General features: G+C 73.5%; 104 protein-coding genes, 2 tRNA genes and 3 rRNA genes (2 of these 109 only partly in view). 81 read left to right on the forward strand and 28 right to left on the reverse strand.

Going from position 1 to position 115,343, the window contains the following annotated elements; genetic code table 11:
• Positions 1–463, forward strand: the final stretch of a protein-coding gene (gene pheS / locus BLU42_RS04685) for a phenylalanine--tRNA ligase subunit alpha (RefSeq protein WP_091073469.1). 647 nt of this gene lie to the left of the window's left edge; 463 of the gene's 1,110 nt are visible here — the last part of the coding sequence; the start codon falls outside the window, past its left edge; its stop codon occupies positions 461–463.
• Positions 460–2,967 (forward strand): phenylalanine--tRNA ligase subunit beta, encoded by a 2,508-nt coding sequence (gene pheT, locus BLU42_RS04690; protein ID WP_091073470.1) that lies wholly within the window; start codon positions 460–462, stop codon positions 2,965–2,967. Before pheS ends, pheT begins: the two co-directional genes overlap by 4 nt.
• Before the next feature lie 12 nt (positions 2,968–2,979).
• Here the strand turns inward: pheT and BLU42_RS21010 are convergent, their stop codons facing one another.
• Both BLU42_RS21010 and BLU42_RS04695 read right to left on the reverse strand, forming a co-directional pair.
• Positions 2,980–3,273, reverse strand: a complete 294-nt coding sequence (locus BLU42_RS21010; protein ID WP_231918442.1) for a cytochrome P450 — start codon at positions 3,271–3,273, stop codon at positions 2,980–2,982.
• Positions 3,201–4,223, reverse strand: coding sequence for a cytochrome P450 (locus BLU42_RS04695; RefSeq protein WP_197680616.1), 1,023 nt, complete (start codon positions 4,221–4,223; stop codon positions 3,201–3,203). The genes BLU42_RS21010 and BLU42_RS04695 overlap by 73 nt, the downstream gene beginning before the upstream one ends.
• A gap of 121 nt (positions 4,224–4,344) precedes the next feature.
• Between BLU42_RS04695 and argC the strand changes: the two genes are divergently transcribed.
• The 11 genes from argC to rrf all read left to right on the forward strand — a co-directional run bounded on the left by argC (position 4,345) and on the right by rrf (position 18,981).
• Positions 4,345–5,385 (forward strand): N-acetyl-gamma-glutamyl-phosphate reductase, encoded by a 1,041-nt coding sequence (argC, locus tag BLU42_RS04700; RefSeq protein WP_091079385.1) that lies wholly within the window; start codon positions 4,345–4,347, stop codon positions 5,383–5,385.
• Positions 5,382–6,551 (forward strand): bifunctional glutamate N-acetyltransferase/amino-acid acetyltransferase ArgJ, encoded by a 1,170-nt coding sequence (argJ, locus tag BLU42_RS04705; protein WP_091073471.1) that lies wholly within the window; start codon positions 5,382–5,384, stop codon positions 6,549–6,551. Before argC ends, argJ begins: the two co-directional genes overlap by 4 nt.
• Positions 6,548–7,657, forward strand: a complete 1,110-nt coding sequence (gene argB, locus BLU42_RS04710; protein ID WP_091073472.1) for an acetylglutamate kinase — start codon at positions 6,548–6,550, stop codon at positions 7,655–7,657. The genes argJ and argB overlap by 4 nt, the downstream gene beginning before the upstream one ends.
• Before the next feature lie 11 nt (positions 7,658–7,668).
• A complete protein-coding gene (locus tag BLU42_RS04715; protein WP_091079390.1) occupies positions 7,669–8,889 on the forward strand; it encodes an acetylornithine transaminase in 1,221 nt (406 codons plus the stop codon).
• Positions 8,890–8,912: 23 nt separating this feature from the next.
• Positions 8,913–9,899, forward strand: coding sequence for an ornithine carbamoyltransferase (gene argF / locus BLU42_RS04720; RefSeq protein WP_091079394.1), 987 nt, complete (start codon positions 8,913–8,915; stop codon positions 9,897–9,899).
• Positions 9,896–10,423, forward strand: coding sequence for an arginine repressor (locus tag BLU42_RS04725; protein WP_091073473.1), 528 nt, complete (start codon positions 9,896–9,898; stop codon positions 10,421–10,423). The genes argF and BLU42_RS04725 overlap by 4 nt, the downstream gene beginning before the upstream one ends.
• A complete protein-coding gene (gene argH, locus BLU42_RS04730; protein ID WP_091073474.1) occupies positions 10,420–11,907 on the forward strand; it encodes an argininosuccinate lyase in 1,488 nt (495 codons plus the stop codon). Before BLU42_RS04725 ends, argH begins: the two co-directional genes overlap by 4 nt.
• 11 nt (positions 11,908–11,918) lie before the next feature.
• On the forward strand, positions 11,919–13,187 hold the full coding sequence (gene tyrS / locus BLU42_RS04735; protein WP_091079397.1) for a tyrosine--tRNA ligase: 1,269 nt from the start codon (positions 11,919–11,921) through the stop codon (positions 13,185–13,187).
• 566 nt (positions 13,188–13,753) lie between these two features.
• Positions 13,754–15,271: ribosomal RNA gene (locus BLU42_RS04740) — 16S ribosomal RNA — on the forward strand.
• Between the two features lie 353 nt (positions 15,272–15,624).
• Positions 15,625–18,748: ribosomal RNA gene (locus BLU42_RS04745) — 23S ribosomal RNA — on the forward strand.
• Between the two features lie 116 nt (positions 18,749–18,864).
• Positions 18,865–18,981, forward strand: a 5S ribosomal RNA gene (rrf, locus tag BLU42_RS04750).
• Together the 16S, 23S and 5S rRNA genes form the textbook arrangement of a ribosomal RNA operon.
• 342 nt (positions 18,982–19,323) lie before the next feature.
• Here rrf and xylB read toward each other — a convergent pair.
• Together xylB and BLU42_RS04760 are read right to left on the reverse strand one after the other, a co-directional pair.
• Positions 19,324–20,736 carry a xylulokinase gene (gene xylB / locus BLU42_RS04755; RefSeq protein WP_091073475.1) on the reverse strand — a complete coding sequence of 471 codons (1,413 nt, stop codon included), beginning with the start codon at positions 20,734–20,736 and terminating at the stop codon, positions 19,324–19,326.
• Complete coding sequence (locus tag BLU42_RS04760) at positions 20,733–21,587, reverse strand: DeoR/GlpR family DNA-binding transcription regulator (RefSeq protein ID WP_091073476.1); 855 nt, start codon at positions 21,585–21,587, stop codon at positions 20,733–20,735. The genes xylB and BLU42_RS04760 overlap by 4 nt, the downstream gene beginning before the upstream one ends.
• A 168-nt stretch (positions 21,588–21,755) precedes the next feature.
• Here BLU42_RS04760 and BLU42_RS04765 point away from each other — a divergent pair, with 168 nt between their 5' ends.
• Complete coding sequence (locus BLU42_RS04765) at positions 21,756–22,541, forward strand: DeoR/GlpR family DNA-binding transcription regulator (RefSeq protein ID WP_091073477.1); 786 nt, start codon at positions 21,756–21,758, stop codon at positions 22,539–22,541.
• 76 nt (positions 22,542–22,617) lie between these two features.
• Here the strand turns inward: BLU42_RS04765 and BLU42_RS04770 are convergent, their stop codons facing one another.
• Positions 22,618–23,970 (reverse strand): hypothetical protein, encoded by a 1,353-nt coding sequence (locus BLU42_RS04770; protein ID WP_091073478.1) that lies wholly within the window; start codon positions 23,968–23,970, stop codon positions 22,618–22,620.
• Here BLU42_RS04770 and BLU42_RS21285 point away from each other — a divergent pair.
• From BLU42_RS21285 to BLU42_RS04895, 25 genes are all read left to right on the forward strand, one after another.
• Positions 23,959–24,810 carry a hypothetical protein gene (locus tag BLU42_RS21285; protein ID WP_157719767.1) on the forward strand — a complete coding sequence of 284 codons (852 nt, stop codon included), beginning with the start codon at positions 23,959–23,961 and terminating at the stop codon, positions 24,808–24,810. The two genes, BLU42_RS04770 and BLU42_RS21285, sit on opposite strands and share 12 nt — an antisense overlap.
• Positions 24,803–25,849: an HAD-IIA family hydrolase gene (locus BLU42_RS04780; protein WP_231918443.1), complete on the forward strand. Its 1,047-nt coding sequence runs from the start codon at positions 24,803–24,805 to the stop codon at positions 25,847–25,849. Before BLU42_RS21285 ends, BLU42_RS04780 begins: the two co-directional genes overlap by 8 nt.
• A gap of 9 nt (positions 25,850–25,858) precedes the next feature.
• Positions 25,859–26,146 carry a hypothetical protein gene (locus BLU42_RS04785; RefSeq protein ID WP_091073480.1) on the forward strand — a complete coding sequence of 96 codons (288 nt, stop codon included), beginning with the start codon at positions 25,859–25,861 and terminating at the stop codon, positions 26,144–26,146.
• Positions 26,143–26,337 carry a hypothetical protein gene (locus BLU42_RS04790; RefSeq protein WP_091073481.1) on the forward strand — a complete coding sequence of 65 codons (195 nt, stop codon included), beginning with the start codon at positions 26,143–26,145 and terminating at the stop codon, positions 26,335–26,337. The genes BLU42_RS04785 and BLU42_RS04790 overlap by 4 nt, the downstream gene beginning before the upstream one ends.
• 5 nt (positions 26,338–26,342) lie before the next feature.
• On the forward strand, positions 26,343–27,116 hold the full coding sequence (locus BLU42_RS04795) for a TlyA family RNA methyltransferase (protein WP_091079403.1): 774 nt from the start codon (positions 26,343–26,345) through the stop codon (positions 27,114–27,116).
• A gap of 4 nt (positions 27,117–27,120) precedes the next feature.
• Positions 27,121–28,203 carry an NAD kinase gene (locus BLU42_RS04800; RefSeq protein WP_197680618.1) on the forward strand — a complete coding sequence of 361 codons (1,083 nt, stop codon included), beginning with the start codon at positions 27,121–27,123 and terminating at the stop codon, positions 28,201–28,203.
• A complete protein-coding gene (gene recN / locus BLU42_RS04805; RefSeq protein ID WP_172825752.1) occupies positions 28,200–29,927 on the forward strand; it encodes a DNA repair protein RecN in 1,728 nt (575 codons plus the stop codon). Before BLU42_RS04800 ends, recN begins: the two co-directional genes overlap by 4 nt.
• A 90-nt stretch (positions 29,928–30,017) precedes the next feature.
• Complete coding sequence (gene steA / locus BLU42_RS04810; RefSeq protein ID WP_091073482.1) at positions 30,018–31,199, forward strand: putative cytokinetic ring protein SteA; 1,182 nt, start codon at positions 30,018–30,020, stop codon at positions 31,197–31,199.
• Positions 31,196–32,134 carry a copper transporter gene (locus BLU42_RS04815; RefSeq protein ID WP_091073483.1) on the forward strand — a complete coding sequence of 313 codons (939 nt, stop codon included), beginning with the start codon at positions 31,196–31,198 and terminating at the stop codon, positions 32,132–32,134. Before steA ends, BLU42_RS04815 begins: the two co-directional genes overlap by 4 nt.
• A complete protein-coding gene (locus tag BLU42_RS04820) occupies positions 32,131–33,063 on the forward strand; it encodes a hypothetical protein (RefSeq protein ID WP_197680619.1) in 933 nt (310 codons plus the stop codon). The genes BLU42_RS04815 and BLU42_RS04820 overlap by 4 nt, the downstream gene beginning before the upstream one ends.
• On the forward strand, positions 33,060–34,667 hold the full coding sequence (locus tag BLU42_RS04825) for a lipid II flippase MurJ (RefSeq protein WP_157719769.1): 1,608 nt from the start codon (positions 33,060–33,062) through the stop codon (positions 34,665–34,667). The genes BLU42_RS04820 and BLU42_RS04825 overlap by 4 nt, the downstream gene beginning before the upstream one ends.
• Complete coding sequence (locus BLU42_RS04830; RefSeq protein WP_231918444.1) at positions 34,660–35,742, forward strand: glycosyltransferase family 4 protein; 1,083 nt, start codon at positions 34,660–34,662, stop codon at positions 35,740–35,742. Before BLU42_RS04825 ends, BLU42_RS04830 begins: the two co-directional genes overlap by 8 nt.
• A 57-nt stretch (positions 35,743–35,799) precedes the next feature.
• A complete protein-coding gene (locus BLU42_RS04835) occupies positions 35,800–37,527 on the forward strand; it encodes a CDP-glycerol glycerophosphotransferase family protein (protein ID WP_091073485.1) in 1,728 nt (575 codons plus the stop codon).
• Positions 37,528–37,584: 57 nt separating this feature from the next.
• A complete protein-coding gene (locus BLU42_RS04840) occupies positions 37,585–38,508 on the forward strand; it encodes a phosphotransferase (RefSeq protein ID WP_091079420.1) in 924 nt (307 codons plus the stop codon).
• A 240-nt stretch (positions 38,509–38,748) separates the two neighbouring features.
• Positions 38,749–40,431, forward strand: coding sequence for a CTP synthase (locus BLU42_RS04845; RefSeq protein ID WP_091073486.1), 1,683 nt, complete (start codon positions 38,749–38,751; stop codon positions 40,429–40,431).
• Positions 40,432–40,502: 71 nt separating this feature from the next.
• Positions 40,503–41,144 (forward strand): NUDIX domain-containing protein, encoded by a 642-nt coding sequence (locus BLU42_RS04850; RefSeq protein WP_231918562.1) that lies wholly within the window; start codon positions 40,503–40,505, stop codon positions 41,142–41,144.
• A 120-nt stretch (positions 41,145–41,264) separates the two neighbouring features.
• On the forward strand, positions 41,265–42,479 hold the full coding sequence (locus BLU42_RS04855) for a DegT/DnrJ/EryC1/StrS family aminotransferase (protein ID WP_091073487.1): 1,215 nt from the start codon (positions 41,265–41,267) through the stop codon (positions 42,477–42,479).
• Between the two features lie 154 nt (positions 42,480–42,633).
• On the forward strand, positions 42,634–43,749 hold the full coding sequence (gene ald / locus BLU42_RS04860) for an alanine dehydrogenase (RefSeq protein WP_091073488.1): 1,116 nt from the start codon (positions 42,634–42,636) through the stop codon (positions 43,747–43,749).
• Between the two features lie 14 nt (positions 43,750–43,763).
• Positions 43,764–44,711 (forward strand): site-specific tyrosine recombinase XerD, encoded by a 948-nt coding sequence (locus tag BLU42_RS04865; RefSeq protein WP_157719771.1) that lies wholly within the window; start codon positions 43,764–43,766, stop codon positions 44,709–44,711.
• A gap of 451 nt (positions 44,712–45,162) precedes the next feature.
• Entirely contained in the window at positions 45,163–46,155 is a 993-nt protein-coding gene (locus BLU42_RS04870; RefSeq protein WP_091073489.1) for a ParA family protein, read from the forward strand.
• A complete protein-coding gene (locus tag BLU42_RS04875) occupies positions 46,146–47,030 on the forward strand; it encodes a segregation and condensation protein A (protein ID WP_091073490.1) in 885 nt (294 codons plus the stop codon). The genes BLU42_RS04870 and BLU42_RS04875 overlap by 10 nt, the downstream gene beginning before the upstream one ends.
• Positions 47,027–47,761 (forward strand): SMC-Scp complex subunit ScpB, encoded by a 735-nt coding sequence (gene scpB, locus BLU42_RS04880; protein WP_091073491.1) that lies wholly within the window; start codon positions 47,027–47,029, stop codon positions 47,759–47,761. The genes BLU42_RS04875 and scpB overlap by 4 nt, the downstream gene beginning before the upstream one ends.
• Positions 47,758–48,549 carry a pseudouridine synthase gene (locus tag BLU42_RS04885; protein ID WP_091073492.1) on the forward strand — a complete coding sequence of 264 codons (792 nt, stop codon included), beginning with the start codon at positions 47,758–47,760 and terminating at the stop codon, positions 48,547–48,549. The genes scpB and BLU42_RS04885 overlap by 4 nt, the downstream gene beginning before the upstream one ends.
• 29 nt (positions 48,550–48,578) lie before the next feature.
• On the forward strand, positions 48,579–49,952 hold the full coding sequence (gene pafA, locus BLU42_RS04890; RefSeq protein WP_091073493.1) for a Pup--protein ligase: 1,374 nt from the start codon (positions 48,579–48,581) through the stop codon (positions 49,950–49,952).
• Between the two features lie 238 nt (positions 49,953–50,190).
• Positions 50,191–51,225 (forward strand): FKBP-type peptidyl-prolyl cis-trans isomerase, encoded by a 1,035-nt coding sequence (locus BLU42_RS04895; RefSeq protein WP_231918445.1) that lies wholly within the window; start codon positions 50,191–50,193, stop codon positions 51,223–51,225.
• Positions 51,226–51,241: 16 nt separating this feature from the next.
• Here BLU42_RS04895 and BLU42_RS04900 read toward each other — a convergent pair whose 3' ends face one another.
• Positions 51,242–51,727 carry a GNAT family N-acetyltransferase gene (locus BLU42_RS04900; RefSeq protein WP_157719773.1) on the reverse strand — a complete coding sequence of 162 codons (486 nt, stop codon included), beginning with the start codon at positions 51,725–51,727 and terminating at the stop codon, positions 51,242–51,244.
• Between the two features lie 10 nt (positions 51,728–51,737).
• Positions 51,738–52,892 carry a DUF3866 family protein gene (locus BLU42_RS04905; protein WP_091073495.1) on the reverse strand — a complete coding sequence of 385 codons (1,155 nt, stop codon included), beginning with the start codon at positions 52,890–52,892 and terminating at the stop codon, positions 51,738–51,740.
• Positions 52,893–52,957: 65 nt separating this feature from the next.
• Between BLU42_RS04905 and BLU42_RS04910 the strand changes: the two genes are divergently transcribed.
• From BLU42_RS04910 to BLU42_RS04950, 9 genes are all read left to right on the forward strand, one after another.
• Entirely contained in the window at positions 52,958–53,398 is a 441-nt protein-coding gene (locus BLU42_RS04910) for a VOC family protein (RefSeq protein ID WP_091073496.1), read from the forward strand.
• A 235-nt stretch (positions 53,399–53,633) separates the two neighbouring features.
• Positions 53,634–54,608 (forward strand): helix-turn-helix transcriptional regulator, encoded by a 975-nt coding sequence (locus BLU42_RS04915; RefSeq protein WP_091073497.1) that lies wholly within the window; start codon positions 53,634–53,636, stop codon positions 54,606–54,608.
• Positions 54,605–55,567: a helix-turn-helix transcriptional regulator gene (locus BLU42_RS04920; protein WP_091073498.1), complete on the forward strand. Its 963-nt coding sequence runs from the start codon at positions 54,605–54,607 to the stop codon at positions 55,565–55,567. The genes BLU42_RS04915 and BLU42_RS04920 overlap by 4 nt, the downstream gene beginning before the upstream one ends.
• Positions 55,568–55,861: 294 nt before the next feature.
• On the forward strand, positions 55,862–56,155 hold the full coding sequence (locus BLU42_RS04925; RefSeq protein WP_091073499.1) for a hypothetical protein: 294 nt from the start codon (positions 55,862–55,864) through the stop codon (positions 56,153–56,155).
• Positions 56,152–56,454, forward strand: a complete 303-nt coding sequence (gene tatA / locus BLU42_RS21680) for a twin-arginine translocase TatA/TatE family subunit (protein ID WP_091073500.1) — start codon at positions 56,152–56,154, stop codon at positions 56,452–56,454. The genes BLU42_RS04925 and tatA overlap by 4 nt, the downstream gene beginning before the upstream one ends.
• A 27-nt stretch (positions 56,455–56,481) precedes the next feature.
• On the forward strand, positions 56,482–57,363 hold the full coding sequence (gene tatC / locus BLU42_RS04935) for a twin-arginine translocase subunit TatC (protein WP_091073501.1): 882 nt from the start codon (positions 56,482–56,484) through the stop codon (positions 57,361–57,363).
• Positions 57,356–58,294, forward strand: coding sequence for a diacylglycerol/lipid kinase family protein (locus tag BLU42_RS04940; RefSeq protein ID WP_197680620.1), 939 nt, complete (start codon positions 57,356–57,358; stop codon positions 58,292–58,294). The genes tatC and BLU42_RS04940 overlap by 8 nt, the downstream gene beginning before the upstream one ends.
• Before the next feature lie 43 nt (positions 58,295–58,337).
• Positions 58,338–61,217: a DEAD/DEAH box helicase gene (locus BLU42_RS04945; RefSeq protein WP_091073502.1), complete on the forward strand. Its 2,880-nt coding sequence runs from the start codon at positions 58,338–58,340 to the stop codon at positions 61,215–61,217.
• Positions 61,218–61,228: 11 nt separating this feature from the next.
• Complete coding sequence (locus tag BLU42_RS04950; protein WP_091073503.1) at positions 61,229–62,740, forward strand: glycosyltransferase family 39 protein; 1,512 nt, start codon at positions 61,229–61,231, stop codon at positions 62,738–62,740.
• A gap of 42 nt (positions 62,741–62,782) precedes the next feature.
• Here the strand turns inward: BLU42_RS04950 and BLU42_RS04955 are convergent, their stop codons facing one another.
• Positions 62,783–64,231, reverse strand: a complete 1,449-nt coding sequence (locus BLU42_RS04955; protein WP_091073504.1) for a metallopeptidase TldD-related protein — start codon at positions 64,229–64,231, stop codon at positions 62,783–62,785.
• A complete protein-coding gene (locus tag BLU42_RS04960; RefSeq protein WP_231918446.1) occupies positions 64,228–65,751 on the reverse strand; it encodes a TldD/PmbA family protein in 1,524 nt (507 codons plus the stop codon). Before BLU42_RS04960 ends, BLU42_RS04955 begins: the two co-directional genes overlap by 4 nt.
• 55 nt (positions 65,752–65,806) lie before the next feature.
• On the opposite strand from BLU42_RS04960, the gene hisF reads away from it, so the two are divergent.
• From hisF to BLU42_RS04985, 5 genes are all read left to right on the forward strand, one after another.
• Positions 65,807–66,616: an imidazole glycerol phosphate synthase subunit HisF gene (hisF, locus tag BLU42_RS04965; RefSeq protein WP_091073505.1), complete on the forward strand. Its 810-nt coding sequence runs from the start codon at positions 65,807–65,809 to the stop codon at positions 66,614–66,616.
• Positions 66,613–67,098, forward strand: coding sequence for an HIT family protein (locus tag BLU42_RS04970; protein WP_091073506.1), 486 nt, complete (start codon positions 66,613–66,615; stop codon positions 67,096–67,098). Before hisF ends, BLU42_RS04970 begins: the two co-directional genes overlap by 4 nt.
• The gene (locus BLU42_RS04975) at positions 67,095–68,402 is read left to right on the forward strand and encodes a glycosyltransferase 87 family protein (RefSeq protein ID WP_091073507.1); all 1,308 of its coding nucleotides are present in this window, start codon (positions 67,095–67,097) and stop codon (positions 68,400–68,402) included. Before BLU42_RS04970 ends, BLU42_RS04975 begins: the two co-directional genes overlap by 4 nt.
• Before the next feature lie 70 nt (positions 68,403–68,472).
• Positions 68,473–70,191 carry a dihydroxy-acid dehydratase gene (ilvD, locus tag BLU42_RS04980; protein ID WP_091079442.1) on the forward strand — a complete coding sequence of 573 codons (1,719 nt, stop codon included), beginning with the start codon at positions 68,473–68,475 and terminating at the stop codon, positions 70,189–70,191.
• Positions 70,192–70,205: 14 nt separating this feature from the next.
• Positions 70,206–70,610: a VOC family protein gene (locus BLU42_RS04985; RefSeq protein ID WP_091073508.1), complete on the forward strand. Its 405-nt coding sequence runs from the start codon at positions 70,206–70,208 to the stop codon at positions 70,608–70,610.
• A gap of 52 nt (positions 70,611–70,662) precedes the next feature.
• Here BLU42_RS04985 and BLU42_RS04990 read toward each other — a convergent pair whose 3' ends face one another.
• From BLU42_RS04990 to BLU42_RS21020, 4 genes are all read right to left on the reverse strand, one after another.
• Positions 70,663–70,941 carry a hypothetical protein gene (locus BLU42_RS04990; protein WP_157719775.1) on the reverse strand — a complete coding sequence of 93 codons (279 nt, stop codon included), beginning with the start codon at positions 70,939–70,941 and terminating at the stop codon, positions 70,663–70,665.
• Between the two features lie 52 nt (positions 70,942–70,993).
• Positions 70,994–71,884 (reverse strand): S24/S26 family peptidase, encoded by an 891-nt coding sequence (locus BLU42_RS04995; protein ID WP_091073510.1) that lies wholly within the window; start codon positions 71,882–71,884, stop codon positions 70,994–70,996.
• A gap of 139 nt (positions 71,885–72,023) precedes the next feature.
• Positions 72,024–72,266 carry a hypothetical protein gene (locus tag BLU42_RS21015; RefSeq protein ID WP_197680621.1) on the reverse strand — a complete coding sequence of 81 codons (243 nt, stop codon included), beginning with the start codon at positions 72,264–72,266 and terminating at the stop codon, positions 72,024–72,026.
• Between the two features lie 18 nt (positions 72,267–72,284).
• A complete protein-coding gene (locus tag BLU42_RS21020; protein WP_197680622.1) occupies positions 72,285–72,581 on the reverse strand; it encodes a hypothetical protein in 297 nt (98 codons plus the stop codon).
• Between the two features lie 156 nt (positions 72,582–72,737).
• On the opposite strand from BLU42_RS21020, the gene BLU42_RS05005 reads away from it, so the two are divergent.
• From BLU42_RS05005 to BLU42_RS05025, 5 genes are all read left to right on the forward strand, one after another.
• Entirely contained in the window at positions 72,738–73,670 is a 933-nt protein-coding gene (locus BLU42_RS05005) for an aminoglycoside phosphotransferase family protein (protein WP_091073511.1), read from the forward strand.
• Positions 73,671–74,030: 360 nt separating this feature from the next.
• Positions 74,031–75,785 (forward strand): acetolactate synthase large subunit, encoded by a 1,755-nt coding sequence (locus tag BLU42_RS05010; protein ID WP_172825753.1) that lies wholly within the window; start codon positions 74,031–74,033, stop codon positions 75,783–75,785.
• 43 nt (positions 75,786–75,828) lie between these two features.
• Positions 75,829–76,368 (forward strand): acetolactate synthase small subunit, encoded by a 540-nt coding sequence (ilvN, locus tag BLU42_RS05015; protein WP_091073513.1) that lies wholly within the window; start codon positions 75,829–75,831, stop codon positions 76,366–76,368.
• Positions 76,369–76,444: 76 nt separating this feature from the next.
• Positions 76,445–77,464: a ketol-acid reductoisomerase gene (gene ilvC / locus BLU42_RS05020; protein WP_091073514.1), complete on the forward strand. Its 1,020-nt coding sequence runs from the start codon at positions 76,445–76,447 to the stop codon at positions 77,462–77,464.
• Between the two features lie 202 nt (positions 77,465–77,666).
• Positions 77,667–78,569 (forward strand): hypothetical protein, encoded by a 903-nt coding sequence (locus tag BLU42_RS05025; protein WP_091073515.1) that lies wholly within the window; start codon positions 77,667–77,669, stop codon positions 78,567–78,569.
• 104 nt (positions 78,570–78,673) lie between these two features.
• On the opposite strand, the gene BLU42_RS05030 is transcribed toward BLU42_RS05025, so the two are convergent.
• Positions 78,674–79,234, reverse strand: a complete 561-nt coding sequence (locus BLU42_RS05030; RefSeq protein ID WP_157719777.1) for a hypothetical protein — start codon at positions 79,232–79,234, stop codon at positions 78,674–78,676.
• Positions 79,235–79,301: 67 nt separating this feature from the next.
• The gene (locus BLU42_RS05035; protein WP_091073517.1) at positions 79,302–79,865 is read right to left on the reverse strand and encodes an O-methyltransferase; all 564 of its coding nucleotides are present in this window, start codon (positions 79,863–79,865) and stop codon (positions 79,302–79,304) included.
• Positions 79,866–80,008: 143 nt separating this feature from the next.
• Here BLU42_RS05035 and BLU42_RS20460 point away from each other — a divergent pair, with 143 nt between their 5' ends.
• Positions 80,009–80,164, forward strand: a complete 156-nt coding sequence (locus BLU42_RS20460) for a hypothetical protein (protein WP_157719779.1) — start codon at positions 80,009–80,011, stop codon at positions 80,162–80,164.
• 62 nt (positions 80,165–80,226) lie between these two features.
• Here the strand turns inward: BLU42_RS20460 and BLU42_RS05040 are convergent, their stop codons facing one another.
• Positions 80,227–81,291 (reverse strand): 3-isopropylmalate dehydrogenase, encoded by a 1,065-nt coding sequence (locus BLU42_RS05040; RefSeq protein ID WP_091079445.1) that lies wholly within the window; start codon positions 81,289–81,291, stop codon positions 80,227–80,229.
• Positions 81,292–81,389: 98 nt separating this feature from the next.
• On the opposite strand from BLU42_RS05040, the gene BLU42_RS05045 reads away from it, so the two are divergent.
• Both BLU42_RS05045 and cimA read left to right on the forward strand, forming a co-directional pair.
• Entirely contained in the window at positions 81,390–82,496 is a 1,107-nt protein-coding gene (locus BLU42_RS05045) for a branched-chain amino acid aminotransferase (protein ID WP_091073518.1), read from the forward strand.
• Positions 82,497–82,735: 239 nt separating this feature from the next.
• Positions 82,736–84,394, forward strand: coding sequence for a citramalate synthase (gene cimA, locus BLU42_RS05050; RefSeq protein WP_091073519.1), 1,659 nt, complete (start codon positions 82,736–82,738; stop codon positions 84,392–84,394).
• Between the two features lie 28 nt (positions 84,395–84,422).
• Here the strand turns inward: cimA and BLU42_RS05055 are convergent, their stop codons facing one another.
• The gene (locus BLU42_RS05055) at positions 84,423–85,088 is read right to left on the reverse strand and encodes a GNAT family N-acetyltransferase (RefSeq protein ID WP_231918447.1); all 666 of its coding nucleotides are present in this window, start codon (positions 85,086–85,088) and stop codon (positions 84,423–84,425) included.
• An 87-nt stretch (positions 85,089–85,175) separates the two neighbouring features.
• Positions 85,176–86,459, reverse strand: coding sequence for a thymidine phosphorylase (locus BLU42_RS05060; protein ID WP_091073521.1), 1,284 nt, complete (start codon positions 86,457–86,459; stop codon positions 85,176–85,178).
• A gap of 77 nt (positions 86,460–86,536) precedes the next feature.
• Between BLU42_RS05060 and BLU42_RS05065 the strand changes: the two genes are divergently transcribed.
• The 5 genes from BLU42_RS05065 (at position 86,537) to BLU42_RS05085 (ending at position 90,317) form a co-directional block, all read left to right on the forward strand.
• Entirely contained in the window at positions 86,537–87,400 is an 864-nt protein-coding gene (locus tag BLU42_RS05065) for a fumarylacetoacetate hydrolase family protein (RefSeq protein WP_091073522.1), read from the forward strand.
• Entirely contained in the window at positions 87,397–88,962 is a 1,566-nt protein-coding gene (gltX, locus tag BLU42_RS05070; protein ID WP_091073523.1) for a glutamate--tRNA ligase, read from the forward strand. Before BLU42_RS05065 ends, gltX begins: the two co-directional genes overlap by 4 nt.
• A 1-nt stretch (position 88,963) precedes the next feature.
• Positions 88,964–90,022: a CPBP family intramembrane glutamic endopeptidase gene (locus BLU42_RS05075; protein ID WP_091073524.1), complete on the forward strand. Its 1,059-nt coding sequence runs from the start codon at positions 88,964–88,966 to the stop codon at positions 90,020–90,022.
• 136 nt (positions 90,023–90,158) lie between these two features.
• Positions 90,159–90,230 (forward strand) — tRNA-Gln (locus tag BLU42_RS05080).
• Positions 90,231–90,244: 14 nt separating this feature from the next.
• Positions 90,245–90,317 (forward strand) — tRNA-Glu (locus tag BLU42_RS05085).
• Between the two features lie 111 nt (positions 90,318–90,428).
• Here BLU42_RS05085 and BLU42_RS05090 read toward each other — a convergent pair.
• The 4 genes from BLU42_RS05090 to BLU42_RS05105 form a co-directional block, all read right to left on the reverse strand.
• Positions 90,429–92,312 carry a S8 family serine peptidase gene (locus BLU42_RS05090; RefSeq protein ID WP_091073525.1) on the reverse strand — a complete coding sequence of 628 codons (1,884 nt, stop codon included), beginning with the start codon at positions 92,310–92,312 and terminating at the stop codon, positions 90,429–90,431.
• A gap of 137 nt (positions 92,313–92,449) precedes the next feature.
• On the reverse strand, positions 92,450–93,886 hold the full coding sequence (locus BLU42_RS05095; protein ID WP_091073526.1) for a hypothetical protein: 1,437 nt from the start codon (positions 93,884–93,886) through the stop codon (positions 92,450–92,452).
• Entirely contained in the window at positions 93,876–94,718 is an 843-nt protein-coding gene (locus BLU42_RS05100; RefSeq protein WP_091073527.1) for a TIGR03943 family putative permease subunit, read from the reverse strand. Before BLU42_RS05100 ends, BLU42_RS05095 begins: the two co-directional genes overlap by 11 nt.
• The gene (locus BLU42_RS05105; protein WP_197680623.1) at positions 94,711–95,682 is read right to left on the reverse strand and encodes a permease; all 972 of its coding nucleotides are present in this window, start codon (positions 95,680–95,682) and stop codon (positions 94,711–94,713) included. The genes BLU42_RS05100 and BLU42_RS05105 overlap by 8 nt, the downstream gene beginning before the upstream one ends.
• Before the next feature lie 166 nt (positions 95,683–95,848).
• Between BLU42_RS05105 and BLU42_RS05110 the strand changes: the two genes are divergently transcribed.
• The 6 genes from BLU42_RS05110 (at position 95,849) to BLU42_RS05135 (ending at position 101,784) form a co-directional block, all read left to right on the forward strand.
• Positions 95,849–96,799 carry an ROK family protein gene (locus BLU42_RS05110; RefSeq protein ID WP_197680624.1) on the forward strand — a complete coding sequence of 317 codons (951 nt, stop codon included), beginning with the start codon at positions 95,849–95,851 and terminating at the stop codon, positions 96,797–96,799.
• A gap of 10 nt (positions 96,800–96,809) precedes the next feature.
• Positions 96,810–97,616, forward strand: coding sequence for an inositol monophosphatase family protein (locus BLU42_RS05115; RefSeq protein WP_091073529.1), 807 nt, complete (start codon positions 96,810–96,812; stop codon positions 97,614–97,616).
• Between the two features lie 120 nt (positions 97,617–97,736).
• A complete protein-coding gene (locus BLU42_RS05120; RefSeq protein ID WP_157719781.1) occupies positions 97,737–98,639 on the forward strand; it encodes a C39 family peptidase in 903 nt (300 codons plus the stop codon).
• The gene (locus tag BLU42_RS05125; RefSeq protein ID WP_157719783.1) at positions 98,623–99,825 is read left to right on the forward strand and encodes a hypothetical protein; all 1,203 of its coding nucleotides are present in this window, start codon (positions 98,623–98,625) and stop codon (positions 99,823–99,825) included. The genes BLU42_RS05120 and BLU42_RS05125 overlap by 17 nt, the downstream gene beginning before the upstream one ends.
• Before the next feature lie 58 nt (positions 99,826–99,883).
• A complete protein-coding gene (locus BLU42_RS05130) occupies positions 99,884–100,663 on the forward strand; it encodes a ThuA domain-containing protein (protein ID WP_407940253.1) in 780 nt (259 codons plus the stop codon).
• Positions 100,660–101,784, forward strand: coding sequence for a Gfo/Idh/MocA family protein (locus BLU42_RS05135; RefSeq protein WP_231918448.1), 1,125 nt, complete (start codon positions 100,660–100,662; stop codon positions 101,782–101,784). The genes BLU42_RS05130 and BLU42_RS05135 overlap by 4 nt, the downstream gene beginning before the upstream one ends.
• A gap of 25 nt (positions 101,785–101,809) precedes the next feature.
• On the opposite strand, the gene BLU42_RS05140 is transcribed toward BLU42_RS05135, so the two are convergent.
• Positions 101,810–102,916: an App1 family protein gene (locus BLU42_RS05140; protein WP_197680625.1), complete on the reverse strand. Its 1,107-nt coding sequence runs from the start codon at positions 102,914–102,916 to the stop codon at positions 101,810–101,812.
• A gap of 99 nt (positions 102,917–103,015) precedes the next feature.
• On the opposite strand from BLU42_RS05140, the gene BLU42_RS05145 reads away from it, so the two are divergent.
• Positions 103,016–104,194, forward strand: coding sequence for a S1C family serine protease (locus BLU42_RS05145; protein WP_091073533.1), 1,179 nt, complete (start codon positions 103,016–103,018; stop codon positions 104,192–104,194).
• A gap of 115 nt (positions 104,195–104,309) precedes the next feature.
• Here BLU42_RS05145 and BLU42_RS05150 read toward each other — a convergent pair whose 3' ends face one another.
• Positions 104,310–105,035 carry an IclR family transcriptional regulator gene (locus BLU42_RS05150; RefSeq protein WP_091073534.1) on the reverse strand — a complete coding sequence of 242 codons (726 nt, stop codon included), beginning with the start codon at positions 105,033–105,035 and terminating at the stop codon, positions 104,310–104,312.
• A 127-nt stretch (positions 105,036–105,162) separates the two neighbouring features.
• On the opposite strand from BLU42_RS05150, the gene leuC reads away from it, so the two are divergent.
• The 3 genes from leuC to BLU42_RS05165 all read left to right on the forward strand — a co-directional run bounded on the left by leuC (position 105,163) and on the right by BLU42_RS05165 (position 107,694).
• Complete coding sequence (leuC, locus tag BLU42_RS05155) at positions 105,163–106,602, forward strand: 3-isopropylmalate dehydratase large subunit (RefSeq protein ID WP_091073535.1); 1,440 nt, start codon at positions 105,163–105,165, stop codon at positions 106,600–106,602.
• Between the two features lie 31 nt (positions 106,603–106,633).
• Positions 106,634–107,245 (forward strand): 3-isopropylmalate dehydratase small subunit, encoded by a 612-nt coding sequence (gene leuD / locus BLU42_RS05160; RefSeq protein ID WP_091073536.1) that lies wholly within the window; start codon positions 106,634–106,636, stop codon positions 107,243–107,245.
• 65 nt (positions 107,246–107,310) lie between these two features.
• Entirely contained in the window at positions 107,311–107,694 is a 384-nt protein-coding gene (locus BLU42_RS05165; RefSeq protein WP_269458016.1) for an HU family DNA-binding protein, read from the forward strand.
• A 28-nt stretch (positions 107,695–107,722) separates the two neighbouring features.
• On the opposite strand, the gene cofC is transcribed toward BLU42_RS05165, so the two are convergent.
• A complete protein-coding gene (cofC, locus tag BLU42_RS05170; protein ID WP_091073538.1) occupies positions 107,723–108,631 on the reverse strand; it encodes a 2-phospho-L-lactate guanylyltransferase in 909 nt (302 codons plus the stop codon).
• A 110-nt stretch (positions 108,632–108,741) separates the two neighbouring features.
• On the opposite strand from cofC, the gene BLU42_RS05175 reads away from it, so the two are divergent.
• A complete protein-coding gene (locus BLU42_RS05175) occupies positions 108,742–109,524 on the forward strand; it encodes a lysophospholipid acyltransferase family protein (protein ID WP_231918450.1) in 783 nt (260 codons plus the stop codon).
• On the forward strand, positions 109,521–110,513 hold the full coding sequence (locus BLU42_RS05180; RefSeq protein WP_331715257.1) for an NAD(P)H-dependent glycerol-3-phosphate dehydrogenase: 993 nt from the start codon (positions 109,521–109,523) through the stop codon (positions 110,511–110,513). The genes BLU42_RS05175 and BLU42_RS05180 overlap by 4 nt, the downstream gene beginning before the upstream one ends.
• Before the next feature lie 10 nt (positions 110,514–110,523).
• Here the strand turns inward: BLU42_RS05180 and BLU42_RS05185 are convergent, their stop codons facing one another.
• The gene (locus tag BLU42_RS05185; RefSeq protein ID WP_231918451.1) at positions 110,524–111,660 is read right to left on the reverse strand and encodes a trans-sulfuration enzyme family protein; all 1,137 of its coding nucleotides are present in this window, start codon (positions 111,658–111,660) and stop codon (positions 110,524–110,526) included.
• A gap of 122 nt (positions 111,661–111,782) precedes the next feature.
• Here BLU42_RS05185 and BLU42_RS05190 point away from each other — a divergent pair, with 122 nt between their 5' ends.
• Positions 111,783–112,976, forward strand: coding sequence for a D-alanine--D-alanine ligase family protein (locus tag BLU42_RS05190; RefSeq protein WP_231918452.1), 1,194 nt, complete (start codon positions 111,783–111,785; stop codon positions 112,974–112,976).
• A gap of 109 nt (positions 112,977–113,085) precedes the next feature.
• On the opposite strand, the gene BLU42_RS05195 is transcribed toward BLU42_RS05190, so the two are convergent.
• Together BLU42_RS05195 and BLU42_RS05200 are read right to left on the reverse strand one after the other, a co-directional pair.
• The gene (locus BLU42_RS05195) at positions 113,086–113,508 is read right to left on the reverse strand and encodes a DUF3515 domain-containing protein (RefSeq protein ID WP_231918453.1); all 423 of its coding nucleotides are present in this window, start codon (positions 113,506–113,508) and stop codon (positions 113,086–113,088) included.
• A 217-nt stretch (positions 113,509–113,725) separates the two neighbouring features.
• Positions 113,726–113,962, reverse strand: coding sequence for an Lrp/AsnC family transcriptional regulator (locus tag BLU42_RS05200; RefSeq protein ID WP_091079475.1), 237 nt, complete (start codon positions 113,960–113,962; stop codon positions 113,726–113,728).
• 140 nt (positions 113,963–114,102) lie between these two features.
• Here BLU42_RS05200 and BLU42_RS05205 point away from each other — a divergent pair, with 140 nt between their 5' ends.
• The gene (locus BLU42_RS05205) at positions 114,103–115,086 is read left to right on the forward strand and encodes a thiamine-phosphate kinase (RefSeq protein WP_091073540.1); all 984 of its coding nucleotides are present in this window, start codon (positions 114,103–114,105) and stop codon (positions 115,084–115,086) included.
• A 13-nt stretch (positions 115,087–115,099) separates the two neighbouring features.
• On the forward strand, positions 115,100–115,343 hold the start of the coding sequence (gene thiD, locus BLU42_RS05210) for a bifunctional hydroxymethylpyrimidine kinase/phosphomethylpyrimidine kinase (RefSeq protein WP_091073541.1). 581 nt of this gene lie beyond the right edge of the window; only the first 244 of its 825 coding nucleotides appear in the window; it begins with the start codon at positions 115,100–115,102; its stop codon lies off the right edge, out of view.

A 115,343-nucleotide genomic window follows, 5' to 3' on the forward strand; every position in this document is an offset into this window, starting at 1 on the left:
CGACGAGTACGACGCGACGCACACGCCCGTCTTCCACCAGATCGAGGGGCTGGTGGTGGACCGCGGCATCACGCTCGCGCACCTGCGCGGGACGCTCGACCACTTCGCGCGGTCGATGTTCGGGGAGACGCGGACGCGCATGCGCCCCAACTACTTCCCCTTCACCGAGCCGTCGGCCGAGGTCGACCTGCTCTGCTTCGTCTGCCACGGCGACTCCGTCGGCAACCCCGACCGTCCCTGCAAGACCTGCCGCAGCGAGGGCTGGATCGAGTGGGGCGGCTGCGGGGTGGTCAACCCGCGGGTGCTGGCGGCCTGCGGCATCGACCCCGAGGAGTACTCCGGCTTCGCCTTCGGCATGGGCGTCGAGCGGACCCTGATGTTCCGGAACAACGCGGAGGACATGCGCGACATGGTCGAGGGCGACGTGCGGTTCAGCCGCTCCCTCGTGGGGACCGCGCGATGAGGGCGCCGGTCAGCTGGCTGCGCGACGTCGCGGCCCTGCCCGCCGACCTCACCGGCCGGCAGCTGTCGGACGCCCTCGTGCGGGCCGGCCTCGAGGTCGAGACCGTCGAGGAGGCCGGGGCCGACGTGCAGGGCCCGGTCGTGATCGGCCGCGTCCTCGCCTTCACCCCCGAGGAGCACAAGAACGGCAAGACGATCCGCTGGTGCTCGGTCGACGTCGGTGAGGCCGACCCGCGCGGCATCGTCTGCGGCGCCCCGAACTTCGCCGTCGACGACCTCGTCGTCGTCGCCCTGCCCGGCGCCCGCCTGCCCGGCGACTTCGAGATCGCCGCGCGCAAGACGTACGGCCACGTGTCCGACGGCATGATCTGCTCGGCGAAGGAGCTGGGTCTCGGCGACGACCACTCCGGGATCATGGTCCTCACCGCCGCGCCCGGCGAGGCCGAGCCCGTGCCCGGCCAGGACGCCCGTCCCGTGCTCCGGCTCGACGACGAGGTCCTCGACATCGCCGTCACCCCCGACCGCGGTTACTGCCTGTCGATCCGCGGCCTCGGCCGTGAGGCGGCCCAGGCCACCGGCACGGCCTTCACCGACCCGGTCGACCGGCCGGTGCCGGCCCCGCGCTCCGAGGGCCACCCCGTCGCGATCGAGTCCGACGCCTGCCTCGTGTTCACGGCGCTCACCGTGACCGGTCTCGACCCGTCCCGGCCGAGCCCGCGGTGGCTGACCCGTCGCCTGCAGCTGGCGGGGATGCGCCCCATCTCCCTCGTCGTCGACGTCGCCAACCACGTGATGCTCGAGACCGGCCAGCCGCTGCACACCTACGACGCGGCCGCGCTCGCGGGCGCGGTCGTCGCCCGGCAGGCCCGGCGCGGGGAGAAGCTGCGCACGCTCGACGACACCGTGCGGGCGCTCGACGAGTCCGACCTGGTCATCGCCGACGACTCGGGACCGATCGGGCTCGCCGGCGTCATGGGCGGCGCGGCCAGCGAGGTCACCGCCTCGACCACCGCGGTCGTCATCGAGGCTGCGGCCTTCGACGCGCTCACCCTCGCCCGCACCTCGCGGCGCCACAGGCTCTCCTCGGAGGCCTCGCGGCGCTACGAGCGCGGCGTCGACCCCGCGGCGGGCTACGCGGCCGCGCACCGGGCGGCTGCCCTGCTCGTCGAGCTCGGCGGCGGGACGCTGGAGCCGGGGGAGACCGTCGTCGGGACGGTGCCCACCCCGCCCGCGACGCGCCTGCCCGCCGACCTGCCGCAGCGCGTCCTCGGCACGCCGGTCGGGCATGCGCGCGTGGAGGAGCTGCTCGCCGCCGTGGGTGAGCAGGTGCGCCTGCTGCCGTCCGACGGCGACGGGCGTGAGGTCCTCGAGGTCACGCCGCCCACCTGGCGTCCCGACCTGCGCGACCCGTACGACCACGTGGAGGAGGTCGGCCGCCTGGTCGGATTCGACACGATCACCCCGGTCGTCCCGCTCGCCCCGCCCGGGCGCGGGCTGACCCGCTCGCAGCGCGACCGGCGCGCCGTCACGACGCGGCTCGCGGCCGTGGGTGCCGTCGAAGTGCTCAGCTTCCCCTTCACGTCGGCGGCCGACCTCGACCGGCTCGGCCTGCCGGCCGACGACCGTCGCCGCGCGCTGAACGTGCTGCTCAACCCGCTGTCGGACACCCAGCCGGCGCTGCGCACCACGCTGCTGCCCGGCCTGTTCACCGCGGTCACCCGCAACACCAGCCGCGGGCTGGACGACCTCGCCCTGTTCGAGACCGGGTCGGCCTTCTTCGCGCCCGGCGAGCCGCTCGTCGCCCCCCGTCCGCCGGTGGACCGCCGGCCCGACGAGGCCGACCTCGCGCGGATGGACGACGCGCTGGGCGACCAGCCGCGGATGCTCGCCGCGGTGCTGACCGGGGACTGGGTCCGCGCGGGCTGGCAGGGCCCGGCTCGGCCGGCCTCGTGGACGCAGGCCGTCGCGCTCGCCGAGGAGGCGGCCGCCGCGGTCGGCACGACGCTCGACCGCCGTCCGGTCGAGCTCGCCCCGTGGCACCCGGGCCGCTGCGCCGAGCTGCGTCTGGCGCAGACCGACGTGGTCGTCGGCCACGCGGGCGAGCTGCACCCCCAGGTCTGCGCCGCGTACGGGCTCCCGCCCCGGACTAGCGCGCTCGAGCTGGAGCTCGACGTCCTGCTCGCCGGCGCGCCCGACCGCGGTGACATCGCCGCGCTGTCGTCCTACCCGGTGGCCAAGGAGGACGTGGCCCTGGTCGTCGACGAGGGCGTGGCCGCCGAGGACGTGGCCGACGCGCTGCGCCGCGGCGCCGGTCCGCTGCTCGAGGCGCTCGAGCTCTTCGACGTCTTCCGAGGGACGCAGATCGGCGAGGGCCGCAAGTCGCTGGCGTACGCGCTGAGGTTCCGGGCCGACGGCCGCACGCTCACCGCGGCCGAGGTCGCCGCCGCGCGCGACGCCGCCGTGGTGGCGACGGCCGAGCTGGGGGCGGTGCAGCGGACCGAGTGACGGCGTCCGCGCTCAGGCGGCGAGCGCACGGGCCGGCTGCCCGACCACGAGCTCCACGGGACCGCGGATGACGGTCCCGCGGCGTCGACGCAGGCGACCGGCCCGCTCCAGGCGCGGGAAGCGCTCCGCCAGCCGGCGCACGGCCGTCACGGCCTCGGTGCGCGCCAGCGGAGCGCCGAGGCAGTAGTGGACGCCCGCGGAGAAGGCGAGGTGCTCTGCGCCGCCCGTGCGGCTCACGTCGAAGCGGTCCGGGTCGTCGAAGGCGGCGGGGTCGCGACCGGCCCCGGCCAGGTAGAGCAGCAGCATCGAGCCCGCCGGCACCGTGGTGCCCGCCAGCTCGACGTCGACCGAGGGATGCGCAGGGTCCGCTGGACCGGCGGGTCCCAGCGCAGCGTCTCCTCGACGGCGGCCGCAGCCAGAGTCGGGTCGTCGGCGACGGCCCGCCACTGGTCGGGGTGGTCGAGGAGGGCGAGCACCGTGTTGCCGACGAGGTTCACCGTCGTCTCGAAGCCCGCGAGCAGCAGCAGCATGCACAGCGGCCGCAGCTCCTCGGGGCGCAGCCCGTCGCCCTCCGCGGCGAGCAGCCGGCTCACCACGTCGTCGCCGGGCTCGCGGCGCCGGAGCGCGAAGACCTCGGTCAGCACGCGCTGGAGCTGCCGGTCCGCCGCGATCAGGCGGGCGACGTGGGCCAGCGACTGCGGCCCGGCCAGGGCGCTCCCGATGGTCGCCCCGTGCTTGCCGAAGTCGGCGGTGTACGCCTCGGGGACCCCGAGCAGGTCCGTGATCACCGCGATCGGCAGGGGCGCCGCGAGCCCCGCGACGAGGTCGAAGGGGCCGGTCGCGGGCAGCGCGTCGAGCAGGCCGTCCACGACGCGCGTGATCCGGTCGTCGTAGCCGGCCAGCGCCCGAGGGGAGAAGGCCGGCGCGGCGAGCCGCCGCAGCCGCGTGTGGTCGGGCGGGTCGAGCTCGAGCAGCGACAGCTGGCCGTTGCCGCGCGGGCCGTCGTCGGCCTGGACCCCGAAGCGGCGGTCGCGCAGGACCTCGCGGCAGACGTGGTGGCTCGCGGTCTGGAAGCCCATCGTCGGGCTCGGCACGACCTCGCCGGCGGCACGCACCTCGGCGTAGAGGGCGTACGGGTCGCGCCGGCCCTCGGCCAGGTTCAGCCGCGCGAAGGGGTCGTGCTCGCGCCAGGCGTGCCACGTGACCGCCGACCGCGTGACCACCAGCTGGTGGAGCAGACCGACCACCGGGTTCATGCCGACCTCCTGCGCCGCCGGGCCCCTGCCCGGACAGGATCCATGGTGCGCGCCCGCAGCGCACCGACCGCGACGCGGACCCGCTTCGCATGAACTTGTCGCTCATGGCATAGTCATGCGCATGGTCGTGAAGGTGGCGGTCGCGGGGGCGACCGGGTACGCGGGGGGCGAGCTGCTGCGGCTGCTGCTGTCCCACCCGCACGTGGAGGTCGGCGCGCTCACCGGGTCGAGCAGCGTCGGGTCCCGCCTGGGCGACGTCTCGCCCCACCTGACGCCGCTGGCCGACCGCGTGGTCGAGGCGACGACGCCCGAGGTCCTCGCCGGGCACGACGTGGTCTTCCTGGCCCTGCCGCACGGCGCGTCGGCGGCGGTCGCCGAGCCGCTCGGTCCCGACGTCGTGGTCATCGACTGCGGGGCCGACTTCCGGCTGACCGACGCGGGGGCCTGGGAGCAGTTCTACGGCAGCCCGCACTCGGGGTCGTGGCCGTACGGGCTGCCCGAGCTGCCCGGCCAGCGCGACGTCCTCGCGGGGTCGCGGCGGGTCGCGGTGCCGGGCTGCTACCCGACGACGGCCACGCTGGCGCTCTTCCCGGCCGTCGCCGCCGGCCTCGTCGACGGCCACGACGTCGTCGTGGTCGCGGCCAGCGGGCCGTCCGGGGCGGGCAAGTCGCTCAAGCCGCACCTGCTGGGCGCGGAGCTGATGGGCTCGGCCAGCGCGTACGGGGTCGGGGGCGTCCACCGGCACACCCCGGAGATCCTCCAGAACCTCCGCGTCGCCGGCGCCACGGCCGCCGCGCCCACGCTCTCCTTCACCCCGGTCCTGGTGCCGATGTCGCGCGGCATCCTCGCGACCTGCACCGCCCCGCTCGCCGATCCCGACCTGACGCCCGAGGCGGCGTACGCGGCGTACGCCGAGCGGCTCGCCGACGAGCCCTTCGTCCAGCTGCTGCCGCCCGGCCAGTGGCCCCAGACCCAGTCCGTGCTCGGCTCCAACGTCGTGCAGGTCCAGGTCACCGTCGACCGCGCGGCCGGGCGGCTCGTCGCCGTCGCGGCCCTGGACAACCTCACCAAGGGCACCGCAGGAGGCGCCGTGCAGTGCATGAACCTGAGCCTCGGGCTCGCCGAGACCACCGGTCTGCCGCGGGTGGGGGTGGCTCCGTGAGCGTCACCACCGCCGCCGGCTTCCTCGCCTCGGGCGTGACCGCCGGCCTCAAGCCCAGCGGTCGTCCCGACCTCGCGCTCGTGGTCAACACCGGTCCCGACCAGGTCGCCGCGGCCGTCTTCACGACCAACCGCGTCAAGGCCGCGCCCGTGCTCTGGTCGCAGCAGGCCGTGGCCGACGGCCGGCTGCACGCCGTGGTCCTCAACTCCGGCGGCGCCAACGCCTGCACCGGACCCGACGGATTCGCCGACGCGCACCGCACGGCCGAGCACGTGGCCGCCGAGCTGGGCCGGCGCGACGGCGTCGAGGTCGGTGCCGGCGACGTCGCCGTCTGCTCCACCGGGCTGATCGGCGTCCGGCTGCCGATGGACCTGCTCACCGCCGGCGTCACGGCCGCGGCGGGTGCGCTCGCCGAGGACGGCGGCGCGGTGGCGGCCGGCGCGATCATGACCACCGACACCGTCGCCAAGACGGCGGGCTACGCCGACGAGGGCTGGTCGGTCGGTGGCATGGCCAAGGGCGCGGGCATGCTCGCCCCGGGCCTGGCCACGATGCTCGTCGTGATCACCACCGACGCGGTGATCGACGCCGAGGCGGCCGGCGAGCACCTGCGGCGCGCGTGCTCCACGTCCTTCGAGCGCGTCGACAGCGACGGCTGCATGTCCACCAACGACACCGTCGTGCTGATGAGCAGCGGCGCATCCGGCGTCCGGCCGGCGCCGCACGACTTCCAGGCCGCGCTGAGCGAGACCTGCCAGGACCTGGCGATGCAGCTGCTGCGCGACGCCGAGGGCTCGAGCCACGACATCGCGATCGAGGTCCAGCACGCGGCCAGCGAGGCCGACGCGCTCGAGGTCGCCCGCGCCGTGGCCCGCAGCAACCTCTTCAAGTGCGCGATCTTCGGCGGCGACCCGAACTGGGGCCGCGTGCTCGCAGCCATCGGCACGACGGGCGCCGACTTCGAGCCCGACCGCATCGACGTCGCCTTCAACGGCGTCGAGCTCTGCCGCGACGGCTCGATCGGCGACGACCGCTCGCTCGTGGACCTCTCCGGCCGCGACGTGCGCGTGACGATCAACCTGCGCAACGGCCGCGGGGCGGCGACGATCTGGACCAACGACCTGACGTACGACTACGTCAAGGAGAACGCGGAGTACTCCACATGAGCCACGCATCACCGCGCTCCGAGGAGGCGCTCTCCCTGGTCGAGAAGGCTTCGATCCTCACCGAGGCGCTCCCGTGGCTGGAGACCTACGTCGGCAAGACCGTCGTGATCAAGTACGGCGGCAACGCGATGGTCGACGACGACCTCAAGCGCGCCTTCGCCTCCGACATCGTCTTCATGAAGCGCTGCGGCGTGCACCCCGTGGTCGTGCACGGCGGCGGTCCGCAGATCAGCTCGATGCTGGGTCGGCTCGGCATCGCCTCGGAGTTCCGCGGCGGTCTGCGGGTCACCACGCCGGAGGCCATGGAGGTCGTCCGGATGGTGCTGGTCGGCCAGGTCGGCCGCGACCTGGTCGGGCTGATCAACGCGCACAGCACCCTGGCGGTCGGGCTGTCCGGCGAGGACGGCGGGCTCTTCACCGCCGCCCGCCGCGGCACCGTCGTCGACGGCGAGGAGGTCGACCTCGGCCTCGTCGGCGACGTCGCGCACGTGCGCACCGAGGCCATCCGCGGGCTGATCGACTCCGGCAGCGTCCCGGTCGTGGCCAGCATCGCCCCCGACGCGCACGGCGTGGTCCACAACGTCAACGCCGACACCGCGGCCGCCGCGCTCGCCGTCGCCCTGGGGGCCGAGCGCCTCGTCGTGCTGACCGACGTCGAAGGCCTCTACCGCGACTGGCCGTCCTCCACCGAGGTGATCGAGGAGCTCAGCGCGTCCGAGCTGCGCGAGCTCATGCCCTCGCTCCAGTCGGGCATGGTGCCCAAGATGGAGGCCTGCCTGCGCGCCGTCGAGGGCGGCCTCACCCGGGCCACGGTCACCGACGGCCGCGTCCCGCACGCGCTGCTGCTGGAGATCTTCACCAACTCCGGGATCGGCACGATGGTCACCCAGGACGGCCTGGTCCGCCTGGGCAGCCGCGTGTTCTCGGCCGCCGAGGGCATCCCGCCGCACGAGTACGCGAACGGCGACGTCAGCCGGGCCGCGTCCGCGTCCGCGTCCGAGACCGGGACCGGGACCGCGGAGCCGGCCGGGCCACAGCCGGTGCACGGGTCTGGACCTTCGGCACCCGAACCTTCCGCCCTCGATGACGTAGGAGGACTGTCGTGAGCAGCGACGTCATGGTCAGCGCCGAGCTGGCCGGTCCCGCCCCGCGGGGCTCGGCCGGCGTGCTCGAGGCGTACGCGCACTCGGTCATGAACACCTTCGGCCCGCCCAAGCGCGTCTTCGTGCGCGGTGAGGGCTGCTACGTCTGGGATGCTGACGGCCGGCGCCACCTCGACCTCCTGGCCGGCATCGCCGTGAACGCCCTCGGCCACGCCCACCCGACCGTGCTGGCCGCGGTGACCGGGCAGATCTCGACGCTGGGCCACGTCAGCAACTTCTTCGCCACCCCGGCCCAGGTCGCGCTGGCGACCCGGCTCGCCGGGCTGACCGGCGACGACGACGCCAAGGTCTTCTTCACCAACTCCGGCACCGAGGCCAACGAGGCGGCCTTCAAGCTCACCCGGATGACCGGGCGCACGAAGATCATCTCCACCGAGGGCGCCTTCCACGGCCGCTCCATGGGCGCGCTCGCCGTCACGCACAACCCGAAGTACCGTGCGCCGTTCGAGCCGCTGCCGGGTGAGGTGACCTTCGTGCCGTACGGCGACGCCGAGGCCCTCGCCGCCGTCGTCGACGAGACGGTGGCGGCCGTGGTGCTCGAGCCGATCCAGGGCGAGAACGGGGTCGTCGTGCCCTCGGCGGGCTACCTGGCCCGGGCCCGCGAGCTGTGCGACGCCGCGGGCGCGCTGCTCTGGATCGACGAGGTGCAGACCGGCATGGGGCGCACGGGCTCGTGGCTCGTGCACACCGCCCAGGGCGTGCGGGCCGACGTGGTCACGCTGGCCAAGGGGCTCGGCAACGGCTTCCCGATCGGTGCGTGCATCGCCACGGGCCGGGCGGCGACGATGCTGCAGCCGGGGAGCCACGGGTCGACGTTCGGCGGCAACCCCGTCGCGGCGATCGCGGGCCTGGCCGTCATGAACGTCATCGAGCGCGACGGGCTGCTCGACCAGGTCACCGCGACCGGCGAGCACCTGGTGTCGGTGGTCATGGGCCTCGGCCACCCGCTGGTCTCCGAGGTCCGCGGCCGGGGTCTGCTGCGCGGGATCGTGCTCAACGCCGACGTCGGACCGGCCGTGGCCGACCTCGCCCTCGAGGCCGGGTTCGTGATCAACGCGCCGCGCCCGCACGTGCTGCGGATCGCGCCGCCGCTGGTCGTCACGCCCGCCCAGCTGGACACGTTCGTCGAGGCCCTGCCCGGCCTGCTCGACGCCGCGTCCGGGGCCGCCTCGTGAGCACCCCGACCTCGCTGCCCGGGATGCGGCACCTCCTCGCCGACGACGACCTCACCCAGGCCGAGCAGACCGAGGTCCTCGACCTCGCCGAGCGGCTGCGCACCGACCCGTACGCGACCCGTCCGCTGGCCGGCCCACGCAGCGTCGCGGTGATCTTCGACAAGCCGACGCTGCGCACGCAGGCGTCGTTCAGCGCCGGCATCGCCGAGCTGGGCGGCTTCCCGATGATGGTCGACGGGCGTCTCGCCGCGATCGGCAAGCGGGAGACCATCCCCGACGTCGCCCGCGTGCTGGGCCGTCAGACGGCCGCGATCGTCTGGCGTACCTTCGCGCAGGACGACCTCGCGACCATGGCCGCGTACGCCGGCGTCCCGGTGGTCAACGCGCTCACCGACGACTACCACCCCTGCCAGATCCTGGCCGACCTGCAGACGCTGCGGCAGCACGGCCGGCCGCTGCCCGGGCTGACCTTCGCCTACGTCGGCGACGGGGCCAACAACATGGCGGCCTCCTACCTCCTCGGCGGGGTGACCGCCGGGATGCACGTCCGGGTCGGCGCGCCCGAGGGCTTCCACCCCTCGCCGGCGCTGGTCGAGCGGGCGCAGGCCCTCGCGGCCACCACCGGCGGCAGCGTCACCGTGACCGACTCCCCGGCCGAGGCCGTGGCCGGGGCCGACGCGGTCGCGACCGACACCTGGGTGTCGATGGGCCAGGAGGACGACGGCCTCGACCGGGAGTCGGCCTTCGCGGCCTACCAGGTCGACGACGCGCTCCTGGGCCACGCGGACGGCGACGCGCTGTTCCTGCACTGCCTGCCCGCCTACCGCGGCAAGGAGGTCAGCGCCGAGGTCCTCGAGGGCCCGCGCTCGGTCGTGTGGGACGAGGCCGAGAACCGGCGCCACGCCCAGAAGGCCGTGCTCGCCTTCCTCCTCGAGCGCTCCGGGCTCGTCGGGCCGAGCGGCCTGCTCGCCGTCGGCGACGAGGCCGCGCCCGTCGCGGGGACGGCGTGACCGTGACGCGGGGGGCGGCACCGACGAAGGCCGCCCGGCACGCGCGTGTCGTCGACCTCCTGGGCAGCCAGCAGGTCCGCTCCCAGACCGAGCTCGGCGAGCTGCTCGCCGCCGAGGGCCTGCACGTCACCCAGGGCACGCTCTCGCGCGACCTCGTGGAGCTCGGCGCCTTCCGGGTGCGCGGGGCCGGCGGCCACCTCGTGTACGCGGTCCCCGCCGACGGGGGCGACCGCACCCCGCTCGTGGGCGAGTTCGCGACGTTCGAGGTCCGGCTCGCCCGGCTCTGCCAGGAGGTGCTGGTCTCGGTCGAGGCCTCGGCCAACCTCGTGGTCCTGCGGACCCCGCCCGGCGCGGCCCAGTACTTCGCCTCCGCCCTCGACCGCGTCGGCTGGACGTCGGTGCTCGGCACCATCGCCGGCGACGACACCATCCTGCTCATCACCCGCAGCCCGGAGGGCGGCGAGTCGCTGGCCGCCGACCTCGTGCGGATGAGCGAGACCGGCAAGCCCAGGGAGACCCCGTGACCGACACCCCGACCCCGACCGCGACGGCGGGGACCGCCGAGCACGCCGGACGCCTGTGGGGCGGCCGCTTCGCGGGTGGGACCGCCCCGGCGATGGCCGCGCTGAGCCGCTCGACCCAGTTCGACTGGCGCCTCGCTCCGTACGACTTGGACGGCTCCGTCGCCCACGCCCGAGCCCTGCACCGGGCGGGGCTGCTCACCGACGACGAGCTCGCCGGCATGCTCGACGGCCTCTCCGTGCTGCGCGAGGAGGTCGCCAGCGGCGCCTTCGCGCCCGGCGAGGACGACGAGGACGTGCACGGCGCCCTCGAACGCCGCCTGACCGCGGTCGTCGGGGCCGAGCTCGGCGGTCGCCTCCGGGCCGGGCGCTCGCGCAACGACCAGGTCGCCACCCTGCTGCGGCTGTGGCTGCGTGACCACCTGCGGCTCGTGGCCGGTGCGGCGGCCGAGGTGGTCACCGCGCTGCACGACCAGGCCACGACGCACCTCGGCGCCCCCATGCCGGGACGCACGCACCTCCAGCACGCGCAGCCGGTGCTGCTCTCGCACCACCTGCTGGCGCATGCCTGGCCGCTGCTGCGCGACGTCGACCGGATGCGTGACCTCGACCGCCGGCTCGCCGAGAGCCCGTACGGCTCGGGGGCGCTGGCCGGCACCTCCCTCGGGCTCGACCCGACCTTCGTGGCCGAGCAGCTGGGCTTCGCCTCCTCGGTGCCGAACTCGATTGACGGCACGTCGGCGCGCGACCTCGCGGCCGAGGCGGCGTACGTGCTCGCCCAGGTCGGGGTGGACCTGTCCCGGCTGGCCGAGGACGTGATCCTCTGGTGCACCTACGAGTTCGGCTTCGCCCGGCTGGACGACGCCTGGTCGACGGGGTCGAGCATCATGCCCCAGAAGAAGAACCCCGACATCGCCGAGCTCGCGCGCGGCAAGGCGGGCCGGCTGGTGGGGCACCTCGCCGGGCTGCTCACCACGCTCAAGGGGCTCCCGCTGGCGTACGACCGGGACCTCCAGGAGGACAAGGAGCCGCTGTTCGACGCGGTCGACCAGCTCCTGGTGCTGCTGCCCGCCGTGGCCGGGATGGTCGGCACGCTCACCTTCGACACCGAGCGGCTGGCAAGCCTGGCCCCGCGTGGCTTCTCCCTGGCCACCGACCTGGCCGACTGGCTGGTGCGCGAGCGGGTCCCGTTCGCCGTCGCGCACGACGTGGCCGGGGAGACGGTGCGCTACTGCGAGGCCCGGGGCCTGGAGCTGTCCGACCTCACGCCGAAGCAGCTGGGCGAGGTGTCGCCGCTGCTGCGCCCGGAGGTGCTGGACGTCCTCACGGTCACGGGCTCGATCGACAGCCGTGACGGCCGCGGCGGCACCGCGACCGTCCGGGTGCGCGAGCAGCTGGACGAGGTGGAGACGGCACTCGGGCAGGCGAAGGCGTGGGCCGACGGCACGGCGGGAAACGTGGGAGCCCGGCCCGGGACCGACGCTTAGGGTTGGCGACCGTGAGCGACGTGCTGGACGAGCTGAAGTGGCGGGGCCTGCTGGCCAACTCGACGGACGAGGAGGCGCTCGGCGCGCACCTCGACGCGGGGCCGGTGACCTTCTACGTCGGCTTCGACCCGACCGCGCCGAGCCTGCACTTCGGCAACCTGGTGCAGCTCGTCGTGGCCCGCATCTTCCAGCGCGCGGGACACCGGCCGCTGCTGCTGGTGGGTGGTTCCACGGGGATGATCGGCGACCCCAAGGAGTCGGGGGAGCGCGTCCTCAGCAGTCCGGAGGTGGTCGCCGCCCGGGTGGAGCGGATCCGGACGCAGGTGGCGCGGTTCATCGACCTCGAGGGCCCGGAGGCGGCCCGGCTGGTGAACAACCTCGACTGGACGGGCCCGATGTCGGTCCTGACCTTCCTGCGCGACATCGGCAAGCACTTCCCGGTCAACCGCATGCTGGCCCGCGACGTGGTGCGCAACCGGCTGGAGGAGGGGATCTCCTACACCGAGTTCTCCTACGTGCTGCTGCAGTCGATGGACTACCTCGAGCTGTTCCGCAGCCACGGCTGCACGCTCCAGTTCGGGGGGAGCGACCAGTGGGGGAACATCACCGCCGGCGTCGAGCTCGTACGCCGCGCCGAGGGGGAGCGGGTGCACGCGCTCGCGACACCGCTGCTGACCAAGGCCGACGGGACCAAGTTCGGGAAGACGGAGAGCGGCACCGTGTGGCTCGACGCGGAGATGACGTCGCCGTACGCCTTCCACCAGTTCTTCCTCCAGGCCGAGGACGAGAAGGTCGTCGACTACCTCAAGGTCTTCTCCCCGCGGGGGAGGGACGAGATCGCCGAGCTCGAGCGGCAGGTCCGGGAGGAGCCCCACCGCCGGGCGGCCCAGCGGGCGCTGGCCGACGACGTGACGGCGCTCGTGCACGGGGAGGCCGAGCGGGACGCGGCCGTGGCTGCCGGGCAGGCGCTGTTCGGGCAGCACGACCTGGCCGAGCTGCCCGAGTCGGTGCTGAGCGGCGTGGTGTCCGAGCTGGGTGGGGTCGAGATCGACGTCGACGCCGGGTGGCCCAGCGTGGCCGAGGTCCTGCAGGCCGGGGGAGTGGTCGCGAGCCGGTCCGCGGGACGCCGCGCGGCGAGCGAGGGTGGTGCCTACCTCAACAACCGCCGGGCGTCGGACGGCGACGCCCCCCTCACGCCGGAGGACCTCCTGCACGGGCGGTGGGTCATCGTCCGACGGGGCAAGCGGACGGTGGGCGCGGTTACCATCGCCGGCGCCTGAACCGAAGCCGGGAGGGCTCTGGAGCGGTGTGAGAACGCCCACCGCTCAGGAGTTGCGAGGGCTGTCATCTGGGCGTAATGTTCTTTCTCGCCCCCCGGGGCAGCGAACGAGCAAGGCAGGGACTTTCGGGTCTTGGCTGGGATTCGGTCGGAACCGGGTGGGACCCACTGGGCAGGTCTGGTCCGGATTGGTGTGCGCTCTTGTCGAGCCCATCGTGTCCGGTGCTGGGGTGTGTCTGGTGGGGGTCGGTGGGGGCGGATTTGATTCGCTGAGGCTGATCGGGTAATGTTTTCCGAGTTGCCTCAAGCAGATCTGGAAGGGTCTGTGCGGTGTGCGAGCGAAGTTTGAGAACTCAACAGCGTGCTTAAAAGTCAATGCCAAATAGCACTATCGAACCCGTGCCCTGGCTTGCTTCTCCACTGATGTGGGGTGGTTTGGTTGGGGGCGGTTCCTTTGAGATTGATTGTTGATTGACCCAGCAATGGGTCCATGTCATGGTCGATTCTCGTTGTTTGTGACGATTCACTGCAGGCGCTCTTCGGGGTGGTTGTGGTTGTCGATATTTTTCAACGGAGAGTTTGATCCTGGCTCAGGACGAACGCTGGCGGCGTGCTTAACACATGCAAGTCGAACGGTAAGGCTCCTTCGGGAGTACACGAGTGGCGAACGGGTGAGTAACACGTGAGCAACCTGCCCTTGACTTTGGGATACCAGCTGGAAACAGCTGCTAATACCGGATACGACCCCTTGACGCATGTCCGGGGGTGGAAAGCTCCGGCGGTCAGGGATGGGCTCGCGGCCTATCAGCTTGTTGGTGAGGTAATGGCTCACCAAGGCTTCGACGGGTAGCCGGCCTGAGAGGGCGACCGGCCACACTGGGACTGAGATACGGCCCAGACTCCTACGGGAGGCAGCAGTGGGGAATATTGCACAATGGGCGCAAGCCTGATGCAGCAACGCCGCGTGCGGGATGACGGCCTTCGGGTTGTAAACCGCTTTCAGTAGGGACGAAGCTAACGTGACGGTACCTACAGAAGAAGGACCGGCTAACTACGTGCCAGCAGCCGCGGTGATACGTAGGGTCCGAGCGTTGTCCGGAATTATTGGGCGTAAAGGGCTTGTAGGCGGTCCGTCGCGTCAGGAGTGAAAACTCGGGGCTTAACCCCGAGCCTGCTTTTGATACGGGCGGACTAGAGGGATGCAGGGGAGAACGGAATTCCTGGTGGAGCGGTGGAATGCGCAGATATCAGGAGGAACACCGGTGGCGAAGGCGGTTCTCTGGGCATCACCTGACGCTGAGAAGCGAAAGCGTGGGGAGCAAACAGGCTTAGATACCCTGGTAGTCCACGCCGTAAACGGTGGGCACTAGGTGTGGGGGACATTCCACGTTCTCCGTGCCGAAGCTAACGCATTAAGTGCCCCGCCTGGGGAGTACGGCCGCAAGGCTAAAACTCAAAGGAATTGACGGGGGCCCGCACAAGCGGCGGAGCATGCGGATTAATTCGATGCAACGCGAAGAACCTTACCTGGGTTTGACATACACCGGAAAGCTGCAGAGATGTAGCCCCCGCAAGGTCGGTGTACAGGTGGTGCATGGCTGTCGTCAGCTCGTGTCGTGAGATGTTGGGTTAAGTCCCGCAACGAGCGCAACCCTCGTCCTATGTTGCCAGCACGTAATGGTGGGGACTCATAGGAGACTGCCGGGGTCAACTCGGAGGAAGGTGGGGATGACGTCAAGTCATCATGCCCCTTAAGTCCAGGGCTTCACGCATGCTACAATGGCCGGTACAAAGGGCTGCGATACCGCAAGGTGGAGCGAATCCCAAAAAGCCGGTCTCAGTTCGGATTGGGGTCTGCAACTCGACCCCATGAAGTCGGAGTCGCTAGTAATCGCAGATCAGCAACGCTGCGGTGAATACGTTCCCGGGCCTTGTACACACCGCCCGTCAAGTCATGAAAGTCGGTAACACCCGAAGCCGGTGGCCCAACCCTTGTGGAGGGAGCCGTCTAAGGTGGGACTGGCGATTAGGACTAAGTCGTAACAAGGTAGCCGTACCGGAAGGTGCGGCTGGATCACCTCCTTTCTAAGGAGCTCTATGGCGCAGACCTTTCGGGGTGTTCGTCCATCGCTGGTTGGTGAAGCGTTCGTCTTCACGCCGGCGGCTCTGGAATGTGGAACATTGACCATTAAGCCGATGCGCGATCGCGTTCGTCAGTACAGCTCATGCTTCTTCGGAAGGGTGGGAGTGGAACCCCGAGCGGGTGAGTGGGTCGGCCCGGGCACGCTGTTGGGTCCTGAAATTTCGGTCGCCTAACCTCTTCGGGGGTTGTCGCCGGGTTTCAGTGCGGACCAGTGCCGGCCACATGCGTGTGGTCGGGCTGCGCTACCGCCCGTGTGTTGAGAACTTCACAGTGGACGCGAGCATCTTTGTAGTAACAACAAGCTACTAAGGGCAATCGGTGGATGCCTAGGCACCAAGAGCCGATGAAGGACGTCGTAACCTGCGATAAGCCCCGGGGAGCTGGTAAACGAGCTTCGATCCGGGGATCTCCGAATAGGGAAACCTCGAAAGAAACCGGAGTAATGTCCGGCGACCTCCGCCTGAACACATAGGGCGGTTGGAGGGAACGTGGGGAAGTGAAACATCTCAGTACCCACAGGAACAGAAAACAACAGTGATTCCGTCAGTAGTGGCGAGCGAACGCGGAAGAGGCCAAACCGTATGTGTGTGATAGCTGACAGGCGTTGCATGTGCGGTGTTGTGGGGCCATTCTGATCGGGCTGTCATCCGGTCGAGCAGTCAAAAATGACACATGAAGTCGAAGCGGTCTGGGAAGACGCGGCACAGAAGGTAACACCCCTGTAGACGTAAGTGTGTCACTGCTGAGTGTCACCCCAAGTAGCAGCCAACCCCTGAAATTGGCTGTGAATCCGGCGGGACCACCCGCTAAGCCTAAATACTCCTTGGTGACCGATAGCGGACAAGTACCGTGAGGGAAAGGTGAAAAGTACCCCGGGAGGGGAGTGAAATAGTACCTGAAACCGATTGCCTACAATCCGTCGGAGCTGAGCCGCAAGGCGAGGTGACGGCGTGCCTTTTGAAGAATGAGCCTGCGAGTTAGTGGTATGTGGCGAGGTTAACCCGTGTGGGGAAGCCGTAGCGAAAGCAAGTCCGAATAGGGCGCCGAGTCGCATGCTCTAGACCCGAAGCGGAGTGATCTATCCATGGCCAGGGTGAAGCGACGGTAAGACGTCGTGGAGGCCCGAACCCACCAGGGTTGAAAACCTGGGGGATGAGCTGTGGATAGGGGTGAAAGGCCAATCAAACTCCGTGATAGCTGGTTCTCCCCGAAATGCATATAGGTGCAGCGTCGCGTGTTTCTTGCCGGAGGTAGAGCACTGGATAGTCTAGGGGGCCCACAAGCTTACCGAAATTAGCCAAACTCCGAATGCCGGTAAGTGAGAGCGCGGCAGTGAGACTGCGGGCGATAAGGTTCGTAGTCGAGAGGGAAACAGCCCAGAACACCAGCTAAGGCCCCTAAGCGGTTGCTAAGTGGAAAAGGATGTGGAGTTGCGGAGACAACCAGGAGGTTGGCTTGGAAGCAGCCACCCTTGAAAGAGTGCGTAATAGCTCACTGGTCAAGTGATTCTGCGCCGACAATTTAGCGGGGCTCAAGCAATCCGCCGAAGCTGTGTCATTCACATATCACCCTCGATTCGTCGCAGGGGTGTGGATGGGTAGGGGAGCGTCGTGTGCGCGATGAAGCGGCAGGGTGACCTAGCCGTGGAGAGCACACGAGTGAGAATGCAGGCATGAGTAGCGAATGAGGAGTGAGAAACTCCTCCACCGAAAGACCAAGGGTTCCAGGGTCAAGCTAATCTGCCCTGGGTAAGTCGGGACCTAAGGCGAGGCCGACAGGCGTAGTCGATGGACAACGGGTTGATATTCCCGTACCGGCGCTAGCACGATCATGCCGAGGCGAGCGATGCTAAGCACGCAAGTCGCATGGATCCTTCGGGTGATGTGTCGATGAGTCTGCGAACCAGACTTGTATTAGGCAAGCTGCGGAGGGACGCAGGAAGGTAGCTCATCCCGGGCGATGGTATCCGCAAGGTGATCCCGGGCTAAGTGTGTAGGGCGAGGTGTAGGTAAATCCGCATCTCATATGGCCTGAGACATGACGGCTGGTCGGCCTACGGGCCGGCGAGTGAGTGATCCTATGCTGCCTAGAAAATCTTCGTGAGCGAGTTCTAGAGCCGCCCGTACCCTAAACCGACTCAGGTGGTCAGGTAGAGAATACCAAGGTGATCGAGATAACCGTGGTTAAGGAACTCGGCAAAATGCCCCCGTAACTTCGGGATAAGGGGGGCCGGACGCGTTTGCCAGACTTGCTCTGGAGAGCGTGAAAGGCCGCAGAGACCAGGCCCAAGCGACTGTTTACTAAAAACACAGGTCCGTGCCAAGTCGTAAGACGATGTATACGGACTGACGCCTGCCCGGTGCTGGAACGTTAAGGGGAACTGTTAGCTGTGAGGCGAAGCGGTGAACTTAAGCGCCAGTAAACGGCGGTGGTAACTATAACCATCCTAAGGTAGCGAAATTCCTTGTCGGGTAAGTTCCGACCTGCACGAATGGCGTAACGACTTGGGCGCTGTCTCGACCACGGACTCGGCGAAATTGCACTACGAGTAAAGATGCTCGTTACGCGCAGCAGGACGGAAAGACCCCGGGACCTTCACTATAGTTTGGTATTGGTGTTCGGTACAGCTTGTGTAGGATAGGTGGGAGACTGTGAAGCGGCGACGCCAGTTGTCGTGGAGTCAACGTTGAAATACCACTCTGGTTGTTCTGGATATCTAACCTAGGTCCATCATCTGGATCAGGAACAGTGCCTGATGGGTAGTTTGACTGGGGCGGTCGCCTCCCAAAAGGTAACGGAGGCGCCCAAAGGTTCCCTCAGCCTGGTTGGCAATCAGGTTTCGAGTGTAAGTGCACAAGGGAGCTTGACTGTGAGAGGGACACCTCGAGCAGGGACGAAAGTCGGGACTAGTGATCTGACGGTGGCATGTGGAAGCGCCGTCACTCAACGGATAAAAGGTACCCCGGGGATAACAGGCTGATCTTGCCCGAGCGTCCATAGCGACGGCATGGTTTGGCACCTCGATGTCGGCTCGTCGCATCCTGGGGCTGGAGTCGGTCCCAAGGGTTGGGCTGTTCGCCCATTAAAGCGGCACGCGAGCTGGGTTTAGAACGTCGTGAGACAGTTCGGTCCCTATCCGCTGCGCGCGTAGGAGTCTTGAGGAGGGCTGTCCTTAGTACGAGAGGACCGGGACGGACGAACCTCTGGTGTGCCAGTTGTTCTGCCAAGAGCACGGCTGGTTGGCTACGTTCGGAAGTGATAACCGCTGAAAGCATCTAAGCGGGAAGCACGCTCCAAGATGAAGGCTCCCACAGGATAGCCTGGTAAGGCCCCCAGCAGAACACTGGGTGATAGGTCGGATGTGGAAGCACAGCAATGTGTGGAGCTGACCGATACTAATAGGCCGAGGGCTTGTTTACTACAAAGATGCTACGCGTCCACTGTGAGGTCTCTCGAGACACGGTCGAAAGACCAGTCTCGATCGAGATCTAATCTTTGATCGGTGATTGGTTTCGCACCTACATCTCCATAGAGTTTCGGTGATCACAGCGACAGGGAAACACCCGGATCCATTCCGAACCCGGAAGTTAAGCCTTTCAGCGCCGATGGTACTGCACGGGGGACCGTGTGGGAGACTAGGACGTCGCCGGACAACACACACACCTCAGGGTCAACCATTCGTGGTTGACCCTGAGGTATTTGTGCGTCTACTTCCAACTCCAATTCCGAATGCCGCGTGCGCAGATCGTCGGCGGTGACGGGATGAGTGGGGACTCTCCCTGAGCTTGTCGAAGGGCTGCGAAGGGCCAGTGTTCGATGTCGAAGCACTTCTCTTCGTCACTGCGTTGTCCCAAGCCTCAGCGCCTCGGGGCGAAGCCACGAGGGGAGCTACGGAGGGATTTGGTTTCATCCCGACAGCTCCTACGTCCACTGTGCGAACCACAAAGCGCCGGCGACCCGAAGGTCGACCGGCGCTTCGTGCGTTCTAGGGAGCTCAGCGGGCGAAGGACGGAACCTCGAAGTGGTCATGCAGCACCTCGGTGTAGCGCGCCATCAGGGCGTCCGCGGCCGTCACATCGGCGTCCGTGGGGTCGTAGCGACCGGCCACCGGCACGCGCCACTCCGGGAGCTCACCGCTGAGCGCCCAGGCGGCCTGACGCGCGGCACCCACGGCCACGCTCTCGAACGCCTCCGTCACCACGACCGGCAGGCCGAAGACGCTGGTGGCGATGCGGCGTACGGCCTCCGACTGCGAGGCCCCACCGGTCAGGGTGATCGCCGAGATCTCACCGGTCTGCTGACGCAGGACGTCCACGCCGTAAGCCAGGCTCCACAGCACGCCCTCGATGGCCGCACGGGCGAGGTTGGCGGGCTTCATGCTCGACAGCGTGAGGCCGACGAGCTCGCCGGTGGCCTCGGGCAGCGACGGCGTCCGTTCTCCCTCGAGGAAGGGCAGGAACACCAGACCACCGCTGCCGGCGGGCGCCGACAGGGCCAGGCGTGCGAGCTCGTCGAGCGAGACCCCGAGCACCTCGGCGGTGGCGACGAGGTTGCGTGCCCCGTTGAGCGTGCAGACCAGGGGGAGGAACTCGCCCGTGGCGTCCGCGAAGCCGGCGACCGTCCCGCTCGGCTCGTGCGTCGGGGTGGTGCTCCGGGTGAAGGCGGTCCCGCTGGTCCCCAGGGACACGACGGCGGAACCGGACTCGAGCCCGAGACCCAGGCCGGCGGCCATGTTGTCCCCGGTGCCGGCGGCGATGGCGATGCCGTCGGGGGTGTGCCCGACGATCTCGGCCGGCGAGGCAACCCGGGGCAGCTCGACGGAGCGGCCCAGGGCGCGCTGCACCAGGTCGTCCCGGTACTCCCCGTCGGACGCGTCGTAGTAGCAGGTGCCCGAGGCGTCGCCCCGGTCCGTGACGGGCGCGAACGAGCGGCCGCCGAGCTCCCAGGTCAGGTAGTCGTGGGGGAGGATCACCGACGCCACACGCTTGGCGGTCTCGGGCTCGGCGCGGGCGAGCCAGCGCAGCTTGGTGACCGTCATCGACGCGAGGGGCACCGTCCCGACCGCGTCGGCCCAGGCCTGACCTCCGCCCAGCTCGTCGACCAGGTCGCGGGCGTCCTGCGCGGAACGGGTGTCGTTCCACAGCAGCGCGTCACGGACGAGGCCGCCCTGCTCGTCGAGCGTGACCATCCCGTGCTGCTGCCCGCCGACCGCGATCGCCTCGACGTCCTCGAGGAGACCCGGGGTGCTCGCGGCCTTCCGGTACGCGTCCCACCACGCCGCCGCCGACACCTCGGTGCCCTCGGGGTGCGAGGCGCGACCGGAGCGGACGACCTCGCCCGTCTCGGCGTCGCAGACCACGATCTTGACCGACTGGGTGGACGAGTCCACCCCTGCGACCAACGTCAACTTCTTCGTCCTCTCCTGGTGACGGCCACGGACCGTCGGTCGGTGCACGGGATGCCATGCTCGCTGAGCTCGGAGACCAGCGACGGTGCGGGGTCTCCGGCGACGACGACGCGCTCGACCTCGTCGAGCCCGGCGAAGGTGACGAACGAGCGCCGCCCCAGCGCGGCACCCTCGGCGAGGGCCACCACGCGTGTCCCGGCGGCGACCTCGGCCTGGGACACGGCGGCGGCGGCCGGCGACGGCTGACTCAGCCCGTCCGGCGTGACTCCCGCCGGGCAGACCACGCTGACGTCGGTGTGGAGACGGTGGAGCTCGGTCAGCGCCCAGTCGCCCTCCTGCGCGTGGGTGCTCGGGCTCACCGTGCCGCCGATGTTGTAGACGGAGACCTGCGAGACCCGTGCCAGCAGCAGCGCGACGTCGAGGGAGCTCGTCACCACCGTGAGCTCGTCCTCCGGCGGGTCGTTGACCATCACCTGCGCCAGCTCGAGGGTGAGGCGCCCGGTCCCCAGCAGCAGGGTCCCCGTCCGCGGGAGTTCGCTCCACAGGCAGTCGAGCAGCTCGCGGTCCTCGGAGGCGACCACGGCGGGGGCGCTCGCGGCGCCGGGCAGGGCCGGCGTGCCGGCCAGCTCCGGCTCGATCTGCACGGCGCCGCCGTGCACCCGCAGCAGCAGCCCGCGGGACTCCAGCACGCGGAGGTCGCGGCGGATCGTCTCCTGCGCCACGGACAGACGGGCGGCGGCGTCGCCGACGTCGAGCCGGCCCTCGGCGTCCAGCCAGATGAGCATGCGCTCGAAGCGCTGCTCGGGTCCGAGCGTCGCCACCTGGCCGTCACCGGCTCGTCGCGTCGTCATGGAACGGCGCCTCCTCGAGCCAGTCCGGTGCGGCCGTCGGTCGTGGGACCCGGCTCCGCGGAGGACGAGCGTACGCCGACGGCACGCGGCTGACCGAAGCGTCCCGGTCCGGTGCCCGACTCGTTTGACCTGCGAGGATGACGGCCCCGGGACGCGAGGCACGAGGAGGTGACGGCGCTGACCAGGTACCCGCCGGAACGGCAGCGCGCCATCGCCGACTTCCTGCTCGCGCAGGAGGACCGCCGTGCGACCGTGACCCAGATCAGCGAGCACCTCGAGGTCACGACCGAGACAGTCCGGCGCGACCTCGACACGCTCGAGCGTCGAGGGCTGCTCCGCCGCGTCCGCGGTGGGGCCCAGCTGCTCGACGCGGTCCCGTTCGAGGTCGCGCTGGCCGCCCGTCACGCCGAGCAGCACGAGGACAAGCGGCGCATCGCCACCCGGCTCGCCGAGGAGCTGCCGCACGACGGCGTGCTCGTCCTCGACTCCGGCTCGCTCACCCTCTTCGCCGCGCAGGCCGTGCCGCGCGACGCGGTCCTCACCGTCGTCACCAACAACCTGCCGGCGGCGCGCCACCTCGCCGACCACCCCGGCGTGCAGGTGATCACCCTGCCGGGCATGGTGCGCGGGCTCACGAGCGCTGCGGTCGACGCCTGGACCAGCCGGCGCCTGCAGTCGCTCACCGTGGACGTCGCTGTCGTCGGCGTCAACGGCATGAGCGCTGCGCAGGGCCTGACCACGACCAACCCCGAGGAGGCCTCCGCCAAGCGGGCCATGCTCCTCAGCGCCCGCCGGCGGATCGTGCCCGTCATCTCCGGCAAGCTCGGGCGCAACTCGTTCTGCTCGTTCGCCGCGGTCTCCGAGCTCGACCTGGTGCTGACCGACGCCGCGGCGCCGGACACGATCATCGCCGAGCTGGCCGCCGCCGGCCCGGAGGTCGTGGTCGTCGGCTAGGACCTTCCGACCCGGGACCCGCCGTGCCAGCAGCCACGACCCGTGGCTGCGACCCCGGTCCTCGTCGGACGTGGTGTCACCACCTCCCCGGGTCAGGGAGGATGGTGCGGTGGTGGAGGAGAGTCGTCCGAACGATCAGGGCCGCGACGGAAGTCGTGGCGGGAGCCGTGGCGAGGGTCGCGGTGGCGGCCGCGGCGGTGGTCGCGGCGCGGGTGACCGTTCCGGCGGACGCGGCTACGGCGGTCGTGACGCCGGCCGCGGGCAGGGCCGACCGCCCGGGCAGGGCGGCGACCGCCCCTGGAGCGGGCGCGACGAGCGGCCCCGCAGCGGCGGGCAGCGCGACGAGCGCCCGCGCTACGACCGTGGGGCCGGCGGCGACCAGCGCGGCGAGCGTCCGCGCTACGACCGGCCTCAGCGTGACGACCGGCCTCAGCGTGACGACCGGCCTCAGCGTGACGACCGGCCCCAGCGTGACGACCGTCCTCGCTACGAGGGGTCTCGGGGCGACGACCGTCCCCGCGACGACCGTGGGGCCGGTGGCGACCAGCGGGGCGACCGTCCTCGGTACGACCGTCCTCGGTACGACCGTCCGCAGCGCGACGACCGTCCTCGCTACGATCGGTCCCAGAGCGACGACCGTCCCCGCTACGACCGTGGTCCCGCTGGAGATCAGGGCGGTGGTGGGCGTGGTCGTGACGACCGTCCGCAGCGGGACGACCGTCCGCGCTACGACCGTCCGCAGCGCGATGAGCGCCCCCGCTACGACCGGTCTCAGGGCGACGACCGTCCCCGCTACGACCGTGGTCAAGGTGGCGACCAGCGTGGTGGTGGGCGTGGCCGGGACGACCGTCCGCAGCGGGACGACCGTCCTCGCTACGAGGGGTCCCGGGGCGACGACCGTCCGCGCTACGACCGTCTGCAGCGTGACGACCGTCCCCGCTACGACCGCGGCGCCGGCGGCGACCAGCGGGGCGAGCGTCCCCGCTACGACAATCCGCAGCGGGACGACCGGCCTCGATCCGACCGTCCGCAGCGTGACGACCCTCCGCGTTACGAGCGCGCCCAGGGCGACGACCGTCGGAGGGAGCGCCCGCGCTTCGACCGTGACCAGCGCGACGACCGACGCCGTCCGGCGGGCGATCGCCCGTTCTCGGGTGGACCGCGCGCGGACCGGTCGGGCGACGACCGCCGTGGCGGCGACCGGCCCTTCGGTCAGCGCGGGGGCGGCGCCGGTGGCGGTCGTCCCACCGGTGCTCGTGGCGACGACCGCCGTGGCGGGGCCGACCGTCCGCCGCCACGTCCGGGCCTGGCCCGTCGACCCGACGAGCCGGACGTTCCTCAGGGCGTCGACGTCCGCACGCTGAACCGCGCGGTGCGCGCCGAGCTGAGGGGTCTGCCCAAGGAGCTCGAGGAGATCGTGGCGGGCCACCTCGTCGCGGCGGGCGAGCTGATCGACACCGACCCGAAGCTGGCGTACGCGCACGCCGAGGCCGCGCGGCGGCGCGCCGCCCGGCTCCCGGTGGTCCGCGAGGCCGCCGCGGAGACGGCGTACGCGGCGGGGGAGTACGCGGCGGCGCTCTCGGAATACCGCGCTCTGCGGCGGATGACCGGGGCGCCGGACTACCTGCCGGTGATGGCCGACTGCGAGCGTGCGCTGGGCAACCCGCAGCGCGCGCTGACGCTCTCCCGCGAGGCCGCCGACCTCGACCTGCCGCCGGCGCTGCGCGTCGAGATGACGATCGTCGCCGCCGGTGCTCGCGCCGACCTCGGGCAGCAGGCCGAGGCGGTCCGGATGCTGCGTCAGGCCGTGGCGGCACCGGCTCCCGCCCGCACCGAGTCGCTCCAGGGCCGGGGTGCCGCCTCCGCGCGGCAGGAGGAGCAGCAGGCCGCCGCGCGGCTCCGCTACGCCTTCGCCGACGCGCTGCTGCAGACCGGGGCGACCGAGGAGGCGCGCCGCATGTTCGCCGAGGCCGCCCGGCGCGACCCCGAGCAGCTGACCGACGCGCAGCAGCGGGTCGACGAGCTCGACGGACTGACCCTCGACCTCGAGGAGCTGGAGCTCGACGACCTCGACGGCGACCTCGAGGATGACGACGAGGAGTCCGACGACGAGGAGTCCGACGAGTCCGACGACGAGGAGTCCGACGACGAGCACGACTCTGACGACGCCGACGAGGACGACGCCGACGAGGACGACGCCGACGCGGACGACGCCGACCACGAGAACGACGACCTGGAGGCCATCGAGCCGACCGACGGGCGTGGCTGAGGTGACCGAGGCGGTCGGGGCGACGGGGTCGCCTGCGCTGGTGGACGCGTACGACGGGGTCCTCTTCGACCTCGACGGCGTCATCTACCTGGGCCCGGTCGCGGTGCCCGGGGCCCCGCCCGCGCTGGCGGGCCTGCGTGAGCGCGGCGTCCCCGTCGGGTTCGTGACGAACAACGCCGCCCGGACGCCCGGTGCGGTCGCGGAGCACCTGACCGAGCTCGGCATCCCGGCGGAGCGGAGCGACGTGGTCACGTCGGCCCAGGCCGGGGCGCAGGTCCTGCGCCACGACCTGCCCGCCGGCACCAAGGTCCTGCTCGTCGGCGGCGACGGCGTCCGCGAGGCGCTCGCCGAGGCCGGGCTGAGCGCCGTCGAGTCGGCCGACGACGAGCCGGTCGCGGTGCTGCAGGGCTACGGCGTCGACCTCACCTGGCAGCAGCTCATCGAGGCGTCGATCGCGATCAACCGCGGCGCCCGCTGGGTCGCGACCAACGACGACCCGACGCGTCCGACCGACCGGGGCCTCGTGCCCGGCAACGGTGCGGCGGTGCAGGCCGTGCGCCTCGCGGTCACCGTCGACCCGGAGGTCGCGGGCAAGCCCTACCGCCCGCTGCTCGACGAGACGATCGCCCGCCTCGGCGTGCACCGGCCGCTCTTCGTCGGCGACCGGCTGGACACCGACATCGCCGGGGCCGTCAACGCGGGGCTCGACGGGATGCTGGTGCTCAGTGGGTCCCACGGACCGGCCGACCTGCTCGTGGCCGGACCCGGGACGCGGCCCACGCACCTCGGCCTCGACGCGGGCGCGCTGCTCCAGCCGGAGCGGTCCGTGACGCTCGACGGCGACCGGGCCTGCTGCGGGAGCGCGGTCGCCCGGGTCGAGGACGGCCGGCTCCTGCTCGAGGGCGACCCGCCGACGACGGCCCAGGGCTGGGCCGAGGCGACCTGGGCGGCCGCGCACCTGGCCTGGCGCGCGATGGACGAGGGGCACCCGCTCGACCTCACGGCCGTGCTCCCGGTCCTCGCCCGTCCCTCGTCCTAGACTCCCGACGTGCCTGCGTACCGGTCGCTGTTCTCGGGGTTCGCGCAGCTGGCCGAGGAGGTCGGCCAGGCCAGCCGCGCCAACCGCGAGCTCTTCGAGCAGCTCGTCTCGGCCGAGGTCGGTCGCGTCGCCGCGCGCCTGGGGATCGTCCCGGCGACGGAGCTCCACGAGGCCCGCGAGCGTCTCGACGAGGCCCGCTCCGAGCTCGCCGAGCTGCGTCTCGACCTGGAGGACCTGCAGGTGCGCCTCGCGACGCTGGAGGCCACCCGCAACGGTGGCTCCGGGGGCCCGGCGTGAGCGAGAGCGCGGGCAGCGAGCAGACCGACGCCCCGGAGGCGCCGCACACCGGCGACCAGCGCGTCGACGACGCCTTGCGCGGCGTGGCCGGCCTCGACCGGACGCCCGTGGACGAGCACGCCGAGCTCCTCGCGGACGCCCACGGGGCGCTGCAGGAGGTGCTCCGGCACCCCACCGAACCGCAACCGTGACCCCGGTGCGGCTCGACCGGGCGCTCGTGGAGCGCGGGCTCGCCCGGTCGCGCGGCCAGGCCCAGGAGCTGATCCGGGCGGGGCGCGTCACGCTCGCGGGCCGCTCGGACCTGCGGGCCTCCGACCCGGTGGGCGAGCAGGACCAGCTGGAGGCACGTACCGACCCTTACGTCTCCCGCGCGGCCCACAAGCTGCTGGGCGCGTTTTCCGACCTCGACCTGGACGCGCGGGTCGCCGGGGTGTCCCGGGCGCTCGACGCGGGCTCCTCCACGGGCGGCTTCACGCAGGTGCTGCTCGAGCGGGGGGTGGAGGAGGTCCACGCCGTCGACGTCGGCACCGACCAGCTGGCCCCGCGGCTCCGCGACGACCCGCGCGTGCACGTCCACGAGCAGACCAACCTGCGCGACCTGACGCCGGCGCTCCTGGGCGATCGGCCCGTCGACCTCGTCGTCGCCGACGTGTCCTTCATCTCGCTGACGCTGCTGCTCGAGCGGTTCGCGGCGGTCTCGGCGGCCGACGGCTGGTGGCTGCTGATGGTCAAGCCGCAGTTCGAGGTCGGCCGCGCGGCGCTCGGCCCCGGGGGCGTCGTGCGGGACCCGGACCTGCACCGCCGGGCCGTCGACGACGTCGCCGCGGCGGCCTCCGCACTGGGCTGGCACGTGCAGGCGCTCGCGCCCAGCCGCCTGCCGGGGCCGGCGGGCAACCGCGAGTTCTTCGTGCACCTGGGCCGCGCGGCGGGCGTCGGCCCGGGACCGGCGTGGGAGTCCTCCCTATGCTGACGCGGTGACGACCGCTCCCGGCTCGCAGCGCCGTGTCGCCGTGCTGACCCACATGGGCCGCCCGACGGCGATCGATGCCGCCACCCGGCTCATCCAGGGCCTGCACGCCTCGGGCGTGACCAGCCTCCTGCCGGCCGGCGACGAGCAGTGCCTGCCCCGACCGCTCGCCGACACCGTCGAGCCGCTCGGGTCGCCGACCGACGCGTCGCCGGAGATCGAGCTGATGGTGGTGCTCGGCGGCGACGGGTCGATCCTGCGCGGCACCGAGTGGGTGCTGCAGGCCGACCTGCCGCTGCTCGGGGTCAACCTCGGCCACGTCGGCTTCCTCGCCGAGGCGGAGTCCTCCGAGATCGACAGCATCGTCACCCGCATCGTCGACCGCTCGTACGCGGTGGAGCAGCGCTCGACCATCGAGGTCACCCTGCGCGACTGCGACAGCGGCGACGTGGTCTGGTCCTCCTACGCGGTCAACGAGGTCTCGGTCGAGAAGGCCGCGCGCGAGCGCATGGTCGAGGTGCTCGTCGAGGTCGACGGGCGCCCGCTCTCGCGCTGGGCCTGCGACGGGGTGCTGATGGCCACCCCGACGGGGTCGACGGCGTACGCCTTCTCCGCGGGCGGCCCGGTGATCTGGCCGAACGTCGACGCGCTGCTCGTGGTCCCGCTCAGCGCGCACGCCCTGTTCTCCCGGCCCCTGGTGCTCGGGCCCACGTCGCGCGTGGTCATGCAGCTCATCGACCGCTCCCAGACCGAGGGCGTCGTCTGGTGCGACGGGCGGCGCTCGGCCGAGCTGCGCGCCGGGCTGCAGATCGAGGTGCAGCAGGGCAGCCACCGGCTGCTGCTCGCGCGGCTGTCGGAGGCCCCCTTCACCGACCGGCTCGTGAACAAGTTCGGGCTGCGGGTCGAGGGCTGGCGCGGCCAGGCGGAGGACCGGGCCTCGGAGGAGGACCGCGAGACGATCCGCGGCCGCGAGGCGCGCCTCGACGACGACGAGCACGGCGACGGCGACCGGTCGGACGACCAGCGGGAGGGCGCCGCCCGGCGCCGCCCGGACGGCGTCCCCGACGTGGCCGACACGGGCCTGCGGTGATCTCCGAGCTCCGGATCCGCGACCTCGGCGTCATCAACGACGCCGTCGTCGAGCCCCACCCCGGCCTCACGGTCGTCACCGGGGAGACCGGCGCGGGCAAGACCATGATCGTCACCGGCATCGGACTGCTGCTCGGCGACCGCGCCGACCCGCGGGCCGTCCGCGTGGGCACCGCGCGGGCCGTGGTCGAGGGCCGCATCGTGGTGCCCGGCTCCGCGGCGCAGGCCGCCGACGGGACGGCGAGCGTCGTCGAGCGGGTCCGCGAGGCCGGCGGCGACCTCGACGAGGACGAGCTGCTCGTGGCCCGCCACATCACCGCCGCCGGGCGCTCGCGCGCCTTCCTCGGCGGCGCCCAGGTGCCCGTGTCGGTGTGCGCGGAGGTGACGACCGAGCTGGTCGCGATCCACGGCCAGTCCGAGCAGGTGCGGCTCTCGGCCTCCGGGCGCCAGCGCGAGCTCCTCGACGCGTACGCCGGCCCGGAGCTGGCGCGTGCGCTGGGGGAGTACCGCCGCCGCTGGGCCGAGCACCGTGCGGCGCGTGCCGAGCTGGACGCCCTGGTCGCCGCGAGCGCCGAGCGGGCCCGCGAGGTGGAGCTGCTGCGGTTCGGGCTCGAGCAGGTCGAGCAGGTCGGCCCGGAGCCGGCCGAGGACGTGTCGCTGGCCGCCGAGGCCACCCGGTTGCAGAACGCCGACGACCTGCGGCTCTCGGTCGGCGGCGCCCTCGCGGCGCTGTCCGGCGACCCCGACGACCCGGGCGACGCCGGCGGGGCCTCGGCGCTGCTCGCGGCCGCCCGGCGCAGCCTGGACCACGCGGCGGCCGACCCGGCGGTGGCCGCGCTGGCCACCCGGGTGGCGGAGGCGGCGTACCTGCTCGACGACGTCGGCTCCGACCTCGCCCGCTACCTCGACGACCTGGTGGCCGACCCGGCCCGGCTGGAGCAGGTCGCCGCACGGCGCTCGCAGCTCGCCGGCCTCACCCGGGCGTACGGGCCCACCGTCGACGACGCCCTGGCCTGGGCGGCGAACGCGTCGAGGCGGCTCGTCGAGCTCGAGGGCGGCGACGACCGGGTCGCGGAGCTGACTGCGGCGCTACAGGCGTCCGAGGCGGACCTGCGGACGCGCGCGGCCGGGCTGACCGAGCTGCGCACCGGGGCCGCCGAGGGCTTCGCCACCGCGGTCGCCGCCGAGCTGGGCGCGCTGGCGATGCCGCACGCCCGCCTGGCCTTCGCGGTGTCGCCAGCCGAGCTGGGCCCCTTCGGCGCCGACGCCGTCGACCTGCTCTTCGCGGCCAACCCCGGCAGCGAACCCCGCAGCCTGGGCAAGGTCGCCTCCGGCGGCGAGCTCTCCCGCGTCCGGCTCGCGCTCGAGGTCGTCCTCGCCGCGGACCGGCCCGGCGGCACGCTCGTCTTCGACGAGGTCGAGGCCGGCGTCGGCGGCCGCGTGGCCGTGGAGATCGGCCGCCGCCTCGCCGAGCTCGCCCGGCACAGCCAGGTCGTCGTCGTCACCCACCTCGCCCAGGTGGCCGCCTTCGCCGACCGCCACTTCGTCGTGGTCAAGGCCGACGACGGCCAGGTCACGACGAGCGGCGTGGTGCAGCTGCCCGAGGACGAGCGCCGCGCGGAGCTCGCGCGGATGATGGCCGGGATGGAGACGACCGACTCCGCGCTCGCGCACGCGGGCGAGCTGGTCGAGCTCGCCGCGGGGGCCCGGGCCGGAGCCCGCTAGGGCCGATCGCGCCCGTCGGGCCGTCGGCGCCGGGCGGGCCGTGTTCGTCCGGGCCGTCGGGGTGGCACCCGTGGGAGGATGACCGGCGAGATGAGACTGCCTGCCGCCCTGCGCCGACACGCCGAGCCGGCGGAGGTCGGTGGCGTGGCGCGCCTGGACCGGCGGACGAAGAACCTCACCAAGCGGCTGCGCCCCGGCGAGGTCGCGATCATCCACCACGTCGACCTCGACCGGGTCAGCGCCGAGGCGCTCGTCGCCACCGGCGTCAGCCTGGTGGTCAACGCCGCGCGCTCGGTCTCTGGCCGCTACCCCAACCTCGGGCCGAGCATCCTGCTCGAGGCGGGCATCCCCCTCATCGACGACGTCGGCGAGGACGTCTTCAGCCTCGTCGCCGAGGGCGAGCGGCTCATCGTGGACGGCAACCGGCTGCTCGACGCCGGGGGTGCGGTCGTGGCCACGGGCACGCTCCTCACCACCGAGGTGCTCGAGGAGCAGCTCGAGCAGGCGCGCGCGGGGCTGTCGGACCAGATCGACGCCTTCGCGCTCAACACGATGACCTACCTCCGCGAGGAGAAGGAGCTGCTGCTCGAGGGCGTCGGCGTCCCCGAGATCCGCACCCGCATCGAGGGCCGGCACGTCCTGATCGTGGTGCGCGGCTACGACTACCGCGGCGACCTCGACACCCTGCGGCCCTACATCTCGGAGTACAAGCCGCTGCTCATCGGTGTCGACGGCGGCGCCGACGCCCTGATGGAGGCCGGCTACAAGCCGGACATGATCGTCGGGGACATGGACTCGTGCTCCGACGCGGCCCTGCGGAGCGGCGCCGAGCTGGTCCTGCACGCCTACCGCGACGGGCGTACGCCGGCGCTGGAGCGCGTCGAGGCGCTCGGCCTCCAGGCCGTCGTCTTCCCCGCGCTCGGCACCAGCGAGGACGCCGCGATGCTGCTCGCGGACTCCTACGGCGCCCGGCTGATGGTCGCCGTGGGAACCCACCTCTCGCTCGTGGAGTTCCTGGACAAGGGCCGCGCCGGCATGGCGTCGACCTTCCTCACCCGGCTGCGGGTCGGCTCCAAGCTCGTCGACGCCAAGGGCGTCTCGCGGATCTACCGCAGCCAGGTCAAGGGCTGGCACCTCGCGCTGCTCGTGCTCTCCGGCGTCGTCGCGCTGGTGACGGCGATGGCGATGACCGACGTGGGCGGGGCGCTGGGGAGCGTGCTGGTCGCGCGTCTCCGCGACCTCGCGTACTGGATCAAGGAACTCTTCACGTGATCAACTTCCGCTACCACATCGTCTCGCTGATGGCGGTGTTCCTGGCCCTCGCCGTCGGGATCGCCGTCGGCGTCTCGCTCAGCCCGTCCGTGGACGAGAGCATCCTCACGCAGGCCCAGCAGGACCGGGACCAGGTCACCGCGCTGCGGGCCGAGCTCGACCGGCGGACCAGGCTCGACACCTACCGCAGCGCGTACGACCAGCGCACGGCCTCGCTCGTGCTGGCCGGGCAGCTGCCCGAGTACAGGGTCGCGGTCGTGGCCATGCCAGACGCGCCGGGCTCGGTCGTCACCGCCGTGTCCGACGCCGTGGCGACGGCCGGCGGCCGGGTGGTCAGCGAGGTCAAGGTCGCCTCCGAGGTCGCGGACCCGACGCAGGCGGCGGCGGTCCGGGAGGCGGTGGCACCGCTGGCCGTGCCGGGCCTGACCGACGCGATGTCGCCCGCGACCAAGGTCGGCTGGAGCCTGGCCCGCGCGTTCACCTCCAAGCAGATGACGACCCGCGACGACTACGCCAGGTCGGTCGGGACGACGCTCACCGCCGCCGGGCTGATCGACGTGCGCGACGACGTCGACGACTACGCCCAGCTCGTGGTCGTCGTGACCGCGGCGACGACGACGCAGCCGGTCGACGCCGCGGTCACCACCGCCGACGTCGAGCTCCAGACGGCGCTCAAGGAGCAGGGCGGCACCGCCGACGCGCCCGGAGTCGTCGTCGCCGGGCCGAACAGCGCCGGGCTCACCGGCACCGACGTCGGGGCGATCCGCGCCACCTCGCCGAGCGCGTCCGAGCTCAGCACCGTCGACGTCGCCGACCTGCCGAGCGGCGTGGTCACGACGGTCCTCGCGGGGAAGGAGCAGGTGCTCGGCCGCCAGGGGCACTACGGCGCCCTGGCCCGGGCCGACGACGCCCTGCCGACCCTCCCGATCCGGTGAACCGCCCCCTCGAGCCGGCGGTCCCGCCTGCGGGTCGAGGTCCCGGGCTGCTGCGCGGCCTGGCGAGCGCCGCGACCGCCGCGGCGGCGGCCTGGGCCGCGGACGCCCTGGCGACCCGGGCCCCGGACGCGCGCTGGGCACGTCGCTGGTCGCGGACCAACCACGCCGGCGCACCGGTCACCCTGCTCGAGGGGCCGGTCGCCGCGGGCGCGGTCCTCGTCGGGTGCGGGGTCGACGCGCTGCTCGGGGCGCCGACCGCGCGGCTGCGTGCGGTGGCGGTGGCCGGGGCGGGTGCCGGGCTCGTGGGGGCGTACGACGACCTGGCCGGGAGCGCCGACGCCCGGGGGTTCCGGGGGCACCTGACCGCGCTGCGCCACGGCCGCGTCACCAGCGGGACGGTCAAGATCGTCGGGGTCGGCCTCAGCGGGTTCGCGGCCGCGCTGCTCCTGGCCGTGGACCGGCCGCGCCGCGGGCCCGACGTCCCCGTGGCCGACCTGGCGGGTGTCGTCGTCGACACCGCGCTCGTCGCCGGCACGGCCAACCTCGTGAACCTGCTCGACCTGCGGCCCGGCCGCGCGGCCAAGGCCGTCGTCCTGCTCGCCGGACCGCTGGCCGGCGCAGGGGCCGGACCGGCGCTCGGCGCGGCGGTCGGCAGCCTGCCGAGCGACCTCGCCGCCCGCTCGATGCTGGGCGACTGCGGGGCCAACGCTCTCGGGGCCGCCGCGGCCACCGCGGCCGCGGCCCGCCTCGGCCTCCCGGCCCGGTGCGTCGCCCTCGGCGCGGTCGCCGCCCTCAACCTGGCCAGCGAGCGCGTGAGCTTCACCGCCGTCATCGCCCGCACGCCCGTGCTGGCCTGGCTGGACGGGCTCGGGCGGAGGCGTCCACCTCAGGACCAGCCGGACGGGCCGGACGGGCCGGGCCAGGCGTGAGGCTGCGCGGCTCCGTGCTGCTCGGCGTCGGCGGGCTGACGCTGGCGGCGCGGGTCGTCGGCTTCGGCCGCTCGTTGGTCTTCTCCAAGACGGTCGGCGACACCTGCCTGGGCGACGTCTACAACGCGGCGAACGCGCTGCCGAACGTGCTCTTCGAGGTCGCCGCCGGCGGCGTGCTGGCGGGGGTCGTCGTCCCCGTCGTCGCCCGCCACGTCGGGGCCGGGCGTCGTGACGAGGCGCACCGGACGACCTCGGCGCTGCTGTCCTGGACGCTGCTGGTGCTGAGCGTCGTGGCCGTCGCGGCGCTGCTCGGCGCCGGGATCTACGCCCGGGCGTACGCGAAGGCCGACTGCGCGGGCAGCGTCGGGGTGCTGACGACGCTGGTGGTGGTCTTCGTCCCGCAGGTCTGGTTCTACGGCGTCGCGGTCGTGACGGCGGGCGTCCTGCAGGCCCACGGCCGTTTCCTGGCCGCCGCGACCGCGCCGCTGCTCTCGAGCGTCGTGGTCATCGCCGCCTACGTGCTCTTCGCCGGGCTGGCCGCGCCGGGGGCCTCCGCCGACCTCGGCCTGCTGAGCGGTCGGGCCCTGCTCGTGCTCGGGCTGGGGACGACGGCCGGGGTGGTCGCGCTGGCCCTGTGCACCGCCCTGCCGCTCGCCCGGCTCGGGCTGCGGGTGCGACCGACGCTGCACTTCGCGCCGGGCGACGCTCGCGTCGTCGCAGCGATCGGCGCGGCCGGCTTGGCCGGGCTCGTGCTGCAGCAGGTCAGCGTCCTGGTGATCAACCTGGCCGCGCAGCGCGACCCCGACCCGGGGGCGCTCACCCGCTTCACCTGGGCCAACGCGCTCTACCTGCTGCCGTACGCCGTCCTCGCCGCCCCCGTGCTGCAGCTGACCTTCCCGCGGCTGGCCGCCGCCGCGGAGCAGGGGGGCGCGGAGGTGGCGGGCGTGCTGCGCCGCACCGCGCCGGCGCTCGTCGTCCTCGGGTGGCTGGGCGCGGCGCTGCTCGTGGCCACCGCGGTGCCGGTAGCCCGGGTCTTCGTGCTCGGTCCGGGGTCGGGGCGCACCGCGGCCCTGGCCGGGCCGGTGGCCGCGCTCGCACCGGCCGTCCTCGCCTTCGCGCTGATGGGCCTCGCCACCCGCACGCTGCTCGCCCAGCACCGGGCGCTCGCCGCGGGCACGACGACGGCCGTGGCCTGGGGCGTCGTGACCGCAGGAGCGCTCGTCAGCGCCGCGGCCGTGCCGACGGGCGTCCTGGTCGTCGCCCTGGCGACCTCGGTGTCGCTGGGCCTCGCCGTGGGCGCGGTCGTGGGCTGGGTCGCGGTGCACCGGAGCCGGCCCGGGGACGCACCGGGCGCAGGGCTTCCCGCCGCGCTCCTGGCCGGGGTGGTCGCGGCCGTGCCCGCGGTCCTCGCTGGCGGGGCGCTGGCCCGGCTCGGGGACGGGGCCGGCCTGGTCGTCGCGGCGGGGCTGGCGCTGGCCGCCGCACTCGTGACGGCGGTGGTCTTCGTCGGGGTCCTCGCCCTCGTTCGTCCCTCCCTGCTGCGCGCGACCTGGGCGCTGCGGCACGTCGGCTCGCCCGAGGAGGCGGTGGGCGCCCGTGGCTGAGGTGAGCGGCGGGGGACCGCGCACCCGCGTCGCGATGGTGCTGACCGCGAGCACCGGCGGCATCGGGCGGCACGCCGCGAGCGTCGCGCCCCGGCTCGTCGGCCGCGGCCTCGACGTGGCGGTCTGCGCGCCAGAGCTGACGCTCGAGGCCCACGACCTGGGGGTGCCCACGACACCGCTGAGCACGCGCAGCCTGGCCCGCGCCGTGCGGGGCGCCGACGTCGTGCACGCGCACGGCTACAAGGCGGCCGCGCTCGCCCTCCCGCACGCCCGGGTGCACCGGGTGCCGCTGGTCGTCACCTGGCACAACGCGGTGCTCGGCGAGGGCCGGACGGCGACCGCGGGCCGGCTGCTGCAGCGCCTCGTCGCCCGCGGCGCCGACGTCGTGCTGGCCGCCAGCGAGGACCTGCTCGACACCGCCCTCGCCCTCGGCGCCCGCGAGGCCGAGCTCGCGCCCGTGGCCGCCCCGGCGCTCGCGCCGCCAAGGACCGGCCGGGAGGAGCGGCGGGCGGGCCTCCGCCTGGCTGCGCACGACGTGCTCGTGCTCACCGTCACCCGGCTGGCCCCGCAGAAGAACCTCGACCTGCTGCTCGACGTCGCCGCCCGGACCCGCGACCGGTCCGACCTCGCGTACGCGCTGGTCGGGGCCGGTCCGCTGCACGACGAGCTCGCCCGCCGCGTGACGGCCGAGGCCCTGCGGGTGAGCCTGGTCGGGCCGACCGACGACGTCGCGTCGTGGCTGCACGCCGCCGACCTCGGCCTGCTGCCGTCCCGGTGGGAGGCCCGCGCGCTGGTGGCCCAGGAGGCGCTGCTCGCCGGGCTGCCGCTGGTCGCCACGCGCGTCGGCGGCGTCCCCGGACTGGTGGGCGACGCCGCCGTCCTGGTCGACCCCGACGATCCCGACGGCACGGCCGCCGCCGTCCTCGCGCTGGTCGACGACGCGGACGCGAGACGGGCGCTGGCCGACGCCGGGCTGCGGCAGGCGGCGACCTGGCCGGACGAGGACGACGTGGCCGACGACCTGGTCCGCGTCTACCGGCACGTCCTGGCCGGGCGCGGGCGCACCGCTCCTTAGACTGGCGCGTCCTTCGCGCCGGTCGCCCGGCCCCCCGAACCCCCTCTGCGAGCCACGATGACCGAGACCACGCCCGAGACGACGGAAGAGCCGGCGGAAGCGCCCAAGGCCGCCTTCGCCATCGAGGGCGCCGTCACCCAGACGCCCACCCGGATCGCCTGGGGGCTCGGCGGCGGCGACCTCCTCCTCGGCGGGCTCGGCGTGCTGACCCTGCTGTCCGCCGCGCTCGGGCTGCCCGACGTCGTGGTGCTCGTGCTCGGCGTCGTCGTCGCGGTGCTCGTCGGGCTGGCCATGCGGGCGCAGCTCGCCCGGCCGGTGGCCGGCCTGGCCGGGACCGCCCGGGTGGTCGTGCTGGCCGCCGCGGTGGTGGCCGCGCTCGACGCGGGCTGGACCCGCTGGTGGCCGCCGGTGCTGCTCGCGGCCGCGGTCGTGGCTGAGGTCGGGTACTCCCGCCTGGTGCGCGTCGCCGTGCCGTTCGGCAGCCACCTGCCGGGGGTGAGCGTGCGCCCGACGTCGCGGTTCAAGCCGGTCTGGCTCGCGTACGCGGGGGCGGGGGCGCTGGTCCTCGTCCTGCTCCTCGTGCTGCTCCCGCTGCCCGCCTGGCCGGCCTGGGTCGTCGCCGTGGCGGCCCTGCTGCTCGCCGTCGCCGCACTCGTCGACGCGGCCCTGTGGGTCCTGCAGCGGCGCCGGGCGGAGGGCCGGCTCAACAAGACCCTCGTCGCGTACGCGCCGCGGTTCGCCCTGCACTGGGACGCGCAGCCGGGCACCGGCTACCAGATCGGGCGCTGGATCCCCTACCTCGACCGGCTCGGCGAGCGCTACGTCGTCTTCGTGCGCAACCCCAACAGCTTCGCCGAGGCCGAGCGCCTCACCGACCAGCCGGTGCTGCTGCGCCGGGGCGCGCGCGAGATGGACGCGGTCATGGTCAGCTCGCTGCGGGCCGTCTTCTACGTCAACAACGCGCTGCGCAACGTCCACGTCGTGCGCTACGCCGGCGTCCGGCACGTGCAGCTCAACCACGGCGACAGCGACAAGGCCACGAGCTACAACCCGGTGTTCCGGATGTTCGACCGCAACTTCGTGGCCGGGCAGGCCGCGGTCGACCGGTTCAGCGCGCACGGGATCTCGACCGCGCCGGACTTCTTCGCGATCGTCGGGCGCCCGCAGGTCGAGGACGTCGTCGTCGCGACGCCGGGCACGCCGGTGCGCCGCGTCCTCTACGCCCCGACGTGGGCGGGCATGCACGCCGACTCCGCGTACAGCTCGCTGCCGATCGGCCCGCAGATCGTGCGCGGGCTGGTCGAGCGCGGCTGCACCGTGGTGTTCCGGCCGCACCCCTACACGGGCCGCAACCCCGGGCTGCGCGCCGCGTCGGAGGAGGTCACGGCGATCCTGGCCGACCACCGCGCGCGCACCGGCACCGAGCACGTCTTCGGCGAGCAGGCCGAGTCGGTCTGGACGATCACCGACTGCTTCAACGCCGTCGACGCGCTCGTCTCCGACGTCTCCAGCGTGGTGCCCGACTTCCTCTACTCCGAGAAGCCCTTCGCCGTCGCCGCGATGGGCGGCAGCGTGGACGAGTTCTTCGCCGAGATGCCCGTGGCCCGCGGCGGCTACGTGATCGCGGGCGACGCGTCGAACGTCGACGCCGTCCTCGACGATCTCCTCGGGCCCGACCCGCAGGCCGGCGAGCGGCACCGGCTCAAGAACTACTACCTCGGCGACTTCCCGGCCGAGACGTACGCCGACGCGTTCCTGGAGGCGGCCCGTCGCGAGATCGCGTGATCCGACGGCCCGCCCTTCGACAGGCTCCGGGGTCGTGACTGGCTCGCGCTCGTGAGCATGCACGTGGGGCAGCTCCACGTCGACGAGGCGCTCGTCTCCGCGCTGGTCGCTGACCAGCTGCCCGCGTACGCCGACCGGCCGGTCCGGCTGCTGGCCCAGACGGGCACGGTCAACGCGATCGCGCGGATCGGCGACGACCTGGCCGCACGGTTCCCGCTGCAGCCGGGGGAGCCCGCGCTCGTGCGGGCCGGGCTCGAGCGGGAGGCCGACGCCGCGCGCCGGCTGGTCGGGCGCTTGCGGGTGCCGGTCCCCGCACCGGTCGCGCTCGGCGAGCCCGGGCGCGGCTACCCGCTGGCGTGGTCGACCCAGACCTGGCTCCCGGGCCGCGACGCGACCACGACCGACCCGGGCGCCTCGGACGCCTTCGCCCGTGACCTGGCCGACCTGGTGGCCGACCTGCGGGCGGTGCCGACGCGGGGGAGGACCTTCGTCGTGGAGCGCCGCACCAACCGCGGCGGCACGATCGCCGACCACGACGCCTGGGTGCGGACCTGCCTGACCCGCAGCGAGGGACTGCTGGACGTGCCCGCGCTGAGGAGGCTCTGGGGCCGGCTCCGCGACCTCCCGCGCGGCGACGAGCCGGACCTGACGACCCACGGCGACCTGATCGGCGGGAACGTGCTCGTCACGGGCAGCGGTACGGGCGCGCGGCTGGGTGGGCTGCTCGACGTGGGCGGGACCGGGCCGGCCGACCCGGCGCTCGACCTCGTCGGCGCCTGGCACCTGCTCGAGGACGGCCCCCGCGAGGTCTTCCGGGCCGCGCTGGGCGTGGGGGAGGCGCCGTGGCGCCGCGGGGTGGCCTGGGCGTTCGAGCAGGCGATCGGGCTGGTCTGGTACTACCGCACGACCAACCCGGTGATGAGCCAGCAGGGCCGGCGGACGCTGGAGCGGGTGCTGCGGGCGTACGGGGACTCTGGCTGAGCCCTCGACTCGAGCCGGCGCCTGGCGGAGGAGCACGCCGACCTCTTCAAGGCCCTTCGACAGGCTCAGGGAGCGTCTCCCGGCCTCGGCGACAGGCTCGGGGTCTGTCGAAGGGCAGCAGAAGAGCGCTCCCTGAGCCCGTCGAAGGGCCCGGAACGGGTTGGCGTCCGGCGGTCGTCCTGCGAACCCGGCGGGTCACGATCGGACGGAACCCGCACTCATGACCTAGGCTGGAGGCCCGTGGGGCCACGCGCGAAGTTCACCAAGCACCTGTTCGTCACCGGCGGGGTCGCATCCTCGCTCGGCAAGGGCCTGACGGCCTCGAGCCTGGGGAGCCTGCTGGTCGCCCGCGGGCTCAGCGTGTCGATGCAGAAGCTCGACCCCTACCTGAACGTCGACCCCGGGACGATGAACCCGTTCCAGCACGGCGAGGTCTTCGTGACCGAGGACGGCGCCGAGACCGACCTCGACGTCGGGCACTACGAGCGCTTCCTGGACCGCAACCTGTCGGCCGAGGCCAACATCACGACCGGCAAGGTCTACTCCAGCGTCATCGCCAAGGAGCGCCGCGGCGACTACCTCGGCGACACCGTCCAGGTGATCCCGCACATCACCAACGAGATCAAGGACTCGATGCTCGCCATGGGCGGGCAGGACTCCGAGGGCAAGCACATCGACGTGGTCATCCACGAGATCGGTGGCACGGTCGGCGACATCGAGTCGCTGCCCTTCCTCGAGGCCGCGCGCCAGGTCCGCCACGACGTCGGCCGCGAGAACGTCTTCTTCCTGCACGTCTCGCTGGTGCCCTACATCGGCCCGAGCGGCGAGCTGAAGACCAAGCCGACCCAGCACTCGGTCGCGGCGCTCCGCCAGGTCGGCATCCAGCCCGACGCCGTCGTGTGCCGCTCCGACCGCGAGATCCCGGAGTCGGTCAAGCGCAAGATCTCGCTCATGTGCGACGTCGACGAGCAGGCCGTCGTGGCCTGCGCCGACGCGCCGAGCATCTACGACATCCCCAAGGTCCTGCACGCCGAGGGCCTCGACGCGTACGTGGTCCGTCGCCTCGACCTGCGCTTCCGCGACGTCGACTGGACGCGCTGGAACGACCTGCTGCAGCGCGTCCACCACCCCGAGGAGGAGGTCGTCGTCGCCCTGGTCGGCAAGTACGTCGACCTGCCCGACGCCTACCTCTCCGTCGTCGAGGCGCTGCGCGCGGGCGGCTTCGCCAACCGCGCCAAGGTCGGCATCCGCTGGGTGCCCTCCGACGCCTGCTCGACGCCGGAGGGCGCGGCGCGCCACCTGTCCGACGTCGACGGCGTGGTGATCCCCGGGGGCTTCGGCATCCGCGGCACCGAGGGCAAGATCGGCGCGATCACGTACGCCCGCGAGCACCAGATCCCGACGCTCGGGCTGTGCCTCGGCCTGCAGTGCATGGTCATCGAGGTCGCCCGCAACCTCGCCGGCCTCGGCGGCGCGGACAGCAGCGAGTTCGAGCCGGAGACGCCGTACCCCGTCGTCGCCACGATGGCCGAGCAGGTCGCGATCGTCTCCGGCGAGGGCGACCTCGGCGCGACGATGCGCCTCGGCTCCTACCCGGCGGAGCTGCAGCCCGGCTCGATCGTGGCCAAGCAGTACGGCCAGACGTCGGTCACCGAGCGCCACCGGCACCGCTACGAGGTGAACAACACCTACCGCGAGCAGCTCGAGGAGGCCGGGCTCGTGATCAGCGGGACCTCCCCGGAGGGCACCCTGGTGGAGTTCGTCGAGCTGCCCGCCGACGTGCACCCCTACTTCGTCGCCACGCAGGCGCACCCGGAGCTCAAGTCGCGGCCGACCAAGCCGCACCCGCTGTTCGCCGGGCTGGTCGAGGCGGCGCTGGACCGTCGGCTCTCGACGCGGCTCCCGGTCGAGCAGCGTCGGTGAGCGACCCGCAGATCGAGGGGGCGGGCGCGCCCGGGACCGTCGACGGGCACCCCGTGCTGCGGGGCTCCGACCTGGCGGACGTCCCGCTCGCCTGGCCGGTGACGTCCACCCGGGTCCTCGCCGAGGGCCACGTCGCGACGTTCGCCGAGGACGAGGTGCGGACGCCGGACGGCGGGACCATGCACCGCGAGTACTTGCGCCACCCCGGGGCCGTGGGGATCATCGCCCTCGACGACGCCGCGCGCGCCGTGCTGGTCCGCCAGTACCGCCACCCGGTCCGCCACCGGCTGACCGAGCCACCCGCCGGCCTGCTCGACCACGCGGGCGAGGACCCGCTCGTCGCCGCCCAGCGTGAGCTGGCCGAGGAGGTCGGCCTGGCGGCCGGTCGCTGGGACGTGCTCGTCGACCTCTTCAGCACCCCCGGGATCATCAGCGAGGGCATCCGCGTCTTCCTCGCCCGCGACCTGTCCCCGGCCGCCCGGCCCGACGGCTTCACCGCCGAGGGCGAGGAGGCCGACATGGACACGGTCTGGGCGTCGCTGGACGACCTGCTCGCCGCCGTGCTCGACGGCCGGCTGCACAACCCCACGCTGGTGACCGGCGTCCTGGCCGCGGGCGTCGCCCGGCGCGACGGCTACGCCTCGCTACGGCCCGGGGACGCGCCCTGGCCCGCTCGTGCCTCGCTCGCCGAGGCCGGACTGCTGCCGGGCTGACCCCGTCGGCCCGGCTTGCCCGGACGTACGACCGGAGGTGGGTCGTGGTCCACCCGTGGGCGGGCGGGTTCCGTCCCCGGGTGGAGGTGGCGGGCGCCGGTCGAGACCTAGCGTCCCGGCATGGCCACCACCCTCGCGCTGCACCCCCGCCACCGGCTCGACCTGCGGGCGGTCGACCTCGCGCACGGTCTCCTCGCGCTCGGCGTCGACCGAGCCCCCGCGGAGGCCGTCCTCGCCCGCGCCGGGGTGCCCGACGACGGCCTGGTGGCCGCCTCGGTGCGGTCCGGGTGGCTGCTGCTCCTCGAGACCGTCGGCTGGGCCGCCGGCGCGGAGGTCCTCGTGTCCGCCGTGACCCACCCCGAGATGCCGGCGCTCGTCGCGGCGGCCGGGCTGGTGCCCGTCCCCGTCGAGGTCGACCTCGCCACCCTGCTGCCGTCGGAGGAGGCGCTCGCCGTCGCGGTAACCCCGCGCACCCGGGCCGTGCTCGTGGCCCAGCTCTTTGGCGGCCGGGCCGACCTCGACGCGCTGGCCCGCTGGTGCGCCGAGCGGCACCTGCTGCTCGTCGAGGACGCGGCGCAGGCATGGGCGGGTGCGGGTTCGCTGGCCTCGGCCGCCGACATGACGCTCGTGAGCTTCGGGCTGCTCAAGACCGCGACCGCGGCTGGCGGGGCCGTGCTCCGGGTGCGCGACCCGCACCTCCGCGCCGCCATGGCCGGCACCGCCCTCGGCTGGCCGGCGCAGGCCCGGAGGGCGTACGCGGTCCGCCTGCTGCGCGCGGCCCTGCTGCTGGGGCTGGCCCGGCGACCCGTCTACGGGGCGTTCCTCGCGGTCTGCCGTCGGCTCGGTCGCGACGCCGACGAGGTCCTCGACGCCCTGTCGCGACCGCGCGGTGCCGGAGACCTCGTGGCCCAGCTGCGGCGCCGGCCGTGCGCGCCGCTGGTCGCCCTGCTCGCGCACCGGCTGCGCGCCGACGACCCCTCGACGGCGCGGGTCCGGGCGCGGGCGGCGGCGGGGGAGCGGCTCCGCGAGGGGCTGCCCACGGGGTCGCTGCCCGGCGACCGGGTGGCGCGGCGGACGCACTGGCTGTTCCCCGCCCGGGCCTCCGACTCCGCGCGGCTCGTGCGGCGGCTCCGCGTGGTCGGCGTCGACGCCAGCGGCGCGACCAGCAACCTCGTCGCCCTCACCGAGGACGGGCCGGCCGCGGACCTGATGCGCCACGTCGTCTACGTGCCGGCCTACCCGGAGCTGCCCGCGGCCGTCGTCCGCGCCGTGCACGAGGTGCTGCAGTCCGAGACGCGCGCCGAGCACGTGCGTGAGGCGTCACGAGCCGGGTAGTCACCAGGTCGCTGGCGGTTGGTGGGCGAGCGCACCGCGTGCCCCCGAGGGTGGCGTGCCCTGCCAGCCGTCGCCCAGCGAGGCCTGCGAGGACGGGCTCGCGCGTACGGCGGTGCCACCCGATTTCCGGGACCGCCCGTCCTATGCTCCTCGGGTGTTGGTCGGAGTGCCGAGCGAGGTCAAGAACAACGAGTTCCGCGTCGCCATCACGCCCTCGGGCGTGCACGAGCTCACGAGCCGCGGCCACGAGGTGCTCGTCCAGTCCGGCGCGGGTGTCGGCTCCTCGATCCCCGACGACGCCTACGCCGCGGCCGGCGCGAAGGTCGTCGAGGGCTGGGAGTCGGTCTGGGGCGAGGCCGAGATGGTCCTCAAGGTCAAGGAGCCCGTCGAGGTCGAGTACGACCGGATGCGGCCCGGGCAGGTGCTGTTCACCTACCTCCACCTCGCGGCCAACCGGGCGTGCACGAAGGCGCTGCTCGACGCGGGTGTCACGGGGATCGCGTACGAGACGGTCCAGCTCCCGAACCATTCCCTGCCGCTGCTGGCCCCGATGAGCGAGGTCGCCGGACGGCTCGCCCCGCAGGTCGGCGCCTACCACCTGATGGCCGCGCAGGGCGGGCGCGGGACGCTGATGGGTGGGGTGCCGGGCACGCACCCGGCCAAGGTCGTCGTCATCGGTGCCGGGGTCTCGGGCATGGAGGCCGCGACGATCGCGCTCGGCATGCAGGCCGACGTCACGCTGCTCGACCTGAACATCGACAAGCTGCGCGACGCCGACCGGGTCTACCGCGGCCACATCAGGACCGTCGCCTCCAACAGCTTCGAGGTCGAGCGGGCGGTGCTCGACGCCGACCTGGTGGTCGGCGCGGTGCTCGTGCCGGGGGCCAAGGCGCCGACGGTGGTGACGAACGACCTGGTCGCGCGGATGAAGCCGGGCAGCGTTCTCGTCGACATCGCCATCGACCAGGGCGGGTGCTTCGAGGACAGCCGCCCGACCACGCACGCGGACCCGACCTTCCGGGTGCACGACTCGATCTTCTACTGCGTCGCGAACATGCCCGGCGCCGTGCCGCACACCTCGACGTACGCGCTCACCAACGTCACCCTCCGCTACGCCGCCAGCCTCGCCGACCGCGGCTGGCGCGAGGCGCTGCGCCGCGACCCGGCGCTCGCGCTCGGGCTGAACACCCACGACGGCGTGCTGACCAACGGCCCCGTCGCGCAGGCCCACGGGCTGGACCACCGCGACGTGGCCGAGGTGCTCGCCTGAGCGCACGGACGCCGGTGGAGCGGCTGGTCGCCGCCTACCTCGACCACCTCGTGGTCGAGCGCGGCGTCTCGGAGCACACGCTCGGCGCCTACCGCCGCGACCTCGCGCGCTACACCGCCTGGCTCGCCCGCGCCGGCGTCGACGAACCCTCCGCCGTCACCCCGGCGCTCGTGGGCGCGTACGCGTCGTCGCTGGCCGAGGGCGTGCCCGGCGAGGACGGGGCACCGGGCCAGCCGGCGCTCGCCCCCGCCAGCGTCGCGCGCGCGGTGGTCGCCGTGCGGAGCCTGCACCGCTTCGCCGTCGCCGACGGGCTCACCGCCTCCGACCCGGCGGCGGACGTGCACCCGCCGCGCCCGGCCCGGCGGCTGCCCAAGGCCCTGTCGCTGGAGCAGGTGCAGACGATGCTCGACCTGCCCGCGACCGAGACCGTCGAGGGGCTGCGCGACGCCGCCCTGCTGGAGCTGCTCTACGGCACCGGCGGGCGGATCAGCGAGGTCGTCGACCTCGACGTCGACGACCTGACCCGCGCCCTCGCGGTGCCGCCCGACGAGCTCGCCGGGCTGCGGGTGCTGGGCAAGGGCGGCAAGGAGCGGGTCGTGCCGCTCGGGTCGTACGCCCGCGCCGCGGTCGAGGCCTACCTCGTGCGCGGCCGGCCGGCGCTCGCGTCGAAGGGCCGGGGGACCCCGGCGCTGCTGCTCAACGCGCGAGGTGCGCGGCTCTCGCGCCAGAGCGCGTACGCGGTCCTGCGCCGGGTCGCGGACCAGGCCGGGGTGCCCGGCGAGGTCAGCCCGCACACCCTGCGGCACTCCTTCGCGACCCACCTCATCGACGGCGGAGCCGACGTCCGCGTCGTGCAGGAGCTGCTCGGGCACGCGTCGGTCACGACCACCCAGATCTACACCCTCGTCACGGTCGACCACCTGCGCGAGGTCTACGCCGGGGCACACCCACGGGCTCGGTGAGCCGGGGGAGGGCCGAGCGGTCGACCCCTGGCGGCCCCGTTCGTCGGTGGACACCGCCTTCGTGCGTGAGACCCGTCACGACGCTGACCCACCCTCCTCGGCGCCGGGGATGATGGCGACGGCGTCGGACACCAGGTCTCCGGACATCGCGTCGCTGTCCTGCTAGGACCGCAGCCGGCGGACGACCCGGCGGAGCTGCACGGCGGGGCTGTGGGCGTCGGACGTCCCCTGGTCCTGGGTCGACGGCCGGCCCCGGCCGCGGTGCGAGCATCGTGCTCCATGGAGCACCGTGCGTCCTGGCGGGCGCGCGTCGGGTGGTGGCCCTCCTGACCCGTCGACGGCGACGAGGTGGCCGCGGGGGAGGCAAGCGGGTGCGGAGGGAAGCTGCCCGCCGCCAGGCGTACTAGGGTCGGAGGTCCCACGTCCACACCCCCGAGGAGCTGTTGCCGCCATGGTGGACCCGCAGGACGGGCCTGAGCGCCTGCCCGCCGACCCGCCGCCGGTCGACGCGACCCTCGACGGCGCGCCCGACGACGACGGCGGCGCCCTCTTCGCCGCGCCCCGACCCGTCGCGAGGGACCTGCTGGCCGCGGCACGCCCCGACTCCGACCTGGGTCCGACCGGTCGCCCGTGGCCCGAGCTCGGCGACCCGCCGCCGCTCGCCGACCCGCGTCCGCCCGCCGTCGTCATCGCCGTCTGCAACCAGAAGGGCGGCGTCGGCAAGACCACCACGACGATCAGCCTGGGTGCCGCGCTCGCCGAGCTGGGGCGCCGCGTGCTGCTGGTCGACTTCGACCCGCAGGGCTCCCTCTCGGTGGGGCTGGGGGTCAACCCGCACACCCTCGAGCACAGCGTCTACACGCTGCTGCTCACCCGCGAGGTCGAGGTCGGCGAGGTCATCGACGCCACCGACACCGAGGGCATGGACCTGCTGCCCAGCAACATCGACCTCGCCGCGGCCGAGCTGCAGCTGGTCAGCGAGGTCGGGCGCGAGCAGACCCTCAGCCGCGTGCTGAACAAGGTCAAGAACGACTACGACGTCATCCTGATCGACTGCGCGCCCTCGCTCGGCCTGCTCACGATCAACGCCCTCACCGCTGCGGAGTGGGTGCTGATGCCGCTGGAGTGCGAGTTCTTCGCGCTGCGCGGGATCGCCCTGCTCACCGACACGATCGACAAGGTGCAGGACCGGCTCAACCCCGACCTCAAGGTCCTCGGCATCCTGGGCACGATGTACGACCCGCGCACGCTGCACAGCCGCGAGGTCCTCGACCGGGTGGTGCAGGCCTTCGGCGACCAGGTCTTCCACACCGTCATCCGGCGCACGGTCAAGTTCCCCGAGACGACCGTGGCCGGCGAGCCGATCACCAGCTACGCCAGCGCCTCGCCGGGCGCGGCCGCGTACCGGATGCTCGCCCGCGAGGTGCTCGCCCGGTGCCGGTGACGTCCGGCGACCTCGACGCCGCGCCTGCGGCCCGCGGGTCGTTCGACGTCCACCTGACGAACTTCGAGGGCCCCTTCGACCTGCTGCTGCAGCTCATCGGGCGCCGCCAGCTCGACATCACCGAGGTGTCGCTGTCGCTGGTGACGAGCGACTTCATCGCCCACGTCAAGGCGGCGGGCCCCTCGTGGGACCTCGACCAGACGACGCAGTTCGTGCTCGTCGCGGCGACCCTGCTCGACCTCAAGGCGGCGCGCCTCATCCCGGCCGGCGAGGTCGAGGACCCCGAGGACCTGGCCCTGCTCGAGGCCCGCGACCTGCTCTTCGCGCGGCTGCTCGCGTACCGCGCCTTCAAGCAGGTGGCCGGCTGGCTGGAGGAGACGCTCGCCGCCGAGTCGCGGCGGGCGCCCCGCACGGCCGGGCTGGAGCCGCACTTCGCCCGGCTGCTGCCCGAGATCGAGCTGACCATCACCGCGGACGCGCTCGCCGCCCTGGCCGCCGGGGCGATGGCGCCGAAGGTGGCCGAGACCGTCTCGCTGGCCCACATCCACGCCCCGGCCGTCAGCGTCACCGAGCAGGCCGGCGTGCTGGTCGACCGGCTGCGCCGCCAGCGGCAGGCGACGTTCCGGGCGCTGACCGGCGACGCGGACCGGCTGACCACGGTCGCGCGGTTCCTCGCGCTGCTCGAGCTCTTCCGCGAGGGTGCCGTCGCCTTCGAGCAGGTCAGCGCCCTGGGCGAGCTGACCGTACGCTGGACGGGCGCCGACTCCGGCGAGCTCGAGATCTCCGACGAGTTCGACGCGAACCCCGACGACGAGCGCGGGGCCGACCGGCCCGACCAGGCACCCCAGCAGAGACCCGAGGACGGCACGCCATGACGACCGAGACGCAGGACGGCACGACGGCGCCCGCCGCCGTGGTCGTCCCGACGGCCTCGGAGATCGAGGCCCCGCTCGAGGCGCTGCTGCTGCTCGTCGACGAGCCGACGACCGAGCTCACCCTCGCGGAGGCCCTCGGCGCGCCCGAGGCCGTGGTCGTCGAGGCGCTGGAGTCGCTGGCGCGCTTCTACGACGAGACCGGGCGCGGCTTCGAGCTGCGCCGGGTGGGCGGCGGCTGGCGCTACTGGACCCGGGTCGAGCACGCGGACGTCATCGCCGCGCACGTCGTGGGCGGTCAGACCGGCCGGCTCTCGCAGGCCGCGCTCGAGACCCTCGCGGTGATCGCCTACCAGCAGCCGGTCTCGCGCGGCCGCGTCGCGGCGATCCGCGGCGTGAACGTCGACGGCGTGATCAAGACGCTGGTGGCCCGCGGCCTCGTCGAGGAGGCCGGCCACGACGCCGAGACCGGAGCGGCGGTGTTCGCGACCACCCAGGCCTTCCTCGAGAAGATGGGGCTCGGCAGCCTCGACGACCTCCCGCCGCTGGCCCCGCACCTGCCCGACGTCGCCGACCTCGAGGCCGAGCTGTCGGCGCTCGCGGCACCGGTGCCCGCGCCGCAGGACGAGCCGGCGCCCCCCGAAGGACCACAGGCACAACCACAGGCCGCCCCCGACGCAGACGCGCAGGCCGGCCGCACGCCCACCGGGCAGGACGAGGAGGTGGGGGCATGAGCCCTCGCAGCAAGCAGGGTGGCGGCGACCCCGCCGACGAGGGTCAGCGGCTGCAGAAGGTGCTGGCCCAGGCGGGCCTGGCTTCGCGCCGCGCGTCGGAGATCATGATCGACCAGGGCCGCGTCGAGGTGAACGGCCGCATCGTCACCGAGCAGGGCCGCCGGGTCGACCCCGAGCGCGACACCATCCGCGTCGACGGCTCGCGCATCCCGCCGCCCCGTCGGCACCGCTACATCGTGCTCAACAAGCCGCGCGGCTACGTCTCCACGCTGCACGACCCCGAGGGCCGCCCGACCATCGCCGACGCGGTCGTCGAGTCCGGGGCGAGCCACGCCCTGCTCAAGGAGCGGCTCTTCCACGTCGGGCGCCTCGACACCGACACCGAGGGCCTGATCCTGCTGACCAACGACGGCGACTTCGGGCACAAGCTCTCCCACCCGAGCTTCGAGATCGACAAGACCTACCTGGCCGAGGTCGAGGGCATCGTCAACGCCGTGACGCTGCAGCGGCTTCGCGACGGCATCACCCTCGACGACGGCCCCGTGCGCCCGCGCGGGCTCAAGGTCGTCTCGACGGTGGGCGGCAAGTCCCTGCTGCGCCTCACGCTGCACGAGGGCCGCAACCACATCGTGCGCCGTACGATGGACCACGTCGGGCACCCGGTCCGGCAGCTGTCCCGGATCGGCATCGGACCGGTGCGGCTCGGCACCCTCAAGGTGGGCCAGGTCCGCGACCTGACCTCCGAGGAGCTGGGCGCGTTGCTGGACCTCGTCGACGGCAGGCGGTAGGTCCGCACGAGGGGAGCCTGATCCGGTCCATGGATCGCCGCATCTACGGCCTGGAGACCGAGTACGGAGTCGCCTGCACGTCGGGCGGCACCCGCCGGCTGACTCCTGACGAGGTCGCCCGCTACCTGTTCCGGCGCGTCGTGACGTGGGGGCGCAGCAGCAACGTCTTCCTGCGCAACGGCTCGCGGATCTACCTCGACGTGGGCTCGCACCCCGAGTACGCGACCGCGGAGTGTGACGACCTCGTCCAGCTCATCAACCACGACCGGGCCGGCGAGCGGATCCTCGAGGACCTGATCGTCGACGCCGAGCAGCGTCTGGCCAGCGAGAACATCGCCGGCGACATCTACCTGTTCAAGAACAACACCGACAGCCACGGCAACAGCTACGGCTGCCACGAGAACTACCTGATCAGCCGGATCGGCGACTTCTCCAAGATCACCGACGTGCTGGTGCCGTTCCTCGTGTCGCGCCAGCTGATCTGCGGCGCGGGCAAGGTGCTGACCACGGCGCGGGGCGCGGAGTACAGCGTGAGCCAGCGCGCTGAGCACATCTGGGAGAGCGTCTCCTCGGCGACGACGCGCAGCCGCCCGATCATCAACACCCGCGACGAGCCGCACGCCGACCCGGAGCGCTACCGCCGCCTGCACGTGATCGTCGGCGACTCCAACATGAGTGAGACGACCACGCTGCTCAAGGTGGGGTCGGCCGAGCTCGTGCTGCGCCTGGTCGAGGCGGGCGTGCCGATGCGCGACCTGGCCCTGGACAACCCGATCCGTGCGATCCGCGACATGAGCCGCGACCGGACCGGACAGGTCAAGGTCTCGCTGTCGAACGGCCGGCGCATCTCCGCGCTCGAGCTGCAGACCGAGTACTACGAGAAGGTCGCGGAGTTCGTCAGCCGGGAGAGCCTGCGCACCTCGACCGTCGACCGCGTCCTCGACCTGTGGGAGCGCACGCTGCGCGCGGTGTCCGAGGACAAGCTCGAGCTGATCGACACCGAGATCGACTGGGCGATCAAGCTCAAGCTTCTCGATCGCTACTCAGCCAAGCACCAGCTGTCGCTCGCCGACCCGCGCATCGCGCAGATCGACCTGGCCTACCACGACATCCGGCGGGGGAGGGGCCTCTTCTCCATCCTCGAGTCCCGGGGCGCGGCCGCCCGCGTCACGACCGAGCCGGCCGTCTTCCGGGCGAAGTCCGTGCCGCCGCAGACCACCCGCGCCAAGCTCCGCGGCGACTTCATCCGGGCCGCGCAGGACTGCCGCAGCGACTACACCGTCGACTGGGTGCACCTCAAGCTCAACGACCAGGCCCAGCGCACGGTGCTCTGCAAGGACCCCTTCGTCGCCACCGACGAGCGCGTCGACCGCCTGATCGCGAGCATGCGGCGGGCGTACTGAGCACTCACGGCTGAGCGGCGGCAGCCCTCGCGGAGGCCGTTCGAGCTGGAGGTCGGCGGGTCCGTCGCCGTGGGCGGGGGCGCCTTCGTGACCCGGCGGCGGCGCGGGGACGACGCAGTCCGACCGGTGGCGAACCCTTCGACAGGCTCAGGGAGCGTGCTCGCGCTCGACGACGTCGCCCCGGCGGCACCGTCTCGATGAACCCTCGCTCACAGGTGCGCCCCTGTAACCTCGCCGCGTGCGAAACCGACGCCTCCCCCTGACCCGGGTCCTCGTGGGCCTCGGGCTCAGCGCCGTGCTGCTCACCCTCGGCGCCTGCGGCGACGACGGCGACCCCGCCGCGAGCGCGAGCCCGGCCCCGTCCGCCTCCGCGTCCGACAGCGCGAGCGCGTCGCCGTCGGCGAGCCCGAGCCCGTCGGCCAGCGTCACCCCGTCGAAGAACTTCGCCGACGTCAAGGTCGAGGGCGGCTACGGCAAGACGCCGAAGGTCACGGTCAAGTCGCCGTGGGCCATCGACCAGACGCGCGCCGAGGTCCTCCAGGCCAACGACAAGGGCGCCGTCGTGCAGCCCGGGTCGACGGTCGAGGTGAACTACTACGGCGTCAACGGGCGCACCGGCAAGAAGTTCGACGACTCCTTCAGCCGCGGCCAGTCGATCGCCTTCCCGCTCGACCAGGTGGTGCCCGGCTTCAGCAAGGGCCTGCAGGGCCAGCACCAGGGCAGCCGCGTGCTCATCGCGATGCCCGGCTCCGACGGGTACGACGCGAGCGGCGGCAGCCCCCAGGCCGGCATCAACGTCGGCGACACGCTGATCTTCGTCGTCGACATCGTCGCCGTGCCGCTGACCGGTCCCGAGGGCACCGCGGTCACGCCGAAGGCGGGCCTGCCCACCGTGGCCGAGACCGACGGCAAGCCCGTCGTGACCGTGCCCAAGACCGACCCGCCCAAGGACCTCGTGGTCCAGCCGCTCATCGAGGGCAAGGGCCAGAAGGTCGGCAAGGCCGACTCGGTGACGATCAACTACACCTGGGTCGACTGGAGCAGCGGCGAGGTCCTCGAGCAGACGTACGGCGCCAAGCCGGCGACCGCTCAGCTGGCCTCGCTCGTCCCCGGCCTGCAGCAGGGCCTCGTGGGCCAGAAGGTCGGCAGCCGCGTGATGGTCGTCGTGCCGCCGGCGCAGGGCTACCCGCAGGGCAACGCGACGCCGAAGGTCAACCCGGGCGACACGCTCGTCTTCGTCGTCGACATCCTCTTCACCTCGGCCGCCGGCTAGCCCGCGGCCGCGGCCCTCAGCGGGGGAGGAGCGCCTTCTCCGCGAAGTACGTGGCGTGCGGGTTGGCGTTGAAGTTCTCGATCTCGACGTAGCCCGTGCTCTCGTAGATGTGCCGCGCGTCGTGCTGGCGCGAGCCGGTGTCGAGCCGGGCGACGCGGTAGCCGCGCCGGCGGGCCTCCTCCTCGAGGAAGGCGAGCATGCGCCGGGCGATCCCGTGCCCGCGCAGCGCGGGGACCACGTACATCCGCTTGATCTCGCAGGCGCCCTCGTCGGGCAGCTGCTTGATCCCGCCGCAGCAGGCGGCTGCCCCGTCGACGTAGCCGACCCAGAAGCCGCCGCCGGGCGGGCCGAGCTCGGCCGGGCCCGCCTTGGGCATGCCCGGCCCGTTCTGCTCCAGGCCGTCGTAGAGGACCGCGATCTCGGCCGCCATCGCCCAGAACAGCGTCTCGCCGTCGCCCTCGTCGACCCGCGCCGGGCGGAACTCCACCTCTGCCACGCTCACCGGCCCGACGCTAGCGGGCGGCGCCCGCACCCTCGTCCACCAGCGCCGCGGCGTGCCGTCCCGCGGCGGCCGCGGCGAGGAAGTACGCGGGGTCGCCGTCCAGCCCGCGCCCCATCGTCGTCATGCGCAGCGGGGCCGCGAGGAGCGCGTCGTCGAGACCGTCGAGCGGCACCCGCACGAGCCGGTGCCCGGTCGGCCCGGCCAGCCCCGCCGCCGCGTCGTCCACGGCGGCCGCCATCGCGACCACCTCGGCCAGCCCCTCGATTCCGTGCAACCTCCCCGCTCCGGCGAGGTCGGGCACGGCGACGTCGGCGGGGCGCAGGGCCACCCGCCCGTACGCGGTGAGGCTGTGGTGCGAGACGCCGCGGTGCCGTGGGCGGGCGTCGGCGCCGGAGACCCGCAGGCTCGCCACGGCCCGGCCGGCGAGGGTGTCCACGGCGTTGACCGCCTCGCCCGCGCCGACGCCGGAGAAGCCCCAGCGGGTCCCGGTTCCGAGGTTGCCGGGACCCTGGGTGACGACAACGACGTCGGCCACGAGTGCGAGCCGGGCCGCGAGGAGCCCGGAGTGCACGCTGACCGCCTCGAGGTCGCCGCCGAAGGACTGCCCGACCGTCACCGTCGCGGCCAGCAGACCCGCGTCGCGGAGCTGGGCCACGGCCCGCGAGAAGGCGATGGGCAGCGCGCCCTGGTCGCTCATCACGTAGACCACGCGGGTGCCGGGCCGGTCGTGGGCGATCGCGAGCAGGGTGGGGGTGAGCGCGGAGTGCAGGTCGGCGACGACGACGGGCAGTCCGTCGAGCGAGTCGGCGTCGGCGAGCAGGTCGTGGTGCGGCGAGCCCTGCTCGTCCGCGCCCGCGACCATCGCCTGCAGCGGCAGGTAGCGGGCCTTGACCAGGTGACCGGCGGGCTGCGGCGGCTGGGCGCCGACCGTCCCGTCCGCGCCGAGGGCGGCGACCACGAGGGCGTAGCCGCCGGTGCCCAGCCCGCGGTCGAGGGCGGCGACGTTCAGCAGGACGCGGTCGCCGACCTCCGGAGCGGCCATCAGGTCGGTGTACGCGAGCGCGCGGACGCCGGTGCCGGTGTCGTCGCGGCGCACGTCCAGCTCGACCGCTCCCCGCCAGCCGCCACGCACGCCGGTCACGCCGCCCGAGGCCCACACGATCACCCGCCCGACCCTAGAGGTCCGTCGACCGGTGTGAGGCTGTCGGTGCCCGCCGCTAGCGTCGGCCCATGACGATCCGTGAGGTCCAGGTCACGTTCGACTGCGCGGGGCCGGACGCGCTCGCCGACTTCTGGTGCGCGGTGCTCGGCTACGACAAGCAGCCGCCGCCCGCCGGCTTCGACAGCTGGGACGCCGCCCTCGACGCCTGGGGCGTGCCCGCCGAGGAGCGCGACTCCCGCTCCGCGGCTGTCCCGCCCGAGGGCGAGACCGGTCCGCGGCTGTTCTTCCAGCGCGTCCCCGAGCCCAAGACGGTGAAGAACCGCGTCCACCTCGACGTCCGCGCCGCGCCGGGCCTCAGCGGCGCCGAGCGCGCGGACGCCCTGGAGGCCGAGGCCGCCCGCCTCGTCGCCCTCGGCGCCACCGTCGTCCGCCGCCTCGAGGCCGACGGCATGGACGAGGCGGTCATCGTGGTGCAGGACCCGGAGGGCAACGAGTTCTGCCTCGACTGAGCGGCCCGACGCCACCACGGCTCGCCGAGAGCGGAATCGCACGGGTGGTCGAGTCGGCCGTAGTAGTTTCATCACTCGCCCGAAGGACGGACCGCCGTCGACCCGGCCAGCGCCGGATCCTGCGCCGGTGTCTGGACGACGAGCCGACGAACACGCTTTTCGTTCGTCGGCGAGGAGGAAGACACCGGACCAGAGCAGGATCCGCGTCCGAGCGGAGCGAGGACAGAGGACACGTATGGCACCGCGCAAGACCGAGCGCATCGTGAACCTCACGATCGCGCTCCTGGTCGCCGGTCGCTACCTGCCCAAGACGCGGATCCGGGAGCTGGTCGAGGGCTACCACGGGCTGACCGACGCGGCCTTCGAGCGGACGTTCGAGCGGGACAAGGACGAGCTGCGCGAGCTCGGCGTGCCGATCGAGGTCGGCGGCTACGACCCCCTGTTCGACGACGAGGCGGGCTACCGGATCCTGCCCAGCGAGTTCTCGCTGCCGCCGATCGAGCTCGACGCCGAGGAGGCGTCGGTGGTCGGCGTGGCGGCGCGGGTGTGGCAGCACGCGAGCATGGCCTCCTCGACCCAGAGCGCGATGACCAAGCTGCGCGCGGCCGGCGTCGAGCCGGACCCCTCCGCGCTGGCCGCGCTGGAGCCGTCGGTGCAGGCGACCGAGGCGGCCTTCGGGCCGCTGTGGAACGCGGTCCTCGAGCGCGTCCGGGTGCGCTTCACCTACCGCGACGGCAGCCTGCGCACCCTCGAGCCGTGGGGCCTGACCTCGCGCCGGGGGCGTTGGTACGTGGTCGGGCGCGACGTCGACCGCGAGGCCACGCGGATGTTCAAGCTCTCGCGCATCGGCGACGTGCCCGTGGCGGTGTCCCGGCCCGGAGCGTTCGAGGCGCCCGAGGGCCTCGACCTGCGGACGCTGGCCGCCAAGCTCGACCCCCAGGAGGCCACGGCCGAGGCGCTGCTGGCGGTCCGGACCGGCAAGGCCCCGTCGCTGACCCGGCGTGGCCGGCGGGAGGGCACGTCCGACCTCGCGTGGGCCGCCGGCGGCCGTGAGGGCTGGTGGGTCGGCTACGGCAGCCTGCCGGGCATGGCCGAGGAGGTCGCCGGCCACGGGGCCGACGTGCTGGTCGTCGAGCCCGTCGAGCTGCGCGAGGCGGTCGTCGGGCGGCTGCGCGAGGTCGCGGCACGCGCCGGGGCGGTGGCGCGGTGACGAGCCAGGCGCAGGTGCGCCGGCTGCTCAGCCTCGTGCCGTACCTCCGCGAGCACGACGGCGCGGCCGTCGCCGACGTGGCCGCGGCGTTCGGGGTCAGCCCGAAGACGCTGCGCGCCGACCTGAACGTGCTGTGGATGTGCGGCATGCCGGGGCTGTCGCCGGGCGACCTCATCGACATCGACATGGACGCGGTCGACGGCGAGGGCGTCATCCACCTCAGCAACGCCGACTACCTCACCCGGCCGCTGCGCCTCACCGCCGACGAGGCGCTGGCCCTCGTGCTGGCCCTGCGGACGCTCCGCGAGATCGCCGGACCGGACCAGCGCGCCGCGACCGACCGCGCGCTGGCCAAGCTCGAGGGGGCGGCGCAGGCCACGCCGACGGGGTCGGCGTCGGTCGCCGTGACCTCCGCGACCGAGGACGTGCGGGCGACGCTGGCCGACGCGCTGCAGCGCGGCCGGCGCCTCGACCTCACCTACGACACGGCGACGCGCGACGAGACGACGCAGCGCTCCGTCGACCCGCTGCGGCTCTTCGTCCTCGACGGCTTCGGCTACCTCGAGGCGTGGTGCTACCGCGCGGAGGGCCTGCGGACGTTCCGGCTCGACCGCATCGCCGACGCGGCGGTGACCGACGTGGCGGTGGAGAAGCACGACGTCGAGCTCGCCGACCTGAGCGCCGGCTGGTTCGCCGGGCTGGCCGACGCACCCGTCGTGACCCTCGAGCTGGCCCGTGAGGCGGCCTGGGTCGCCGAGTACTACCCGACCGAGACCACCGCGCCCGGACCCGATGGCGGCGTCGTCGCCACGTTCCGCGTCACCGACCCCGCCTGGCTGCGCCACCTGCTGCTGCGCCTCGGCGGCTCCGCCCGTGTCCTGTCCCCGTCCGGCGCGGGCGACGCCGCCGCCGAGGCGGCGCAGGAGGCCCTGGCGGCGTACGAGTCCGTCGGCCTCTGAGCACGAGGGTGCGCTCCGCGCTCGGCCACGTGCCGCGAGCGTCGGGGACCGGGCGCCGGTCTGCCTGGACGACCGATCGGGGGCGACATGCTTTTCGTCGTCCCTGGGAGGGAGGAAGGCGGATCGTGTCAGCGCGCGGTGCGCGAGACGGCGAGAGCACGCTGTCGAGCGTCGGGGACCGCGCGCCGGTCTGCCTGGACGACCGAGCAGGGGCGACATGCTTTTCGTCGTCCCTGGGAGGGAGGAAGGCGGATCGTGTCAGCGCGCGGTGCGCGAGACGGCGAGAATGGGCGCGTGTGGTGGGTCCTCCTCTTCGTCGCGATCGCGCTCGGCGGTGCCGTCGTGCTCGTCCTGGTCGGTCTGAGGGTCTGGCGCTCGGCGCGGGGGCTGCTGCACGAGGTCGACGTGCTGGCGGTGCGGGCGACCGAGCTCGCCGACCTGGTGGCCCAGGTCGAGGTCGCCCTGCCCGCCAGGCGGGCAAGCCTGGACGGACACGGCTCCGAACCCCTTCTCGACTCAGGTTGGCCGGGTACGGTCGAGCCGTACGATGACCGTGGCGCGACCGCGCCGGGAAAGAAGGAACTATGACCCCGCTCGCTCTCGGCGGTCTCGGTGTCCCCGAGCTGCTGATCATCCTGGCCGTCGTGCTGCTCCTCTTCGGCGGCTCCCGGCTCGCCGGCCTCGGCAAGAGCAGCGGGCGTGCGCTCCGCGAGTTCAAGGAGGAGACCAAGAGCCTCCCCAAGAACGACAAGACCACGGCCGCCGACGACCTGGCGGCCGACCACGACGCCGTGACGCCCGAGCCCCTCGCGCCGACGGACCCGGGCTACACCCAGCCGCCGCGCAGCACGCAGGCCGGCTCGACCGACCCGCGCCGCGACGCCTGACGTCGCTGACGACCCTGCACTAGACCCGTGTCCCTCACCCTCCGGGGCCGCCCGGTCCGGCTGAGCCTGGCGTGGCTCCGGCCGCCCAAGGGCAGCCCCGACGGCTCGATGAGCCTCTTCGAGCACATCGCCGAGCTGCGCTACCGGCTCATCGTCATCGCCCTGACGGTCATCGTCGGCACGGTGGTGTGCTGGTTCTTCCGTGACTGGCTGACCGACATCATCTTCCGGCCGTACCAGCTCGCGGCCGACGCGCTGCGGGCCAAGAACCCGGACGCGGAGATCCAGCTGGTCAACAACGGCGTGGCGTCGCCGTTCACGCTGGCGCTGAAGGTCTCGGCCCTGGCCGGGCTGCTCCTGACCGCGCCGATCTGGCTCTACCAGGTCTGGGCGTTCATCGTGCCGGGCCTGCTGGCCAAGGAGAAGAAGTGGACCCTGATCTTCCTGGGGTCCGCGACGCCGCTCTTCCTCGCCGGGGTGGCCGTCGGCTACTACGTGATGCCCAAGGGCCTCGTCGTCCTGCTCGGGTTCACCGAGAACGGCATCACCAACCTGCAGGACGTCAACCAGTTCCTGTCGTTCCTGATGCGGTTCATGCTCGTGTTCGGGGTGGCCTTCCTCATCCCCGAGGTGGTGCTGATCCTCAACATCGTCGGCGTGCTCAAGGCGAAGTACCTCTCCAAGTACCGCTCGATCATCATCTTCGGCACGTTCGTCTTCGGGGCCGTGGCGACGCCGTCGACCGACCCCTTCTCGATGCTGGCGCTCGCCCTGCCGATGACCGTGCTGTTCATCGTGGCCGAGGTGATCGCGCACGTCCTCGACCGGCGCAAGGCCCGCCGCGGCACGCTCGACCCGGTGGCCCGGGACCGTGCGCTGCGCGACATGGCCGACGGGGAGAGTGTCTGATCCGGACGGGCTGACCCCCGCCCGCGACGGCTCCGCACCGGCGTCCATCGCGCTGGTGGTCAACCCGACGGCCGCCAAGGGCGGGGCGCTCACCAGCCTGCCCCGGGTGACCGGCCGGCTGCGCGACGCGGGGCACGAGGTCGAGGTGCTGCTCAGCCGCAGCCCGGACGAGGCGGCCGCCCTGGTGGACCGGGCGGCGACGAGCGGCGCCGGCGTCCTCGCCGTCATGGGCGGCGACGGGATGGCGCACCTCGGGCTCGACGCCGTGGCCCGCCGCACGGCGGCCGACCTGGGTGCCGGTCTCGCCCTCGGGCTGGTGCCCGCGGGCACCGGCAACGACTTCGCCCGCGGGCTCGGGCTCGACCCGCACGACCTCGAGGCGAACGTCGGCGTCCTCGCCGCGGCGCGTACGCGCGCCGTGGACCTGCTGCGCGTGGGGGAGCGCTGGGTGGGGTCCGTCGTCGCCACGGGGTTCGACGCGCTGGTCAACGCCCGCGCGAACCGCATGGCCTGGCCCCGCGGCTCGGCCCGCTACACCCTCGCCGTGCTCGCCGAGCTGCGGACGTTCACCCCGCTGCGCTACTCCCTCGTCGTCGACGGGACCGCGCGCGAGCTGGACGCGATGTTCGTCTCGGTGGGCAACACGACGAGCTTCGGTGGCGGCCTGCGGATCTGCCCGCAGGCCGACCCGTACGACGGGCTGCTCGACGTGACGATCATCCACCCGGTGAGCCGGGCGCGGCTGCTGCGGCTGCTGCCGCAGATGAGGAGCGGACGCTTCGCCGCCGACCCGTGCGTGGAGCAGCTGCGGGCGAGGTCGGTGCGGGTCGCGCAGGGAGCGGGGACCGCGTACGGCGACGGCGAGGAGCTGGGCGCCACCCCGGTCTCGGTCGAGCTGGTCCCGGCGGCCGTCCGGGTCTGCCTGCCCTGACGCGCACCGACCGCCCTGGGGCCACCGGGTAGGTTCGGTCGTCGTGAGCGCGGAACAGGTCAGTCCCGCCGAGGCGTACGCGCGGTTCCGTGAGCGGCGCTCCTCGCCGCAGCTCGCGGCCTTCGCCGACGGGTACGGCTTCGGCTTCGACGACTACCAGCTCGAGGCCTGCGCGCACGTCGAGTCGGGCTCGGGCGTGCTGGTCGCCGCGCCGACCGGCGCCGGGAAGACGATCGTCGGCGAGTTCGCGGTCTACCTGGCGCTGCAGCAGGGGCGCAAGGCCTTCTACACCACCCCGATCAAGGCCCTGTCGAACCAGAAGTACGCCGACCTCGCCCGCCGCCACGGCGCCGCGAACGTCGGCCTGCTGACGGGCGACAGCTCGATCAACTCCGAGGCCCCCGTCGTCGTCATGACGACCGAGGTGCTGCGGAACATGATCTACGCGGGCTCGCGCACCCTCGACAACCTCGGCTACGTGGTCATGGACGAGGTCCACTACCTCGCCGACCGCTTCCGCGGCGCCGTGTGGGAGGAGGTGATCATCGGGTTGGCGGAGTCGGTCCAGGTGGTCGCGCTCTCGGCCACCGTGAGCAACGCCGAGGAGTTCGGCGAGTGGCTCGCCGCGGTGCGCGGCGAGATGGAGGTCGTCGTCTCCGAGACCCGGCCCGTCCCGCTCTACCAGCACGTCCTCGTCGGACGGAACCTCTACGACCTCTTCGCCGACGTCGCCCCCACAGCACGCCCCGACGCCCCGCCCGGGCGCGGCGAGGTCAACCCCGCGCTGCTGCGCGTCGCCCGCGATGAGTCGCGCCACGTGCGCGACGACTCCCGCCGGCCGCGCGGCCGGAACGGGCGCGGGAAGCGCACCGTCTCCTACGGCAGCGGCGCGTACGGCGGTGCCTCCGCCCAGCACGGGGGTGACGAGCGGCGTCCCCGCTCGCTCTCGGCGCCGAGCCGGCGCGAGATGGTCGAGCAGCTCGACCGGGCCGCGCTGCTGCCGGCGATCGTCTTCATCTTCTCGCGCAACGGCTGCGACGCCGCCGTGCGCCAGCTCCTCGCCAGCGGCGTGACGCTCACCCGTCCCGAGGAGCAGAGCGAGATCGCCGGGGTGCTGTCCCACCACCTCGGCGGCCTCGACGAGGCCGACCTGCGCGCGCTCGACTACCCGCGCTTCGCCGAGGCGCTGACCCGCGGCGTCGCCGCCCACCACGCCGGCATGCTGCCGGCGTTCAAGGGGTGCGTGGAGGAGTGCTTCGTCCGCGGCCTCACCAAGGTCGTCTTCGCCACCGAGACCCTGGCCCTGGGCATCAACATGCCGGCGCGCAGCGTCGTGCTGGAGAAGCTCGTCAAGTACAACGGCGAGACCCACGCCGACATCACGCCGGGGGAGTACACCCAGCTGACCGGCCGCGCCGGTCGACGCGGCATCGACGTCGAGGGCCACGCCGTGGTCCTGTGGCAGCCCGGGCTCGACCCGCGCGCCGTGGCTGGCCTCGCCTCGCGGCGCACGTACCCGCTGCACTCGTCCTTCACCCCGACCTACAACATGGCCGTGAACCTCATCGGCAGCGTCGGCCGCGCCCGGGCCCGCGCGCTGCTCGAGCAGTCGTTCGCCCAGTTCCAGTCCGACCGCAGCGTCGTCGGCGTCGCGCGCACCGTGGCCCGCAACACCGAGGCCGTCGCCGCGGAGTGGGCCGAGGCCGCCTGCGAGCTGGGGGACTTCGAGGCGTACGCACGCCGGCGCGCCGCGATCGCCGAGCTCGAGGCCGACGCCGCCCGTGAGCGCAAGGCCGACCGGAGGGCCGAGAGCCTCCAGAGCCTGCTGGGCCTCAAGACCGGCGACATCGTGCGCGTGCCCGCGGGCCGCAGCCAGGGCTGGGTCGTCGTGCTCGACCCCGGGACCCACGAGGGGGGCAGCGACGAGGCGCCGCGGCCGCTGGTGATGACCGAGGACCGCCAGGTCCGCCGGCTCGCCCTGGTCGACTTCCCGTCGCCACCGGTCGTCGCGGGGCGCATGCGGGTGCCCAAGCACTTCTCGCCCAAGGAGCCGGCGTCGCGGCGGAACCTCGCCGCCGCGTTCCGCTCCCGGCTCGCCGAGGTCGACCTGACTTCCCCCGGCCTGCGACGGCCCCCGGCCGACGCCGAGGTCGCCGCGCGCATCGACGAGCTGCGCGACCAGCAGCGCCGCGACCCCGTCCACGCCTGCCCCGACCGCGAGCGGCACGCCCGCGGCGCCGAGCGCGCGCTGCGCCTCGAGCGGGAGAACGAGCGGCTCGAGGCCCGGGCGAGCACGCGGACCCACACCATCGCCACCTCGTTCGACCGGATCTGCCTGGTCCTGGAGTCGCTCGGCTACCTGACCGGCGACACCTCGCACGGGCCGCGCGGAGAGGTCAGCGACGCCGGGCGGATGCTGGCGCGGATCTACGGCGAGCTCGACCTCGTCGCGGCCGAGTGCATCCGGGCGGGCGTCTTCGACGGCCTCTCCGTCCCGCAGCTGGCCGGGGTGCTGAGCTCGCTCGTCTTCGAGGCGCGGCGCAGCGACGACCAGGCGCGTCGGCCCCGGATGCCCGACGCCGCGTCCAGCGCGGCCGTCGACCGGGTCCGCAAGGTCTGGCGCGACGTGTCGCTCACCGAGCGCGACGCCCGCCTGCCCCGCACCGGTGAGCCGGAGATCGGCTTCGCCGAGGTCGCGTACGGCTGGGCGGCCGGACGCTCGCTGGCCGCCGTGGTCGAGCAGACCGACCTGACCGCCGGGGACTTCGTGCGCTGGGTGCGCCAGGTGGTCGACTTCGCCGGCCAGGTGGCCGACGCGGCCGGCCCGGGGCGGCTCCGCGAGACCGCCCACGCGCTGGTGCGCGCCATGCGGCGCGGCGTGGTGACCTTCGAGGCGGACGAGCTGGAGACCGACGAGACGTAGAGTTCTGCGTCGTGCCCACGCCCACCCCGTTCCGCACGGGGTCGGTCGTCGTCCGCGCCGTCACGGTCTTCGTCCTGACGGTCGGACTGGTCGGTGCGGGGTCGTGGGTGCCGACGCAGTCGCGCGACGAGGCGGCGACCGTCTCGGCCGTGACCCGCAGCTGGGCCCAGCTGGGGGAGATGCTGCGCACCGTCGACGTGGTGCACGCGCTCTTCTACTCGGCCATGAAGGTCTGGCTCGACATGGAAGGGATCTCGACGCTGACCCTGCGGGCCCCCTCGGTGCTGGCCTGCGGCCTCGCGGCCGGCCTCGTCGTCGTGCTCGGTTCGCTGCTCCTCACCCCCCGCGCCGGGCTCCTGGCCGGGCTCCTCATGGCGGTCTGCCCCCGGGTCACGCTGGTCGGCACCGAGGGGCGGTCCGGGGCGTGGTTCACGGCGGCCGCCGTGCTCCTGGTCCTGCTCGTCGTCCTGGCCACCCGGCGGCCGTCGGCGCTCTGGGTGCTGCCGGTGGCCCTCGCGACCGCGCTCGTCGGCGGCCTGCACGTCTACTCCGCCCTGCTGCTGCCCGTCCTCGTCGTGTGGCTGTGGGCCCCGCCCGACCCCCAGGGGCGGCCGCGCCGGGTGCTGCACCTCGGACTCCCGCCCGGCCGTTGGCCACCGCTGGTCGGTCTCGTCCTGGGCGTCGTGCCGGTCGCGCTGCTCGCGTGGCGCGCTCGCGACCAGCAGGCGCAGGTCGACTGGATCGACCCGCCGACCGCGGAGTCGCTGGCCAAGATCGCCACGGAGACGGTCGCCCCGCTCAACGGGCTCTGGGCGGTCCTGGCGTGGGCGACGGCCGCGGCCGGCCTCGTCTGGCTGGCCCGCAACCGCCGGGGCCGACGCGGCACGACCTTCCTGCTCGTCGGATGGGCCGTCGTGCCCGGGCTGGTGCTGATCACGGTCTCGGCGGTGTGGACGCCGCTCTACTCCCAGCGCTACCTGGCCTTCTGCGTCGGGGCGCTCGCCCTGCTCGGCGGGGCCGGCATCGCCTCCGTACGCCGGGGCTGGCTGGCCTTCTGCCTGGCGGCCGCCCTGCCGCTCGCGTCCGCCGTGACCTACCGCGACCAGCGCGAGGTCGACGCCTGGGACAGCTGGGCCGAGATCGCGGCGATCGTCGCCTACCGCGGCAACCCGGGCGACCCGGTCGTCGACTACCCGCTCGTCTCCGCGATCGCCGTCTCCTACCCGGGCGCGCTCGGCACCGGTCCGGTGCTGAACGCCGGCGAGGACCGGCTCTCCCGACGCTACCTCTGGGACGACCGCCTGCCGCTGACCGCGGTCGAGCCGCGCCTGCGCGGGGTCCAGCGGCTCTGGTACCTCTCGCCCGTGGGCGACGAGACCCGGCGCACCCTCGAGATCCGCCGGCTGCGCCAGCTCGGCTTCAGCGGCGAGATGCTGCAGCGCAGCGACGCCGAGCAGACGTGGCTCTTCACCCGCACGGCCGCTCAGGCCGAGCGCGGCGACCTGCTGATCGCCGCCGGCTGACGTCCCCGCCGGCGCGTCCCAGGCCGGCGCGAGGGCCCAGGTTCAGGAGGCCTGGCTGACCGTCGAGTAGTTGAAGTCGGGGATCCGCAGCGGCGGCATGACGGTCTTGGTCACGTAGTCGTTCCACTCGCGGCAGAGCACCGGCACGCTCGCGCCGATCTCGGTGGCCCGGCCCAGCAGCTCGACCGGGGACTCGTTCCAGCGGAAGTTGTTCACCGCGGCCACGACCTCCCCGTCCTCGACCAGGTAGACGCCGTCGCGCGTCAGGCCGGTCAGCAGCAGCCGCTCCGGGTCGACCTCGCGGATGTACCAGAAGCAGGTGACCAGCAGGCCCCGCTGCGTGCTCGCGATCATCTCCTCCAGCGTCGCCGTGCCCCCGGCGTCCATGACGAAGTTGTCCGCGGGCGGCGTCGCGCGCAGCCGGGTCGCCGCCGCGTGGCCGCGGTTGCGCACCAGCTCGGTGAGCACGCCGCCCTCGACCCAGCGCACCGGCTCGACGGCCAGGCCCTGGTCGAACGCGAACGAGGTTCCGTCCGGCGACATCGTGGAGGCCACGAACGGCAGCGTCTCCTGGCCGGGCCAGGCGGGGTCCCACAGCAGGTCGACGGGCAGCGGTGTCAGCCGCTCGCCGATCCGCGTGCGCCCTTCGCCCGCAGCGAAGACGTTGCTGCCGTCCTCGGCGTCGCGCGCGCTCGCGGTCCAGGCCGCGTAGATGACGAGGTCGGCCACCGGCCCGGGCGGCAGCAGGGTCTCGTAGCGCCCTGGCGGCAGCTCGATGGTCCTCCTCGCCCAGCCGAGCCGGCGCGAGACCTCGGCGTAGAGGGCGTCGACGTCCACGTCGTCGAAGGTCCGCGTCGCCTGCCCGACCCAGGCCGAGCGCTGCCCGACGGGGGGACGACCCCCCGAACCCCCCGCGGGGTCGTCGTCGCTGGCGCTCCTCGGACCCAGGTCGTCGCTCTTGCCGTTCAGCTCCAGGCGGCCCTGCGGCTCCACGCCCCGTCGGCGCAGGCCGGTGCTGCTCGCCAGGTAGACCGTCGAGACCACGTGCTCGGCGAAGCCGTAGAGCAGGTGGCCGTCGGCGGCGGCCCGCTCGAAGGCGCGCCCGAGCCCGGCCGCGACGTCGGCCAGGGTCTCGACCGTCGTCACCGCGGGCTCGGCCCGGACGTCGCCGTCCTCGGGGTGGGCCTCGTCGGCCACGAGCGGCACCGGCTCGTCGGCCGGGGACGCGGCGCGCGCGGCGGCCTCGGCCGCGGCGACCAGCGCCGCCACCTCGCCGACGTCGGTCAGGTCGGCGGCGACCGTCGCGACGGCGGTGCCGCCTTCCACCTCGGCGGTCGCGGTGACGGCCAGCGAGCGGCCGTGCATCTCGCCGTTGGTCGTGAGCGCGTTGGCCGCCCAGCGGAGGTTGACCTCGTGGCGCTCGGTGAGGACGGCCACGACGGGCCCGGTCGCGACCCGCAGGGCCTCGTCCAGCAGGTCGGCGACGCTCATGCTGCTCCCTCGGACGCGGTGTTGAGCACGTTGACGCCGCGGAACAGCGCCGACGGCGACCCGTGCGAGACGGGGGCGGACTGGCCGGGCTGGCCCTTGCCGCAGTTGAAGGCGCCGCCGAGCAGGTAGGTCTGCTCGCCGCCGACCGCCTCCATCGAGCGCCAGAAGTCGGTCGTCGTCGCCTGGTAGGCCACGTCCTTGACCTGCCCGGCGAGCCGGCCGTCCTCGATACGGTAGAAGCGCTGCCCGGTGAACTGGAAGTTGTAGCGCTGCATGTCGATCGACCACGACTTGTCGCCGACGACGTAGAGGCCGCGCTCCACGCGGCCGACCAGCTCCTCGCTGCTCGGGCCGCCGGGCTCGGCGGCGAGGGAGACGTTCGGCATCCGCTGCATGGGGATGTGGCCGGGGGAGTCGGCGTACGCGCAGCCGTTGGAGGGGCCGAGACCCTTCTCGGCGGCCATCTGGCGGTTGAGCTGGTAGCCGACGAGCGTGCCGCCGGAGACGATGTCGAAGGTCGTCGCGGCGACGCCCTCGTCGTCGTAGCCGATGCTGGCCAGGCCGTGCTCGACGACGCGGTCGCCGGTGACGTGCATGACGGGGCTGCCGTAGTGCAGCGAGCCCAGCTGGTCGAAGGTCGCGAACGAGGTGCCGGCGTACGCGGCCTCGTAGCCGAGCGCCCGGTCGAGCTCGGTGGCGTGACCGATCGACTCGTGGATGGTGAGGAAGAGGTTGCTGGGCTCGATGACGAGGTCGTAGCGCCCGGCCTCGACGCTGGGCGCGGCCGCGTGCTCGGCGAGCAGCGACGGGATCTCGGCGACCTCGGCGTCGAAGTCCCAGCCCGTGCCCGTCAGGTACTCCCACCCACGGCCCGCTGGCGGTGCGAGGGTGCGCATGGTCGCGAAGCCGTGGGCGCCGACGCTCACCGCGGTCAGCGCCGGCTGCACGCGGACGCGCTGCTGCGTGGTGGTGGTGCCGGCCAGGTTGGCGAAGAACTTGTCCTCCCGCACGAGGTGCAGGCTCGCCGAGGTGTGGCTGACGCCCTCACCGGCGAGGAGGGCGGCCGACAGCTCGAGCATGCGGCCCTGGCGCTCGGCCTCGTCGACGTCGAAGGGGTCGACGTCGTACGCCGACACCCAGGTCCGGTCGGCGTGCACCGGCTCGTCGGCCAGCTCGACTCGGTGTGGCGTGAGCGGCTTGGAGATGCGGGCCGTGGCCACGGCCCGCTCGGCGAGCCGTGCGGCGACGTCGGCGGTCAGCGCGATGCCCGAGGCGAAGCCCCAGACGCCGTCGTGCACCACGCGCACGGCCAGGCCGAGGGTGGCGTGGTCGGTGCTCGACTCCAGCGCGGTGTCGCGGAACGAGCGCAGCCCCTCGCGGATCTGCTCGACGCGCAGGTCGGCGTAGGTGCAGCCGAGCGCGCGGGCCCGGGACAGGGCGGCGTCGGCGAGGGCGTGGAGGGGGAGCGCGGTGAAGGATGGGTCGATCCCGTGGGGCGCGCTCGGCGGACCTGGAGGCACGGTCGCCACGATAACGACAGGCTCCGACAGCCCGGCGCCCCTCTAGGCTGAGCGCGTGCCAGTCGCCGTCCGCGTCATCCCCTGCCTCGACGTGCACGCGGGCCGGGTGGTCAAGGGCGTGAACTTCGTCGACCTGCGCGACGCGGGCGACCCGGTCGAGCTCGGCGCCGTCTACGACGCCGAGGGCGCCGACGAGCTGACCTTCCTCGACATCTCCGCGAGCTCCGACGGCCGCGAGACGACCCTGGAGGTCGTCCGCCGCACGGCCGAGACGGTCTTCATCCCGCTCACCGTCGGTGGTGGCGTCGGCAGCGTGGCCGACGTCGACGTGCTGCTGCGGGCCGGCGCCGACAAGGTCGCCATCAACACCGGCGCGATCCGGCGGCCCGAGGTGATCGGCGAGATCACGCGCCGCTTCGGCAACCAGGTCCTCGTGCTGTCGGTCGACGCCCGGCGCAGCCCCGACCAGCCCTCCGGCTTCGAGGTGACCACGCACGGCGGTCGTCGCGCGGCCGGGATCGACGCGGTCGCCTGGGCCCGGCGCGGGGTCGAGGAGGGCGTCGGCGAGATCCTGCTCAACTCGATGGACGCCGACGGCACCACGGCCGGCTTCGACCTCGAGATGATCGCCGCGGTCCGGGCCGCGGTCGACGTGCCGCTCATCGCCTCGGGCGGGGCCGGCCGCGTCGAGGACTTCCCGCCGGCCGTCGCCGCCGGGGCCGACGCCGTGCTCGCCGCGACCGTCTTCCACTTCGGGACGCTCACCGTCGGCCAGGTCAAGGACGCGATCGCCGACGCGGGCTTCCCCGTGCGGCGCGCGTCCTTGGCGATCGAGCGCCCGACCAGGGAGACTGTCGCGACGTGAGCGCCCCGGACAGCACCGCCAGCACGAGCGCCAGCACGCGGGAGGACGGCGCGCGGCAGGACGGCACGCGAGACGACTGCCTCTTCTGCCGGATCGTCGACGGCTCGATCCCGTCGCGTCAGGTCCACGCCGACGAGCACGCGGTCGCCTTCCTCGACATCAACGGCTGGCACCGCGGCCACACGCTGGTGATCCCCCGTCGCCACGTCGACGACCTCGTCTTCGGGCCGTCGGCGCTCCCCGAGATCGCGCCCGCCATCGACGTGGTGGCCCGTCGGCTCGTCGAGCGGCTGGCCCCCGACGGCGTCAACATCCTCTCCTCGGCCCGCCCGGCCGCCGGCCAGACCGTCTTCCACGCCCACGTCCACGTCATCCCCCGCTACGCCGACGCCGCGGGCTTCACCAACCTCGTGAGGCCCGACGAGGTCCCCGCGGCCGAGCTCGACGCGGTGTGGCACGAGATCACGGACGACCGCACGTGAGCTCCCCGGCTCCTGTCGCGACGGAGGTCCCGCCGGGCCGGGCCGCCGTCCCGCTGACGAGGGGCCGCAAGGCCCGCCTGCTGCTGCTCGAGGTCGGCCCGCCGGCCGTCGTGGCGCTGCTGGTGCTGCCCTTCGTCATCGCCTACAGCCACTGGTGGCCGCGGCTGCCCAACACGATCGACCTCCAGGTCTACGTGTACGCGGTCAAGGACATGGTGGCCGGGCGCGACATCTTCCAGACCGTCACCCCGGGCTGGAAGCTCCCCTTCATCTACCCGCCGATCTCGGCGGTCCTGATGACGCCGCTGGCCTTCGGGCCGTACGTGTTCTGGCAGCTGGCGTGGACGGTCGCCGGGGTGGGCGCGATGCAGTCCGTGCTGCGCCGGTGCGGGGTGCCCCGCGGCTGGCGGCTCGCCGTGGTCGGGTCGGTCGCGGTCGTGGCCGTCGAGCCGATCCGGACCACCCTCGGCTACGGCCAGGTCAACACCTTCCTGATGGCGCTCGTGGTGGCCGACCTGCTGCCGCGCTGGCCGGGGGCGCCGCAGCGCGAGCGGCGCTCGCAGGGCGTCCTCGTCGGCCTGGCGACGTCGGTCAAGCTCACCCCGGCGCTCTTCGGCGTCTTCGCCTTCCTGGCCGGCCGGCGCAGGTTCGCGATCGTCTCGGGGCTGTCGTTCATCGCGTTCACCGCCGTGGGGTACGCGTTCCTCCCGAGCAACACCGTCGCCTACTACACCGGCCTGTCCGGCGGCGACACCCGGTCGCCGGCCTCTCCCTTCTACGTCGGCAACCAGAACCTGCTGAGCGTGTTCTACCGGCTGGCCGGCACGAGCAGCACCACGACGACCCTGCTCGGCCTCGGCCTCGCCGCCGTCGTGGCGGTGCTCGGCACCCTCGTCGCGGTCCACTGGTGGCGCGTCGGGCAGAAGGTCTTCGCGATCGCCCTCGTCGGGCTGTGCACCAACCTCGCCTCGCCGGTGTCGTGGACCCACCACTACGTGTGGATCCTGCCCATGGGCGTCGCCGTCCTGACCCAGGCGCTCCCGCGCTGGGTGCGGGTCGTCGCGGGCTTCTGGGTGGTCTGGGTGGCGGTGTGCCTGCCGCTGTCGGTGCTCCCGTACGGCGACCGGGTCGAGCTGACCTACACGCCGCTGCAGGAGCTGGTGGCCAACCTCGGGCCACTCACCGGCGTCGTGCTCGTCCTCGGGCTGGTCGTCCAGCTGCTGGTGACGCGGCGCCGCGAGCTGCCGCGCCACGCCCTGGTGGCCGGCGGCGAGCCGGTCACGGCGCCCGCGCTCCCGCGCTGAGGACGGCGCGGGCGGAAGGCTCGCCGCGGCGTCGGCGACCCGCACTACATTGACGGCTGTGACCGACACGATCCCGCAGACCTCGACCGACGGCTCCGCCTCCGACGCCAGCGCGGGCGTCGACATCAAGCCGCGCTCCCGGGTCGTCACCGACGGGCTCGAGGCGACCGCGTCGCGCGGCATGCTGCGTGCGGTCGGCATGGGCGACGACGACTGGGTCAAGCCCCAGGTCGGCGTCGCGTCGAGCTGGAACGAGATCACCCCCTGCAACCTGTCGCTCGACCGCCTGGCCAAGGCGGTCAAGGACGGGGTGCACGCCGCCGGCGGCTACCCGCTCGAGTTCGGCACCATCTCCGTCTCCGACGGGATCTCGATGGGCCACGAGGGCATGCACTTCTCGCTGGTGAGCCGCGAGGTCATCGCCGACTCGGTCGAGACCGTCATGTCCGCCGAGCGGCTCGACGGCTCGGTGCTGCTGGCGGGCTGCGACAAGTCGCTGCCGGGCATGCTGATGGCGGCCGCCCGCCTCGACCTGGCCTCGGTCTTCCTGTACGCCGGGTCGACGATGCCGGGCCGCGTCGGTGACAAGGACGTGACGATCATCGACGCCTTCGAGGCCGTCGGCGCGTGCGTCGCCGGGCTCATCACCCGCGAGCAGGTCACCGAGGTCGAGAAGGCCATCTGCCCGGGCGAGGGCGCCTGCGGCGGCATGTACACCGCGAACACGATGGCCAGCGCGGCCGAGGCCCTCGGCATGTCGCTGCCGGGCTCCGCCGCCCCGCCCGCCGTCGACCGGCGCCGCGACGGCTACGCCCGCAAGAGCGGCATGGCCGTCGTCGAGCTGCTGCGCCGCGGCATCACCGCGCGCGACATCCTGACCAAGGAGGCGTTCGAGAACGCCATCGCGGTGGTCATGGCCTTCGGCGGCTCGACCAACGCGGTGCTGCACCTGCTGGCCATCGCCAACGAGGCCGAGGTCGACCTGACCCTGGACGACTTCGTGCGCGTGGGCAAGAAGGTCCCGCACCTCGGCGACCTCAAGCCCTTCGGCCGCTACGTGATGACCGACGTCGACCGCGTCGGCGGCGTCCCCGTGGTCATGAAGGCGCTGCTCGAGGCCGGGCTGCTGCACGGCGACTGCCTGACGGTGACCGGCAAGACGATGGCCGAGAACCTCGCCGACATCGCCCCGCCGGACGTCGACGGCACGATCCTGCGCGCCCTGTCCGACCCGATCCACCCGACCGGTGGCATCACCATCCTGCGCGGCTCGCTCGCTCCCGAGGGCGCGGTGGTCAAGAGCGCCGGCTTCGACACCTCGGTGTGGGCCGGCACCGCCCGCGTGTTCGACGGGGAGCGGGCGGCCATGGACGCGCTCGAGGACGGCACGATCAAGGCCGGCGACGTCGTCACCATCCGCTACGAGGGCCCCAAGGGCGGTCCGGGGATGCGCGAGATGCTCGCCATCACGGCGGCCATCAAGGGCGCCGGCCTCGGCAAGGACGTCATGCTGATCACCGACGGCCGCTTCTCGGGCGGGACGACGGGGCTGTGCGTCGGCCACATCGCTCCCGAGGCGACCGAGGGAGGGCCGATCGCGCTCGTCCAGGACGGCGACCGGATCACCCTCGACGTGGCCAACGGGACGCTGGAGGTCGACGTCGACGAGGCCGAGCTGGAGCGTCGGCGCGCCGCCTGGACGCCCACCGAGCGTCCGGCCCGGCGCGGCGTGCTGGCGAAGTACACCAAGCTCGTCCGCTCGGCCAACGTCGGCGCGGTCTGCGGCTGAGGCGGGGTCCGGCGATGGGCGTGCCGCGGCTGCGCCAGACGGTCCTCGACACCGAGGACCCGCGTCGTCTGGCGGAGTTCTACCGGGTGCTGCTCGGGCTCGCGTACCGGCCCGGGGACGAGCAGGTCGACCCGGAGGGCGACGACTGGCTCGTGCTCGTGGGGGACGGCGGCGCGCCGGCGCTCGCCTTCCAACGGGTCGAGTCGCTGCCGCACGCGACCTGGCCGGCGGGCGAGCGGCCGCAGATGCTGCACCTCGACACGACCGTCGCCACGGCGGCCGAGCTCGCGGAGCAGCACGAGCGCGCGCTCGGCCTGGGCGCCACGCTCCTGCACGACCGGTCCGACGACCCGGACGAGCCCCTCTACGTGTACGCGGACCCGGCGGGCCACCCGTTCTGCATCTTCGTGGGCGACTGAACCCGGGCGACCCAAAGCTTCCCGGCCGCTAGCGTCGGCCTCGTGCGAAGCGTCACCGACGAGGAGCGCCGCGCCCGGCTCGCGGTCCGGCACCGTACGTCCCCGGTCGGTTGTTCAGGGTGGCGTCGCGCGCCGTCGCCTGGTTGTTCGGGGGGTCGTCGTCCAGCGAGTGGGCGAAGTAGGCCCCGTCACCGCGGACCGCGTCCTGGCAGGTGAAGTACCGGTTGGTGCCGACCGTGTCGCCGGTGTTGGTGACCTGCGCGGTGAACGCGGCCGTCGAGCCGGGCACCGTCGTCAGCACGACGCACAGCGCCAGCCCCAGCAGCGCCACCGCCCCCACAGGCCGCGCAGCGGCGGGAGCGTCCGGCGTCCGCACCCCGCGCTCACGCGTCGTCCTCCACGGGGCCGAGCCCGACGACCAGGCACCCTAGCAGCGGCAGGCTGCACACGCCGGCGACGAGGAGCAGCCACGCCACGTCGAGGTGCGGGTGCCCGACGATGTGGAACGGGGCGCCGGGAGTGGGCGCGGTGACCGCGACCGAGCCGACCTGGCCGGTCAGCAGGTCGACGTGGTGGCCCGGCATGCCCTCCACGCGGGTCGGCAGCAGTCCGCCGGAGACGACGTCGGCCTCCGGCTGGGCGCCGGGCGGGTTGCGCACCGAGATGAGGACCGGGTGCACGAAGGGCCGCAGGACCAGGACCGCGAGGCACAGCAGCAGGCAGGTCCCGAGCACCCGCACGCTCGAGCGCCAGTACGCGCGGACGTAGCGGCGCGTGCCCACGAGCAGCACCGCGCCCGCCACCACGAGCATCGGCAGGGCCTTCACCGCCCAGCCCATCCCGATCAGGCGGACCTGGACTGTCCCGACCAGGTCCTCGTCACGGACCGGGTACGGGTCGGTCGCGCCGTTGATGTCGCCCCGGACGACCAGCTGGCCGGCCGGCGTCTTCTCGACGACGCGGTGGGTGATGATCTCGGCTGGGTTCTGGCGGGGGTGGTAGCTGACGACGTCGCCGACCGCGATCCGCGACGTCGGCTCGTAGCGCGTCAGGATCATCGTCCTGACGGGCGCGGCCCGGCCCATGGACGGGGTCTCGATCACCGCCCACGACCCGCGGTCGAGGCGCCAGGCCAGTCCGGCGAGGAGCAGGCCGGCGACGAGGACCAGGACGGCGAGGGCGGCGTACGTCTGGCCGGGTGTCCCGCCGGGGCGCAGGCCCGGCCGACGCCCGCCCGCGGCGGGACGACGTCGACCGGGTCTGGGGCGGAGCACCGTGCCTCAGGCGATCAGGAGGTGAAGGTCCAGGTGAGCGGCTGCGCCGCGGCGAGACCCTGGTAGGTGTTGCCCGAGGGGGCGGGCAGGGTGACGGCGAAGGTAAAGGTCACCGAGGCCGACGGGGCGACCGGCGCCGTCAGGGTGAGGGCGAGGCCGTGGTGAGCGACGCCAGTGTCGAGCTCGCCGGGCTGACCGTCGTGGTCGTGCTGCCCACCGTCTGGGTGATGACGACCCGGAGCGTGCTGCACAGGTCCGTCGCGCTGGTGCCCGCGATGCCGCCGCTCTGGGTGCACGTGCCGGCGGCGAGGGTGAACGCGTTGGCCGGCGCGGTGCCCGAGTTGGTGATGGTGACCGTCGTGCTCGTGGACTGGCCCGGCACGAGGGCGAGGACGCCGCCCTACTTGTTGATCGTGGCGCAGGTCGCGGAGTTGGTGCCCGCGTAGCCGCCGGCCCCGGAGTTGCTGGAGCAGGTGACGTTGCCGGGAGCGGGTCCCGTCTCGGTCATGATCAGGGTGCCCTCGCCGACGGTGTTGACGCTGTTGACGATCGAGGCCGTGAAGGCGGCCAGGCTGCTGTTCATCGAGAAGGCCAGCACCACGGCCCCGACGACGCCCGTGAGCAGGGCGAGCGGGGTCAGGCGGCGACGGGCGGCGGCTCGCCGGGGAGCGGCTGAGCCGGCGGTCGGTGCGGACACGCGGGGTTGGCCCTTTCCAGCGGTGGTCGGATGGTCCGAGGCACCCCGATGCCCCGATCGCGCCATGGATGCTTGGGACGAACTGTTCGAGAGGTGGGCGGTATTGCATATACACAAATCTGAGAAACCGGCTCTCCGTCGACCGAGGAATGCCACGTGAGGAGCGCCGCGGACCGCGTCCGTCTGCAACCGCTGGCCCGTGCCCGCGTGGCGTCCCTGGGTGAGGTCGGGCGACGCTGGGAGGCGGGCCTGCCGGCGCTGCTGCAGGAACTGGCGGACCGGTGGTCGCTGACGCTCGACCGCGCGCTGCCCGGGGGGAGCGCGTCCTACGTCGTCGGGGCCCGGACGGCGGGCGGCGAGCCGGCGGTGGTCAAGGTCGCGATGGCCGACCCGGGCTTCGAGGCCGAGGTGGAGGCCCTCCGCGACGCGCGGGGCCACGGCTACGTGCGGCTGCTCGACCACGACCCCGGTCGCGGGGCGGTGCTGCTCGAGCGGCTCGGTGCGACCCTGTCCGGGTCGGGGCTGGGCCCCGAGGAGCAGCTCGACGTGCTGGCGGCCACGCTCGCCGTGGCCTGGCGTCCGCCCGACCGCCCCGCCGTCGACCGGGCCCGCGCCCTCGCCGAGGGCATCGACTCCCGCCTCGACCACCTCGAGGCCGCCGACAGGCCCGCGGTCACGCGGGCGCTGGCGTACGCCTCCGAGCTCGGCGGCACCGACCCGGCCGACCCGGTGCTCGTGCACGGCGACCCGCACCCGGGCAACCTGCTCAGGGTCCCTCGACCCCGAGCCGGCGCTCCCACCGGCTGGTGCCTCGTCGACCCCGAGCCCTGCGTGACCGATGCCGCCTACGACCTCGGCGTGGCGGTGCGCGACTTCTCCGCGACCCTGCTCGCCGACCCGTCGGGGGCCGTCGACCGGCTCCGGGCGTGGTGCCGCCGCGTCGCCGCCCCGGCCGGCGTCGACCCGGACCGGGTGTGGGCCTGGGGCTTCCTCGAGCGGGTGTCGACCGGGCTGTACGTCCGCTCCTTCGGCGCGCCCGTGGTGGCCGGGCCGTTCCTGCGCTCGGCCGCGCTCCTGGTCGACGGCTGAGGTCCCGGCCGGTCTGCGGACCCGCCCGCGCGCCCGCGGATTTGCCAGGGCCCCCTAGCGTCCTTCCGGATACCGGGACGACCCCTGCCGCAGGTTGACGCGCCCGGCGTCGGGGCGGACTCTTGAGGCATGCAGCACCTCCTCGTACGCAAGCGCGTCGTCTGAGCCCACCCCGCTCGTCGACGCTCCCTCGTCTGCCATCCGGCGGCGGGGGTTTTTTGTTGCCCACGCGTTCATCGACGCCTCGGGCGACGAGGGTGGAAGTTGCACCGGCGTAACATCCAGCAGGTCCTCATGGCCAGCGCACCGCCAGCGCTGGGTCTTGCAGGGGGACCGCACCGCACGAGGGAGAGACCCGCGATGTCCACGACAGACTCCGCCGCACCCGAGCAGACCGGCGCCCAGTCGCTCGTCTCGTCGCTCGAGCACGTCGGGGCCGAGGTCGTCTTCGGGATCCCCGGCGGCGCCATCCTCCCCGCGTACGACCCGCTCTTCGACTCCACGGTCCGTCACATCCTCGTCCGGCACGAGCAGGGCGCCGGGCACGCCGCCGAGGGGTACGCCGTCGCGACCGGCAAGGTCGGGGTCTGCATGGCCACCTCCGGCCCGGGCGCCACGAACCTGGTGACGCCGATCGCCGACGCCTACATGGACTCGGTGCCGATGGTCGCCATCACCGGTCAGGTCGCCGCCCCCTCGATCGGGACGGACGCCTTCCAGGAGGCCGACATCCGCGGCATCACGATGCCGATCACCAAGCACAGCTTCCTCGTCACCCGTCCCGAGGACATCCCGGCCGCCGTGGCCTCGGCCTTCCACATCGCCTCGACCGGGCGGCCCGGCCCCGTCCTGGTCGACGTCACCAAGGACGCGCTGCAGGCCACCGGCCCGTTCAGCTGGCCGACGCGGCTCGACCTGCCCGGTTACCACCCGGTGACCCGTCCCCACGCCAAGCAGGTTCGCGAGGCCGCGCGGCTGATCGGGGAGTCCCGGCGCCCGGTGCTCTACGTGGGCGGCGGCGTGCTCAAGGCCCGCGCGTGGGACGAGCTGCGCGAGCTCGCCGAGCTGACCGGCATCCCGGTCGTGACCACCCTGATGGCCCGGGGCGTCTTCCCCGACAGTCACCCGCAGAACATGGGCATGCCCGGCATGCACGGCACGGTGGCCGCTGTGGGTGCGCTGCAGCGCTCCGACCTGCTGATCGCGCTCGGCACCCGCTTCGACGACCGCGTGACCGGCCAGCTGTCCTCGTTCGCCCCGGGCGCCAAGGTCATCCACGCCGACATCGACCCCGCCGAGATCTCCAAGAACCGCAGCGCCGACGTCCCGATCGTCGGGGACGCGAAGGAGGTCATCGGCGAGCTGACGTCGCTGCTGCGTGCCAGCGACGCCCGGCTGCCCGACGTGGGGGAGTGGTCGCGCTACCTCGGCGACCTCAAGCACCGCTACCCGACGTCGTTCGACCTGCCGACCGACGGCACCCTGTCGCCGCAGCACGTGATCAAGCGGATCGGCGAGATGACCGGGCCGGACGCGTACTACGCCTCGGGCGTCGGCCAGCACCAGATGTGGGCCGCGCACTTCCTGCCCTGGGAGCTGCCCGGGCGCTGGCTCAACTCCGGCGGGCTCGGCACCATGGGCTACTGCGTGCCCGCGGCCATGGGCGCGAAGGTCGGCCGGCCGGACGCGACCGTGTGGGGCATCGACGGCGACGGCTGCTTCCAGATGACCAACCAGGAGCTCGTGACCTGCGCGCTCGAGGGCATCCCGGTCAAGATCGCCGTGATCAACAACCAGAGCCTCGGCATGGTGCGGCAGTGGCAGACCCTGTTCTACGAGGGCCGCTACTCCAACACCGACCTCAAGACCAACCGCATCCCCGACTTCCCCAAGCTCGCCGAGGCCATGGGCTGCGTCGGGCTGCGCGCCGAGACGGCCGAGGACGTCGACGCGGTGATCGACAAGGCGTTGTCCATCGACGACGCCCCGGTCGTGGTCGAGTTCGTCGTGCACAAGGACGCCATGATCTGGCCGATGGTCGCCGCCGGCGCCAGCAACGACGACATCAAGATCGCCCGCGACATGGCGCCGAACTGGGCGCAGGAGGACCTCTGATGTCCGCGCACCGGTCGGCCCGCTCGAGCTTCGGGGAGGACTCGTGAGCACCCACACCCTGTCGGTCCTGGTCCAGAACGTCTCCGGCGTCCTGGCCCGCGTGTCCGGGCTGATCAGCCGCCGCGGGTTCAACATCGAGTCCCTGGCCGTCGGCCCGACCGAGGACCCGGGGATCTCGCGGATCACGCTCTCGGTCGACGTCGACGACCTCGTGCTCGAGCAGATCACCAAGCAGCTCAACAAGCTGATCGAGGTGCTCAAGATCGTCGAGCTCGAGCGCACCGCCGTGCACCGCGAGCTCATCCTGATCAAGGTCGGCGCCGAGCTCGACCACCGCGGCCGGGTGCTGGAGATCCTCCAGCTCTTCCAGGGCGCCAAGGCGGTCGACCTCTCCCCGGAGACGATCACGATCGAGGCGGTCGGCAGCCCGGAGAAGCTCGCCGCCCTGATGCAGCTGCTCGAGCCCTTCGGAATCCGCGAGCTGGTCCAGTCCGGCGTCGTGGCGATGGGCCGCGGCCCGCGCTCGATCACCGACCGCAGCAGCCGTGGCGAGCGCCAGAAGGCCGTCCGCCTCGTCCCCTGACGCCCCGGCGTCCCCAGTCCCGCACGTCGCCAACCAGGCCCCAACCACCAGGAGAGACCCACCCGTGCCAGCCACGATGTTCTACGACACCGACGCCGACCTGTCCCTGATCCAGGGCCGCAACGTCGCCGTCCTCGGCTTCGGCAGCCAGGGCCACGCGCACGCCCTCTCGCTGCGCGACTCGGGTGTCGACGTCCGCGTCGGTCTGCCCGAGGGCAGCAAGAGCCGCGCCAAGGCCGAGGCCCAGGGCCTCCGCGTCCTCACCCCGTACGAGGCGTGCGAGGAGGCGGACCTGATCATGGTCCTCACCCCCGACCCTTCGCAGCGCAAGCTCTACGCCGAGGCGATCGAGCCGAACCTCGTCCCCGGCGACGCGCTCTTCTTCAGCCACGGGTTCAACATCCGCTACGGCTACATCACCCCGCCCGAGGGCGTCGACGTCGTCATGGTCGCGCCGAAGGGCCCGGGTCACCTGGTCCGCCGCGAGTACGCCGAGGGCCGCGGTGTCCCCGTGCTCGTCGCCGTCGAGCAGGACGCGACCGGCAAGGCGTGGGACCTCGGTCTCGCGTACGCCAAGGGCATCGGCGGCCTGCGCGCCGGCGGCATCAAGACCACCTTCACCGAGGAGACCGAGACCGACCTGTTCGGTGAGCAGGCCGTCCTCTGCGGCGGTGCGTCCGCCCTCATCCAGGCCGGCTTCGAGACGCTGACCGACGCGGGCTACCAGCCCGAGGTCGCCTACTTCGAGTGCCTCCACGAGCTCAAGCTGATCGTCGACCTCATGTACGAGGGCGGCATCGCCAAGCAGCGCTGGAGCATCTCCGACACCGCCGAGTACGGCGACTACGTCTCCGGCCCGCGCGTGATCGACGACCACGTGAAGCAGAACATGAAGGCTGTCCTCACCGACATCCAGGACGGCGCCTTCGCCAAGCGGTTCATCGACGACCAGGACGCGGGCGCGCCCGAGTTCAAGCGCCTGCGCGAGGAGGGCGAGCGGCACCCGATCGAGGCCGTCGGCCACCAGCTCCGCGACCTCATGTCGTGGGTCAAGAGCCACGACGACGACTACGTCGAGGGTTCCGCCGCGCGCTGACCCGTACGGCTGGTCGCCCACGAGGCACCTCCTGCGCGACGAGGCACCCCCTGCAGGGGGTGCCTCGGAGCGCAAGGGGTGCCTCGTCCGCGTTGGAGGACCTAGTGCCGTTCGTCCACAGGGAGGCCGTGAGACGCAGCGTCGTCCACAGGGTCGACGAGCAGCCCTGGTACCGGGTCCCGCCGCCTGCTGACGTGGTCGCGTGGACGTCCTCCTGCGCTCCTGGCTCGTGTCCCGCGGGCTCTCCGACCAAGACCTGGGCCGCCTGCAGGCCGTCGGCGACCTCGTCCGTCTCCGGCGTGGCGGCTACCTCCGGGGCGACGTCCGCGACCTGACGCCCGAAGACCGGCACCGTCTGCTGGTGCAGGCGACGGTGCCGCTGCTGGAGCGTGGCTCGACGTTGAGCCACGGTTCGGCGGCCGTCGTCCACGGGCTTCCGGTCGACGCCCTCGGCCTCGCCCAGGTCCACCTCACGCGTCCTCGCCGGGGTGGCGGTCGTACGCGCGCCCTGGTGCGGGTGCACACGAGCGCCCTCGCGGAGCACGAGCTGGAGGAGCGCGACGGGCTGAGGCTGACCTCGCTCGCACGGACCGTGGTCGACGTGGCCCGCTCGATGCCGTTCGAGAGGGCCGTGCCCACCGCGGACCGGGCCCTGCGGCTCGGGCTCGACCGGGATGCGCTCGACGCCGCACTCGTCCGCGCGGCGCGATGGCCCGGTGCACCCGTCGCGCGACGTGTGGCGGCCTTCGCGGACGGGCGGTCCGAGTCGGTCGGTGAGTCCTTGAGCCGGGTGCTGCTCGCGGAGCGCGCCGTCCCCGCGCCGGAGCTCCAGCTGCCCGTCCTGGACGGCCGCCACCTCGTCGCTCGCGTCGACTTCGCGTGGCCCGACGCCGGCGTGGTCGGGGAGTTCGACGGCAAGGTCAAGTACGGCAGGCTGCTCGCCGAGGGGGACGACGTGCGCGAGGTCGTGCACCGGGAGAAGCTGCGTGAGGACGCGCTGCGCGACCTGGGCTGGCAGGTCGTGCGCTGGACCTGGCCGGATCTTGCGCGCCCCGAGGTCGTCGTCGACCGTTTGGCACGTGCTTTCCGGAGGGCTCGTCGGTGACGAGGCACCTCCTTCGTCGCGAGGCACCTCCTGCAGCGGGTGCCTCGCCGAGAAGGGGGTGCCTCGTCAGGGCGTAAGAAGGGCGCGGGAGGGGAAGCGTCGGCTCAGCGGGAGCGGACGGACAGGTTGACCACGCGGGTGCCGTCGGCGCGCAGCGCGGTGCCGACGACGTAGACGCGGCTGTCCGGGATGCCGGTCTGGGTCGTCTCCTGGTCGTTGGCCAGGATGCAGAGCGACGTCAGCCCGTCCTCGGAGAGCGGGTTGGGGTGGTCCTTGACGCACTTCCCGTAGCTCTCCTGCAGCGCGGTGAGCGCGTCCTGCGCGCCCGCGGCGGGCACCTCGAGGGCGGCCTGCAGGGCGTAGTCGTGGGTGGAGACGTAGCGCGAGCGCACGACCTGCGTGTCGTCGGGCAGGTCCACGTCGCCGAAGAGCTCGACGTCGCCGAGGGTCACCGACTCGCAGGTGAAGCCCGTGAAGGTGTTGACGCACCGCGAGCCGTTCTCGGTGGTCATCGAGAAGTAGGGGATGCCCCACCCGCCGGCGAAGCGGGCGAGCACGAGCAGGGCGAGGATCACCCCGAGCACCAGGCTCACGCAGAAGATCGCGATGCGGAGCGCCTTGCGGGCCTTCGCCCGGCGACGGACGGTCGTGGACGGCGCTGGCACCGCCCCAGGATGCCCGACCGGCTCGGGGTCGAGGGTGTCCGACCCGGCCGGACCGCTCACGACCGGCTCACCGCCGGACGGCGACGAGGACGGAGGTGTCCTCGGCGACCATCACGTCGACGCTCGTGAACCGCTCGTCGGAGAGCCAGGCCACGCGCAGGTCGTCGACCCGGCCGTTGCGCAGCGGCGGCCACGACGCGCAGGGCACGAAGTCGTCGACCACGAGCATGCCGCCGTCGTCGAGCAGGGCGGTCACCTCCTCGCGGGGCCAGTCGCGGGCGCTGGCGGCGTCCATGAAGATCAGCGAGAAGGGCGCGTGGCCGGCGAGGGTGCTCCAGTCGGCGTGGATCACGTCGATGTCGTCGTCGGCGAACATCGCCATGACGCCGTGGGCGAGGCCGGGGTCGACCTCGGCGGTCACCACGCGGGTCGTCTTCGGGGCCCCGCTGCGCAGCCACGCCGCTCCGACGCCGCAACCGGTGCCGCACTCGGCGATCGTCCCCGTCCGGGTGGCGGCGAGCGCGGCCAGCAGCCGGCCGGTCTCGGTCCGGGAGGCCTGCACGTACCCGCGCTGGAGGGACATCCGCAGCGCGCGCAGCACGAGCTCGGGCAGCTCGGGCGGGGCGCTCATGCCAGCAGTGTGTGCGCCGTGGGGGCTCTCAGGAGCCCGAGGTCCCATCATGTGGGAAGCCTCGGAGGTACCCGGACGTCCGATAGTCGGATGTCCTAGCATCTCGGTCACGGAGCAGGTCCACCACGAGCGCAGGACACGGCATGTACGAGATGTACCCGGACACGTGGCACGTCGCCGACGACGGCCAGCACGACACCGCAGGCAAGCCCCGGCGTCGTGCCCGCAAGGACCACCCGGTCGTCCCCGCCGTCGTCGTAGCCCCGACCGCCGCGACCCGTACGCGCACCGGCGCCTGACGCACGCGCCGGCTCCCGTCGGAGGACGGGTGCCGGACCGGCGTGCGCGGAGGCGCCGCGCCTCAGCCCTCGGCGGAGACCCTCGCCGCGATCGCGTCGCCGATCTCGGAGGTCGACCGCTTCGTCCCCGGCGTGCGCGCCGCGATGTCGGCCAGCACGGCCTTCTCCACGCGCGCCGCCTCGTCGAGGAGTCCCACGTGCTCGAGCAGCAGAGCCACCGAGCTGATGGTGGCCGTCGGGTCGGCCACGCCCTGGCCGGCGATGTCCGGCGCGGAGCCGTGCACCGGCTCGAACATCGACGGGAAGGCGCCCGAGGGGTTGATGTTCCCGCTCGCCGCCAGCCCGATGCCACCGGTGACGGCCGCCGCGAGGTCGGTGATGATGTCGCCGAACAGGTTGTCGGTCACGATCACGTCGAAGCGCGCCGGGTCGGTGGCCAGGAAGATCGTCGCCGCGTCGACGTGCAGGTAGTCGGTGCTGACCTGCGGGTACTCGGCCGCGACGCTCTCGAAGATGCGGCGCCAGAGCCCGCCGGCGTACACGAGCACGTTGTGCTTGTGCACCAGCGTCAGCTTGTTGCGCCGCCGGGTGGCCCGCTCGAAGGCGTCACGGACGACGCGCTCGACGCCGTACGCGGTGTTGATGCTGACCTCGGTGCCGATCTCCGCGGGCGTCCCGCCGCGGAACGTGCCGCCGTTGCCGCAGTAGAGGCCCTCGGTGCCCTCGCGCACGACGACGAAGTCGACGTCGCGGCCGCCGACGACCGCCTCCGACAGCGGGGTCTCGACGCCGGGGTAGAGCTTGCTCGGCCGCAGGTTGACGTAGTGGTCGAAGGCGAAGCGCAGCTTGAGCAGCAGGCCGCGCTCGAGCAAACCGCTCGGGACGTCCTTGGCGCCCGGCGCGGCGCCGACGGCACCGAGCAGGATCACGTCGGCGGCGGCCAGCGAGGCCATGGTCTCGTCGGACAGCACCTCGCCCGTGCGCTGCCAGTGCGCGGCACCCAGGTCGTAGCGTGTCGTCTCGAAGGCGTCCGGGCCGGCGACGGCCTCGAGCACCTTCAAGCCCTCGGCGACGACCTCGGGACCGATGCCGTCGCCCCCGATCACGGCCAGCTTCTTCTGCGTCACCGGCGCATCGTAGCGGCGACGCCACCGCCGCCGGGGGTCGTCGTCCACCCTGGAAGAACCCTCCGCGACACCCGTCCCGCAGCACAGAGAGTGAACCCGTGAGCCTCCCCTTCGACCTCCGTCCGCACCCGAGCCCCCGCAGCGCCGCCGAGCGCGCGGCGGTCCTCGCCGACCCCGGCTTCGGCGTGCACTTCACCGACCACATGGCCCTGGCCACGTGGACGGCCGCCGACGGCTGGCACGACTCGGGCGTCGTCCCGTACGGCCCCTTCACCCTCGACCCGGCGACCGCGGTCCTGCACTACGCGCAGGAGATCTTCGAGGGGCTCAAGGCCTACCGCCACGCCGACGGCAGCGTGTGGCTGTTCCGTCCCGACCAGAACGCCGCCCGCCTCGCCCGCTCCGCGCGACGCATGGCGCTGCCCGAGCTGAGCCAGGAGGACTTCCTCGCCAGCATCGACGCGCTCGTCGCCGCGGACGAGGCGTGGGTGCCCGAGGGTGCGCGCAGCGCCGCGCAGGAGTCCGAGCAGAGCCTCTACCTGCGCCCCTTCATGTTCGCCTCGGAGTCCTTCCTCGGGGTCCGGGCCGCGCGCCGCGTGACCTACTGCGCGATCGCCAGCCCCGCCGGTCCGTACTTCGCCAGCGGCGTCCACCCGGTGCGCATCTGGATCACCACCACGTACAACCGGTCGGGTCCCGGCGGCACCGGCGCGGCCAAGACCGGCGGCAACTACGCGGCGAGCCTGCTGGCGCAGGCCGAGGCCGCGGAGAAGGGCTTCGACCAGGTGATGTTCACCGACGCCGTCGAGCGGCGCTGGGTCGAGGAGCTGGGCGGCATGAACGTCTACCTCGTCACCGCCGACAACGAGCTCGTGACCCCGGCCCTGTCCGGGACGATCCTCGAGGGCGTCACGCGCGACTCCATCCTGACGCTGGCGAGCGAGTTCGGGCTGACGCCGGTCGAGCGGCAGGTCGCGCTCGACGAGATGCTCGAGGGCATCGACTCCGGGCACGTCACGGAGGTCTTCGCCTGCGGGACCGCCGCGGTGATCACCCCGATCGGCCTGCTCGCCGACGAGGCGGGGGAGCACAAGGTCTCCGCCGGCGTGACCGGCGAGGTGACCGCGGCGATCCGCAAGAACATGCTCGACGTCCAGTACGGCCGCGCCGAGGACACGCACGGCTGGATGCGCCGCTCGCTCTGAGGTCCGTGCACGCCCCCTGGGCCCAGGCCCAGGGGGCGTGGGCCGTCCGCCCTGCGGGCGCGGGGTGGCGTGTGCCGACGTTCCGCGCCACACTGGCTGGGTGCTGACCGTGGTCATCATTCGCTAGCGCGCCGGGCTCCCGCCCGACGCGCCAACCTCCTGCACCCCAGGAGGTTTTTTTGTGCCCGCACGGGGCGCACCACGCCCAGCACGCCGTACGCGCCACGACAGGAGCACCCATGGCAGCGCAGCCCCGGCCCGTCCCGGCCGACTTCCACGTCTTCGACACGACCCTGCGCGACGGGTCGCAGCAGGAGGGGCTCAGCCTCTCCGTCGCCGACAAGCTGGCCATCACGGCCCTGCTGGACGAGCTCGGCGTCGGCTTCATCGAGGGCGGCTGGCCCGGCGCCAACCCGGGCGACACCGCCTACTTCGCGGCCATGGCCGACGGCGCCGTACGCCTCGAGAACTCCCAGCTCGTCTCCTTCGGCTTCACCCGACGCGTCGGCATGCGCGCCGCCGACGACCCGCTCACCGCCGCGCTGCGCGACTCGCGCGCCCCGGTCGCCTGCATCGTGGCCAAGAGCCACGACCGCCACGTCGAGCAGGCCCTGCGCACGACCCTCGACGAGAACCTCGCGATGATCGCCGACACCGTCTCCCACCTGCGGGCCGAGGGCCAGCGCGTCTTCGTCGACTGCGAGCACTTCTTCGACGGCTACCGCGAGAACCGGGCGTACGCGCACGAGGTCGTCCGCACCGCTGCAGAGGCCGGGGCCGAGGTCGTCGTGCTCTGCGACACCAACGGCGGGATGCTGCCGCCGTGGGTCGGCGAGATCGTCGCCGACACCGCCGGGCTCGGCGCGCGTCTCGGCATCCACGCCCACAACGACACCGGCTGCGCGGTGGCCAACACCCTCGCGGCCGTCGACGCCGGCGCGAGCCACGTGCAGGGGACGGTGAACGGCTACGGCGAGCGCACGGGGAACGCCGAGCTGATCTCGGTCGTCGCCAACCTCGAGCTCAAGTACGGCTGGCCGCTGCTGCCCCCGGGCTCGCTGCGGGAGGCGAGCCGCCTCGCCCACGCGATCGCCGAGGTCACCAACGTCCCGCCGAGCGCGCGCCAGCCCTACGTGGGGATGAGCTCGTTCGCCCACAAGGCCGGCCTGCACGCCAGCGCGATCAAGGTCGACCCGAACCTCTACCAGCACATCGACCCGGCCGTCGTGGGCAACGACATGCGCATGCTCGTCTCCGACATGGCCGGCCGGGCCAACATCCAGATGAAGGGCTCCGAGCTCGGCTTCGACCTCTCCGACCGCGACCTCGCGGCCCGCATCACCGACCGGGTCAAGGAGCGCGAGGCGGACGGCTACACCTACGAGGCCGCCGACGCGAGCTTCGAGCTGCTGCTGCGCCGCGAGCTCGACCAGCTGCCCGAGTTCTTCGCGGTGCACTCCTGGCGGATGTACACCCAGGGCCACCCGGGCGGCGAGGGCTTCCCCGGCGGCCGCGTCGGCGACGACAGCGACACCGAGTGCACGGTCAAGCTGACCGCCCGGGGCGTGACGCAGCGCGTCGTCGGCGAGGGCAACGGCCCGGTGAACGCGCTCGACCAGGCCCTGCAGAACGCGCTGCTGACGGCGTACCCGGTGGTCGCGGAGTTCGGGCTGACCGACTACCGCGTCCGCATCCTCGACCAGGGCCACGGCACCGACGCGACGGTCCGGGTGCTCATCCAGACCACCGACGGCCGCCGGCTGTGGACCACGGTCGGCGTGGGGCAGAACGTCATCGAGGCCTCGTGGGAGGCGCTGAGCGACGCCTACCTCTACGGCCTGCTTCACGCGGAGGCCGTGGACCCGGCCGAGGACCTCGGCCGGCTTGAGCGCGTCTGACGCCGGACGTACGCGAGGACGGCGCGGGCTAGACCGCCGTACCGTCCTCGCGCTCCAGGCCGAGGAAGCGCCGCAGCGGCCCGGCGCCGCTCACCTCGACCGGCTCGCCGCGGACGAGGTCCTCGGGGCGCAGGACGAGCCGCTGGCTGAGGGCGAGCCGCCCCTCGCGCGCCGTCCGCACCACGTCGCCCTGGCGGTAGCCCACCCGACGGCTCACGCCGAGCGAGCGCGGGTTGTCCGTGAAGGCGGTCGAGGTGACCTCGGCCGCTCCGAGGTGGTCGAGCAGCAGGGTGCACACCGCGGTCCGCATCCGCGTGCCGATGCCGCGGCCCTGGTGCCGCTGGGCCAGCCAGGAGCCGGTCTCCGCGGTGCGGGTCACCGCGAACGAGCCGCCGGTGAAGCCCTGGGTGCCGACGAGCTCACCGTCGACGCGGACCGCGAGGTCGACCGAGACGTGCTCCGGGCCGAAGGCGGCGCGCTCCGACCAGTGGTGCGCCGCGAAGCTCTGGGCGACCTTCTCGGGGGCGACGCGGGTCCACGGGTGGACGAACGGCATGAGGTCCGGCGCGTGGATCCCCGAGCGCACCAGGTCGACGAGCCCGGGCAGGTCGTCGTCGGTGATCGCGCTCAGCGTCAGGTCACCGCTGCGCACGGTGAGGCCGAGGGGGGGCCAGAGCTCGGACGGTTCGGTCACCGCCCGACCCTCTCCCATCGAAGGCCAGGGTGTCGACGGCATTCCCGCCGGCGAGGGAGGGACGCTCCCTGCCCGTGGACGCGCGGCTCAGGCGCTGATGCGGTCGATGACCAGCGGGCCCGGGTCGACCGAGCCGTTCCCGATGTCGAAGCCGCCCTCGAGCGCGGCCAGCGCCCGCTCGAACCGCTCGGGGGTGTCGGTGTGGAGGGTGAGCAGGGGCTCGCCCTCGCGGACCTCGTCGCCGATGCCGGCGTGCCAGGTGACGCCCGCCGCGGCCTGCACCGCGTCGCCCGGGCGGGCGCGGCCGGCACCGAGGCGCCAGGCGGCCACGCCGACGGCCATGGCGTCGAGCCGGGTCAGGATGCCGCTCGCGGGCGCGAGGACGTCCTGCGTGGCCTCGGCCCTCGGCAGGGGAGCGTCCGGGTCGCCGCCCTGCGCGCGGATCATCGCCTTCCACGCGTCGTACGCGCGCCCGTCGGCGAGCGCGTCGGCCGGGTCCACGTCGTCGCGGCCGGCGCCGGCCAGCATCTCGCGGGCGAGCGCGAGGGTGAGCTCGACGACGTCGGCGGGGCCGCCGCCCTGCAGGACCTCGACCGACTCGGCCACCTCGACCGCGTTGCCGGCGCTGCGTCCGAGCGGCGCCTCCATCGCGGTCAGCAGGGCGACCGTGCGGACACTGGCGTCGGTGCCCAGCGCGACCATGGTCTCGGCCAGCTCGCGCGCCGACGCCTCGTCCTTCATGAACGCGCCGGTGCCGACCTTGACGTCGAGCACCAGCGAACCGGTGCCCTCGGCGATCTTCTTGCTCATGATCGACGAGGCGATCAGCGCGATCGACTCGACCGTGCCGGTGACGTCGCGCAGGGCGTACAGCTTCTTGTCGGCCGGGGCGAGCCCGGAGCCGGCGGCGCAGATCACCGCACCGACGTCCTCCAGCTGGGCGAGCATCTCCTCGTTGCTCAGCGCCGCCCGCCAGCCCGGGACCGCCTCGAGCTTGTCGAGCGTGCCGCCGGTGTGGCCGAGGCCGCGCCCGGAGAGCTGGGGGACCGCGACCCCGCAGGCGGCCACGAGCGGCGCCAGCGGCAGGGTGATCTTGTCACCGACGCCCCCCGTCGAGTGCTTGTCGGCGGTGGGGCGCGACAGCCCGGAGAAGTCGAGGCGCTCGCCGGAGGCGATCATGGCCGCGGTCCAGCGGCTCAGCTCGTCGCGGTCGAGCCCGCGCAGCAGCACGGCCATGGCCAGCGCCGACATCTGCTCCTCGACGACGGTGCCGTCGGTGTAGGCGGCGATCAGCCAGTCGATCTCCTCGCCCGACAGCGTCCCGCCGTCGCGCTTGGTCTTGATCAGGTCCACCACGTCGAAGGCCGCCACGCAGCCAGTGTGCCGGGGCCGGTCCGCGGCCCTCCGACGGGCTGGGGGCACCTCGGGAGATCGATAGGCTGGCCCGCATGCGCATCGCCCGTTTCGCCGGTGACGGCGACCCCCAGTACGGCGTGGTCGAGCTGGCGGAGGACGGCGGCAAGCACCCCGGCACCATCGCCGTGCTCACCGGTGACCCCATCGCCTCCCCGGTCGGCCTGACCGGCGAGCGTCGTGAGCTCGACGCCGTCCGCCTCCTCGCCCCGGTCATCCCCCGGAGCAAGGTCGTGGCCATCGGCAAGAACTACGCCGCCCACGCCGCCGAGATGGGCGGCGAGGTCCCCACGACGCCGCTGACCTTCTTCAAGCCGAACACCTCGGTCATCGGGCCGGGGGAGCCGATCATCTACCCGAGCACCACCGAGCACCTGTCGTACGAGGGCGAGCTCGCCGTCGTCATCGGCCGCATCTGCCGCGAGGTGCCCGTCGAGCGCGTCAAGGACGTGATCTTCGGCTACACGGTGGCCAACGACGTCACCGCGCGCGACCTGCAGAAGAGCGACGGGCAGTGGTCGCGGGCCAAGGGCTACGACACCTTCTGCCCGCTCGGGCCCTGGATCACCACGCACCAGAGCCTCGAGGAGGTCGCGGGCCTGCGCCTCACCACCACCCTCGACGGCCGGGTCGTGCAGGACGGCAGCACCGCCGACATGGTCCTCGGCGTCGCCGAGGTGATCTCGTTCATCTCCTCGTTCACGACCTTGCTGCCCGGCGACGTCGTCCTCACGGGCACCCCGGAGGGCGTCGGGCCGATGCTGCCCGGCCAGGAGGTGACCGTGACCGTCGAGGGGATCGGTTCGCTGACCAACGTCGTCGCGAGCGACCGCAGCACCGCCTCCGACCGCAGCGCCGACCGCGACGCAGCGCGCAGCACCAGCGAGGAGGACGCGTGAGCGCGACGAGCACGACCGAGGAGACCGGGCCCACGCAGACCGGGCCGAGCCCGGACCAGCCGGTCCACGCCCCGCGCGACGACGCCCGCGTCCTCGGCGACCTGGCGCCCGAGCAGGTCCGGGTCCGCTTCCCGCCGTCGCCGACGGGCAACCTGCACGTCGGCAACGTCCGCAGCGCGCTGTTCAACTGGGTCTTCGCCCGCCACTACGGCGGCACCTTCGTGCTGCGCGTCGAGGACACCGACGCCGGCCGCAACCTCGCGGAGTCCTACCAGGTCCTCTACGACTCGCTGACCTGGCTCGGCCTGACCTGGGACGAGGGCCCGGGCGTCGGCGGGCCGTACGCGCCGTACGTCCAGAGCGAGCGCGGTGACGTCTACCGCGACGTGGCCGCCCGGCTGCTCGAGAGCGGCGCGGCCTACCGCTGCTACTGCACGCGCGAGGAGATCGAGGCGCGCGAGGCGCTGCTGCCGAAGGGCGCTCCCTCGGGCTACGACGGCTTCTGCCGCGACCTGCCCGCCGAGCGCGTGGAGCAGCTGGAGTCCGTGGGTGCGCCCTCGGTCGTGCGGATGCGCGTCCCCGACGGCGACATCGTCTTCGACGACCTGGTCCGCGGCGAGGTGCGCTTCGCCGCCGAGCACGTGCCTGACTACGTCCTCGTGCGGGCCAACGGCGAGCCGCTCTACACGCTGGTCAACCCCGTCGACGACGCGCTGATGGAGATCACGCACGTGCTGCGCGGGGAGGACCTGCTGCCCTCCACACCGCGCCAGGTCGTGCTGTACGAGGCGCTCGCCCGCATCGGCGTCGGCCCGGGCCGCACCCCGCGGTTCGGTCACCTGCCGACGGTGCTCGGCGGGGGCAACCGGCGCCTGTCCAAGCGCGACAAGGGCTCGGGCCTCGCGGAGTACCGCGAGCAGGGCTACCTGCCCGAGGGCCTGCTGAACTACCTCGCGCTGCTCGGCTGGTCGATCGCCGAGGATCGCGACGTCTTCACCCTCGACGAGATGGTCGAGGCCTTCGACGTCCTGCGGGTCAACGCCAACCCGGCGCGCTTCGACCCGCGCAAGTGCGAGGCCATCAACGCCTCCCACATCCGCCTGCTCGACACCACGACCCTGACCGAGGCGCTGGTGCCGTTCTTCGTCTCCGCAGACCTGGTCGCCGACCCGCCGACGCCGGAGCAGCACGCGCTGCTCGCCGCCGTCGCGCCGCTGGTCCAGGAGCGGATCCAGACGCTGTCGGAGGCCGTCGGGATGGTGTCGTTCCTGTTCGTCGACGACGCGGCCCTGCAGGTCGAGGACGGGCTCCTGACCGCGCAGTCCGGACCGGCGCTGACCGCGGCCCGCGACGCCCTCGCCGGGCTCGAGACGTTCGACGCCGCGTCCATCGAGGCCGCGCTCCGGGCGGCCCTGGTCGAGGGGCTGGGCCTCAAGCCGCGGCTGGCCTTCGGGCCGGTGCGGGCCGCGCTCACGGGCCGCAAGATCTCGCCGCCGCTGTTCGAGTCGATCGAGCTGCTCGGTCGGGAGTCGACCCTCGCGCGACTCGACGCGGTCCGCTGACGTGGCGGCGAGCGGGGGAGCGGGGGACAGGCCGGGCAAGGGCCGGCAGCGGTCGGGCAACCCGGCCGTGCGGGGCGGCGTGCAGCCCCCGCGCGAGCGGACGGCGCGACCAGTCGCCCCGCTGACCAAGGAGTACCTGCCGGGGCAGCTGCCGGTGGACGGGGCGCCGTACCCGCTGGCCCTGCGCAACCCGGAGACGGTCTGGTGGCGCTCGCTGCTCGGCGCGCTGTTCGGGCTGTCGCTCTACCTGCTGCTGGTCATCCTGGTCAGCACGCTGGTCGTGCGGATCGGCTGGATCGTCACGCACCCGGTCGACTACAACACCTACTACGCGCAGGCGCTGGCGTACGAGCGCCCGATCGGGCTCCTCGCCTCGAACGCGGGCATCGCGGTCCTCATCCCGATCTCCCTGGCGCTCGTGCTGGTCATCCACCACGCGCGGACGCACTGGCTGTTCTCCGTGCAGCCGGGGATGCGTTGGCGCTACCTGCTGGTCTGCCTCGGGGTGTCGGCGGTGGTGTTCGTCGGCATCCAGGCGGTGATGGAGCTCGCGTCGCCCGCGGCACGCATCGCCCCGCAGGCCGACTTCGGGCTGTTCCTCGCGGTCGTGCTGATCAGCTCGCCGATCCAGGCGGCGGCCGAGGAGATCTTCTTCCGCGGCTACCTCATGCAGGCGCTCGGGAGCGCGGTGGCCAAGCCGTGGTTCGGCGTCGTCGCCTCCTCGCTCGTCTTCGCCCTGATGCACGGCACGCAGAACCTCGCGCTGTTCGTGAACCGCCTCGCCTTCGGGCTCCTCGCCGGGCTGCTGGTCTGGTTGGTCGGGGGGCTCGAGGCGGGCATCGCCGCGCACGTGCTCAACAACATCGTGGCCTTCGGCTGGGCCGGGCTCACGACGTCGATCGCCGGGCTGCGGTCGGTCCAGGCGCTGACCTGGGCGCAGTCCGGGCTGCAGATCGCCGCCTTCGTGCTGTGCGCCGGGCTGACGCTCGTCGTCGCCCGGCTCATGCGCCTGCGGACCCGCGTGGATCTCTCCGCACCGGGGGTGACCTCGCCGGCTTGACACGCCGTTGACGAGGGTGTGACGTCTCCGACAGCCCGTCGGTTTGATGCCAGGCGCAGGTCTCCGGTAGTGTTCTTCCTCGTGCCCCGCGCTGGGGCATCGTCGAGGAAGCGGCCCTACGGGGCGGCGACCGAGATGGGGTATGGGGTAATTGGCAGCCCGGCTGATTCTGGTTCAGTTAGTCTAGGTTCGAGTCCTAGTACCCCAGCGCAGGACAGCTAGGGCCCCGTTGTGTAGCGGCCTAGCACGCCGCCCTCTCAAGGCGGTAGCGCGGGTTCGAATCCCGTCGGGGCTACTTTGAGTCAGGCCCGTCGTCACCTCGGTGACGACGGGTTTTGCCGTTTCTCGGGCTGGTCGCCCCGGGTGAACGCCGGCGCGGTCGGTGCCCGCGCCGGCGTACACCCGCTCAGGCCGGGTAGGTGATCGTGATCGGGTCGCTCTCGGCGCCGACGCCCTCGGCCGTCACGAGCGCCGCGGTGAACCGGTAGGGCCGTCCGCGCTCGATGTCGGTGAACTCGTAGAACGTGTTGACCGCGTCGATGGTCACCGAGACCGGGTTGCTCCCGTCGGCGTCGCTGCGGGTGAAGCGGTACCCCGTGACCGGACCGACGTCGTAGGCCTGCTCGGTGGGCTGCACGAAGAGCAGGATGCCCCGGGCCTCCTCGTCGATCAGGCCGCCGATGCCGGGCTTGCTGGCCAGCGCCCGGGGCACCTGCACCTGGTCGTACCCGAGCCCGCTCCCGGCCTTGCTCACCGCCGCCACGCGGACGGAGTAGACGCTGCCGCGCTCGACGACGACCGCGTCGGAACCCGTCCCGAGCGTGGCCCTCCGCGCCGAGGCGGAGACCTCGATGCACTGGCCTCCGGGCGTGTGGGTCAGCACGTCGACGTCGAGCAGGCACACCTGGTACGCGATGACGGGCGCGCTGCCGGCACGTGCGGGCGGCCGCCAGGTGACGCTGACCGCGGTCGTCGTCGGGTCGACGGAGGCCTTCACCTCCCGGGGAGCGCCGGGGGCGACCGGAGCGGGCAGGTAGAGAAGGCGGTTCGGCGCATCCTTCGTGGCGCTGAGCGCGCCCCGCGTGGCGTTCTGCCGCAGGAAGCGGTCGACCTGGGCGGGGGTGGCGCGACGGTGGTTCTCGAGGTAGCGGGCGACCGCACCGCTGACGTGGGCGGCGGCGAACGACGTGCCGCTCGCCGCGCCCGAGGTGGTGACGACGTCCTCGCCTGCGGCGAAGAGGTCGACGCAGCGCCCGGCGTTCGAGGTCGGTGCCCGGCGGTCCTCGATGGTGCTCGAGGCGACGGTGAGGGCCTGGTCGACCCGGGCCGGGCTGCGCCGGCAGGCGTCGCCGGCGTCGTTCCCCGCGGACACCACGACGGGCAGACCGGCGCGGACGGTGGCCCGGACGGCGCGGTCGCCCAGGGCGAAGGTCCGGCCCGAACCGCTGAGGTTGACCACGGCGGGCCCCTGCGGGCGGTGGGCGACGGCCCAGTCCAGCGCGGCGATCACGGTGCTCCAGGACCCGCGGTCGTCGCAGCCGAAGACGCGGAGCGGCACCACGCGCGTCGCCGCGGCGACGCCGGTGGTCGCGCCGGCCACGACCTCGGCGACCTTGGTGCCGTGCCCGGTGCAGTCGGACGTGTCGGTCGTCCCGGTCCGGTCGGACACGAAGTCCCGCCCGGCTCCGAGGCGCCTACCGAGCTCGGGCACCGCGTCCACGCCGGAGTCCAGGACGAAGGCGGTGACTCCCTCGCCGTCGCTGTCGGCGACGTAGACCGGGCCGTCCGGCCGGCCGGGCTCGAGGGTGACCGGCGTGCGGCTGCCGAGCCGCAGCAGGCCCCAGTTGGCGACGTAGGTGCGGGTGAGCGCCTCCGGCGCGCAGTCGAGGCACGGGTTGGCGACGACCTCCCGGTCCTTCGCGACGGTGCGGACACCGCGGACCCGGTCGAGGTCGCGCGCCTGCCGTGCGGTGAGCTCCGCGGCGAAGCCGTCGAGGACCTCCGTGTAGCGGTGGGTGACGGTCCCGCCGGCCCGCTCGACGGCCCGAGCGGCGCGCCGCGACGCCTTCTGGCTGCTCGCCTCGACCACGTAGGTCGACACGGCGGCCTGGCCGGTCGGGCTGCCCGCCGGCCGTGCCGTCTGATCAGGCGTGGGCGTGGGCGCGGGCGTCGTCACCGGCGCGGCCTGGGCGGGCGGTGGCGCGAGCCCGGGTCCGGCCAGCAGACCTCCCGCCGCCACCGCGGCCAGCGAGGCCGCCAGCCATCGAGCCATCCGTGCGCGTCCGTCCATGCGACGTCCCCCCGTCGATGGTCGCCCCCCTCGGGCAACCCCAGAACGACCCAAGCACTTCTCAGGAAGTCTCGTCGACGGTTAGGCAAAAAACTTCTTGGATCCGGACGAATCCTCCCGGTTCCAGCTTCGGGGCATCAGTGGCACCAGGTCGAGGCGCCGCCCGGGAACGGGTCGGAGACCCGGCCGCTGCCGAGGTCGACCAGCACCGCCGCCGTGCCAAGGGACCCGGGCACGATCGGGTAGCCGTCCGGCGCGGCCCCGGGCGGGGCGACGTCGAGCTCGAGCAGCTGGCCGTTGGGTGAGAGGCAGGTGCGCACGACGGTCGACCCTGTCGGCACCTCCCACACCGGCCGCCCGCCCATCCCGCCGTCGCCCACCTCCAGCGTGAGGTCGGAGGTGGTGACGCCGGAGGCGTCGACCCCGGACAGCAGCACCGGCGTGCGCTCCGGCGTGGCCAGGGTCCAGGCCTGGTAGACGACCTGACCGGCGGGGGCGAGCGGTGAGGTCAGCTCGTGCTGCTGGCCCGTGGCCAGGTCGAGCACGCTCCGCGTCCGGTCCTCCACGAGCAGCTGTCGCGTGCCCGGGACGAAGTCGACGAGGTAGGAGTGGCCGCCGAGCGGGCGGACGGGCGTGCGGTTCCACGGGTCCACGAGCCACACGAGCAGGTCGGGCGTCTGGACCACCATCTGGCTGGTGCCGGGCACGAAGCGCCAGTCGACCGCCTGGATCGGCTGACCGTCCGAGCCGAGGACGAGGCCCGAGCGCCCGGTCGCCGGGTCGAGGGCGTGCAGCTGCGGCGGGTCGTCGGTGCCCACGGCCACGGAGACGTAGCCGAAGAGCCCGCCCGCGCCCGAGGAGCGCAGCTGCTGGAGGACGCTCCCGCTCGCCACCGGGACGGGTGCCCCGCCAGCGCCGGGCCCGAGCCGTACGGTCTCCAGGGCCCCACGGCCGTTGGCGCCGTCGGCCCGGACGACCGCGAGGTAGGGCGCGGCCGAGGCGACCTCCTGGACCCCGCGCGCGTGGAAGACGGACTCCTGGCGGCCGCTCGCGACGTCGGTCCGCAGCACCTGGTCGGTCCCGCCGTCGCCCGCCCTGCCGGCCCGCTGGAGCAGGAAGACCTCGCCGGTCGGGGTGGTGAGCCGCTCGACGACGTGGGAGACGCCGTGCGACCCCGTGCCGGGCAGCGTGGCCCAGAGCGTGTAGGTCGTGGCGAGGTCGAGCGGCCGCTCGAAGCGCACGTCGACGCGCCGGCCGGTGACGGTGGACGTGACCGGCACGTCCGGCTCCAGCGCGACCTCCACCCGGTCGGCGACGGTGGCCTGGTCGAGGTCGAGGGTCCAGTGCTGCCCGGCGACGGCGGACGCGCGGACCGGATCGACGTCGGACCGGACGACGCGGGGCCCGCGCAGCGCGTTCGCGGCGGTCAGACCGGCGGCGAGCAGCGCCAGCACGACGAGGACGGTCGTCACCAGGACGCGGAAGGAACGCTCCGGCCCCCGCCCGGGCGGCGGTGCCTCGAGGACCTCGGGGCCCAGGACCGGGGCGGACGCCAGCAGCGCGTCAGAAGACATACGGGTCCTTGGGCTCGGGCACCGTCGTGACCTCGGTCGGCTCGACGACCACGGAGTGCTGCGCGCTGGCCGGCAGGTCGCCCGCGTCCACGAACGTCCCCCTCACGCTCACCCAGGCGTCGGTCTCCAGCTCGCGGCGCCACCCCGGCCGGTGCACGGCGACACCGACCGGCTGGGCGTCGACGGCGCAGCAGCTGACGGTCAGGCGCGCCACCCAGAAGACGTCGCCCTCGCCGCGGTCCAGCACGTAGCCCACGACCGAGACCGGCTGTCCCGCGACCGCGTCGGGCCCCTGCTGGGCCAGGGCCGCCCAGTCCCGCACGGTGTAGCTGGACGTGTCGGCGCCGACGAGGGGCTCGGCCGGGGCGTCGCCGAGCGCGCGGCCGGTGGTCACGAGCCTCCGGTCGCTGCGCAGGGCCGCGCTCAACGTGGTGGGAGGGACGACCAGCACTACCACGGCGACGACGGCGACCAGCGCGGCACGGCCGACCGACTGGAGCCGCTCGGCCGGTCGGGCGGCCGTCGCGGCCGAGGCGTACGCCTGGTCGTCGTGCTCGTGCTGGTCGTGCTCGTGCTGGTCGTGCTTGTGCTGGTCGTGCCCGTGCTCGTGGTCCTGCCGCTCGCAGGCGACGACCACGAGCCCCAGGGTCGCGAGCAGGAGGCCGACGACCCCGGTCACGACGCTGAGGGTCACGTAGCGCGGGTGGATGTAGAGCGTCAGGCGGCCGGTGGCCGCCAGGCCGAGGGTGGCGACGCAGAGCACCGTGAGCAGGGCCGCCCCGCTCCAGAGCAGCCGCGCGTCGGAGCGCGTACCGGTGCCGGGGTCAGACAAGGTTCATCCCCAGCCCGAGCACCAGCGTGGACAGCACGACCAGCCCGGTCACGATGGCCAGGGTCGCCGTCGTGAAGGTCGTGCGCAGCAGGGCGACCATCTTGACGTCGACCATCGCGCCCATGACGAGGAAGGCGGCGACGGCGCCGGGGGTGAAGGTCGAGCCGAAGCCGAGCACGAAGAAGGCGTCGACCGTCGAGCAGATCGCGATGACGAAGGCCAGGGCCATCAGCGCCAGCACCGACCACACGGGGTTCTGCCCGAGGGTGAGGAGCAGGTCGCGCGAGACCGCCACCTGGATGACGCCCGCGACCAGGGCGCCGACGAGCAGCGCCGGCAGCAGCGAACCCGCCTCGCGCAGCACCATCGGCAGCGCGGCCAGCACCCGCGGACCGTGGGGATGGTCGTGCCGGTCGCACGCCTGGCGGAACTGGCTCGTCATCAGCCGCGACGGGTCGGGGTGGCGCGCCAGCAGCGCGCCGACCCCGTTGGCGATGACGAAGGCCCCGAGCACCCGGGCGAGCAGGATCCCGTCGCCGAACCCGAAGGCCTGGTAGGTCACGACCACGGTGATCGGGTTCAGGATCGGCGCGGCCAGCAGGAAGGTCATCGACTCCGGCACGCTCAGCCCGCGCGCCATGAGCCCCCGCGCCAGCGGCACGTTGCCGCACTCGCACACCGGGAACAGCGCGCCGAGCAGCGAGAGCACCGCCCGTCGCGCCCAGGCCCGGCGCGGGAGCAGCCGGACCAGCGCGGCGGCCGGCACCCAGAGCTGCACGACCACCGAGATGACGATGCCCGCGACGACGAAGGGCAGGGACTCCACCAGCACGCTGACCGCGAGGGTGACGACGTCCTGGACGTCGTCGCGCAGCCGGGGCGTCGGTGGCGCCCAGACCCACAGCAGGACCGCGGCCAGGGGCAGGAGCACCCAGGCCGGCCGCAGCGCGTACGGGCGCGTCACCGGTGGGGCTGGTCGTGCGAGGACCGACTGGCTCAAGGGCGTGCTCCGACGTCGTGCCGCCCGAGCGGGACGAGTCTCGCACGACGCGGGCCTTCGGCGGAACGTCTGCGGCGGACCTGTACGGTCAAGGACCGCACAGGCCCCTCCAGGAAGTGAGCAGCAACGCGTGGTGCGCATCGGCGTCGACTGGGGTGGCACGAAGATCGAGGTCGTCGCGCTCGACGAGGACGACCACCAGCTGCTGCGGCGCCGCGTCGACACCCCGCGCGGGGACTACGCGGCCTGCCTCGACGTCATCGCCGGCCTGGTCGCGCAGGTCGAGACCGAGCTCGGCGCCACCGCGACCGTCGGGGTCGGGCTTCCCGGCTCCCTGGACCCCAGGACCGGGGTCGCCAAGGGCGCGAGCTCGACCTGGCTGATCGGTCGCCGGGTGGAGGAGGACCTCCGCGCCGCCCTGGGGCGCGAGGTGCGGACCGCGAACGACGCGGACTGCTTCGCCGTATCGGAGGCGACCGACGGGGCCGGGGTCGGCCACCGCGTGGTCTTCGCCGTCATCCTCGGCACCGGCGCGGGGGCGGGGATCGCCGTCGACGGGCGCGCCCACCACGGCCCGAACCACAGCGCGGGGGAGTGGGGCCACAGCCCGCTGCCCGTGCCCGACGTCACCGAGGTCCCCGGCCCGCCCTGCTACTGCGGCCGCCACGGCTGCATGGAGCAGTGGGTGTCGGGGCGCTCCTTCGCCCGCTCGTACGCGCTGCACGCCGACCTCGACCTGTCGGCGCCCGTGCCCGTGACGCCGCGCGAGGTCATGGACCGGGTGCGGTCCGGGGACCGGCTCGCGCGGCTGGTCTGGGACCGCTACGTCGACCGGCTGGCGCGGGGGCTGTCGATGGTCGTCAACGTGCTCGACCCCGACGTGCTGGTGATGGGCGGCGGCATGGCCAACGTGCCCGAGCTCTACACCGACCTGCCGCCCGCGCTCGCCGGCCAGACCTTCTCGCCCTGCTTCTACACCTCGGTGGTCAAGGCCGCGCACGGCGACAGCAGCGGCGTGCGCGGGGCCGCGTGGCTCTGGCGCGACGAACCCGGACCCACCACCAGCACCCCCCACATCTGAGGAGCAGCCCGTGACCGACCCGACGACCGAGACCGGGGAGACCTGGCTGCAGGAGCGCGCACGGGTCGCGGAGGAGATCATCCGCGACGCCGGTGCCGTGGCCCTCGGCTACTTCGACCGCCTCGCCGAGCTGACCGTGCGCAGCAAGGGAGTGCAGGACGTGGTCAGCGAGGCCGACGTGGCGGTCGAGCACCTGGTCAAGGAACGGCTCGCGCAGGCGTTCCCCCACGACGCCTTCCTCGGCGAGGAGACCGGCCACGCCGACTTCCCGGGCAGCGAGGGCATCTGGGTCGTCGACCCCATCGACGGCACCCAGCCGTTCGTGAGCGGCCTGCGCACCTGGTGCGTCTCGGTCGCGTACGTGCGTGACGGCGCGACGGTCCTCGGGCTGGTCCTCAACCCCGCGGCCGGGGAGCTGTTCGTCGGCGCGACCGACCGCCCGGCGACGCTCAACGGCACCGAGATCCACCCGAGCCCGGCCACGTCGGTGAGCGAGGGGCTGACCTTCCTCGGCTGCTCCTCGCGCGTCGGTCCCGAGGACGTCGTGCCGGTCCTCGACCGCCTGATGCGCGCCCACGGGATGTTCGTCCGCAACGGCTCGGGCGCGCTCGGGCTCTGCGACGTCGCCTGCGGGCGCCTGGTCGGCTACGTCGAGCCGCACATCAACGCGTGGGACTGCCTGGGGGCGGTCGCGGTCCTGGAGGCCGCGGGGGCGCGGGTGAGCGACTACCTGACCCCGGAGACGCTGCTGGCGGGCAACAAGATCATCGCGGCGACGCCGGCCGCTTACGACGAGCTGGTCTCGATCTTGGGTTGACACTCCGCACGAAGATGATCACGAATTCGCCACGATCGTTGCGGGCGGATCTCGCGAGAACCTATCGTCGGCGGCGTTGCCCGGCCGGGCAGCGGCTCGGGGCTGACGAGAGGACATCACGTGGCTCCACGAGCGCGGACCGTACGCCGGACGCTGGTGCAGCTGGGCGTGGCGGGCGCCGCGGTGCTGCTGGGCGCCCAGCCGGCCTTCGCCGGGGGCCCACCCACCTCCACCGCCGCCGCCGACTCCGGTCGCTCGACCGCACGCGCGCTGGCCGCCGCTCCCGCGGTGAGCGGGCCCGAGCGCTCGCTCGTCGTCGGGACCCCGATGCTGACCGCGCAGCAGCGGGCCTCGATCGCGGCCAAGGACGCCGCGGTCGCCCGGGTGCTCGCCGGCCAGCGCACCGCCAAGGGCGCCCGGTCGGCGGCGTCGTCGTCGTCGTCGAAGGCCGAGGCCCCCGCCGCGCTGCCGGTGCACCGCTCGATCAAGGCGGTCAAGCAGAAGGCCCAGACGCGCAGCTACTGGTGCGGGCCCGCGACGCTGCAGATGCTCGCGATGGCGAGCGGCGCGACGATCTCGCAGAGCACGGCGGCCTCCCGGCTGAAGACCACGAGCAACGGCACGAACTGGTACGCCGGCTCGGGCAACTACCCGATGGAGCGCGCGCTCGAGCGCTACTCCGGCGGCTTCGACTACACCCCGCAGAACCTCGCGTACACCCCGAGCAAGAAGGACGTGCAGACGTTCCGCGACCGGCTGAAGGCCGACGTCGCGGTGCAGCAGCGAGGCATCGCGGGCAACGCGGTCGAGGTGCGCAACGGCCCGCACCTGAATGGGCACCCGAACCGCACGATCTACCACTGGGTCGCGGTGCGCGGCTACGACGACGACGGCGCGACCACGCGCTACGCCGACTCCGTGGCCGGCTCGAGCATCTCGTGGGCCGCCCCGGTCCCGCGCTACAACGAGATCGACACGGCCAAGATCGTCATGATCTTCGGAGCGCGTGGCTACGTCTGGTAGCCGCTCGGTCCGGCGGGCCGCGTACGGGCTCGTCGCGTCGGCGGTGCTGCTCGCGTCGGGCGCGTGCTCCGCGGGCAGCACGCCCGGCACGTCGGACGCGCCGGCGCCGGGTCCGACGCCCACCGCCGCGACGGTGGCCGCCGAGGGCACCACGCCCTGCACGGTCGAGCTGCCGCAGGGCTGGGGCGCGGCGCTCGACGAGGGGGTGGTCGCGCCCCGGGCCGGCGAGACGCTGACCGTGGCGCTCGGGCTCGCCGACCGGTCGGTCTTCGCCGTCTCCGACGTGCCCGGGGTGCGGCACGCGCTGGTCTGGCGCCACCTCGGGGCCGCGGACGCCACCGCGGACCGGGTGGTGGCCGACCTCGGCCTCGACCACCCGGAGTGGCAGGTGCTCGGCGCCACGTTCGACGGGCGCTACCTGGCCTACCGGGTCGACCGCTCGTACTCCGGCTTCGAGGACTTCGGGCTCTACGTCTGGGACAGCCAGGGCGACGCCGCGCCGGTCGAGGTCGCGCACGGCGAGCCGGATGCGCAGGGGCAGCTGATGCAGACCCCGTTCGTCGACCCGGTGCTCGCCGACGGCTGGCTCTACTGGACCCAGACCCGCGACGCCGACCCGGGCCGCACGGTGCTGTCGGGCTACCGGCTCGCCGACGGGCACGTCGAGCGGCTGAGCCGCGGCTTCGGCCGCGCGCCGGTCCGCTTCGGGGCCTGGCTGGTGTGGGCGGACAGCGACGCGGCCGGGCAGACCTCGGGCCTGCGGGCGATCGACCTCGCCACCCACGCACCGGTCGACCTGCCCGCGCCGCTCGCCGGCGTGCGCGGGCCCTACTACCTGGCCGCGGACGCGGGAACGCTCGCCTGGGTGGGCGGCGAGCAGGGGCGCCAGGTCTGGGTCTGGCGCGACGGCTGGCCCGCCGCACGGCTGCTGGCCGACGGGGCGCAGGCCCCGCAGTTCCCGCGGGTCGCCGGGGACACCGTCGTGTGGACGGGGGAGGACGCGACCTGGGTGGGCGACCTCCGCAGCTTCTCCGACGCCCGGCTCACCCCTTCCTACGGCGGGGTCTGGGCGGACGGCGGCCCGGTGGTCGCCGTCGGCTACGCCCCGGCCGACAAGGGTCAGGACTCGGTGCAGGCCCTGCTCGACACCGACGCCGCCGGTCCGCTGGGTCGCGCGGGCTGCTGAGCGGGACGCGCCGGACGCAGCCTGCGCAGCGGCGTCCGCGGCTGGCAGCATGGCCGTCGTGACTGAACCGATCAAGGTGACCGTGTGGAACGAGAACTTCCACGAGACCGACGACAAGTACCGCGAGGCGATGGCGCAGCGCTACCCCGAGGGCATCCACGGGGCGATCGCCGCCGGGCTGCGCGAGGTGCTCGGGGAGGCGGTGGAGACCCGGACGGCGACGCTCGACCAGCCCGAGCACGGGCTGACCGACGAGGTGCTGGCGAGCACCGACGTGCTGACCTGGTGGGGCCACGTCAAGCACGGCGACGTCGACGACGCGGTGGTGGCGAAGGTGCACGAGGCCGTCCTGGGCGGCATGGGCCTGCTCGTGCTGCACTCCGGCCACTTCTCCAAGATCTTCAAGCGCCTGCTCGGCACCTCCTGCGCTCTGGCCTGGCGCAGCAAGGACGACACGGAGCTGGTGTGGACCGTGGCGCCGGGCCACCCGATCGCCGAGGGCGTGCCGCACCCGATCCGGATCCCCGAGCAGGAGATGTACGGGGAGTACTTCGACATCCCCGAGCCCGACGAGCTCGTCTTCATCTCCAGCTTCACCGGCGGCGAGGTGTTCCGGTCCGGCTGCACCTTCCGCCGCGGCCGCGGGCGGATCTTCTACTTCTCCCCGGGCGACCAGGACTTCCCCGTGTACCACCACCCCGACATCAAGCGGGTGCTCGCCAACGGCGTGCGCTGGGCGGCGCCCGAGCAGCGCTCCGGGCGCACGGCCCCCGGCCTGGTCAACATGAAGGTGCCCGACTTCGTCGGCGGGAGCCTGAACCCGGAGGCGGGAGAGTGAGCGCCCCGCGGCAGGAGGGCGCCCCGCTGCGCGCCGGTGTGGTCGGCCTGGGCTGGGCCGGCCAGCAGCACATGGACGCGTACACCGCGCGCCCCGACGTGGACCTCGTGGCCATCGCCGGGCTCGAGGACGAGCCGCGGGCCCGCCTCGGCGACCTCTACGGACTGTCCGACGCGGGGCTCTTCCGCGGCTACGAGGAGATGATCGCGCAGGCCGACCTCGACGTCATCAGCGTGGCCACGCCGACGGCGCTGCACGCACCGGTGGCGCTGGCCGCGCTGGCCGCGGGCGTCCACGTGCTGTCGGAGAAGCCGCTGGCCGAGGACGCCGAGCGGGGTGCGGCCATGGTCGAGGCGGCACGGTCGGCCGACCGCGTGCTCGACGTGTCGTTCAACCACCGTCGCCGCGGCGACGTCAAGGCGCTGAAGAAGCTCGTCGAGTCCGGCGCGCTGGGCGAGATCTACTACGCCAAGGCGGGCTGGCTGCGCCGTTCGGGCATCCCCGGGCTCGGCACCTGGTTCACCCGCAAGTCGCTGGCCGGCGGCGGCCCGCTGATGGACATCGGCGTGCACATGCTCGACATGGCCCTGCACCTGATGGGCGAGCCGGCGGCCGAGGCGGTCAGCGCGTCGACGTACGCCAAGTTCGGCCCGCTGGGGCGCGGCGGCTCGGTCGACCGGCCGACGGTCGCGGCCGGCGAGGACGGCACGGTGCCCTTCGAGGTCGAGGACCTCTCGACCGCCTTCGTGCGGCTCTCGGGCGGCGCGACGCTGCTGCTCGAGGCGAGCTGGGCGTCCTACATCAAGTCCGACGAGCTCTACGTCGTCCTGTACGGCTCCGAGGGCGGCGCCGTCTTGGGCAGCTCCGGCTCGTGGAGCGAGTCGCGGCTCGAGGTGCACACCGAGCTGCACGGCGTGCCCGCTGAGCTGTTCCCGGCGCTCGGCCCGGACGGCCGGCACGGCGAGGCCGTGGACGACTTCCTGGCCAAGGTGCTCGCGCCGGACTGGTCGGACTTCCACGGCGAGGACGCCCTGACGCGCGCCCGCGTCGTCGACGCCGCGTACCGCTCGGCCGAGGAGCAGCGCGAGATCCGGCTCGACCGACCGACCCGGCAGGCCTGATCCCAGGTGAGCCCGGGGTCGGGGCCTAGGCCTCGACCTCGGGCTGCTGGGGCGAGTCACCCAGCAGGCCGGCCGCCTCGAGCTGCTCGGCCAGGGCTGCGCCGTCGTTGCCGAAGAACCACGGCACCTTGCTGCCGTCGCGGCGGACGTGGCGCCGGTTGCCGCTGCCCGCCAGCACCGCCTCGCCGGGGCTGAGCTGCCGGATGCAGACGGCCACGACCCGGTCGGGGTGGCGCTCGCAGAAGCGTTCGTACGTCTCCGGGTCGTGCTGGCCGTCGTCGCCGACGAGCAGCCAGCGCATGTCGGGGAACTCGGAGGCGAGGCGCTCGAGCGCGTCGCGCTTGTGCTTGGTGCCGTCGCGGAACAGCGCGTCCGGCGTCGGGCCCCAGTCGGTGAGCAGCAGCGCACCGGCCGGGTAGAGGTTCCGGGAGAGGAAGCGGGTGAGCGTCGGGGCGACGTTCCAGGCGCCCGTGGAGAGGTAGACCACGGGGGTGCCCGCGTGGGTGTCGGTCAGCCGCTCGTAGAGCACGGGCATCCCCGGCGTCGTCGTGCGCGCGTGCTCGTTGACGACGAAGGTGTGCCAGGCGGCCAGCAGCGGTCGGGGCAGGGCGGTCACCATGACCGTGTCGTCGATGTCCGACACCAGGCCGAAGCGGGTCTCGGGGTCGACGACGAAGACCCGGCCGTGGGTCGGGCTCACGGGGTTCCGGGGGTTCGAGGGGGTCGTCCCCCTCGCCGGGTCCTGCGTGTCCTCGACCGCGTACGTCACCCGGTGCCAGCCGGGCTCGAGGGCGACCTCGACGACGGCGTCGACGAGCCCCGAGCGGTCGGCCGTCACCTCGGCCGAGCTGCCGCCCACCTCGACGCGCACCCGGGCCCGCTGCACGGGGACGCTGGTGAAGTTGCGCCAGCCCCGCGTCCCGATCGGCTCGCCGGTGAGCCGGTGCGTGCCGCGGTTGAGCATCACCCGGCCCAGCACCCTGATCCAGGACGTGCTGCCGTAGCCGGTGTAGGGGATGACGAGGGGGACGTAGCCCTTTGCGCGCGCCCGCTCGGTGCGCCACCCGACCCAGCGGTTCTCCAGGCGTGCGGCGACGTGCAGGGCCTGGTCCGGCAGCGGGTTCGAGGGCACGGGACCAACCTAACGAACCGACGCCGTACGAGCCCCGCTCACAGGACCTGCCCAGCCGGGCCCGAGGCCGGTCACGGCCGGTGACGGTTCCGTGGAGCCATGACCTTCCCGACCCCCGCTCCCGCGTCCACCTCCCGCCCGGTCCGCCACCGTGCTCGCCGAACAGGGGCCGCCCTGCTCGCCGGCGGCCTGCTGAGCGCCACGCTCGGCCTGGCGGTGCCCGCCGCAGCCGACGTGCGGCCGGTCGACGCGTACGGCGCGCGCGGCTCGTACGGCGCGGGCGGCGCGGCGACCGCGAGCAGCGTGGACTCCGATCCGGCGACGGCCGCGGAGTCGCGGGGCGTGGCGCTGGTCGACACGGTGCTCAGCGGGGGCGAGGCCGCCGGGACGGGGATCGTGCTGACCTCCGACGGTGAGGTGCTGACGAACTACCACGTGGTCGAGGGCTCGACGAGCATCCGCGTCACGCTGCCGGGCAGCGGGCGGGCCTACACCGCGACGGTGGTCGGCGCCGACCAGGCCGCCGACGTCGCGCTGCTGCAGCTCGCAGGGGCGAGCGGGCTGGCCACCGCGCGCATCGACGACGACACCCTCGCCGTGGGCGACGCCGTCACGGCCGTGGGCAACGCGGGCGGCACCGGTTCGCTGACCGCCGCCGACGGCACCGTCACCGACCTGTCGTCGTCGATCACCACGCAGTCCGAGGGCGACGTGGCCGGCGAACGCCTCACACGGCTGGTCGAGACCTCCGCCGACGTGGTCCCCGGCGACTCCGGCGGACCGCTGCTCGACGCCGAGGGCGAGGTCGTCGGCGTCGACACGGCCGCCTCCAGCGGCGGCGAGATCGACGGCTACGCGGTGCCCATCGACACCGCGCTCGCCGTGGTCACCCAGATCCGCAGCGGTGAGGAGACCTCGGCGGTCCGGATCGGCCCGGCCGCGTTCCTCGGGGTCCAGGTGGCGACGGGCGCGGTGAGCGACTCGGCGTACGGCTACGGGCGTCATTACGGCGACGGCTACGGGCGCGAGGCCGAGGGCGCGTCGAACGAGGGTGCGAGCATCGCGGGCGTCGTCGAGGACGGGGCGGCCGCGCAGGCCGGGATCGAGGCGGGCGACACCATCACCGGCGTCGGCTCGACCACCGTCGCCTCGGCCTCGGACCTCACCGACGCGCTGGCCGGCCTCGACCCGGGTGACCGGGTGCGGGTCACGTGGACGGGGGCCGACGGCTCCTCGACCTCGGCCGAGGTGACGCTGGGCTCCAGCCCGCTGAACTGAGCCGCGGCGGCCCCTCGACCTACGAGGCGCACCTTCTCCGACCGCGCGCACCCTGCAGGGTGCGCCTCGTCGAGAAAGGTGCGCCTCGTGCGTACGGGTGGCGTACGGGTGAGGGTCAGCCCTCGGAGCCGCTACGGCGCAGCACGTCGCTGAGCCGCTCGGCGGCGGCGATGACCGCCGGGGCGTGCAGGCGGCCGGGCTGGCGCGAGAGGCGCTCGATCGGGCCGGAGACGCTGACCGCGGCGATGACCTTGCCGCTGGGGGAGCGGACCGGGGCCGACACCGACGCGACGCCGGCCTCGCGCTCGCCGACCGAGTGGGCCCAGCCGCGACGGCGTACGGCGGCGAGGGCCACGGCGGAGTAGCGGCTGCCGCGCAGGCCCCGCTGCATGCGGTCGGGCTCCTCCCAGGCCAGCAGCACCTGGGCGGCGGAACCCGCCTGCATCGTCAGCTGCGTCCCGACCGGCACGCTGTCGCGCAGGCCCGACATCCGCTCGGCCGTGGCGACGCAGACGCGGAAGTCGCCCTGGCGACGGAACATCTGCGCCGACTCGCCCGTGATGTCGCGCAGCCGGGCGAGCACCGGGCCGGCCGTGGCCAGCAGGCGGTCCTCGCCGGCGGCCGAGGCGAGCTCGCCGAGGCGCGGCCCGAGCACGAAGCGGCCCTGCAGGTCGCGGCTCACGAGCCGGTGGTGCTCGAGGGCGACCGCGAGCCGGTGCGCCGTCGGCCGCGCGAGCCCGGTCGCCGACACGAGCCCCGCGAGGGTGGTCGGACCGGTCTCCAGCGCACCGAGCACCATGGCGGCTTTGTCCAGCACGCCGACACCGCTAGAGTTGTCCATGCCTTGATACTGCCGTCTCGGATGCTGGAACGCAAACCCGACGCGCAGCAGCAGGACGAGAGTCCGGACACGGCCCCGGGAGCACCGGGGACCCGTCAGAGCACGCAGTCGAAGAGGAGCCTGGTCCATGGGTAGGACGCTGAGCGAGAAGGTCTGGGACGACCACGTCGTCCGCAGCAGCGAGGGCGAGCCGGACCTGCTCTACATCGACCTCCACCTCGTCCACGAGGTCACGAGCCCGCAGGCCTTCGACGGCCTCCGCCAGGCCGGCCGACCCGTCCGCCGTACGGACCTGACGCTGGCCACCGAGGACCACAACACCCCGACGCTGAACATCGACCAGCCGATCGCCGACCCCGTGTCGCGCACGCAGGTCGACACGCTGCGCAAGAACGCCGAGGAGTTCGGCGTCCGGATCCACAGCCTCGGCGACCTCGACCAGGGCATCGTCCACATCATCGGCCCGCAGCTGGGCCTGACCCAGCCGGGCATGACCATCGTCTGCGGCGACTCGCACACCTCGACGCACGGCGCCTTCGGCTCGATCGCCTTCGGCATCGGCACCTCCGAGGTCGAGCACGTGCTCGCCACCCAGACGCTGCCGCAGGCCAAGCCGCAGACCATGGCCGTGAACGTCGACGGCGAGCTGCCGGCCGGCGTCACCGCCAAGGACATCGTCCTGGCGCTGATCGCCAAGGTCGGCACCGGCGGCGGCCAGGGCTACATCGTCGAGTACCGCGGGTCGGCCATCGAGGCGCTCTCCATGGAGGGCCGCATGACCATCTGCAACATGAGCATCGAGTGGGGTGCCAAGGCCGGGCTGATGGCGCCCGACGAGACGACCTTCGCCTACCTGAAGGGCCGCCCGCACGCGCCGACCGGCGCCGACTGGGACGCGGCGGTCGCGTACTGGTCGACGCTCAAGAGCGACCCCGACGCGGTCTTCGACGTCGAGGTCGACCTCGACGCCGCGCAGCTGACGCCGTTCGTCACCTGGGGCACCAACCCGGGCCAGGGCGTCCCGCTCGGGGCGAGCGTGCCCGAGCCCGAGGTGTTCGCCGAGGCGAGCGACCGCGTGGCCGCGACCAAGGCGCTGGAGTACATGGCGCTGGTCCCGGGCACGCCGATGCGCGAGGTGGCGGTCGACACCGTCTTCCTCGGCTCGTGCACCAACGGCCGCATCGAGGACCTCCGGGCCGCCGCCGAGGTCATCCAGGGCCGCCAGGTCGCCGACTCCGTGCGGATGCTCGTCGTGCCCGGCTCCGCCCGCGTGCGGCTGCAGGCCGAGTCCGAGGGCCTCGACGTCGTGTTCAAGGAGGCGGGTGCCGAGTGGCGCGCCGCGGGCTGCTCGATGTGCCTGGGCATGAACCCCGACCAGCTCGCCCCCGGCGAGCGCTCGGCCTCCACCTCGAACCGCAACTTCGAGGGCCGCCAGGGCAAGGGCGGGCGGACGCACCTCGTCAGCCCGCTCGTCGCTGCCGCCACCGCGGTCCGCGGGACGCTGAGCTCGCCCGCCGACCTCGACCGGCCCGTCGACGCGCTCGTCGGCGCGCCGCAGGGCCGCTGAGACCCCGGACCGGACAGGAACGAGAACAGCCATGGACGCCTTCACCAGCCACACCGGCACCGCGCTGCCGCTGCGCCGCAGCAACGTCGACACCGACCAGATCATCCCGGCGGTCTACCTCAAGCGGGTGACCAAGACCGGCTTCGAGGACGGGCTCTTCGCCGCGTGGCGCAAGGACCCCGACTTCGTGCTCAACCAGCCGCAGTACGCCGGCGCGACGATCATCGTGCCCGGTCCGGACTTCGGCACCGGCTCCTCCCGCGAGCACGCGGTCTGGGCGCTTCAGAACTACGGCTTCCGCGTCGTGATCGGCGCGCGCTTCGGCGACATCTTCCGCAGCAACGCGGGCAAGGCCGGCCTGCTGGTCGCGCGGATCGACCAGAAGGTCGTCGAGGAGCTCTGGGACTTCGTCGAGGAGCACCCGCAGGCGCCGATCACCGTCGACCTCGAGGCGCGCACCATCACCGCGCCCGGCTTCGAGACCGACTTCGAGATCGACGACTACACGCGCTGGCGCCTGCTCGAGGGCCTCGACGACATCGGGCTGACCCTGCGCCAGGCCGACGCCATCGACGCGTACGAGGCCCGTCGTCCCGCCTTCAAGCCCGCGACGCTCCCGGCCCGGACGGCCTCGGTCTCCTGACGCCTTCTCTATCGTTCTAGAGATTCTGGGTCTTTCACCCCGCGGGGTATTTGTCTTGTCGACAGATGATCTCTAGCGTGTGGAGCGCACGACGCAGTGGGGCTGCGGCGGCGGGCCCCTGCGCCCGTCCTCGCGTGCGGGCTGGAGGGCCAGTGAACAAGGCGCAGTTGATCCATGAGCTGTCGACGCACTTCGACGGCAGCAAGCGCGAGGCGTCGCGGGCGTTGAACGCGGTGGTGGAGACCATCACGCAGACGGTGGCGACGGGCGAGAAGGTCTCGGTCACCGGCTTCGGGGTGTTCGAGAAGGTCGACAAGCCGGCGCGGACGGTGCGCAACCCGCGCACCGGCGAGCGCAAGGAGGCGCCGCCGACCTCGGTCGTGCGGTTCCGTCCGGGCACCGACCTCAAGGCCTCCGTCGCCGACGACGGCGAGCACGTGGCCTCCTAGGAGGCGAGGCGCCGCACCCGCCCCGGCCTCACAGCCAGGCGGACAGGACCTCGCCGCCGGCGAGGACGCAGTGCAGGCGCTGACCCGGGCGCGGCAGGCGCAGGCCGTCCGCGACTCGGCCGGGCGGGAGCAGCACCCGGACCCCCGTCGTGGTGACGGCGTGCCCGGGCGTTTCGGCGTGCTCGGGAACGGTCCCGCGCGCGGGCGCGTCCACGGTCGTGACCACGGCGTACGCGCCGAGCCGCCCGGTCCGGGGGTCGAGCAGCGCCCGGGTGGCAGGACCCAGGCCGAGGCCGGCGGCGTCGGCGAGGTCGACCTCGGTGTCGACGTCGCGGCGGGCGTGCGGGACGGTCGCGCCGAGCCGCTCGTCGGTGAGCGCGACCGCCCCCGAGTGGTGGTGCGCCGCGGCCGAGCGGCCCTGGAAGCGCGGGCCGAGACCCACCCCGGCCGTGGCCAGCAGCATCGTCGTGCCGACGCCCGTGGCGTCGGCGACGTAGGCGCGCTCGTACGCCGCGGCCCCGGCGACGACGGTCCGGACGGACGTGGGCCGCAGGGCGGGAAGGTCGCCGACGACGGCGAGCACGCGGGGCACGTCCGAGCGCCGGAGGTGGTCGGCCCCGAGGCGCAGGGCCTCGTTCATGCCCGCCGGCCGGCCCTCGGGCACGACCTGCACGGTCCCGAGCCCGGCGCGGGACAGACGGTCCTGCAGGGACGGCTGGTCGCTGACCACGCAGACGGTGGCGACCGCGTCGACGAGGGCGGCGAGCGTGTCGAGCGCCATGGTCCAGGCCAGCCGTCGGCGCAGCGGCTGGGGGATCGGGGCGAGCCGTGACTTCACGTGCTCGCCCGCCTTGAGCGCGACCACGGCACCCACGTCGCCGTCGGGGCCGGGGGTGGGGCCGGGGGCCGTCGGGCCGGCGTGCGGAGGCGTCGTCATGAGCGGCGTCGATGCTGCCACACCCCGGCTCGGCACTAGGGTGACCTGCACCCGGGGCGGCCTGCCCCGGCCACGTCAGGAGCGGCGCGACCGGTGCGGGACGGATGGGCGTGACAGGCAGGGACGCGGACGGCGGGCGTACGGCGGTGCCGCGGCTGGACGCGGTCAACCACGAGCCGGGCGACGAGATGATCCGTCCGCTGGTCAAGCTGTTGAATGTCGTGCTCGCTCCGCTGAGCCGCCGGGCCTGGGAGGGCCAGGAGCACCTGCCGCCGAGCGGCGGCGTGATCGTCGTGGCCAACCACATCTCCAACGCCGACCCGCTGGCGCTCGGGCAGTTCCTCGCGTACTCCGGTCGTTGGCCGCGGTTCCTGGCCAAGAGCTCGCTGTTCGCGGTGCCCGGCCTCGGTCGCCTGCTGCGCCGGGTCGGCCAGATCCCGGTCGAGCGGGGGAGCAGCCGTTCCGTGGACGCGCTCGTCGCCGCCCAGGAGGCGCTCGCGGAGGGGCGGGCCGTCGTCGTCTACCCGGAGGGCACGATCACCCGGGACCCCGACCTGTGGCCGATGCGCGGCCACACCGGGGCCGCGCGGCTCGCGCTGGCGACGTCCTGCCCGGTGGTGCCCGTCGCGCAGTGGGGGGCGGAGGAGTTCCTGCGTGGACGGAAGGTCGGGGTGCCGCGCGTCTGGGCGCACCCGACGCTGCGGATGCGCGTCGGGGCGCCCGTGCCGCTCGACGACCTGCGCGGGCGGCCGGTCGACGCCGTCCTCCTCGCCGAGGCGACCGAGCGGATCATGGCCGCGCTGACGTCTCTCCTGGAGGACCTCCGCGGGGAGCGGGCCCCGGCGGTCCGCTTCGACCCGCGCGCCGTGCGGACCCCGGAGCCGCGCCGGTGAAGGTCGCGGTCATGGGCGCCGGCTCGTGGGGCACGACCTTCGGCCTGGTCGTCGCCGACACCGGTCACGAGGTCACGCTGTGGGCCCGCCGGCCCGAGCTCGTCGCCGCAGTCAACGCCACGCGGCGCAACCCCGACTACCTCCCCGACGTCGAGCTCCCGGCCAACCTGCGGGCGGTCGGCGACCCGGCGGAGGCGATGGACGGCGCGTACGCGGTCGTGCTGGCGGTGCCGTCGCAGCTGCTGCGCGGGACGCTCGAGGGGTGGGAGGTGCCGCGCGACGCCCACGTCGTCAGCCTGGCCAAGGGCATCGAGCTGGGCACGGGCCGCCGGATGAGCGAGGTGGTCGCCGAGGCCGGCGGCGTGGAGCCCGAGCGGCTGGCCGTGGTCACCGGACCCAACCTCGCGCGCGAGATCGCCGCGCGCCAGCCGTCGGCGAGCGTCGCGGCCAGCGTGGCCGAGGAGACCGCGCTGGACGTGCAGCGGATCTGCCACACGCCGTCCTTCCGCGTCTACACCAACGCCGACGTCGTCGGCTGCGAGCTGGCCGGGGCGACGAAGAACGTCATCGCGCTCGGGGTCGGCATGGCCGTGGGGCTGGGGTTCGGGGCCAACGCGACCGCCTCGCTCATCACCCGCGGCCTCGCCGAGACCAGCCGGCTCGGCGTGGCGCTCGGGGCCGACCCGTACACGTTCGCCGGGCTGGCCGGCCTCGGCGACCTCGTCGCCACCTGCCAGTCCCCGCTGTCGCGCAACCGGACGTTCGGCGAGGAGCTGGGCCGCGGCCGCAGCGTCGCCGAGATCAGCCACGCCACCCGCCAGGTCGCCGAGGGCGTCCTGTCCTGCGCCTCGGTCCAGCAGCTCGCCCACGACCACGACGTCGAGATGCCGATCGTCGACCACGTCGCCGCCGTCGTCGCGGGCGAGCTCACGCCGGCCGACGCCGTCCGCGCGCTGATGAGCCGAGCGCCGGGTCGGGAACGGGCGTAGCGCCCGAGGATCAGAGTGCGTCGAGCGAACGCTCCAGGTCGGCCCAGAGGTCGTCGGCGTGCTCGACCCCGACGGACATCCGGACCAGGCCCTCGGGGACGACGTCGAGCTCGCCCGACCAGCGGCGGCGGCGCTCGAAGGTGGACTCGACGCTGCCCAGGCTGGTCGCGTGGGTCCAGAGGGTGCAGCCGTCGACGAACCGCTCCGCCGTCGGCCCGTCGGCCAGCTCGACCGACAGCAGCGAACCGAAGCCGTCCATCGTCGCGGCCGCCCGCGCGTGGCCCTCGTCGGACGGCAGGCCGGGGTAGCGGACCCGTCGCACGGCCGGGTGCGCGGCCAGGCGCTCGGCGAGGACGCCCGCGTTGGCGACGGCGGCGCGGACGCGCAGCGGCATCGTCCGGATCCCGCGCAGGGCGAGCCAGGTCTCCATCGGCCCGGGGACCGCGCCGCTGTCGTGCCGGACGGCGGCGAGCGCGGCGAAGAGTTCGTCCGCGCCGTCGCCGTCGGTGCGCACGCTCAGCGCGCCCAGCAGGAGGTCGGAGTGCCCGCCGACGAACTTCGTGCCCGACTCGAGGACGACGTCGAAGCCGTGCTCGAGCGGGCGCTGCAGCAGCGCGGAGGCGAAGGTGTTGTCGACGACGGTCCGGACGCGGCCCCGCAGCGCCGCGCCGATCCCGGGGAGGTCGGCGACCTCCATGAGCGGGTTGGTGGGCGACTCCAGCCACACCAGGTCGGCGCCGTCCGCGGCGGCCAGCACGGCCTCGGTGTCGGCGACGTCGACCTCGCGCAGCACCCACCCGAACTTCTCCGCACGGGACCGCACGAGCGCGGAGACCCCGAGGTAGCAGCTGGTCGGCAGCACCACGGTGTCCCCGGGGGCGAGGAGGTCCAGCACGGCGCTCGCCGCCGCCATCCCGCTCGCGAAGGTCACGCACCGCCCGCCCTCGAGCGTCCCCAGGACCTCCTCCAGCGCCGACCAGGTCTCGTTGCCGTCGCGGCCGTAGCCGAGCGCGGTCGTCGTGTCGTGCGCGCCGACGTAGGTCGAGGCGAGGACGGGGGAGACGTTCAGGGGTGCGCCGGGCGTACGCGTCGGGCGGCCGAGGCTCACCGCGAGGGTGTCGCGGTGCAGGTCGAGGTCGTGGTCCACGCACCCATCCTCCCGTGCCGCGCGCCCGCGCGCGGCGGACCGTCCGGCCCCACCCGCGCCGGTAGGGTCACCCGCGTCGGCAGGGCGGACCCTGGCCGCGACGCGGAGACGGGAGAACGACGGTGACCACAGCGCCGGCCGGGCCGACCGTGCCCGACGAGGGCAGGGGCGCCGTCCGACGCGTCCGCGTCGCCCTGGTGTTCGGGGGCGTCAGCAGCGAGCACGGCGTCTCGTGCCTGACCGCCGCCGGCGTCTTCTCGGCGCTGGACCCCGAGCGCTACGAGGTGGTCGGCGTCGGGATCACCCGCACCGGGCGCTGGGTGCTCGTCGACGACGAGACCCTGCGCGGCCTCGCGGTCGTGGACGGGCGCCTGCCCGAGCTCAGCGAGCACGCCCCCGACGCGATGCTGCTCACCCACGGTCCCGGCAGCCGGCTCGCGGTCCGCGACGAGGTGTCGTACGGCGGCGTCGACAAGCACTCGGCGCTCTCCTGGCTCGGCCCGGTCGACGTCGCGCTGAGCCTCCTGCACGGCCCCTTCGGCGAGGACGGGACGATCCAGGGCCTGTTCGAGATGATGGGCACCCGCTACGTCGGCGCGGGCGTGCTCGCCAGCGCGGTCGGCATGGACAAGCACTTCATGAAGCTCGTCCTGTCCGCCTCCGGGCTGCCCGTCGGCCCCTTCACCACCATCACGCCGGCAGACTGGGCGCGCGACCGCAGCGCCTGCCTCGAGGCCGTGTCCGCGCTGCGCTTCCCGGTCTTCGTCAAGCCCGCCCGCGGCGGCTCGAGCCTCGGCATCTCCAAGGTCGACGCCGACACCGGCGGGGCCCTGGTGGCCGCCATCGAGGAGGCCCAGCGCTTCGACCCCAAGGTCGTCGTCGAGGAGGGGTTCGTCGGTGCGCGCGAGCTTGAGTGCGGCGTCCTCTCCGACGTCGACGGCGGCATCCCGCAGGCCAGCGCCGTGGCCGAGATCCGCGTGCACAGCGAGTCGGGCTTCTACGACTTCGAGGCCAAGTACCTCCCCGAGGAGCAGGTCGACCTCGACGTCCCTGCCCTCGTCGACCCGACCGTCGCCGACCAGGTCCGCGACCTCGCCGTGCGCACCTTCGAGGCCGTGGGCTGCGAGGGGCTCGCCCGCGTGGACGTCTTCCTCACCCGCGAGGGCCGCGTCGTGGTCAACGAGATCAACACGATGCCCGGCTTCACCGCGCACTCGATGTTCCCGCGCATGTGGGCCGCGAGCGGCCTCGACTACCCGGCCCTGGTCGACCGCCTGATCGCGCTCGCCCTGGCCCGCCCCGTCGGCCTCCGCTGACGACCGACCTCCCGCCGGTTCTCTTACCGCAGTGCGCGTAGGACGGCGCTGAGGGCTCGGAGCCGTCGATACCGGTAAGAAGACCGGCGCCAGGTCCGACGAGGCAGCCCTACTGGCAGGGCGTGACAACCGGGTCGTGCTGCGAGACCACGTCGCTCAGGTCGGCAAGGGCGCCGGACTCGGGCGCGAACCTCGCCGGCACCGACACCTCCACGAAGGCCGGCCGTCCGATGGTCGTGAAGATCATCCCGCCCTGCGCCTCCTCGGCGTACCAGCCGACGTCGTTCACCTCGAGGCACTCGCTGTCGTCCCTCAGCCCGGGCGGCGCCGCGACGCCGCAGCGCAGCACGATCGCCGGCCTGCCCCAGGCCGCCGACAGCAGGCCCGGCTCGACGCTGCGTCGACCCTGGTCCAGCACCTCCTCCGGCAGCGCCGCCATGACCGCTCCGCACACCTGCGCCACCTCGGGCCCCGGCGTCGGCTCCTCGACCGCCACCTTCCCGCAGCCCGCGAGGAGCGTGGCCAACGTCACCAGGACAGCGCCCTGCCCGACCGCGCGCAGCAGACTCGGCCGACGAGGCGAAGGCGGGAGGAGGGCGTCATGCACCCCGGCCCGAACGTGGATGGGTCTGGCGGGAGCCCGGGCGCTGGGGACGCGAGATACGCAGACGAGTGCACGGCGCCCGGGCGGATGGTTGTGAGGGCCGGGGTGCATGACGCCCTCCTCCCGACTGGACGTTTCGGCCGGGTCAGACGTGCACGACCGGGCAGGTCACCGTCCTGGTGATGCCGGGAACGCTCTGGACGCGCTTGAGGACCAACGCACCGAGCTCGTCCATCGTGGCGGCCTCGGCGCGGACGACGACGTCGTACGGGCCTGTGACGTCCTCGGCCAGGGTGACGCCGGAGATGCGGCTGATCTCGGTCCGGACCTCGGTCGACCTGCCGACGACGGTCTGCACCAGGATGTAGGCCTGAACGACCACGGTGGTGCCTCGCACTTCTCGCAGCCGCGCGTCCGGGAGCGACGAAGCACCGCTGCCCGGCCCGGCGGCCGACCACGTACGCTCACCGGTGTGCGCCAACCTACAGGCCGACGCGCTCCGCTGATGCACGGCGAGAGCCCGTGAGCCCGGGTGGCAACGGCCCGACCACGCTCGCGGAGCTGGGCGAGTTCGCCCTGATCGCGGAGCTGGTCCGCGACCTGCCCGCGTCCGACGAGGTGCTCCTCGGTCCCGGTGACGACGGCGCCGTCCTCGCGGTCGGCGGCTCGGTCGTCGTGTCGACCGACGTGCTCGTGGAGGGCGTCCACTTCCGCCGCGACTGGAGCGGGCCCGGCGACGTCGGGCGCAAGGCCGTCGCCGTGAACGTCGCCGACATCGAGGCCATGGGCGCGCGTCCGCAGGGCGTCGTGGTCGGCTTCTCCGCCCCCGGCGACACCGAGGTGCGCTGGGTGCTCGACCTGGCCCGCGGCCTGCGCACCGAGTGCGCGGAGGCCGGGGTGAACCTGCTCGGCGGCGATACCACGCGCGCCAAGGAGGTCACCCTGTCGGTGACCGCGCTCGGCACGCTCGACGGCCGCGCGCCCGTCCGTCGCAGCGGCGCGCGTCCCGGCGACGTCCTCGCGTACGCGGGTCGGCTCGGCTGGGCGGCGGCGGGCCTGCTGGTCCTGGGCCGCGGCTTCCGCTCGCCGCGGGCGGTCGTCGACGTGCAGCGCGTGCCGGTGGTCCCGTACGGCCAGGGTGCGGTCGCCGCGAGGGCCGGGGCGAGCTCGATGGTCGACGTCTCCGACGGACTGCTGGCCGACCTGGGCCACGTGGCGCGTGCGTCCGGCGTGAGCATCGACGTCTCGACCGACGCGTTCGAGATCCCCGAGACGCTGGAGACCGTCGGCGCGGCCACCCGGGTCGACCCGATCCTGCTCGTGCTGACCGGGGGGGAGGACCACGCGCTGGCCGCGACGTTCCCGCCCGGGAGCGTGCCGGAGGGCTGGACGACGATCGGCGCCGTGACCGAGGCGGCCGAGGGCGGGCCGGGGGTGCTCGTCGACTCGTCGTCGTTCGCGGGCGTGCCCGGCTTCGACCACTTCCGCCCCGGCGCGCGCCGGTGACGGTGCTGCGGAGATGACGCTGCCCACGGCCCGCGTCCTCACGGTCGCCGGGTCGGACTCCGGCGGCGGGGCGGGGATCCAGGCCGACCTCAAGACGATGCTCGCCCACGGCGTGCACGGCACGAGCGTGCTGACCGCGGTCACCGCGCAGAACTCGGTCGGCGTGCAGGGCGTGTGGGGCCTGCCCGGGGCGGCCGTCGAGGCGCAGTTCCGCAGCGTCGTCGACGACATCGGCGTCGACGCGGTCAAGGTCGGGA

Source organism: Microlunatus sagamiharensis, from assembly GCF_900105785.1.
Classification (GTDB): domain Bacteria; phylum Actinomycetota; class Actinomycetes; order Propionibacteriales; family Propionibacteriaceae; genus Microlunatus; species Microlunatus sagamiharensis.

Bases quoted from the DNA above. Each gene is read 5' to 3' on its own strand.
- pheT (WP_091073470.1), top strand. From the start codon at position 460: ATGAGGGCGCCGGTCAGCTGGCTGCGCGACGTCGCGGCCCTGCCCGCC.
- BLU42_RS21010 (WP_231918442.1), bottom strand. From the start codon at position 3,273: ATGCTGCTGCTCTACCTGGCCGGGGCCGGTCGCGACCCCGCCGCCTTC.
- BLU42_RS04695 (WP_197680616.1), bottom strand. From the start codon at position 4,223: ATGAACCCGGTGGTCGGTCTGCTCCACCAGCTGGTGGTCACGCGGTCG.
- argC (WP_091079385.1), top strand. From the start codon at position 4,345: ATGGTCGTGAAGGTGGCGGTCGCGGGGGCGACCGGGTACGCGGGGGGC.
- argB (WP_091073472.1), top strand. From the start codon at position 6,548: ATGAGCCACGCATCACCGCGCTCCGAGGAGGCGCTCTCCCTGGTCGAG.
- BLU42_RS04715 (WP_091079390.1), top strand. From the start codon at position 7,669: ATGGTCAGCGCCGAGCTGGCCGGTCCCGCCCCGCGGGGCTCGGCCGGC.
- argF (WP_091079394.1), top strand. From the start codon at position 8,913: ATGCGGCACCTCCTCGCCGACGACGACCTCACCCAGGCCGAGCAGACC.
- BLU42_RS04760 (WP_091073476.1), bottom strand. From the start codon at position 21,587: ATGACGACGCGACGAGCCGGTGACGGCCAGGTGGCGACGCTCGGACCC.
- steA (WP_091073482.1), top strand. From the start codon at position 30,018: ATGAGACTGCCTGCCGCCCTGCGCCGACACGCCGAGCCGGCGGAGGTC.
- BLU42_RS04835 (WP_091073485.1), top strand. From the start codon at position 35,800: ATGACCGAGACCACGCCCGAGACGACGGAAGAGCCGGCGGAAGCGCCC.
- BLU42_RS04840 (WP_091079420.1), top strand. From the start codon at position 37,585: ATGCACGTGGGGCAGCTCCACGTCGACGAGGCGCTCGTCTCCGCGCTG.
- BLU42_RS04855 (WP_091073487.1), top strand. From the start codon at position 41,265: ATGGCCACCACCCTCGCGCTGCACCCCCGCCACCGGCTCGACCTGCGG.
- BLU42_RS04870 (WP_091073489.1), top strand. From the start codon at position 45,163: ATGGTGGACCCGCAGGACGGGCCTGAGCGCCTGCCCGCCGACCCGCCG.
- scpB (WP_091073491.1), top strand. From the start codon at position 47,027: ATGACGACCGAGACGCAGGACGGCACGACGGCGCCCGCCGCCGTGGTC.
- BLU42_RS04885 (WP_091073492.1), top strand. From the start codon at position 47,758: ATGAGCCCTCGCAGCAAGCAGGGTGGCGGCGACCCCGCCGACGAGGGT.
- pafA (WP_091073493.1), top strand. From the start codon at position 48,579: ATGGATCGCCGCATCTACGGCCTGGAGACCGAGTACGGAGTCGCCTGC.
- BLU42_RS04910 (WP_091073496.1), top strand. From the start codon at position 52,958: ATGACGATCCGTGAGGTCCAGGTCACGTTCGACTGCGCGGGGCCGGAC.
- BLU42_RS04915 (WP_091073497.1), top strand. From the start codon at position 53,634: ATGGCACCGCGCAAGACCGAGCGCATCGTGAACCTCACGATCGCGCTC.
- tatA (WP_091073500.1), top strand. From the start codon at position 56,152: ATGACCCCGCTCGCTCTCGGCGGTCTCGGTGTCCCCGAGCTGCTGATC.
- BLU42_RS04955 (WP_091073504.1), bottom strand. From the start codon at position 64,231: ATGAGCGTCGCCGACCTGCTGGACGAGGCCCTGCGGGTCGCGACCGGG.
- BLU42_RS04985 (WP_091073508.1), top strand. From the start codon at position 70,206: ATGGGCGTGCCGCGGCTGCGCCAGACGGTCCTCGACACCGAGGACCCG.
- BLU42_RS05010 (WP_172825753.1), top strand. From the start codon at position 74,031: ATGTCCACGACAGACTCCGCCGCACCCGAGCAGACCGGCGCCCAGTCG.
- ilvC (WP_091073514.1), top strand. From the start codon at position 76,445: ATGTTCTACGACACCGACGCCGACCTGTCCCTGATCCAGGGCCGCAAC.
- BLU42_RS05035 (WP_091073517.1), bottom strand. From the start codon at position 79,865: ATGAGCGCCCCGCCCGAGCTGCCCGAGCTCGTGCTGCGCGCGCTGCGG.
- BLU42_RS20460 (WP_157719779.1), top strand. From the start codon at position 80,009: ATGTACGAGATGTACCCGGACACGTGGCACGTCGCCGACGACGGCCAG.
- cimA (WP_091073519.1), top strand. From the start codon at position 82,736: ATGGCAGCGCAGCCCCGGCCCGTCCCGGCCGACTTCCACGTCTTCGAC.
- BLU42_RS05065 (WP_091073522.1), top strand. From the start codon at position 86,537: ATGCGCATCGCCCGTTTCGCCGGTGACGGCGACCCCCAGTACGGCGTG.
- BLU42_RS05090 (WP_091073525.1), bottom strand. From the start codon at position 92,312: ATGGACGGACGCGCACGGATGGCTCGATGGCTGGCGGCCTCGCTGGCC.
- BLU42_RS05095 (WP_091073526.1), bottom strand. From the start codon at position 93,886: ATGTCTTCTGACGCGCTGCTGGCGTCCGCCCCGGTCCTGGGCCCCGAG.
- BLU42_RS05145 (WP_091073533.1), top strand. From the start codon at position 103,016: ATGACCTTCCCGACCCCCGCTCCCGCGTCCACCTCCCGCCCGGTCCGC.
- BLU42_RS05150 (WP_091073534.1), bottom strand. From the start codon at position 105,035: ATGGACAACTCTAGCGGTGTCGGCGTGCTGGACAAAGCCGCCATGGTG.
- leuC (WP_091073535.1), top strand. From the start codon at position 105,163: ATGGGTAGGACGCTGAGCGAGAAGGTCTGGGACGACCACGTCGTCCGC.
- leuD (WP_091073536.1), top strand. From the start codon at position 106,634: ATGGACGCCTTCACCAGCCACACCGGCACCGCGCTGCCGCTGCGCCGC.
- BLU42_RS05165 (WP_269458016.1), top strand. From the start codon at position 107,311: ATGATCTCTAGCGTGTGGAGCGCACGACGCAGTGGGGCTGCGGCGGCG.
- cofC (WP_091073538.1), bottom strand. From the start codon at position 108,631: ATGACGACGCCTCCGCACGCCGGCCCGACGGCCCCCGGCCCCACCCCC.